The sequence below is a fragment of the Mycoplasma seminis genome (assembly GCF_030718845.1).
Taxonomy (GTDB): domain Bacteria; phylum Bacillota_I; class Bacilli_A; order Mycoplasmatales; family Metamycoplasmataceae; genus Mycoplasmopsis; species Mycoplasmopsis seminis.
This window is the reverse complement of sequence record NZ_CP132191.1, coordinates 1-115,343: the sequence shown is the minus strand read 5'-3', so window position 1 is coordinate 115,343 and position 115,343 is coordinate 1. Positions and strand designations below refer to the sequence as shown.

Below are 115,343 nucleotides of genomic sequence, written 5' to 3'. Positions count from 1 at the left end.
GGGACTATATCGATGAGTAGAGTAGGCAATTCTCTAGACAATAGAGAAGCAGAATATTTCTTCTCGATTTTAAAATCTGAATGTTTAAATTTTGTTAATTACAACACAACTTCATATGATGAATTATTAGTAATTATCAAAGATTTTATTGAATATTATAATTCGGAAAGAATTCAATCTAATTTAGGATGATTAACTCCTAATCAATTTTATGCTTTAAATTCTTAATCAAAAAAATAGACAATTTATAAGGAGGGGAGTCCAAATAAGTTGTCCATGTATAATTTTTCCAAATTTGCTCTTATATTATTTTAAATTTTAATTTACATATTATTTTTTATTATTTTAATTTCTTTATAATTCATAACAATTAGTGTTATATAAAAATGTAATACATATATACTAATTATTGTTATTCACACAGTAAAACATATAGTTGAGCCTACTGTTTTTCTAAAGTCGATACCTGTAAATGTAGCAGTTAATATAATTGAAGCTAAATTTAGAAATAAAATTGATATTAATCATCACATTAATGATCTATAGTTTGGAGTAAATTTTAATTTATTAATATAAAAAATTGGGAACATAGAATTTATAATGCTATTCTTACTTTTAATTAATAAAGCAAAACAGAAAATATAATTAATGAGTAATATAACAATAATTAATATATAATCTCTTAAAAAATACAAATTATCTAAACCATGTGATTTTTTTGGGCATTCTGATATAAATTTTCCATGTGTAAAAAATGTTAAGAATATAGGTAAAATAATAACAATATTAATAAATATCAAAATAGTGATACAGTTGATAAATAACTTATTATTCTTTTCATTATTCCTCCTCTTTTGCATTTGGCTTCATATTTTCTCTAATATAATATTACTATTTTTTATATTTATATTCACAAAAATAGAGACTATAAATAATTTTGTGTAAATTTATTTTGCAATGAAAAAAAGTTATCTTAACTTTGTTGGATAAATTATATTATAAATTTCAAATTTTTGAAACCTGGGTGTGTTCTTAGCATACCCTTTTTATTGTAATTTTCAAATATAGTTACTAAGAATTTTTCTAAACTTGTTATTGAATTAAATTGTCTTTTGTTTTTCATTGATGACTTTATTTCTGAATTTAGACTCTCAATAATATTTGTAGTGTAAATCGTTCTTCTGATTGAAAGTCGAAAATCAAAAAATGAGAATAAATCATCTTCAATATTTATCAATGCTTGTGTTACTCTAGGATATTTAGATTCTCATTTTTCTAAAAAGAATTGATATTCCTTAATTGCTTCTTCCTTCTTGATTTGGGAATAAATCATTTTTAAGTCATTTGCTATTTCAAATTTATCTCTGTTGTGCACTTTTGCAAATACATTTCTTTGTATATGAACTCAACATCTTTGATATTTAGAATTAGGAAAGTTATTGTGAACAGTATCTTTTAATCCTTGAAGTCCATCTGTGACAAATATCCCTACCTCTTGAACTCCACGGTTTTTTAAGTCTTGTAAAATTTCGTCTCAAATAATTGTGTTTTCAGTTGGATTTATTGCAAATCCTAAAACTTCTTTATGCCCTTCTTCATCAATTCCTAAAGCAATGTATATAGCTTCTTTTGAATAAGTTTCTCTTTTAATAGGAAAATATGTTGCATCAAGAAAAACAGCAATGTATTTTGATTGCAGTTTTCTGCTCTTAAACTTTTCAATATTCACAATTAGATTATCAGTAATATTAGAAATTGATTGTTTTGATAATTGAGCTCCATAAACGTTTTTAACTATCTTACTGATGAATTCGTAATTAATTCCTTCTGCAAACATTTCAGTAACTAAATCCTTAATAATTGACTGTGTTCTTTGATATTTATCAAAAATTACATTTTGAAATTGATTCAGTCTATCTCTAGCTATTGAGAATTTCATTTTTCCATACTCTGTATTAATAGTTCTTTCATAATAACCATTTCTATAGTTAGAAACATTACTTCTTTCATATTTTTTATATTGTAAAAATTCAGTTAGAGAATCAGAAATTAATAATTCAATAATATTTTTTAACGAACTGCGAATATGTTCGTTTATTTTTTTCCATAATATCTTCAAAATTATTACCATCTTTAACAGAAAAATTTGGTAGTAGTCCAAAGTTTGTGTAATCACATCGGACTATAATTGAATAAATTATATATAATAATACTGAACTTAACTTAGAAAATTATTCTTTTCCTTGTTCAAGTTCGAGTTATTTTGAAGCTTGCAACAATAGCCAACATTTTGATGGAGTTAGGACTATGATGCGAGCTTTTTTCTTTGACATATTTTCTTAATGCTGAGTGGAAATTTTCGCAAATATTGTTTGTGTAAATATATCTCCTGATTCCTATTGGAAAATCATAAAATGTGAATATCTCGTCAAGTGAGTTTTCAATAATTGCAACAGCTTTTCTGTATTTATCTTTATATTTGTTTTTAAATTCCAAAAATCTTTTATAACCTTCATCTTTGTTTTTACCTTTAAATATTAGTTTTAGTAGTTGTGATACTTCATACCTTTTAGATTGTGGTATTGTAATAAGCGCATTAGTCATTTTATGAAATGCACATTTTTGAATTTTAGATGAAGGAAAAACTGAATTAATAACATTATTAATTCCACTAAAATCATCGCAAACAACAACTTGAGGATCATTAATTCCTCTCTTTTTAATTCTGATAAGAATTTTGTTCAATTTTCTGTACTTTCTACACCTGAGGTTTCTATTGATAAAACTTGTTTTTTACCTTCTTTATCTATAGCTATAGCGGTGTATAAGGCTATTTTTGAGCTCTGTTTGACAAAATCCCTTGGATTCTCAACATTTTCTAAAGAATTTAAATATTCACCAGTGAATGGGTTATATCATTTAAAAACTTTATGATATGAAGCATCAATAAATAATGCATAAATATCATTATTTATGTCAAAACTATAAGCGTTGTCGTATTTGTTTTTAATAGTTTTTGAAACTCTCGCAATTATAGAATGTCCTATTCTAAAACCTAATAATTTCTCAACTAAATCTATGGTTTGTTCATATGATAAAAATTGTTGCAATAAATGTGCGATTAGAAATTCAAATTCTTCCTCACATCTTTTATATTTAGCTAATATTTGTGAACAAAAATTTGAAGCATTTCTTAATCTTGGGACATTTATTTGTAGTTTACCATTCAATGTGTATAAGGTTCTTTTAGAATATCCATTTCTATAAATTTTTCCTTCAACTAATTCATATTTATTCATTTCAGTAATATAAGCATCTACTTCATCTTTTAAATTCTCTTCAATTAACTTAGCAACATCTAAGTAATTAACATTAAGTAGAAATGATAATTCTCTCATATCAGCTCCTAATTTGTAAAATTCATTTCTTAATAATTTGTTTCTTTCCTCTAAAATCATAACAAAAATCACTCCTTTTAATATTTGGAGTGATTACACAACATTTGGTCTACTACCAAAAATTTTCTAATAATAAATTGTTTAAAGTTGTATTTAATTGTTTAAAATTATTCATAGATAAGTTATCTCCTTTTCGGTTCAATTAAATTTTAAGATAACTTATCTCTTTTTGTCATTTTTATAATTTTTTTTAATTTACACAAACTTTTTTACAGTCTCCAAAAATATTAAAAAAGCCAGCCTATATACAGCTGACTTTAGATATAAAAATATATTTAACGTTTTGATTTGTCGTAAGGGACTCCTGCTGCTGCAGGCCCAACATTTGTTTTTGATGTGAAAACCATAATTAATAATGTTACAACATATGGTATAGCTTTGATTAAGTCACCATATTTTCCTGCATTCATTAAATTTACACCATAGTATGATAATGACATTAATGAAGAGAATAAAATTGATACAAAGATAGAAATTGAAATTCTTCATCTAGATGTTATCATAATAGCTAATGCAAGATATCCGTAACCATTAACTTCTTTTGTTGTTGATAATGAATCAGGATTAACAACTGCATAAAATGATCCAGCAAGTCCTGCGATTCCTCCAGCTAATAAAATTGCCTCTCATTTAATTTTATTAACATTGATACCGGCAACATCAGCTGCTTGAGGGTTTTCTCCGATAGCTCTGAATCTTAAACCTCATTTAGTTTTTCTTAATGCAAATCATGCAGCAAAAATAGTAACTACTGATACAACTGTTTTGAATGATAATATATTACCATAATTACTAAATGAAGGGTTTAAAGCTAATTCATTTCTTCTAAGTTGAACAAATGTTCCTGAGTTTTGCAGTTTAGTTAATATTAATATTAATATAGATGCTATTCCAGCAGCAAAAACATTAATTGCAAAACCTGAAATTGTTTGTTCTGCCTTAAGTTTAATTGTTGCAAATCCAAATAATAATGAAAACACCATTGTTGCTAATACAGATAAAATTGTTAGAGGTATTTGTCAGTATGCGGACTTATATACTTCTGGAGAATTTGGAAAAATTACATCTGTTATTAATACTGAAAATGCTAAATACATTACAGCACCAAAAATCATAAAACCATTAATTGCAATGTTGACAATTCCTGCTCTTTCTGAAAAAATACCAGAAATTGTTCCAAGCATTAATAAGAAAAAGAAGAACACAAAATAAGTAATAATAGGAGTTATATCAGCCATATTAAATTTCCTCCCCTTCCTCATTCAACATTGGAATGTATTTTATTACAAAATTATGATATGGTGTTTTAAAGTGTTTTTCATGGAATTCGTTAAAAATTCTATTTTTAAGTGCTTTATACACTTGTAAACTATTTCTTTTTTCTGCTTTATGAATGTTTTTAATTTCAGAAACTTGATTTAGTCCTAATTTTTCTTTTTGTTTATAAAGATCAAATTTTAATTTTGATATTTCATCATAAATGCTCATTTTTTCTTGTGCATTCATTCCTTTTGTAGATAAAATAAGTTTTGAAACTTTTACATCATATTGTTTTGCAAAATATTTATATTCATTATTACGGACTTTAGCACATCTTTTAGCAATTTGAATTTGTTTTTTATAAGAAATATTTTTATAACTTCCATAAATAGAAAAGTAATCTTTTTCATATTTTGTAGTTAGTTTATTAATTTCGTCAAAATAAATATTAATTTTTTGTTTTTCATCAGATGTTAATTCTTTATTATTCAATGAATCTTTTATTAATTTTGCATTAGATTTTCTTAATTCAACAATTGAAGAATAGTAATTTTTATTAAGTTTTCTTAAATTGAGAATACCTTTTTTCTTCATTTCAGAATATCATGAATTAAATTCTTTTTTCTGAGAATTAATAAATTCTTTGTATTGACTAAATTCTTTTTCTAATTCTTGAATATTAGATGTAGAATTTTCTTTTTTCATTTCTTTTAGGGTCTTTTTATAAAATTCTTTTATTGATAAGTTGTTTTTGATATTTGATAAATTAATAATAGAATCAGCATTTTTTGAATTATTTTCCAATCATTCATTTGATAAGAATTTTTCTTTCTTTTCTCAAGTTTTTGTTTTATGTGATTTTTTTACTAATTTGTGGTATATTTTAAAGTTTTCTCAGTATTCTTTATTGAATCAAAGCACAGCTTGTTTTTTGATTCAATCAATAGGTCTAAATGAGTAAAACATTAATGATAGTGCGGCCATAAACACAATTAATCCAGTTATAATAGGACTAAAGTCACGAGAAATACCTCTTACTGCTTGGAAACTTGGTTGTGCAGAGTTAAGGAAGGCATATAGAATAGATGTAACAACTGTACCAATTGGGTTATTTAAAGCAATTAATGCGATAGCAATACAGTCAAAACCTATATTAAGTGGAGCTGCTGCTAAAGATATTTTCTTTTGTTGAATTACTAGATAGTAGAAACCAGCTATACCAGATAATGCTCCTGAGACAAACATAACTAATATAATCATTAATTTTTCATTAATACCTACATATTTAGCATTTGTTTTATTTAATCCAATCATTTTAATTTTGTAACCTAATGTTGTCTTTGAATAAATAAATCAAATTATTAACATTAATAATACAACAAAAGCAATACCAAAGTAAATGAAGTTATCAATAACTTGTTGAGATAATGTTATTACTCCTGTACCAAATGGTGGATTTAATCATTGTTTAATGAAGTTATCTGGAGTTCCTGTTGGGAATAATACATCATTTGTAGAAGTAAAAATTCAGATAGATAAAAATGTAATTATTCAGTTAATAAAAATTGTAGAAATAACTTCGTGAACATTGAAAAATGCTTTAAGCACACCTGAAAGTCCGCCAGCTAAACCACCAACAATAATTGAAAGGAAAAACATTCCGATTAGATATGATGATGAAATATCATCTCTAGGAACTCTTGCTCCAATCATTACAGCGAAAAATATTACACCTGGTAATAACATTTGTCCAGGGACACCAATGTTAAACAATCCTGATTTAAATCCGATAGCGACCGCTAAACCGGAAAAAGCAAAAATTATAAAGAATATTAATGTATTTTTATAAGTTACACTTGAAACAGAAAAGTTAAAAATATCTATAAAGAATGAGAAAAAATTAAAACTATCATCAGTCGATGTTCCCAATCCTATTAAGAAGTATAAAATGTTTGCTAAAAATAAACCGATAAAAACTGCTCATAATGATGAATAAAATTTTCTTCTGTTTGTTTTTTTATCTTCAAACATAAAATATTTTCTTGTTTTTTCTAAGGAAGTAACTACTTTTTTGCTAAATGTATTTGGTTGTTTATTGTTTTTAATAACATTATTTGTCATTTTCATTACCTCCTTTGTGAGCCATATAAAGTCCAATTTCTGTACGAGATAAGTTTTTAGCTTCTTTACATGCTACAATTTCACCTGTGTTTAAAACAGCAATCTTGTCAGCTAATGCTAAAACTTCATCTAATTCATAAGAAATTAATAATATAGCTTTACCATTTTCTTTTTCTTTAAGAATTCTTTCATGAATATTTTTAATAGCTCCAACATCTAGACCACGGGTTGGTTGAAGGATTAAAATAAAATCATGAGGGGAATTCATTTCACGTCCGACTATGAATTTTTGTTGGTTACCACCAGATAGTGAACGAGATTGTGAATAACCTTTTCTTGCACCACGAACATCGAATTTTTCAATAATATCCATGGTTTCATTTGTAATTTCTTTATTTTTGAAGATTCCGAGTTTATTATATTTTTTATCTCATAATCTTCTTAAAACTGTGTTTTCTTTGATTGTGTAATCAAGCGCTAACCCATGTTTATGTCTATCACTAGGAATAAAGCTAAGTCCTAATTCAGATATTTCTTTAACGCTAAGCTCATTAATTTTTACAAAGTTTTCATCGCTTTTCTTTCTTGATTTTCAAAGATTTAAAGCTAATATTAATGCAAAGATAAATGCAAAGCATGTTATAGCGCCACCAAGAACATATAAAATTGTTTTTTGAGATATATCATTCATAGGTGCTAAAAACATTACTATAGCAACATAAATAGAGAATAATATACCTAAAAATAATGATATATTTTTCATTCTTTTCTTTTTATAAACCTCAACTGATTTTTCTTTTATTAAGTCAGTTTTTTTCAATAAAATGTCACCAGATGTAGGTTTTAGCATACCACTTATTACATATTCTAAGTCATGTTGACCATTTCCCTCAACACCAGCTATAGCTACAATTTCACCTTTTTTAACATCTAAAGAAAGATTGCGTAAAGGTTTTTCACCATTTGTAGATACATTTCTTAAACTTAAAATAACTTCATTATCTGTGGTATCTGTATATTCATTTCTAGCTATTTCAACTTCACCGCCAACCATACGATTAGCCATTTCCTCAATGGAAACATCAGCAACTTTAAAGTTCCCTTTAACTTCACCATGTCTTAAAACTGTAGCATTATCGGCTACTTCTTTAATTTCGGCAAGTTTATGAGAAATAAATAAAATTGTTTTTCCTTGGCCTCTAAATAACTTGAATGTATTAAGAAGACCTTGGATTTCTTGATCAGTTAAAACTGCTGTAGGCTCATCAAAAATTAAAATTTCTGAATCACGGTAAAGCATTTTCATGATTTCAACTTTTTGTTGTGTAGCCACGGTTTCTTTACCAGTCATTCTATTTAAATCAAAATGTAAGTCAAACATTTCTTGAATTGTTTTAATTTTTTCAATAGCTGGTTTATAATCGATAACTTTTGAATATTTTTTGTTATCTTCAGAACCTAAAACTATGTTTTCTAGGTTTGTGTAAACATCAACAAGTTTGAAGTGTTGGTGAACCATCCCGATTCCTAATCTATTAGCATCGTTAGGTCCTGAAATTAACACTTCTTTATCATTAACCTTGATAATTCCTTCATCTGGTTCATAAAGACCAAATAAAATTGACATTAAAGTACTTTTACCAGCTCCGTTTTCACCGATAAGAGCATGTATAGTACCTTTCTCAACTGAAAAGGAAATATCTCTATTGGCTTTTATCGAACCAAAAGATTTAGAAATATTAATGAATTCAATAGCATTAACAGTTGTTTTCATTTTCCTCTTTTCTAAAATTTAAAAAAATAAGATACCTTATTTGAAGTAATTATACATTAATAATGTATATTTTCTATTCTCTTTTTCTGTAAAAATATACATGGACAACTTATTTGGACTCCCCTCCTTATAAATTGTCTATTTTTTTGATTAAGAATTTAAAGCATAAAATTGATTAGGAGTTAATCATCCTAAATTAGATTGAATTCTTTCCGAATTATAATATTCAATAAAATCTTTGATAATTACTAATAATTCATCATATGAAGTTGTGTTGTAATTAACAAAATTTAAACATTCAGATTTTAAAATCGAGAAGAAATATTCTGCTTCTCTATTGTCTAGAGAATTGCCTACTCTACTCATCGATATAGTCCCGTTTTTAGAATTAATTAATTCAATATACTCTTTTGAAGTGTATTGATAACCGTGATCTGAGTGAATTATTCATGGTGAATCAAATTCTAATTCTTTTATATGCGAAATAACAAGTTCAGTATCATTTCTGGTTGAGACATTATAATTTAACACTCTTTTTGTTTTATAATCTATTGCGACTGATAAAAATAAGTGATTTAATACATATTTTAAATCGTAAGGAACTTTTAGGTATGTAACATCTGTTGCTACAATATTTCTATTTTCTTTATCGTTATAATCTCTTTTAACTATGTTGTCACATTGTGCAGAAGTATTTTTAATTTCTCTTTCTTTTTGTTTTTGTCTAACTCTACATTTAAGGCCTATTTGTTTCATTCTTCTTCCTATTGTTCTAGAAGAAATCTTAATACCGTATTCTTTTTCTAATACAGCAGAAATTCTAGCTCTTCCAAAATTTCTTTTGTGCTTGTAAAACACTTCTTTAATTTCATTTTCATATTCAATTTCTTTATCTGAATTTTTAGAAGTTTTTTGGCTTAATAAATTAAATAAAGTGCTTCTAGACATGTTAAAAGATTTAGCTATTTCAGCTTTACTTGATTTAATATTTTTGATTTTGTTCAAATCTTCTTCAGGAATATCTTTGACAATTTCTCCATATTTTTGTCAAATTTCTAGTATTGTAACCATATCGTCTTTTGAAATCTTGTTTCAATTAACTTTTGTATTTTTTCTTTTTCTTCCACGTTTATCTTTTGATAATTTGTAAACTACTTCTTTATTCATATTATGTAAATTATAATGTTTTATAAATTCAATAATTTCCATTAATTGATTTTTTGGTAGTTGAATATTTGTGGCTATTTCAAATAAATTTATGAATTTTTCATAAGGAAATTTATTTCTTTCTATAGTGAGAATACAATTGAATAATCTTTCCATTAATGATTTATTCAAAACAATTTGCTCTTTTATCATAACTTTTACAGTCTAAATAAAGTGTCCTAGTTTAAAAAATGGAATTAATTCCAATTTATACTTTGTTAAGTAAAAAGATGAAAAAAGTACCAACAAATAATGGTACTTTTAAATTATTTTTTAATATTATTGAACGATTTTGTTAATTTCAGCTACCACTGCATCAGCAACAGCAACACCTGTTACTGTGTCAACACCTGCTTGTCCAGGTAATGTTGAGTTAGTATAAACAAAGTTCTTTGTTTCTTCATTAGCACTTAAAAATGCTGTTTTGTAATCATTTAATTTTTGGTTTACGTAATTTCTTTCATCTTCATTTGATAATGTACTTGGAGCATATCCTACTCAGTTGTTTGATAAATCACCAACTAATGCTTGTACTTTTGTAGCCTTTGCATCGAATACATTTGTTGGATTATTAATTCCAAAAATTGTGAATAATAAAGCATCGTAAACTGTTTGACCTAAATTCTTTGTAATAGATGTGATAAATAATCCTTCTTTACCAGGGAAAGCTTTAGATTGGTCAGCATCAACACCAATAATTACTGAATTATTACCGTTTGATTGTGATAATTTTGTAACAAGGTTTGCTGTAGCTGTACCAGCAACAGGTAAAATAACTTTAGAATTTGTTTGTAATGCTGCTGTAATTGCAGAATCCATTTTAGGGTCAGCAGCAAATCCTGAGTTAATTTCTAATTTATTATCAGGTCCAGAAGTTTTCACTTGTACTTTAGCATCTGCATTAGCTTTATCGTAAGAGTAAATTCCTTTTACATAACCATTCATAAATGCAGTAACCCCATCATAGTTACCACCACCAAATGTTGTAGTTGTTTTGTTTGTTCCTGAATATTTTACTAAATAATCTGAAACAGCTTGTCCAACTACATATGCTGGAGCTTGAACTTTATATGATACTGTGTATAAGTCTTTAAATGGAACTGTAATTTGATCAGGTTGAATGTTGTAATCAAGTCCAATAATTTTTACATTATTTTTGATTAATTGTTCTGAATTAGCATTAATAAATGCTGGTAATTCGTCACCATGTGCATAACCAGATAAAATTCAAATTTGTGTTCCGGCTGCTAAAAGAGCAGAATATTGGTCTGTAAGTTTTGATCCTGTAACTGGTTCAATTGGTTTAGCAACAAGTTTTTTGTCAGCTGCTTTAAATTGATCGATTAAATCAAGAACAGCTTCTCATCCTGATTGGTTAAATGATTGGTCTAAAATATCTCCAGATTCAGTAATGAAAGCGATTGTAGGAACTTCTTTTAATTCTTTAATTTTTGATTCTAATGTATCGTTTACTTTAATAACATCTTTTGTGATACGTTTATCTTTTTCGATGTATTTTGCTTGACCACCATTACATGAAACTGCAACTAATGGTAATGCAACTGCTGAAACTCCAGCAAGTCCAATAAATAATGATTTAAATTTTTTCATAATTCTCCGTATTAATTAATTAATTAATTTTTATATGAACAAATCGATTTGTTTTCTTTTTCTATCATTTTATATTTGTTCATAATTATTATAAATTAATAAAAACCCTTATATCCTAATAATAAACAAAAAATGAAACCTTTTCCACATTTTTCCATATTTTAAGAAAAATGTGGAAAAATGCACTTTTTCGCTAAAAAATTATGGTTTTTTCTTCAAAATTGATTAAAAATATCTAATTTTTAACTTCTAAAAGGTTATCTACTAATTGAAAAACCCTTATTTATAAGGTTAAAAAGCTAGTTCAATTAGTTTTTTATTCAAAAAATTTAATAAAAAAGCAAGTTGCCTTGCTTTGTGGATTAAAAATTATAAAACATATTTTTCTGGATGTTCTTTTTGCATTTTATCGATGAATTCTTTTTTATCCATAATTATCTTCTTAATATGTTTCTCATTTTTTAGGAAAATTTAAATATTTTTTTGCTTTCATATAATATTTTTTACACAAACGACATTAAAAAAAACACTAAACTAGTGTTTTTCTACTCATCTAGTCATATTTCATAAAATGCTATTAGTGTATAAATACATATTAATATAATCTTTTCTAGTAATTTGCTTTGAATTTAATAGTTTAACAAAGGTATCTTGATAATTAATAGGAATTGCTCATCCATAATCATCTACAACTTTTTGATATTCTTCGGTTGTTAAAATATTTAAATCATACATTCAATCTTCTTTATATTCAAACACTTGATTATTGTTATTAAATCATTGTAGGAAATTAGATTTATATTTTAATAAATCATTATAAACTTCTTTTACTACTGTAAGAAAATTTTGCATTTTTTCTACTGGAATATTTTGATCCATTTGATATTGAGTTTTGATTTCTTGTAATACTGGTAATGCGTAATCTTGAAGTTTATACACTAGTCTAGTTTCATCTTTATCAATACTTTCTTTATCAAAACTTGGTTTGATATCTGGTTTTGCATCTGGATTATTACATGCTACTACACTAAGGGGAATAATACTTAGTGGAATAACACTTCCACCAAACATTAATAATTTTTTAATTAAATTAAATTTTTTCATATTTTTGCTCCTGAATATATTCATATATTTTTATTTTACATAAAATAGAATTTCATATTCAAAAAAATAATAAAAAAGCAAGTTAACTTGCTTTGTGGATTAAAAATTATAAAACATATTTTTCTGGATGTTCTTTTTGCATTTTAGCGATGAATTCTTTTTTATCCATTGAACCATATTTTTCCATTAATTCAACACATTCATCATATTCTTGCATTGCTCATGTTGCATCTTCGAAACCATCTACTGAAGTAATACCTTCACGTTTTCAGTTTTTGTATGTTGAGAAGAATGTTTTTACAGTGTCAAGAAATGGTAATGGTAAATCACTAAGATTTTGGATATGGTTTAATCTATAATCATCTGCATGTACTGCGATAAGTTTAGTATCAGTTTCTCCATCATCAATCATCTTCATTGCTCCGATAATACGAGCATTAAGTGATACTCCTGGAATAAATGTTTCTTCTGAGTATAATAAAACATCAAGTTCATCACCATCTCAGTCTAATGCATTAGGAACAAATCCATAATTACATGGATATACAAAATCACCTCTTAAGATTCTATCCACTTCGATTTGATTAGTTTTTCTATTGTATTCGTATTTAATTCTAGAATTCTTTTGAATTTCAATTTTTACTTGGATTTCTTTTTTCATATCTATATAGTAGCACAATGAATAAAAAAATATAAAAAAATAATTGAAAATTATTTTTGTGTGTTATAATACTTAAGCAACAAGCAATAAGAGTTGCCCAGGTGGTGGAATGGTAGACACAAGGGACTTAAAATCCCTCGGTAGCAATACCGTGCTGGTTCAAGTCCAGTCCTGGGCACCAATATCTTATGCGCCCTTAGCTCAGCAGGTAGAGCAAATGGCTTTTAACCATTGGGTCAGAGGTTCGAATCCTCTAGGGCGTACCATTTCAAGAAATTGACCTAAGCTTCCTTAAGCGGAAGTTTTTTTATTGCTTTTATGAATTATTAAAAACACATCTTTTTAATTTTAAAGATGTGTATTTTTAATTAATATTTACGCATTACATTTAAATTAACCATACTTCAAATATCAAAAATAAATCATATAAACAATGATGCACATTGCATGAGCAAAGTTGCTTTAGTATATTGGATAAATTCATCTTCGTTTCTTGAAACAGTTATTATTCTAGTTAAATAAATAATCAATCCTAATTTTGTAACTACAAAAATAAAACCAAATAATGCTATACCTACATAAACTACCAGTTTATAAAAATCAATATCTTCAAATGAATTAATTCTTAAATATGTACCAACAGTTCTAGACATATATATTAGAGCAATAAAACAAACCACTAATGCTATTTCCGAAATAAGAACTAAAATTTGCATTCAAAAATATCTATCTAAATTTTCTCTAGTATCCATTAAAGCCCTTCCGTTACCAATCGAATATTCTTCCAATTATTCATTTAATTATTAAATAATAAATAAAATATTTAATACAGTAATATAGGAATATAAATGCAAATATTATTATAGCTAATGGTCAGTAAATCAATCATAATCATCAACTATCTTGTCAATCAAAAGGATCGAATCTAAACATCATAATAGCAAAGGTAACTAATATAATTGCTATTAGAATCAATATTACAAAACACAAAATATGATATATCGAAATATCATTCATAATCTCACCTCTACTCAATAATATTATTAACTATTCAAATTATAATATATTTAACTATTGAAATTTATGCATTAATGAATTATTTAATATATTTGTAAAATAAAAGTTTTGTTTTAAGCAAGACAATTTTTATTCACAAAAATTAACTTGAAAGCGATTTAAAAGAATAAAAGTACCTGTATTTATAAGGCAGCATGTTAAAGTATCTTAAAACATTTAACACTACATAAATGCTTATATATAAGTCAAGTAAAAAGTACAAAAAAACCTAGAGATTTCTCTCTAGGATAAACAAAGGTCAATAAATGAAATGGTGCGAACGAATGGACTCGAACCATCGACCTCACGATTATCAGTCGTGTGCTCTAACCAGCTGAGCTACGCTCGCATATATGCATGCATATTATACCACATAATTGTAATTTGCATGCAAAAATTATTAAGTTTATTAACGTTTTGAGAATTGTCTTGCACGACGTGCAGCACGTAAACCTGGTTTTTTACGTTCTTTAGCACGAGCATCTCTTGTAAGCATTCCTGCTTCTTTAAGAGCTGCACGGTAGTCAACATTAGCTTCTAATAAAGCACGAGCAATTCCAAGTCTAATTGCACCAGCTTGTCCACTAAGTCCTCCACCGTTTACATTAACACTAACATCAAATGTTCCAAATGTATCAGTTAAAACAAATGGTTGGTTTGCATCTTTTAAGTAAATATCAGATGTTAAATATTCTCTAGCATCACGGTTGTTGATAACAAATTTACCTGTTCCTGGTGTAAGTCTTACACGAGCAACTGAAGATTTTCTTCTACCTAAACCACGGTACATTACATTATTAGCCATAATTATTTAACCTCTAATCTTTCTGGATTTTGAGCTGCATGTTTATGATCTGGTCCAGCATAAACAAATAAGTTTCTACGTTGTTTGTTTCCAAGTTTTGTGTGTGGAAGCATTCCGCTAACAGCTTTTTCAATTAAAGCTGTAGGTCTTTTAACTCTTAATTTAGCAGCTGTGATTGATTTAAGTCCACCAGGGAATCCTGAGTGTGAGTAGTAAATCTTGTTTTCTTCTTTGTTTCCTGATAATACAACTTTATCTGCATTAATGATAATTACATTATCACCCATGTCAGCATTTGGTGTAAATGTTGGTTTGTTTTTTCCTCTTAATACTGATGCTACTTGAGCAGCTAAACGACCAAGAACTTGTCCTTCAGCGTCAACAACATATCATTTTTTGTTAGCTTGTTGAGTGTTTACTATTGTAGTTTGTCTCACGCTATCCTCCTACGTTAATATAAAATATTTGGTTCGGTTAATTTTTTAAATTGCTTATTAATTATAACATACAAAACTTATAATATTAAAGTTTTTTTATTATTCTAATAAACCTTAAAAATAAGGTTTTTTGTTTATATAAAAAGTATTTATTGAATTTTTATTTGGCTTAATAAATAAATTGCTGCGGTTTCAGCTCTTAGTATTCTACTTCCAAGCGAAATTGCTTCAACACCATTTTGTTGTGCAAGCAATATTTCATCTTGACTAAATCCGCCTTCTGGTCCAACTAAAAATAACACATCACTTTGAATTGGTTGAGGCAGTGGAATAGAAGTAGCAATCTTTTCATGTGCAATAAATTTTGCTGCACATTGCATTTGAATCACATCTTCAAATTTAGTCAGTGGAAGAAGTTCAGGAATCTTATTTCTAAAAGATTGCTCAGCAGCATTTTTTAAAATAGTATTAAAGCGATCATATTTTGCACTAAATTTATTAAACTTAACTAAATCATGTTGAGTATATTGCGTTAGCATTGGAATAATTTTACTTACTCCAAGTTCAGTGGCTTTTTGCAGTGCTCACTCAAATCGATCTAATTTAATTACACTTAGAGCTAAAATTACTTCATTATTTAATTCATGATTTTCTTCAAGTTTTTGAATTATTTGAGCATTGTTATTATCATCTAAAACACAAAGATAAAATTCATTTTGATAAACACAAATAAATTGTTTTTCTTTAGCTCGAATAACCATTAAGTGTTTAATAGTTTCTTTATCTAATATAAAAGTATCATTAACTTTTGTATCAACAAAAAAGCGATTCATTATTCCTCATTCATAATAGCTTCGTAATCTTCAAGACTTCCTCTGAATAAGAAGCTTTTTTGTGGTGATTGAAGTTCAAGTATAACATCAGCACATTGGTTAACAAATGCTCTGTTATAAGTTGTAAATATTGCGCCACCTTTAAATCCTTTAACTCCCTCAATAACTGAGTCAATACTTTCAGCATCAAGGTGATCAAGTGGTTGATCTAAAATAATAAAGTTAGATTCAAGTAACATCATTCTAGAAAACATTAATCTAGCTTTTTCTCCCCCGCTAGTTACTCTAACTTTTTTGAAAACAGAATCATTGTTAAAAAGCATACGACCAAGGAATCCACGCATTCTAGCATCATCATTTTCTCTGTTTTCTTTTTCTTTATTTTCAAGAGGTCATTTTGAAATTCATTCTAAAATGTTTTCGTCAGTATCAAAGTATTTAGAGTTATCATTTGGGAAGTAACTTGGAGTAATTGTTTGACCTCATTCAATACTTCCACTGGTTGGTTGAATAATTCCAAGTAAACATTCTAGTAATCTTGTTTTTGCAATATCATCTTCACCAACTATAACCATTTTTTCACCTGGCTTAAGTGAGAATGATACGTTTTCAAAAACTGTTTCACCTTTATCATTTTTATAAGTTAAGTTTTCAACATTTAAAATTTGTTTACCGTGATCTCTATTCATTTCTCATCTAACAAATGGATATTTACGATTTGAAGGTTTAATTTCATCAAGTGAAATCTTTTCAAGTGCTTTCTTACGTGAAGTAGCTTGACGAGATTTTGAAGCATTAGCTGAGAAACGAGCGATGAATTCTTTTAATTTTTCAATTTGAGCTTCTTTTTTAAGGTTTGATTGTTTCATCATTTCTCTTGCAAGTTCTGAAGATTGTTTTCAGAATGAGTAATTTCCTGTGTAAATTTTAGCTTCATTGTAATCAATATCCACAATGTGAGTACAGATTGCATCTAAGAAATCACTATCGTGGGAAACAACAATAACAACATTTTGGTAATCAATTAAGAAGTTTTCAAGTCATCTAATACTTCTAAGATCCAAGTGGTTAGTTGGTTCGTCCATGATTAAAATATCAGGGTTTCCAAATAATGCTTTTGCAAGTAAAACTTTAATTTTTTGGTTAGCAGTAAGTTCACGCATTGGAACTTCTCATTTTTCTTTTGGTATATGTAAATTAGCAAGTAATTCTTGTGCATCATTTTCAGCAGTTCATCCACCAAGCATTCCGAATTTTTCTTCTAAATCAGCTGCTCTTTCATAATCTTTATCAGTTGCATCTGGATTCATGTAAATTGCATCTTTTTCTTCTTTAATTTGGTATAAATCAGTATTACCCATAATAACAACTTCAGTTACATTCATATCATCATAAGCATTATGATCTTGAGAAAGTACTGAAATACGTTTACCTTTTTCCACAATAATTTGACCTGAAGATGATTCAATATCTCCAGCAATCATTTTTAAAAATGTAGATTTACCAGCACCATTAGCTCCGATAATTCCATAGGTATTTCCTTCAACAAATTTTAAGTTAACATTTTCAAATAATTTTTTGTCACTAAAAACTTTTGATAAATTTTGAACTTCAATCATTTTTGCCTCCTTATATTAATTGCTATATTATATTTTAAATTTTAGAAAATTATAAAAAAACCTTCGAATGAAGGCGATTAGGCATCAAAGTTACATAACTCGATGTCGGCTCGGTATTATTATATACCTAAGTTGAATTTTTTGCACAAAAAATCACTACTTTTTAGGTAGTGAAATTTTCTTATAATCTATTTTTTAATTCTGCAAAGTAATCAACATATGCTTGTGCAACTTTATCAAGTGTGTAGCATTTGCATTCTTCTTGTGCAACAGCAACTGTTTCAACTGCACATTCTTCTTTAGCAGGACAAGCTTCTGTAGTTTCTTTTTCAGCTGCAAGTCTTTCTTGGTAAGCTAAGATTGCACATTTTGATTTCTTTTCATCAACTGGTCTGTGGTAATTGTTTGCATTTTCATTTGCTTTACAGTTTCCACCACAGCATGCACCACCAACTGGTTGCATAACATTTTCTTCTCTTGTTTCCATTGAAAGAAATTCATCATTGTTTTCTTCAGTTACTTTTTCAACAACTGCTTCTTCTTCTTTTGTTGCTTTAAGTTCTTGTTCAACTTCTTTGACATTTTCTACAGCTTTTTCTCTAGCTTCTGCGATTTCTTGTTCTCTTCTTACGATGTTAGCTTCGTCTTGAAGGCATTTACATTCGTCTTTTGGACAAGCACAATTTTCTTTTCCACAGTCACATTTCATTTTTACTACTGAAACAATTTCTTCAACAATAACTGGTTTTTTGTTTTTAATTTTTTCAATAATAACTTCTTCAGCTACTTCTTCAATTACAGGAATTTTGTTGAATACTTCAAATTCTTCTGCTGTTAATTTTCATTGTCTTACGTGTTTACAGTTTCTGAAGTTTTTTGAACATCTAAGGCATCTTTTCATATCTGTCTCCATTTCTTCTAAGTCTTTGTCTTCAAATGTAGGTTGAGATACATATTGAATTATGAATTTTCTCGGTCTATTAGAGAATCTTCTAATTGGATAAAGTTTACTACTACGCAACACTTTATGTTGATTATCTCTAGTTCTTGAGTTTTCCATATATAAATTATATGAAATTTTACTATTTTTAGCTATAAAATTATCTGAATTTGCTTTTTTTATTTCCTGTTGGTTACTGGGAGATATTTCTTGTTGTTTTTTAAGCTCATTTTCAGCATCCATTTCTAGAAAACTAGGTGTGTTGTCAACTATTTCTGGTTGAATACTTTGATTTAAAGCTTCTTGCATTTTAGCTTCCTGTTGAATTTTTTCTTGCTCAATTTCTTCCAGTCTACGTTTAATTGAATTGTAAATATCAATTAAGGTTTGTTCTTGTTCCTGGATTGATTTGTACGGATCCATAGGCATAGTTGCAAGAATTTGCTTAAAGACTGGATCACTACGCATTTCCTTAGTAATCATTGATTTAATACCAATACGGTTAGAAAAGATTCTAAGTAATACTCCATAAGCAATATCATCAATCATTGCATCAAATGCTTTTGTACCTTCTTCAGTATAAATTTGGTATGGGTTCTTTTGTGAATATTGCACAAGGTTAACATTTGAACGTAATTTATCCATTTTATTAATATGTGCCTGTCATTTTTCATCCAAGGTTTGTAAAATTGTTTCTTTAAGTAATTTTAAAATTTCTTCTTCTGAAGCATTCTCAAAGGCATTTTCTTCTCATTGTTTATAAACTGTTAGTACAATATTTGCTATGTATTCAGGTAAATCTGATTCATGTACTTTGGAGATTTCATTTAAATCAAAATTAAACTTAATTAAGCTTCCAATATTTTCGTTTAAGAAATTAACTAAAGCAGCATAATTATAAGTATTATTATGAAGTTTATATTCACCTCTTCTTACAATACTTCTAGCCGAGGAAGCAATCATTCTTTGAACAATAAACACTATGTCACTGCTATAAAGGATTAAATCTCTTTGAGCATAAATTAAATCACGTTGTTGTCTAATAACGTCATCGTAATTTAAAACTGATTTACGAGAATCGTAGTTAAATCCTTCAATTTTCTTTTGAGCATGATTGAATGCAAAACGTAATTGCTTATTAGTTACTTCTTTCCCTTTACTATCAGCATAAGCTTCTTTAAAACTTTCATAGTTAGCAAATCTTTGCATTAATTGGTCATCAATTGAAACATAGAATTTGCTTGTTCCAACATCACCTTGACGGCCTGAACGCCCTCTAAGTTGGTTATCAATTCTTCTTGATTCAGCTTTATCAGTTCCGAGCACATATAATCCACCTTTAGCAATTGCTTCTGGTGTAGGTTTAATGTCAGTTCCTCTTCCCGCCATGTTAGTTGCTATAGTAACTGAAGCAACTTCACCAGCATGTGAAATGATTTCGGCTTCTGAAGCATTTTGTTTAGCATTAAGCACTGTATGCGGAATCCCTTTTTTCAATAACATTTTATGTACTATTTCAGAATCTTCAATTTGAGCTGTACCAACAAGCACTGGTTGACCTTTTTGGTAAAGTTCCACAATTTTTTCAACTACTGCATTTCATTTATCTTCAGCTGTTGCAAAAATCGCATCTGGTTCATCAACTCTAGCAATTGGTTTATTAGTAGGAACTACATTTACCCGCATGTTGTAGATATCAATGAATTCTTGTTCTTCAGTTTTTCCAGTACCAGTCATTCCACAAAGTTTTTTAAACATACGGAAGAAGTTTTGGTAAGTAATAGTTGCTAAAGTTTTATTTTCTGGTTCAATTTCAACCATTTCTTTAGCTTGAATTGCTTGTTGTAATCCTTCTGAGTAACTACGACCATCCATAATACGTCCGGTAAAGGCATCAACCAATTCAATTTTTCCTTCACGAACAATGTATTCAACATCAATTCTCATTATTTTATGTGCTCTAAGTGCGTTTTGCACAAGGTGCACTGTTTCAGAGTTTTCAATATTGTAAAAATTAGGTGTTCTATAAAAAGCATTAGCTTTTGCTATTCCTGAGTGAGTTAAAGCAACCGCTTTAGATTCTTCATCAATAATGTAATCATTACGATTTAAAGTTCTAACAAATTGGTCAGCTGCAAAATACGAAGATGTATCTTCAGCATCCCCTCCTGAAATAATAAGCGGTGTTTTAGCTTCATCAATTAAAATTGAATCAACCTCATCAATTAGACAGAATTGAAGTGCTCTTTGGACTTTTTCTCTTCCATCTTTTACCATATTATCTCTAAGGTAATCAAATCCAAGTTCAGAGTGCACTGAATAAGTAATATCAGCTGCATAGGCTTTTCTTTTATCATCAGTATTCATTTGAGCTTTGTTAATTCCAACACTAAGACCAAGGAAATTAAATACTGCTCCCATTTCAATTGCATCACGTTCAGATAAGTATTCGTTAACAGTTGAAACAATTGCTCCTTTTCCTAATAAGGCATTTAAGTAAACTGGTGCAATTGAGGTAATAGTTTTACCTTCTCCAGTTTTCATTTCTGCTACAGAACCTAAATCAAGAAGTAATCCTCCAAGCATTTGGACATCATATGGACGCTTACCTAAAATTCTTTTTGTCGCTTCTCTAGCTACCGCAAAAGCGTCATTTCTAATATCATTAAGTGTGTATCCTTTAGCAAGTAAATCTTTAAAGAATTGTGTTTTGCTCTTTAATTCTTCATCGCTAAATTTTTCAACAATTGGTTCAAGTTGATTAATCTTTTTTAAAGATTTTTCAGCTATTCTCATTTCTGTTGTTTTAAAATCTCATAATTTGTTTAAGTTACTCATAATGTTTAAATTATACTATAGTGCCTTTTTTATGTAATAAAAAAGATAATGTACTCAGATAGCTTTTTCATAAGTAATTTAATGAAAAAACCAGCTTTTGCTATTAAGCAAATGCTGGAGTAAAAATAACAATAAAAGCTTTTTAACTTAACACTTTAAGATCATTAGCTAAATTTTGAATAATTACATCGATTAGTTCTTTAGTCATTTCCACTTGATATTTCTCAAATTTATCTCTTTCGTCATCGTTTTTTTCAAACATATCTTTATCAAATGTTTTAATAAGCGGAGTCTGTACTGAAATATTATTTCTTAATTCTTTTAAGTCTTTGACAATGGCTTGTATAATGTTTTGATATGTATTTTGAAGCCCATTTATTGATATTAAGTTATTCATAAAAATATCACGATATTTTAATAATTCATTTTTATATTCTTCATGCAAAATGTTTTCATTTTTCCTACTAAAATTACCTAAATATTCATGCTTATTTATAATTATATTTTTATTATATAACTCACTTGCAGTGGCTGATATTTTATTAGAAAAAGGATTGATTTTATAACCAATATTGTAAATATCAGCTTCCAATGTTTCGATTAATTCTTTATTTAAGTTTTTATTTTTATGGTTCAAGGTTGGTAAATTTAAAGATAAATAAAACAATAAAGTGGAAGGTATTTTTATTGAAAATGGACCTTCTAATAAAACATCGTCTTTATTTAATGATTCTTGTAACAATAAATTAGTTCTGTTTTCTAACTTGAATGTGAAAATCATACTGTATGCTGCATAAATATCCATTAAAACTTTATCCAAAAATAAAATACCTAAATCTGAGTTAGTTTTTGCTATATTTTTTTGAATTTCTTGGTTGTATGTACCATTAAAATATGACATTCAATCATTTTCATCATGGTTCAAATGTTTTAGTGATTTTTGAAGCCAGAAAAATTGTATATTTTCTTTAGAATCATTAAAAGCTTTTGTAAGCTTATCATTTGAAACAAAAGAAAAATTATGTTTATCTAGTTTTTCTTTAGAAATACTTCAAACTAATTCTTCATTTTGATTATCAAATATTACATTTTTAAAAAATGCGTTAGATTCCTTCATTTTTGCAATAATCGCATCTATTGATGCAGTGTTATTAATTTGATTTTTTTCCAATTCGTTTATTAACTTAGAGAAAACCTTTAATTGTTTTTTAAACTCTGTAATAACTTGTGAGATTTCGGTATCATTTAACTTTTTACCGTCTTTTCCTTCATTACTAATTACATATTTGTATAAATTTAAATTAAATGAATCTATTGTATTTGACACTAGTGTATTAAATTTTTCTATATTTTTATTAATTTCTTCTTTATTTAACTTTTTATCTTTTTGGGAATTTGTATTACAAGAAACAACAAAAGCAGGAATTAATACACTGCTTAGTGTGGAAAGAATTAGAAATTTATTTTTCATATTTCTCCTTTTATTTTTCTTATAAAATTATCTTAAATTTCCATTAATGATTTTGAAAAATAAAATAATTTCCACATTTTGCTTTTTAAGCCTATAACATAGGTAAAAAATGTGGAAATAGCTTTGAATTCATTATTATAAACATGTCCGAAAAAAAGATTAAAATATATTAAGTTATAAAATATTAAAAAATCCAGTAATAATAAGGACACATTATGAAACATAGCAAACGTAAAAATCGTATTTTCAATTGGAACATATTTGGAATTCTTATTCTATTTCTTAGCATTTTATTTTTTGCTATTTATTTTCCTCTAAGGGCTGCCTATAATAGTTTAAATACACTTGAAACAAAAACTGGTGTAATTGCATTCAGTTATATTGTGAAGATTTTATTAGCAATAACATCTATATCTTGAGTTCTAATTTTTACAAATTATTTAGTCTATATTGAAATAAATTACATGTTTAGAAAAACTAAAACATTTAAAAATATTCAAACTAGATGAAATGATTTTAAATCAAATTGATTTAACACATTGATTCTTTCACATTACTACTTGCCTTCCAAAGATGATTTCACCTTTTTTAAAAACATCCAAAACTTTTGCTATGTAAAGAAAAATAGATTCGTATTAAAATTTTCTATTTTAATGACTGCAACGCTTTTGTCTCTTATTGGAGCAACTTTATACAGTACATTTCTTGCTTTATATTATCGTGATTATAATTATTCAATTCTTAATCTATCTAAAACTCAATATGCTAGTAGATTGATTTTAATAATACTATTACAATTATGATTTTACTTAATAACCTTATGAGCAGGGATAAAAGGAGCAAATATACTAGTTTATTTCAACCAATATTCCATCAAAAGAATCGCTAGTTCAAAATCGCAATGTAAACGTTTTAAAAAGTTTCCTTTTAAATATTTCACAGGTGATTCTTGATGAGTTTTTGAAGAAGATTAGTTACATAGAATTTTTCTATGTAATTAAACTAATATAACTATGTGCAAGGCAAAAAAGTTTTTTCTAAGTTTCCAAGTTATTATATTGACATTTAAAAACACCAGAAGTGAATATTCTCTGGTGTTTTCGTGTTTAATTTTTATCGTCTTTATTAATGAAACTTTCATCAAATATACCAATGTAAGGTAAGTTTCTTAATTTTTCTTGATAATCAAGACCAAATCCTACTAGAAATTCATCAGGTGCTGTAAATCCGTAATAATCAGCTTGTAAATCTACTTTACGATTATAAGGTTTATCCATCATTGTTAAAATTCTAAGACTTTTTGGATTTCTTTCTTTTAACATTGCACAGACTTTTTTAAGAGTAATTCCGCTATCAATAATATCTTCAACAATAAGAACATCTTTTCCTTCGATATCATTAGCTAAATCCATGATGATTTTAACACTTCCGCTGCTTGCGTGTGAGCCTGCATATGAACTTACAGTCATAAAATCAAGCACATGATCTACAGTCACATCTTTAATTAATTGAGCTAAAAAAGGTATTGAACCCTTAAGTAGTCCTACAATAATTAAATCATTTGAATCTTTATAAGTTTTATTAACTCATTGTGCACAAGCTTTAATTTTATTTTCTAAGAATTCTTGTGTAAATAAAACTTCTTTAACCATTGGATGCAATGGTTGATTAGTAACTTCTTTAGTCTTTTTAAATAGTTTTAGCATAATTATTTTTGAAGTCTTCGATTAAGCTAACTGCTTGAGTAAAGACTTCATCCTCACTTAAATTATTTGTATCTATAATAGCATATTTAATATTATATTGCTTAGCAATTTTTAAAAATGTGTCTTTATAAACTGAATACAGTTCCTTAAAGTATGCTTTGTTAGCTTCATAATTTTCAATTTCGACTTCTCTACCACGTTCAAAAAGTCTTTTTTCAAAATTTTCATATGAAACATCTAGAAAAATAGCAAATTCAGGTAGTTCATTTTTAGAAACAAGTTCCCTAAATAAAGCACTATATGCTTTCATAGCTTTAGGGCTGAGTTTTTTCAGATTAACACTTGCAAAAACATAATGTTCTGCACTGAAACGATCTAGAAAAATATAATCCTTATCATCTTTAAATCCTAACTCATGAAATTTAGCAATCGTTTTATCAACATTTGCAATATGATTTTCAACTACATAAGCTTGAAACGAAATATCTAAGTTAGGTCTATTTTCATAAAATCACTTGAGCATAGTATTAAACACTTCATCTTGTTCTGAATATTCTTCTAATAAAACTGAATTAGAAAAATGTTTAAGCAGCTTATTAGTTAATGTACTTTTACCACTTGAAATCATCCCAGAAACACCAATTAACATATCACCTCCAGTTAAAGAAAAAAGACCAATTACGATCTTTTATTCATAATTTATTTTATTATAAATCAATTCTTGATTTTTATTTCAAATTCATTTTAAAAATGGATAAAGCCCTAGAGAAATAACTTCTAACACTCCTCATTCCACAATCATATTGAGTCAAATCAACATGAATCAAGCATATGGATTAGGTATATTTTCTAAAGTAGTAAATTGAATAATTATAAACACCATAATGGAAACTAGTAGTGTATTAAAAGTAAAAATTAAAAATGCATATATTCCTACGCTATAGATATTAAACCTTCATTTCTTAAATAATAATCAATAAAATAAGCAAAGTACTAAGCCTAAAATAACTCTGGGTAAAAAAGATATTAAAGGATTATTAAATAATGGAAAATGCAAAATAATTGAACCTAAATATGACCATAATCCAAAATTAAAACTAGTTCATAAAATACCTAAATATCCCAGATGAATGCTTGCAATTAGAATAATAAGCGGAATAGTGGTAATTGAAATTATTCCAATAGTAATATATCCGGTATATGGAGTAAAAGTAAACATTATAATAATAGCTAAATAAAGCGCTAGTCAAACAATTGTTTGAACATTTAATTTTGCTTTTTTCTTCTGTTTCATAGTGGAATTATTATAATGTACTTTAGTATTTTATGAAGTAAATTTTTTATCTTTACTCCTATGTCATAGTTATAAAAAAATTTAGCTATACGCTAAATTCTACATTATCAATTCTAATATTATATTTAACTGCTGTATCAACTTCAACAACTGAACCAACTCTTTGTCCTAACATTGCAACTGCAAGCGGGCTTTTGTTTGAGATTTTTCCTTCAAATGGATCAGCATCGTGCACACCCATAATTTTTACAGTTTTAGTTTCTCCTGTTGCTTCAACTGTAAATGTAACAGTTGAACCGATTGTAACTATTTGTTGGTTGTTTTCATTATTTTCAATTAAAACAGCATTGTCAATAATTTGTTCAAGTTCAGAAATACGTCCTTCAATTACACCTTGACGATCTCTAGCTGCATCATATTCGGCATTTTCTGATAAGTCCCCTTGCGCTCTAGCTTCTTTTAAAGCTGCTTGAACCGCAGGTCTTTCAACATTAATTAAATGTTCGTATTCTTTTTTGTATTTATCTAATGTTTCTTGAGATAAATAAATTTTTCCTTCTTGTTCTGTGTTAGCCATAGCAACCTCTTTCTTTAATTGTTATATATATTTTACCTTAATTTACTTTTTCACAATAAAAAGATATTTAGAACTTATATATGAAATTTCATGTGTTAGATTCATTAATTTAAGATATGAAATAAGTCTTTTTATTTCGCCTCTTGGATTATCATATGATACTAAAATCATACCATTATGAACCTTTTTAGATAAATCATCATAAATATCATTAATATCACCTTGTGCATTCATAATTACAAGTAAATCTAATGGTTCATCAACATGTAGTTGAATATTTTTAGGAAACTCTTCAGGAAATTGACGTTTTAAATCCTCAAGTTTTTCCAATTTAGTTTCTTTAGCATAAACATAATTTTGTGCTTTAGTTTTTTGCGCAACTGCTACATTGGGGAATAAATCATTATGTGAAACAATCATAACATTCTTATAATCGTTTCTAAACACTGTATTAATGATTCCTTCCACATCTATATCGTTAGCTTTTGATTTTAAGTAATCTTTCATTTGAAATGGTAATTCACCAATATCATTACGTAAAGCTTGAATTTGAATCATTGCTTCTTCTTGTGATTTCTTAAGCATTTTTTGCCGCATTTTTTTACCAATAATATTTAAAGCAATATATGATCCCATTCCAAGAATAAAGATAACTACTGCTGAAATAATTAAGGCTAATCTTGTTGCTTCACTCATTATTTACCTCACTTGTTTTGATAATAATCTAAATAATCTTGCAGAATGATTAAAGCGGCTAATTTGTCTTTATGTGCTTTTCTTTTTTGCTGAGTTAATCCTGCTTGCATCATTGCTACTTGTGCTCTTTTAGTTGAATATTGTTCATTAACTAATAGCACAGGTAGATTAAATCTCTTAATTAATTTTTCTTTGAATTCCTCTACCATATAGGTACGTTCACTTTTATCACCACTAATTTTAAGCGGATATCCAAGTACTATTCCATCTATTTTGTTTTTATATTCCCTTAAATAGTATTCAACTCTATCTAATGCAGCATCAAAGTCATTTTCTGCAAACATGAAGTTTTCAAGAGCACTTGCAATAATTTCACTTTCATCCGTGATTGCAAAACCACAACTTCTAGTCCCTAAATCAAGTCCTAATTTTCTCATTTTAAATCTTTTTCTAAGAAGACTAAAAGATTATTGCTATTAGCTACTTTTCCCATAGATAAAATAGCATTTCCTCCACCTCTTCCTTCTAATTGTTTAAATAATTGTTGAGCAACAGCATTTGAATTATAAGTTTTAGAAGCCACCACAAGCATTGGAGTAGTTTCTTCAGAAGTTAATATGATTAAAAGTTCTGGATATTTTTCTCTTAAAGTTGAAGCTACAGTTTTAATGTTAGCTTTATTAATACTTTGGTTTAAATATACTTTGTGTCCATTAATATCTAGAGTTTGAATGTTATCATAATCAAATTCAAAGCTATTTGCAAGTGTTTTTTGAATTTGCTTATTGTCTTCTCTTAAGGTTTCCATTGTAGCATTTAAGTAATCAATTGCTGCTTCTTTATCTTCTGGAATGTTAAGTTCATAAGTATAGTTAGGATTTAATTTAACGTTCTTTTCAAGCATTTTGTCAACTTCAACAATTAATTTATCAACTTCAGCTTCTAAATATTCATTAACTAAAGCATTTGATGAAATAGCTCTAATTCTATAAACTCCTGCAGCTTTTTTATCAACATTAGTAATTTTGAAGTTTTCAAGTTTTGCTGTATTTGAAAGGTGAGTTCCACCACAAAGGTCAGCAGTAATACCATCAAATTTAACAATTCTAACATCTTGTGGATTCATGTATTCAGATTCTTCAAGCGTCATAATTGCACCCATAGCTTTAGCTTGCTCTGTAGTCATGTTTAAATAATCTCTGTGTGCGTCCTTTGCAATATAACTACGGACAAGTTGTTCTACTGCTTTAATCTCTTCTTCAGTAGGTTTTTTATCAGCTGGTAAATCAAAGGTTAAACGTTCTTCATTGTTATCTGAACCAAGTTGTTTAATGTGCGGTCCAAGTACATTTCTAAGCGCACAGAACATTAAGTGTGTTCCTGAGTGGTTTCTTTCAAGTCCTAAACGAATTGTTTCATCGACAAAGTTTTCAACTGGTAAATCTTTTTGAATTTTACCTTCAACTTTATGAATGTGGTTTCCAAATTTATCTTTAAAGACATCAAGGATTAAGATTTTTTCATTTCCTTGCTTCATGTAACCACGGTCATGTTTTTGTCCACCGCTAGTTGCATAAAATGGAGTTTCTTTTAAAACAACATAAGCAATTCCATTTGCTGAAGGAATTTCTTTTTCAGTATCTAATAAATATAAAATTTCACTACTATTGTGTGTTGTTTCATATCCAACAAATTTATCAACTTTGTTTTTAAGGATTGTAAGTGAGTTGATAACTTTATCCATACCTGAAAGTTTAGTATTTCTTGAAGCATCTGCATGTTGTGCTTTTGCAGTTTCATAACCTTCGTAATCAATTTTAATATTCTTTTGATCTAAGATTTCAGCAGTTAATTCAATTGGGAATCCATAAGTTTCAAATAATTTAAAAGCAACATCACCCGGGAAAATTACAATATCATCTGTTAAATAATTATTAAGTAAGTTTTTACCATTTTCAATAGTACGAGAGAATGTAAGTTCCTCATCTTTAATAATTTGCATAATAGGTTCAACATCATATTCAAATGGTAAGCTATCTTTAACTACTTGAACTAATTTGTATAAAAATGGTTCATAAATTTTAAGTTGCATTGCTTTATAAACACTTCTTCTGATAAGTCTTCTTAGAATGTATCCTCTACCAACATTTGAAGGTTTAGCACCATCAGCAACTGCGTTTGTTACAGTACGCATATGATCAGCAATAACTTTAAAACATGAGTTAATAAACATTTGTTCAGGTTCTTTAGTAAAGTAATTATTTACATCATATCTAAAGTCTGTATATTTTTCAATTTCATGAATAATTGGTAAGAATAAGTCTGTATCAAAGTTAGTTGGAGCGTCTTGCATAATTGATACGATTCTTTCAAGACCAGCTCCAGTATCGATATTTTTTTGTTTTAGTTCAGTATATTCACCTTCTCCATTTGAGTTATAAGTCGAAAACACAATGTTTCAAATTTCAATGTAACGGTCGTTTTCTAAATCTTCTTTTAAAAGTTCAATTCCTCTTGAATCATATTTTTCACCACGGTCAAAGAAAATTTCTGTGTTAGGTCCACAAGGCCCTGATCCAACTTCTCAAAAGTTAGTGTCTTTGCTTCCTGGTATCATGTGATCTTCAGCAAAACCATGAGACATTCAATATTGCTTAGTTTCTAAGTCTTCATAGTAATAAGTGAAATATAATTTTTCTTTATCAAGTTTTAAAACATCAAGTAAGAATTCACTAGCAAAATCAATTGCTTCTTTTTTAAAGTAATCCCCAATTGAAAAGTTTCCAAGCATTTCAAAAAACGTATGGTGTCTTGCTGTAATACCTACATTATCAATGTCATTAGTTCTAATTGCTTTTTGTGAGTTTGTAAGTCTTTTAGCAGGTGCTATTTTTTTACCTGAAAAATAATCTTTTAAAGTAGCGACTCCACTATTAATTCATAAAAGTGATGGGTCATTATGAGGCACTAAACTTTTTGAAGGTACAATAAAGTGTCCTTTAGACTCAAAAAACTTTAATCATTTTTCTCTAATTTCTTTTGAATTCATATTAACCTCTTTTAAATGTAATCTTTTTTAACATCATCCATATAAATTTCATCTATGATAGCTCCACCAATACATTTATCACCATCATATAAAACAACTTGTTGTCCAGGGGTTACTGCAGAAGAACCTTCTGGATAAAATACTCTAATTTTTCTATCATCTAAAAATTCAACATTAACTTTAATATCTTTTTGTCTATATCTAAATTTAGCTGATAAATTATTAATATCAAAATCTTGGTTATTTAAAGTTAAATCACTTGCAATTAAATTATTTGATATTAAATATTCTGGTCTTGAATTAGGTGCTACATATAAAATGTTTTTTTGTACATCATGACCACAAACATAATATGGTTCACTCATTCCACCTAAGTTAAGCCCTTTTCTTTGTCCGATTGTGTAATAGAAGCACCCTACATGTCTTCCGACTTTTTTACCAGTAGTAATATCAATAGTATCACCTTCTTGTGCAGGGATATAGTTTTGTAAGAATTGCCCAAAATTTCTTTCCCCAATAAAACAAATTCCGGTTGAATCTTTTTTAGTAGCAGTTACTAAATTTAATTTCTTAGCAATTTCTCTAATTTCTGGTTTAGTTAATTTTGCTAGCGGCATAATAACTTTTTCTAATTGTTGATGTGAAAGTTGCGCTAAGAAATAAGTTTGATCTTTTTCTTGATCTGCGGCCCGATATAAGTTACCATCTTGCACATCTGCATAATGCCCCATCGCAATATAATCAGCTTTTAATTCGTTAAAAGCATAGTTTGCAAAAGCATTAAATTTAATGTACTTGTTGCATAAAATATCTGGATTAGGTGTTCTACCTTTTTTATATTCATCAATAAAGTTTTGGAATACATTGTCTCAATATTCCTTAACAAAGTCTACACGGTGTAAAGGAATATTAAGTGCTTGCGCAACAGCTTTAGCGTCTTGGTAATCTTGCTCTTGTGGACAAATATCTTGAGAAATATCCGCATTTCCCAAAATATCATTATTCACAATACTGTCTCAATTACGCATAAAAAGCCCAACAACTTCATAACCTTGTTGTTTTAGTAAGTAAGCAGCAACTGAAGAATCAACTCCTCCAGACATACCAATTACAACTCTTTTAGCCATATTCCCTCCTTGTAAATCTTTGTTATTAAATTTATATATAAATTTTATAACAATATGTTTTTTTACACAGTTATATAAATGTATTTCAATTATTTTTTTATTCCTTGCATTAAGGCATAAAAATATATCACGCCACAAAAAGCATGATATATAAAACATTTTTAATTATTTAATTTAATTTTTACAATTTCAACTTTATTGTTAATTAAATCTTCTTCAAGTTCAAAAATTCTATTTAATTCTTGCTCTAATTTTACAGCTTCAGCTACATTTGGCTTAGTTACAGGTTCTTTTGGTGCAAATAATTCACAAGTTTCATTTGCTTGAATTATAGAAATATCATATGTACCAATTTTCTTAGCAATATCAATAATTTCATTTTTATCATAAGTAAGCAATGGACGTAAAATTTGCATATTAGTAGCATTTCCAATTGTAGATAATGACTCTAAAGTTTGTGATGCAACTTGTCCTAAATTATCCCCATTAGAAATTGCTAATTGTCCGTATTTATTACATAAAGATTCAGCAATTCTATAAAAACTTCTACGCATTAAGGTGATTTTGTATGATTCTTTAGACACAAAAGAAATGTAGTTCATTAAATTAGCATAATTAGCTATTAAAAGGTTTGAAGTTACTTGATATTGGTTTAATACTTTAACTAAATTAGTAATTTTTTCAATTGTTCTTTCATCTGTTTGAGGTGGTGTAATAAAAGTTAAAAAATCTACTTTAATACCACGTTTCATCATTTTAAAAGCAGCAATTGGTGAATCAAATCCGCCTGAAATTAAATGCATAACTTTTCCAGAAACACCTACAGGAAGCCCTCCAAGTCCTTCATAGTATTGAGAAAACATGTAAGTTCTACCGTTTCTAACTTCAACATAGAAAACTTGATCTGGGTTGTGAACATCAACTTTTAAGTTAGTACTTTTAAGGATTTGACCACCTAAAATATTGTTAATTTCAGCTGATGAATATTCAAATTTTTTGTAGTTTCTTCTAGCTGCTATTTTAAATGTTTTAGTATTTGGATCAATTAATTTTAAAGCAGTGTTTTTAAACACTTCAATATCATTTTCAACCACTGCTACAGGTGAGAATGAACTAATCCCAAAAACATAGTTTAATTTATCCATATTATGCTGTGAATAAGATAAATACATTCTATCAAATTCAACTTCTGGAGCTTCTCCCACAATATGTTTAATGTTGTTTGCTAGTGTATTAATAAATGTTTTTCTATTCTTTTTCTTAAGAACTAATTCTCCATATCTAATTAGAATTTTGCTGTACATATTTCTCCTTAATTAAAAATTTTTTTAATGAATTATAAGCTTGTTGATAATTATTATTTTGTTGGATTTGAATCCGAATTTGATCTATTAACTCTTTATAAGCATTGAGTTTTTCATTTGTGAGTAAGAATTTTTCATTACTTGCTATTTCAAGACACATTGCATTATAAAATTCACGGTATTTTTCATTTAAAGCTACCTGCTTGGTTAAAACAGCTAAATTATGAATATATGAATCTCAAACTAATGCATGTTTATTTCATGATTTATACTTCTTTATATTAGTTTCAAATTGTTGAGTAGTTTCTTGTTGAACTTTTGTAATATTTTCATCTTGTGGAAGCATATCGTTTTGAATAACACTAAAATATACTTCAATTGAATTTAATAAATCAACTTCCTTTTGTTTTTTATCATTATCTGCTTGATATAAAGCTAATTTTACATTGTTATAATTAATATCAAACTCTTTTGCGCAAGATAAAAATTCTTTAACATTTTGAATAAAATCCGGAAGCTTACTGTTAGCCATAGCATTATATTTATTTTGCAATGTATTATAAGATTTATTTAACTTGCTAGTTTGTTGTGAAACCTTATTATAAAGAGCTGTTCTTTCTTTATAAATTAAAATTAAATCACTTTTGACTTTTTTGTTAAAGGTAATTAATTTTTCATTTAGTAATAAAGTGTTAAAAATTGTAAAGTAATCTTTATAAAGCTTTTTAATATTTAATTCAATTGTTGCTGAATCTAAACTTTCTCAATTATCAATTAATTTTTGAGTTTGTTCAGCTAACTTTTGATACAATGGTTTTATTTTTGCATCTTTTTCTTGTTTTAAGCTAGCTTGAATTTGTTTAGGTAAATTATCAAATAAATAATATTCTATTCTGTTCGCACCTATCATTAAGTTATATAACTCATTTAAACGTTTACGTAATTCTTCAATTTTCTTATCAGCTTGCGAGAATTGTCCACGATATTTTTGATTATCTAAATCATTTAATTTTTTAGCCAATAATTGCACTTTATTAGTTAATGAAGCATTTAAATTAGGTGTAATATTTTTGTTTTTAGTTAATACATCTTTAAAAGAATCAACAATTTCTAGATAATTAGTAAACACATCATCAATCACTTTTCAAGAGATTTCAAATTCTTTAGAGATATCTTGAAACTTTTGATTTTGAGCATTATATTTTGTTTCTTGTTGTCTTAAACCTTTTCTGCTTTGGATAGTTTGTTTTCATTTCTTTTCATTTATTATGCTTTTTAATTTAAAAATACCATCAATGATTTCATCCTTTTGTTGCACAATTAAAGCATTAGTAGTTTTTAAATCGTCACAAATCTTTACAAACTTATGATCATTTTTAGCTAATATTTGACACTTTTGAATTGCATCCTTGTTGCTGGTAGCTTCCCTTTGTAATCTTATTCTTAAATCATCTGCATATTGATTTGAACGTTTAAAATATAAGTTACGAATTAGAATAATTGAAAGTAGCAGTATTAAAAATACTGCAATAACCATAAATATAATAAACAAAACTAATACAGTGCTAGATTGCATATAAAGATCCTATACTATAAAACTTTTTTAATTTCATCTGCTATTCTTTTTACAACAGTAACTGAAACAGAGTTTCCGGCTTGCTTGTATAAATTACTGTTAGATACATCAGAAGGTAATTGAAAATCAGAAGGAAACCCTTGAAGATTAAAGCATTCTCTAGGTGTAAGTTTTCTTATACCTTTATCGGTTAAAATTAAAGGTACATTGTGACCCCCGGTACCCATATTAGCAGTTAATGTAGGACATAAATTATTTTTGTTTTCTCTTACATACTTTCTTCTTCATTGATATATTGTCTCTTTACTTTTAATTTCACTTTCAATTAATTCAAAATTTTTGAAACGAGAATCATAATAATATTGTTGTTCTTTTTGCGTTTCAAAATCTACAACATCATTTAATGAAGTTGTTAATTTTATTTCTTTTGGGAAATTAAATGAATCACATTTATTCTTATCTTTAAACCCTACTATGTATATTCTTTCTCTATTTTGAGGAATATTACCGAATTTAGATGTATTTAAAACATCATATTTAACACAATATCCTAAATTAGATAATGTTTCTAAAATCACTTTAAGTGTTTTTCCTTTGTCATGAGATTTTAAATTTTTTACATTTTCTAAAAAAATAACTTCAGGATTTTTAACTTCTATAATTCTCGCTAAATCAAAAAATAAATTACCACGTCCTTTTTCGTCGTTAAAACCTTGTCTATAACCTGCTATTGAGAAAGCTTGACATGGAAATCCCGCAATAAGTATATTGAAGTCCGGTATTGTATTAGCATCAACATCTTTAATGTCTTTTACATCTACTTTTAAATTAAAATTCTTTTCAAAAGTAATAGCTGGTATTGGGTTATATTCATTAGCATATACAGTTGTACCTAATTCAGAAAAACCTAAATCAATTCCACCTACCCCAGCAAAAAAACTACCTATTTTATTATTTCTTTTCATCATAAATTTCTAGCTCTCCTGTTCTCATATTTAATGTTGCATACGGTTTTAAATTGTGGGGAATAATTAATTTATTAACAATTGAAAATCTAGGTCTTTGACCTGTTAATTGTTTTTCGTAAAATGTTTCTTCGTTATTTACATATACTTCTTGTAAAAATTCAATAGGAATTCTATAAAAGTAAAATATATCCGTTGTTTGATCAAGTCTCATGAATTCCAAAATATCAAATTCTGACCTCGGTCCAAATGATGTGAGATCATTATCAAATACGCTCGTTGCTTTAACTTGGATTTTTGTACCATTTTTTGATATTGCATCAGCGCTACCTTTATTAGGATCTTTTCAATCATAGTCATTTACATATGAGCATATAATTTCAGTAATAGCTTCATGTAAATTAGCACCTCTAGAATAGTGTTCTTTTAGTTGCTTGTTATATTCTGATCATTTTCAATATAAATCAAATACATAATTATTATCTTTGTTCTTAAATTGTTTTTTCATATTTCATTCCCTTATTTAATTACTATGTAATTAAATATTACATTATTTTGTGTAAAAGTAATAAAAAAACTCCAAATGGAGCTTCGGTCACAAAAGTGAAATGGAGCGAGTGAAGGGAATCGAACCCTCACAGTCAGCTTGGAAGGTTGAAGTTCTACCATTAAACTACACTCGCAGTTGTTATTTGCGTTATTATTATATCACAGATAACAAATCTTAACAACAAATTTTTAATTTTTTTGCACAAAGCAAAGCATCTTTTGGCGCGCCCGGCAGGAGTCGAACCCGCAACCTTTAGGGCCGTAACCTAACACTCTGTCCAGTTGAGCTACGGGCGCATTAATGGAGGCACCAACGGGATTCGAACCCGTAATCAAAGTTTTGCAGACTCATGCCTTGGCCATTTGGCTATGGTGCCTTGTGCTTAATTATTATAATACAATTTTGGTTTTTTGCTATATCTTTTTTTATTTTTTTATCCCTATGTGCAAGTTAAAAAAATAGCCACAGGCGTGACTATTATAATTATTTATCAAATTGTGAAGTGTATAAATTGTAGTAGAAACCTTGTTTTTCAAGCAAGCTTTGGTGGTTACCTTGTTCAATAATTAATCCATTATCAACCACTATAATTACATCAGCATTTTTAATTGTGCTTAATCTATGTGCGATAACAAATGTTGTTTTATTTTCCATTAATTTAAGCATTGCTTGTTGCACTATTTGTTCCGTACTTGAGTCAATATTTGAAGTAGCTTCATCAAGGATTAATAAGTTTTTATTACTTAAAATAGCTCTAGTAAGTGATAAAAGTTGTTTTTGACCTTGTGAAAGGTTAGCTCCATTATTTTCAATTAAAGTATCATATCCGTTAGCCATGTTCATTATAAAGTGATGCGCATGAGTTAATTTTGCAGCTTCTTGCACTTCTTCAAATGTAGCATTTGGATTAGTCATTTTTAAATTATCTAAAATTGATTCATTAAATAAGAATGAGTCTTGTAAAACAATAGTCATATTATCTCTTAACGAAACTGTATCAATGTTTTTAAGTTCATTACCATCAAGTTTAATTGAACCTTTTTCATAGTCATAATATTTTGAAAGTAAACTGATAATAGTTGTTTTACCAGCTCCTGTAGGTCCTACGATAGCAATCTTTTGTCCAGGTTGAGCTGTAAATGTTGCAGCTTTAAGTTGGTATTCTAAAGCTTTAGGATTGTATTTAAAGTAGACATCTCTAAATTCGACTTTACCTTCAATTTTTTCAATTTTAATTACTTCATGTTCTCTACTTGGAACTTGTACTTGTAATAATTTAAAGATACGTGAAGTTGAAGCAACCCCAACTTGAGCATTAAAAGTACTTGCTAAAATACTTTGGAATGGACCCATGAAATTTCAATTAAGCATAATGTATAACATAATTAATCCAGCAGTAGGTGAACCATCAGGATTTGTCATAAATCCAAAGGCGCTTCAAATATTAATATTATTTAAGTAAAATACTGCACCAATAGCTGAAATAGCTAGAATAATTAAGTTTGAAATTAATCCATATAAAGTATCAAATGATTTAGCAATTACATCCCCTTTATAAGCTGAATTACGAATGTTACGTGTAATAACTTCAAGTTGTGAGTAAATGTAATCTTGTCTATCAAATGAGTTTGTAACCTTTGTGTTTACAAGCATTTCTTCAACAAAGGCATTTAATGCACCAAAGGCATTTTGTACATTAATGAAATATGGTTGTGATTTCTTAATTAATAAAAGCACAAGACCAAACATAATAAGTGAAATAGGAATCACTATTAGTGTAAGCATTGAGGATGCTAGAAACATTACAACGATTGAAATAAGAATGTTAAAAGTACTTGTTGCAGCTTGTACCATCATTTGGAATAATGAGTTAGCTACGTTGTTAATATCAACTACTAAAGTTGAAATTAAGTTACCGGTCTTATTTTTATCATAGAAACTAATTGGAGAACGGAATAATTTTTCCATTAATTCTCCACGTAATCTAGCTCCAGCGTTAAAACATAATTTAATGTAAACCCTTTGCTCCATGTATCTAAAAATTCCATAGAAGATAAATGATAAAGCAAGTCCAACTAATGCAAGAACAAATGTTGTATTGTTAAAGTTATTAATATCTTGCATCATTTGACCAGTAGATGGATCTTTTGTTACATATGGTGAGAAGAATAATTGAACAATTAGCCCTATCATAAAGCTTCCAACAATGTAGCAAACTGAGTTAACAAAACTAAAGATTAATGCGATAGTTAGTGATTTTTTGTCTTTTGTAATATAAGAAAGAAGTGTTTTGAATGTTTGATATACATTAACATCGGTCTTAATTTTTTTGTATTTATTAAGTTCTTTACTTATTTCACGACTTTCGTACATATTATCCATACTAACTCCTTTCTATTGTTCTAATTGATTTGCATTAATATCTCTATATCATGGACATGTAACAAGTAGCTCTTCATGTTTTCCTTGAGCTATAATCTTACCTTTATCCATAACTAGGATTTTATCCGCATGTTTAATTGAATTAATTTTTTGAGAGATTATAACTGTAGTACAGTCATAATCTTCTTTAATGTTTTTAATTAAAGCTTTGGTTGTGATATTATCAAGTGCCGAAGTTGAATCATCTAAAATTAAGATTTTAGGATCAATAATTAAACTACGAGCAATTGATAAACGTTGTTTTTGACCACCACTTAAGTTTTTACCTCTTTGGACTACAGCATGTTGTAATCTGTCTGGGAAAGTCATAATAAAATTATTTGAACATGATGCTTTTAAAGCACGATCAATTTGTTCTTGTGTTGCATCTTCTTTTCCAAAAGTTAAATTAGAAAGAACTGTTCCTGAATATAATAATGCTTCTTGGTAAACTATACCAACGTTTTGGTGTAAATCTGTTGTATTAATGTCTCTAACTTCTTTTCCATTAATAAGTACATTACCTTCAGTATATTTCATATTATTTACAATTAAGTTAGCAATCGTACTTTTTCCAGAACCAGTTGGTCCAATAATCCCAAGTGTTTGACCACCTTCAATTCTGAAATTAATGTCTTGAATTGAGTAATCTTGTGAAGTTTCAAAGTATTTGTAATTTACATTTTTAAATTCAATTGAATAATCTTTTGAAGTCGCTTTAGGATTTTGTGAAATCATAAGTCCACCAGCTACATGTAAATCGTCATATTCTTTATCAAGTACTTCAACAATTCTCCCTGCTGAAATTTTGGCTCTGAAAAATGATCCAAGGAATTGAGAGAACATAATTACACCTTGCGCAATTAAAACTTCATATTCAATAAACACATTAAGTTTTGCAATTAATTGTGCTCCATCACTTGCAATTTTTCCATCACCAGCTAAAGCTACAAGTTGTGTTTTACCAATTGCATAAATAATAACTATGATTGCATTGATAATAACAAAGAACGCAGGCATACCGATTGAAAAGTATTTATAAATGCTTTTTTCAGTTCCTAGTCATGTTGTATTAGCTTTATTAAATTTTGCATATTGTTTGTGTTGTAAATTATTAGCTTTAATAAATCTTGCACCATTAATTGATTCGTCAACTTCTTTAGTAATTCAATCAAGGTTTTTTCTGTTCTTTTTAATTAATGGGTTAACTTTAATAAACATATAAGCTATAACCACAATTAAAAGTGGAATAACAGCAATAATTGAGAATGTTAATGGAACATCAGTCATGAAGGCAAACACTAAACCAACAACAATGTATAATGGGGCTTTAATAAGTGAAATTGAAGCTCCGATTAAGAAATCTCAAAAGACTGCAACGTCATCATTGATCCGTGTAATTAAACTCTCATTAGTTAATTGCGCAATATCTTTTAAACTAAGCTTTTGATATTTTTTAAATAAAGAATTTCTATAAAAGTTAGATGCTTTTTCACCTGCTCAAATGATAATCAAAACATATCCAAATGATGTAGTAGCAGCAAAAAATAAAGTTAGAATGAAGGAAACCATCAGTGTGGTAAAGACTTCATTTCATGTTCCAGTCATAACTGTTCAACTAAATAATTCTAACTTAACATCTTGTCCATTTGTATCATTAATTAACAATGGAAGGAATTGAGAAAGTAAAATTGGAAGCATCATTGTTAAAGCAACATTGATGATAACAATTAGTATTCCAATACCGAATTGTGCTTTGATTTTACCAGGCAAAATCTTGAACATTTTTAGCATCTTACACCTCCTTTTTATATTTCTAAATTAGATATTAAAAAGTATAACATTTTTATAAAAAATGTTACCGAGCCTTTAGTTGCATAATCAAGGCTTAAAAAATAACTTTTGGAATCCTAAAAAGTCTAAAAAGGGTATAAAAAAATGGCGATCACGAGAGGATTCGAACCTCCGACCACAAGCTTAGAAGGCTCGTGCTCTATCCAGCTGAGCTACGCGACCACGCTAAATATATTTTAGCACTCTTTTTTAAAAAATGAAATTTTTACCGCTTAATTTTAGGATTTTTTTATAAAGAGTTTTGATAGTTCAATATTAGCTTTATCAGATATGAATTTATGCACTTTTGAGACTATGATATAGGAATAAATATCTTTTATATTAAGTTCATAAAATAACTAATCCAGGAAAAATAATGAATTATTTGTTTGAAAAAAATTTTTAAAACAAAATAAAAAAAGTAAGTATGACTTACTTTTGTTCAGAGAGTAATTCTGGTTGTTCTGGATTTTCTACAACTTCTAATTCAACCATTAATAATTCTGCTCTCACTAATATTTTTTGATATGTACCAACAACTACTGCAGTAAGAATAAATCCAAGGAATAAACTTAATAAGGTTAGTACAAATAACTTTTGTAATTCAGAAATTGTATTTGAAATCTTAATTAGTTGTGGTTGAGTAACATTTGATTTAGATGCAACATGGAATGAAAATTGTGCAAAATGTTTAGATAAATGGTTTGCAGCTATAGCAGCCTTAATTCCGAACACTAAAGCTAAAATAACTGCTACTATAACAACGATGTATAGAATAATTAATACAGCTGCAGCTCCTATCGGAAATTCAGAGAAGTGTGTAAATGCATGTCCTGATGGTAAATTAGCATTTACTACTACAGCAGCATTAATTATTGCTGTTAAAATATAAACCACAGCAAATACAATTTCACTAACAAATGCTATTAATAAGTATTGTCTGAAATCTGCTTTTAATCTTTTAAAATGTTTTACCATAAATTCTCCTATCTTTTTAATTCTACCACTATTTGCACAGTATTTTATTCGCATCTGCAGCAGAGCTATAAAAAATACGTTAACTGCTGGTGGTACAGGTTAACGTATCATTAATTTAAACTAACTCATGTAATAAAAATAGCCTTACCTATTAATATTGTTCTTCAGACACAAATTCAGCTCTTTTATCACCGTGTCTAGGGCATGTAAGTCTACTATGATCTTCACTAAATTGAACATAATATACTGCTGGGTTATATTTTCTATTATAAGGTTCTGAACCCATAATAAGAATTTTTACCAGTGGAATATTGAAAATTTCACGTTTTTCAGGGGCTTGGTCCATTCTGAAAACTGGATATGATTCTAATTCTCCACCCATAACTATATTTGATTTGATAATTTGTTTTTCTTCAGCTGAGAAGAAATTATTAATATTTTCAAAATTCTTTTCTAGTATTTGTTCTTGTTCATTTTTTTCTTTAAGCATGAACATTAAATCTGTTTCTAATTCTTCATACATTACTTCTTTAAATATTTCTTTGTTGAATAAATCTTTTTGCTTTTTAGCATATAAATTTAGAAACATTTGAAAAGGCATTAAATCTTGCACTAAGCCAAAAACATATGTGTAAGTATAATCACAATCAGGGCAATGTGCTTTAACTACTGATCCCATAAATTCCTCCAATATTTCAATTATAGACTATAATTTTTGATATGTTAGATTTTGAAAAGAAATATTGGGATAAATATCCTTTAATCGCAGGATTAGATGAAGTTGGAAGAGGATGTCTCGCAGGTGAATTAGTAGTTACTTGTGTTATTTTTCCACCGCATTATCAAAACGATAGAATTAAAGACTCTAAATTACTTAGTGAAAAAGTCCGTGAAGAATTATATGAAGAAATTATTAACAATGCATTAGATTATAGTATTGTGATTAGAACGTTAGATCAAATTAATAATTCAAATCCTAAAGAACAATCAAAAATCGGAATGCAAGTTGCTTTGGAAAACCTAAAACTAAAACCTGATTTAGTTATTACAGATTATGAAAAAATTAATACTGATATTGAACAAATAAATTTAGTTAAAGGCGATAATTTAGCCCTATGTGTAGCGGCTGCAAGTATTTTAGCTAAAGTTACAAGAGATAGAATGTTAGTTCAATATGATGATATTTATCCTGGGTATGATTTAAAAAATAACAAAGGATATGGAACAAAAAAACATTTAGAAGCATTACAAAAATTAGGTGTAACACCAATTCACCGGATTAAATATAAACCAGTTAAAAATTTGCTTACGAAAAATCAAACCAAATAAAAAGTTGTGTTTTTAAAATAAATATTATTATAAATAATATTTTTTATTAAAATTTATCATATGATAAAAGTTGATAATATTACATTTAGATATCGTGAAAACGATATAAATCCAGCCTTAAAAAATGTTTCATTTACAATTGAAAAAGGTCAATATGTAGCTATATTAGGACATAATGGTTCAGGAAAAAGTACTCTTTCAAAAGTGCTTGTTGCACTTTTAAAGCCACAGGAAGGCTCTTTAAGTATTGATGGAATCATTTATAGTAAGGAAAATTTAGCTCAAATTAGAAAAAAGATCGGAATCATTTTCCAAAACCCAGATAACCAATTTGTTGGTTCGTCTGTTGAAGATGATATTGCTTTTGGTCTTGAAAACCGTTGTATTCCACACGATGAAATGGGACCATTAATTAAGAAGTATGCTCAAAAAGTAGATATGTTAGATTATTTAGAAAGAGAACCAGAATCTCTTTCAGGTGGTCAAAAACAACGTGTAGCTATTGCTTCAGTACTTTCTTTAAACCCTGATGTTGTTATCTTCGACGAAGTAACTTCTATGCTTGATCCAAAAGGTAAAGCTAGTGTACTTGAAATAATTAAAGAAATTCAAAACTCAAAATCTAAGACTTTAATTTCTATTACTCACGATATGGATGAAGCTATTTTAGCTGATAAATGTTTAGTTTTTGCGGGTGGAGAACTTATTGCAGCAGGGTCACCGAAAGATATCTTAAAAAATAAAGAAATTATTGAAATAGCTAAAATTGAGTCTCCTTTTATTCACCGCATTAGTGAAAAAATAAATGGAATTGAACCAACATATGATGAAAAGGAGTTGATTAAAGAATTATGCAAATAAAAATTAAAGATTTATCACATACTTTTAATCCTAAATCTCCTTGAGAATTCACCGCTTTAAATAATGTTAATTGTGAAATTAACGATGGTGAATACATCGGAATCATTGGTTCAACTGGTTCAGGTAAAACAACTTTTATTGAACATTTAAATCAACTTTTATCTCCTTCTAAAGGTGAAATCACTTGAGATTTTTATGATGATGTAAATATAAGTAAAAAATTATTACTTTCACAAGCTAAAAAAGAACTATTAGAAACTTATCCCGCTAATTCCAAGGAATATAAGTCTGAATTAAAAATTAAAAAACACCAAATTAAGCAACAGCTAAAAGCTAGCAAAAAAGAAATTAAAAAATTACAAAACAAACTTAATCATGATTTAAAAATTGCATTAAATGATTTTAGAGAAAACTTTATTGCTATGAATAAAGACTCATACGAAAATAAATTGCAATTTAAATATGCTTTAACTAGAGAATTACACTTATTCAAACACAATTACATGTCACAAAGTGAAGAAGGAAAAGCTATCCAAAGACTAAAATATATCCAAGATCGCATTATTTTCACTAAGCAAGGTAAAAGAGACCTTTTTGCTAAAGATCCTAAAAGATTACGTAAACATGTTGGGATAGTGTTCCAATTTGCTGAATATCAACTTTTTAAGGCTACAATTCAAGAAGATATAGCTTTTGGACCTATGGCTTTTGGTATGGTTAAAGAAAAAGCTTATCAAATTGCTCAGGAATGTCTTGAAACTGTTGGACTTGGACCAGAATACCTATCACGTAGTCCTTTTGAACTTTCAGGTGGACAAAAACGTCGTGTTGCAATCGCAGGTATTTTAGCTATGCAGCCAGATTTTTTAGTAGTTGATGAACCTACTGCTGGATTAGATCCTGTTGGTGTTTATGAGATATTAGAAATCTTAAAGAATTTAAATCAACAAGGTAAAACTATTATTAATGTAACTCACGATTTAGATAATATTCTAAAGTATGCAAACAGAATTATTCTATTTAAAAAAGGCGAAATTGTTCGTGATGGTGAACCTTATGAAATATTAAATGATGTTGAATTTTTAAAAGAAAATAATCTTCAGCCACCACATTTATTATCATTTGCTAATAAACTTAGAAATAAAGGAATACCTGTTCCAAAAATTTTATCTGAAGAGGATTTAGTTACTTTCCTAAATTCTTATTTAGGAGGTAAATAATGAAAAGTGTTTTTGGTCGTTATATACCCGGAAAAGGATTTTTATATAATTTAGATCCTAGAATTAAGTTATTAACAGTTATTCTTTATATTGTAATGGTGTTTCTAGTTTCATATTTTATTGATTTATTAATTCTATTAATACCATTAATGGTGATTTATATCATTACAAATAAACGTCTAAGACCATTATTTAAATTAATGTGACTTCCATTCTTTATTTCATTTATTATTTTCTTTGTTAACATCTATACAATTACAAACCAAACCGTTTATGAAGATGTTAAAAAAATGTACTATTCAAATAATTTCTTAGGTAAAACATGATTACTTAGTATGTATGATCCGGATAAAACCTTTTGAACATGAGGTATTTCTTCAAGACACCTTGAAACAATGCCGGTATACACAGGACTGGTTCATTCACCATTTGTTAATGTGCAAATGTCTGTAAAATATGGAGTTTCATTAGATGGAATTAACCGTACAATCTCTTTATTTTTAAGAATCTATATCATGATTTTAACCACAGCATTATTAACAAATACTACTCGTCCTATTTTACTTACTAAATCAATTGAAGATATTTTATGACCATTAAAATTAATCTTTATTCCTACTCACGTTATCGCTATGATTATTTCTATTGCACTTCGTTTCATTCCTACATTAATTGATGAAGCCAATAGAATTATGAAAGCGCAATCTTCACGTGGAGTTGATTTTAAACATGGTAATATGAAAGAAAAAATCAATGCATTTACCACATTAATTATTCCGCTTTTTGTTTCTTCATTTGCTCGTGCTGAAGATTTATCTAACTCAATGGAAACTAGAGGATACGACCCTTATGCAAAAAGAACTAAATATAGAAAAATTAAACCAACTTGAGTTGATTTCGTTATTCTATTCTTACTTTTAGGAGTGCTTGCCTTCTTTATTTGTAATATGGTTCATCCACAATATTTACCTACTTGATACTTAGTAACAAAAGTAATTTAATCGCTTTAAGCGATTTTTATTTTGCTAGTTTTAACTTTTATATCTTAAAATAAGGCTTAAAAAAATATTAAAAATTATCTCTTTGCATATATAATATATACATTAAAAAATGCTGTCAAGCTGTAGTGCTTGACACTTAAGGAGGACAAATGGTTAAAATTAGATTAAAAAGAATGGGAGACAAATTCAGACCAGTATACAAAATCGTTGCTGCTGACTCAAGAGCTCCACGTGATGGAAAATTTATCGAAGCTTTAGGACACTACAACCCTAAAACAAAAGAATTTGTTTTAGATAAAGAATTAACTTCAAAATGAATTAAACAAGGTGCACAACCAACTGTTACAGTAGCTAACTTATTTAGAGCTCACAATTTAACTTCAGAACTTAAAAAATAATGAAAATTAATTTTCTTACATTATTTCCAAATTACTTTGAACCTTTTATAAACGAAAGCATAGTTAAAAGAGCTAAAGAAAAAGAATTAGTTGATTTTTCTGTAGTAGATTTTAGAAACTTCAGTAAAGATAAGCATCGTAAAGTTGATGATGAAATTTATGGTGGAGGTCATGGTTTATTGTTACAAGTAGAACCTATTGATTTAGCGCTAGATTCTTTACCAAGCCGTGGTGGATTTAAAATATTAGTTTCCCCACAAGGTAAGACCTTTACACAAGAAATCGCTCAAGAACTTTCACAATATGACCAAATTACTTTTATCTCAGGTAGATATGAAGGATTTGATGAACGTGTTGTATCGCTTGTTGATATGGAGCTTTCGATTGGTGATTATGTTTTAACAGGTGGTGAATTACCTTCAATGGTAATGGCTGATAGTATTATTCGCTTGCTTCCTGGGGTTATAAAAGAAGAATCACATGTTTATGATTCATTTCAAGGAATTGGATTATTAGATTATCCGCAATACACTCGCCCACGTGAGTATAAAGGAATGAAAGTTCCTGAAGTATTATTCAATGGAAATCATAAGGAAATTAAAGAATGAAAAGAGCAGGCACAATGAGAGAAAACTCTCAAAAATAGACCTGACATTATCGAAAGGATTAAAAATGAGAAATAAATTATTAGAGTTAGTTGAAAAATCACAATTACGTACAGACTTACCACAATTCAAAACAGGTGATAACGTTAAAGTTCACGTACGTATCCGTGAAGGTGAAAAAGAACGTATCCAAATTTTTGAAGGTTTAGTAATCAGCAAAAAAGAATCAGGTACAAGAGAATCATTCACAGTTAGAAAAGATTCATACGGTATCGGAGTTGAAAGAACATTCTTAGTAAACTCACCTTTAATCGCACACATTGAAGTAGTTCGTCAAAACAAAGTTCGTAGAAAAAGATTATTCTACATGAGAGACCGTAAAGGTAAATCAGCTCGTCTTAAAGAAATCAAAAGAAATAAATAATCTATTTGCCCACAAAGCAGCCGCAAGGTTGCTTTTATTATTAAATTTATTATTAAATGTTAAAATTATACTGTTATGAATTCAACACAAAAACAAGATTTTACAGATGTTACATTTGAAAAAACATCTATTAGTGCAAAAACACAGTTTTATGCTATTATGCTATTGACTTTTATAGTCGGATTAGTATTAATGCTTTCACTTGCTGTAGGGCTTAGCTTTTGGTTTTCAACCGAGCATTTTGCAAACTTCTTTGAACAACATTGGATTGCATTAATAATAGCTCTAGTAGTGATATTCTTAGTTAATTTCTTTTTAACTATGTTTATTGGAATGTTTAAAAATCCATACGTCAAATTAGCTTTATTCCCAGTCTTTATTATCTTTTATGGTATTGTGATTGCTTTAGCATTCTTTGCTTACTTTAACTTAGCAAGCCCTGAAACAATGAACAATATGCCGGCAATGATTGGAATTATGCTTATTCCAGCTGGAGTTATGGTAATTGCGGCTATTCTAGGATTATTCCAACTAGTTAATATTAGAGTAATGTGAATATTTGTTGCATTTCTTTCAGTAGCATTCCTTATTACATTTTTCGTTTCATTCTTTGTTTATAGAGCAAACTGATATGTTACAGTAATAGGAACTGCTTTAATATCAATCAACATGATTATTCAATGATGAATGATTAGAAAAACAGCAGACGTAGCTCAATATATGAGTAAAAGAGATATGCTTTCAATAGCTATCCAAGAAGGTATTTTATTATTTATTTCATATGCACAATTACTTTGATATGTTATTATGCTTTTTGTAGGAAGAAGAGATTAAAAAATACGGTTATGACTATGTCATAACCTTTTTTGTATTTTTTAAGCAACTAATTCTTTTCCATTTACACGATTTCTTTGCATATCAATTTCTAAGATTTCTGCTTTTAAAATCATTCCAGGATAATATTGATCAAAAATTGTATTTCCTTCTTCTAATTTTAAATTAGAAACATGAATAAATAAACTTTGTTTTATTCCAATATACATAAACACACCAAAATCAGTGATGTTTTCTACGGTTCCGGATACCACGCTACCAGGTTGTAAATCTTCAACTTTAGTTAATGTATCTTTTAATATAAATCCTTGTTTATCATCAACAATTTTCTTTAATGGTGTTGAAAATGCTTGCAGAATTAATTCAATTTGATATTTATCTGCATTATATTTTTTACTTAATTCGCCTACGTTTAAGCTAGAAACGTTAATTCCATCTTCAGATGGATTTAAATTATAATCCTTAATAATTTCATTAGCAAGAGCATATGACTCAGGGTGAATAATTGTTTTATCTAAATAATTAGGTGAACTAAAGATTCTTAAGAATCCAATTGCTTGCTCAAAAGTTTTTTCACCAATTCCTTTAATGTTTTTTAACTCAAATCTAGAACTAAAACTCTTATCTGCTTTAGCATTTCTATATTGAATAATATTTTCAGCATTCTTAGGGCTAAGTCCAGCAATAAAGGTTAAAATGTGTTTTGTAGCGGTATTTAAATCCACTCCAACTTGATTAACTACTTTTTGCACTTTAAAATCAAGATAATGTTCTAATTCTTTTTGATTTACATCGTGTTGATATTGGCCCACACCAATTGATTTTGGATCAATTTTAACTAATTCATTTAATGGGTCTAGGAACTTACGCCCAATATTAATTGCACTTCTTTCTTCAACATTTAAGTTAGGAAATTCTTCAATTGCAAGTTTTGAAGCTGAATACACTGAAGCACCAACTTCTGAAACAATAGCATATTTAACATTTAATTTATTTTGACTAATAATATTAGCAATAAAAGTCTCGGTTTCTCTTGAAGCGGTTCCGTTTCCTATAACAACAATATCAATGTCATAGCTTCTAATCATATCAAGCACTTTTTTAGTAGCTTCTGCGACTCTTTCTTGTGGCTTATTAGGAAATATCTTATCTATCTTTAAAACGTCTCCATTTTCATTTAATGCAGCCATTTTACATCCATTTACAAACGCTGGATCAATAGCTAAAATATTGTGACCACTAATTGCAGGTGCTAAAAGTAATTTTTCAACTGAATTAGCAAAAATTTGAATACTTGAAGCTTCAGCTTTAGAAAATAAATCACTAAAGATTTCTCTTTCTACACTAGGTAAAATTAAACGTTTTAAACTATCTTGTAATGCATCAATTACATTAGGTTTATTATTTCTAGTTTTATCTATTTTCTTTAAAATAATTGTTTCAAGCACATTTTCTTTATATGAGAATGATACTTTTAAAATACCTAATTTTTCACCTCTATTAATTGCTAAAACATTGTGGTTTTTAATGTATTTAATTGGAATGCTGTATTCATAGTAATTTTTGAATTTTAAACCTTCATCTTCAACTTTTTTGTTTTGAGAAGTCACAATACTTCCATAATTTAAAATATCATTTTTAATTTGTTCTCTAATTTCAAAGTCTTGTGAAATTCATTGAGCAATGATGTAATTAGCTTGCTCCAAGGCGAATTCGACACTAGGAACTTGTTCACTAAGGTATTTTTTAGCTTCAATTTCCCTTTTAAAATCTTTTGATTTGTTTTCAAAAATTCTTTTTGCAAGCGGTTCAAGCCCTAAAGCAATAGCTTTAGATGCTTTTGTAACTTTACCTACTTTAAAAGGTTCATATAAGGCTTCTAAATCGCTTTTTACTGTAGTTGCTTTGATTTTCTTTTCTAATTCCTCTGTGAGCAAGTCTTTTTCTTTTAAAATCTTTAAAATTGCTTGTTGTCTTTCAAGCAATTCGTTTTTGTATTTAAATAAAGCTTCTATTTTATAAATTTGTTCTTCATTTAATCCATCAGTTTTATCTTTTCTATAACGAGAAATGAAGGGTACTGTATCACCTTGAGCTAACATGTCAAGCACTGTATTAACTTGTTTTTCTGTTATATTTAGTTCTTTTGAAACTAATAAAATTGCGTCTTTATCCATATTTCCTCCAGATATAAAAATCATACATATATATTAAATATATGTATGAATAAAATAATTATTTTTTAGTTTCTCTGCTTTTTGCTGGTGTAGTAATTTGTTGTGCTCTATAGTTTTTAAATGCAATAATTTTAGTTACCATAGGGTTAACTGTTGTAAGTGTAAATCCTTGAACAAGTAAGTAGAATACAGGTGAAAGAACATCACCAATAACCATAGCAAGTGTTCCATAAGCAATTGAATCTCATAAGATTCCGTTTTCTTTTAATGCTTGTGCAATAGCATGTGCATCTTGTCCTTCAGGTAGTTTTACATCTGGATGAAATAGATTTTTATTAACAGTTGTAAAAATTTCAGAACTAAACCCTAGGTTTTGATATCCAAGTCCATGTAAATCTTTAACTGTAGAAGCGACTAAGTTTTCTGAGTGCCCTTCAAAAAGAAGTACTGGGAATTGTTGTGCAAGCCCTCTAGCAGGGTTAATTGCAGCTGATCCTCCTAAAAGTCCCATTCACACTGAAAGTGAAATAACAAACATAATTAATAAATCACGGTATTTGTTATTAATGTTAGGTGAGAAAATTGGGAATAATAGAATTGAAGTCATTACTAACTCAACAAAGAAAATTCATAAGGATCCACTAGCAAGTAAATGAGTTCTGCTTGCATGTGTATAATCTAAGAATGATTTTTTAGCTGCTCCTATTGCTGTAATTGGTGCATTTGATATAAAGTGGTCAGGTGCAGACGCTTTACCCAAACCATAAATAATAGCTCCGGCAGCAACAGCTCCTAACATTTGGATAATAATTTTATAAGTTGCATATCATCCATTATTTCTACCATTTAAATAACGGTAAATTGTTACTGAAGGGTTTAAATCACAACTTCAACGAAGAAATAGGAATAAACATGCTCCAACAACAATAAACCCAGCATAGAAACCAACGATAATTGGGTGTAATAAATAAGATTCGGCAACATAACCGTTTGGATTTGGAGTATAGATTGAAACTCCAGCTAGTCCAAGTGAAATTAATATTGTTCCGATAAATTCAGCGATTCCATGGGTAATTCATGTTTTAACATCGCCAGGTTTTTCAGCATTATCTCTTTCAGTTAATTTAAATTTGAAAAAGCTAAAAAAATCTTTAATAAACATTTTGACAGCTTGAGCTGGCCTTGGTTTTTCTGACTCTTCTTTTCTGTCAACAGCAGTTGATTGAATTTTATCCATTTTGTATTTTTCCGTTCTCTAGAACTCTTAAAGCTTTTGAGAAGTCTCCTTTTTCAGCGTTATCTGCATTTTCCAATGTAGCTAATGCAATTTGACTTAATGCTAAGTCTGTTAAGTAAGCTTGGTGAGATGTAACTAAAGTATTAGGCATTTCAATAAGTTCTTTTCATTCCGGGTCCATTGCTTTTAATTCAGCAATACGAGAAGAAACATCTTCATAGAAACGTCCTTCTTCTCTTTCTAAAACATCAGTAGCAAATCCACGAACTTTTCCTGATTTAAGTCCTTTAAGCATTGCTTTTAAATCAACAATTTCACCTCTAGCTGTATTAACTACAATTACACCATCTTTCATTGTGTTAATTGCAGCTTCATCAATTAAGTATCTTGTTGACGGAAGAAGTGGACAGTGAATTGAAATAAAGTCACTTTGTTGTAATAATTCTGTAAGTGAAACGAATTCAAATCCAAATGTTTCAGCAAGTTGTGGGAAGTTTTCTCTAGCAAATGCATCAAATACTAAAACTTTAGCACCTGTAGCTTTTGCTATTCTGACAAATGTTTGTCCAATTTTACCTGAACCAATAACTCCGATTGTAGAGTTACCAATACATTTACCATCTAATCCATTTAATGAAAAGTTGTATTTTTGAACTCTACTATTTGCAACAAGTAAGTTACGGTTTAAAGCTGACATAGTAGCGAATGCAAATTCACCAATACTTTCAGCTGAATAGTTAAAAATTCTAAATACTTCAATTCCTAATTCATTTGCTTTCGCAACATCAATTTTGTTATATCCCATTGATCTTTGGAATCAATATTTGACTCCCATTTTCGATAATACTTCAAGAATTACTTTGTCACCATATGTGTTAACAAAACCACATACCGCATCATATCCTTGAGCAAGTTTTACTGTATCAAGGTTAAGATTTTCTTTAAAAAAAGTAATTTCATGTCTACCATTATTGTATTTATCGAAAGATGTTACATCATAGTCCTTCGCATCGAAGAAAGCTATTTTCATAATATCTCCTAATTTAAGTTTTTGTAGTGTATTTAAATAAATTATATTATTTTCATTTTAAAATGAAAATAAATAAAACAACTATATTTTAGACTTAAAAGTTGACTATCTTTAGTTTTTTATTATTTTCTGTTCACTATGAAAAAAATCAATATATAGAATGGAGGAATATGAATGAACTATTATTTTATCTAGCAAACAAAGTCAAAGGTGATTCTTTTTTGATTTTTAAAGAAATTGCAAAAAGCACAGAAATTAGTCGCAAAGAATTAATGGAATTACACAATAAATATATGCAAGCAGGAGTGAAATATTTTACATTATTTAGTAACTGCTATCCAGATGTCTTAAATCTACTTAAATATCCACCATATGTGATTTTTTACAAAGGTAATGTTAATTTATTAAATAGTAAGAAAATTTATTATTTAATTAATGAGCAAAATAATCCACAAGCTAATAGCTGATTTAAAAGCAATATTGATACTTTAGTTAACAACAGTGTACTTTTTACTAATGATTATGATTCGGAAGCTGATATAGTATCTTATTTCCGTTCACATAATGGAAAAATAATCCACATTGCTAAAAGTGGATTAAACACACTTGATTATAGCGATATAAATTTTGAAAATGAATTATTTATTTCACAATATCCACTAGATGCTCATCCTAAAAGATTTTATTTTAAGGAAGCTAATTTAATTGCTGCATGTATCTCTAATTCCTTAATTTCATTTTCTTGCAACGAAAATTCAAAGGTATTTAATTTAATTAATTACTTCGTTGATTTAGGAAAAGATATCAACTGTTTTCCAGGTTCTCTACCTAATGATGGAAATAATTCATTAATTAAATCTGGAGCTAATTTAATCACAATGATTTCAGAAGTGCTAAATGTATAAAAAATGTGCCTAAATCCTAGGCACATTTTACTATATATTAAATATTAATTTTGTCTTTCAGGGTAAACTGAAACATACTTTCTGTTTCTTCTGCTTTCGTATTTTACATAACCATCGATTTTAGCAAATAATGTATCATCACCACCACGACCAACATTTTCACCTGGGAAGATTTTTGTTCCTCTTTGACGATAAATGATTGATCCTGCTGTTGCGAATTGTCCGTCACCTAATTTAGCACCTAAACGTTTTGAGTGTGAATCACGACCGTTACGGGTAGATCCACCAGCCTTCGTGTGAGCCATAGTCTAATTAACCTGCAATCTTTGTGATTTTAACACGTGTATATGGTTGACGGTGTCCAAGTTTTCTCTTGTGTGTAGATTTCGCATTGTGACGATATACGACGATTTTCTTTGCTTTACCTTGTTTTTCGATTGTTCCTAATACAAAAGCATTTTCTAAGTATGGTCTTCCAATTTTGTCATCAACAAGTAAAACTTTATCAAATTTTACTTCTGAGTTTTCTTCACCTTCGATTTTTTCGATGAAGATTGTTTGACCTTCTTTAACTAAAAGTTGTTTCCCACCTGTTTCGATAATTGCTAACATGCAATACCTCCAAAATAGTGGCTCGCCTTTAAGGTGGCTTAAAGCTCTTAATAACCTTTTTAGAACGGTTACTTGAAGTAACATGCATATTATACAATCATATTTGAAAATAAAAAGTTAAAATAATATGTAATTTTCAAGTATATTTGGTTTATTTTCAGGTTTGTTTTCTCATTTATATTCAGCTTCTTTTGTTTTATATGACCCTGTGCTAGAACTAAAAGATTTATACAAACTTACAAATTGTGCTATTACACTAATTACAGCACCAATTCCAGTTAAAGCAGCCATAATTCCAATTCCTGGTGTAACGTTTTTCAAATCTTTAGTTTGCACTTTTTGCAATTGTTCCAGCTTCATATTACCTCCTTTCGATTAATATATTGATTTTTTCAAAAGTGAACAAAAAAAGAACAATATTACTATTGTTCCACATATTGAGTATTGAATGAACCTTTAACATCACTAACAGACATTGTTGAGATTCAAATATTTGGATCAACTAATTTTAAATCACTCACAATGTTTTTGGTTTCTAATAATAAAGCAACTGTTTCAATTTTAAATGAGTATTTTCCGGTATATCCAGATTTAAATCTAACAATTCTATAAGAGTGTCAGTAATTAATTAATTTAAAGTATGCAAGTACTTTTTCAGGTTCATTAGAAATAATTGTTAATTTAACCTTCTTATATTTTGGATAAAGAATGCTTACCACAATATTAGTTACAATTAAGTAAGCAAATGTTGAAAGTTCTCTCATTCCGAAAACTTCACCATTAATATTTGGTTTAATAACACCATAAACAATTAAGAATAAGCAAGCTGTACAGAAGGCAACACTAGCAAGAATTCCTCCAACACTTTTCTTATATTTTGTTGAGAAGAAATATGCAATAATATCTGTTCCACCTGTTGAACCACCAGCTTTTCAAGAAAGCGCAATTCCAACACCAATAAAGGCAGCTCCCATGCATCCGTATAATAAAATAGGTCATGTTTGTCCGTTTGCATATCAAATTAATTGGTTAGCTTGTTCTAATGTTAATGCACTTAAGGCACTTTGTGGTAATAAAGAAACACCTTGGCCTTGAACTAATTCATATAAGCCAGGAATACTTTTTATTTCATAAGGTTGATTATTCTTCAAGAAATCAACAACTGATTGAAATGGAGCAACTGCTAAATTTCCATCAAAAATAGTTTTTACCTTACTTACTGGGAGCAATTCTAATGCATCTGTTTTGAAATCATGCACTAATAAATAATTTCCATACTCGTTTGGATTCTTAAGTAATTTAGTTACATCTTCAGGATTAACCGTAGATAAGAACTCTTGAGAAATAATAGGTACATTAGTTCCAGCTACTGTAGTAACTGAATATTTACCTGTTTCTAAGTATTTAAACACGTCTTGTAATGGTGCGATTTGGTATTTATATCCAGCTTGATTTAAGCTTGAAATTTCATGATTATCAATTACATAGAAAATTCCTTTTCCAACTGTATCACCATCAACTTTTTGTCTAAACACTAAGGTAAAATCATTAGTATCATTGTGAATAAAGCTAATTTTCTCAAACAAGAATACATGTACGTCGTGTTGGGTAAAAATAAAGTTAGTCACTTGTAAAAATAACATGAATACTAATGTTAATACTAAGAAACTTCGTTTAACTTTCTTCCAAAAAATAATAAATAACGGAAGGTTGCAAGCGAAATAAATCAAAGCAAAGTATGAAGTTAAAAATGGAAATAAATATTGTAAAATGGTTGGAATTCCTGTAATCCCTGAAGGAATTGTATCTGATTTAGCAAGGAAAATATGGATTCCAAAATTAAACACAAAAGCTGCTCAGAATAAAAGAAAGACTTTATATCAATATCTTGCTACTAATTCCTTAAATGAAAGCTTTTTAGTATTTTTTGTATTGTTTAGAAGATATTTACCCATTTTATATTTAAGGTATTCTTCTTCTGAATTTACTTTCTCCTTATTGATAGATAATTCACCACTTGGTTGGTTAATATCACAGTAATATGCATTGTTTTTTCTGTAAAGCATTTCATTCCATATTTTCTTTTTCATTTTTTCATTAGAAGTAGGGAATTTTAATTTATGCTTCTTATCATCTCTTAATTTATTCATTTGGATAATTTTACATTATTTTTCACAAAAAAAGTCATAGTTTTATAACTATGACATAGGTTTTTGTGTTTTTTCTTTCTTTTCTTTAATATACTCAATAATTAAATTTGTAATAATTACAATCATTATTGCAATTACACTAACAAATACAGAGCAATCAGCAAAATTGAATGTACCTTTATCAAATCATGGAACGTAGAATATGTCTTTGACATAGCCATGAAAAGCAATTCTATCAGTCGCATTTCCAATATCACCAGCAAGTAAGATTCCAAATAATGCTGCATATAAAAGCATATGTTTACCAGGATATAAAGGAACTAATAAGATTATAATCGAAATTATAAAACTAATAGCTTGAATGAAAGCAATATTACCTGTTGACATAAATGTTACACCCTTATGTCATATGCTTCTAAGCCCAAATAAACCATAATTGATTCATTCGCTTTGGTTTGGATAAATTGTTTCAGGCCCAATTTGATGTCCATCAATTACACCAGTGCTTTTGCCTGCCTTTATCATAGCGTTTACGTCTATGTGGTGGAATAATAAGGTTTTAGTTATTTGATCAATTGCAAAGAAAATAATAAAGGTTGTCAGTAGCATTAAATAAGCTGCTAGCACTTTTTTTCAATTTGCTTTTAGGTATTTAGAATAAGAACTAAATGCCGTTTTTATTTTAGTCATTAAGCTCCATTTTACTAATTATTAAGTAACATAAAGGACAAAGATCTTCTTTTATTTCTTCAGTTGAATAGTGGTTTCAACATCTTTGACATTTAACAGATTCAAATGTTTCTATTTGTATGCTGTCACCGTAAGATATTTTTCCAACCATTAAAAGAGTTTTTAAATCAAGTGATTTAATAAAATCTGAAACTTCTGGAAGAATTAAGTGTGCTTCATTTGATCTCTTAATTTTTCCTGATTTTGTAGCTTCATCAATTAAAATATTTACTTGACTTCTTAAATCAAAGAATTCTTTAAATTGACTTAATACATCATTATTTACAGTAATGTTTTTTTCATATGATTCAAACATAATTGAATCATGTTTATTATCTTTATTAAAGTGCATGTATGCTTCTTCTACTGTTGTAGGTAAAATAGGAGCAAGTGCAAGAAGTAAGAAATCTAAAATTTCATATAAGTTAGCAAGAACCATTAATCTTTCAGGATCATTAAATTCTCTAATGTATAAGATATCTTTTGTTACTGAAAGATAGAATGAGGAAAGTTCAACAATGTAATTATTAATAAGTTTAATTACATTAATAAATTTATATTCATCATATGCTTTGAATACTTCTACTTTTAAAGCATTAAGTTGTTCTTTAATGTATAAATGTATTCCTTCACGTTTTGTTGTAGCATCATAATGATATTTATCTAAGTTACCTAAAATAAATCTAATTGTGTTTCTGATTTTACGATATATTTCAGTGTTTTGGTCTAATATTTCGTTTGAAATATTAACATCATTAGTGTATTCACTATTAGCAACTCAAAGACGTAAGATATCTGCTCCACGTTTTGAAACGACTTCTACAGGATAAATTACATTCCCTTTAGATTTAGACATCTTTTCACCTTTACCATCAAGTGCAAATCCGTGTGAAATTAAATTACGATATGGTGTAACACCTTTAAATGCTACAGAGTTAATAATTGAAGAGTTAAATCATCCTCTGTATTGATCAATACCTTCTAAGTATAAATCATATGGAGAAGTAACTCCTGGGGCAATATCAACTGCTATTGAAGAAACTCCAGAATCAAATCAAACATCCATAATATCCATTTCACGAGTAAATCCTTGATTTTGATATTTAGGAAGTAATAAGGCTTCTGTATCTCATTCTCATCAAATATCACTACCATGTTGTCTTACAAGATTAATAATGTGATCAAATTGTTCTTTGTCAACAATAGCTTCACCGTTTGCATCATAGAAAATAATTAAAGGAAGACCTCAAGTTCTTTGACGTGAAATAGTTCAATCATGTCTATTTTCTATCATTTGGAACAATCTTTTCTTAGCTCAATCTGGGTAAGTTTTTACATTAGTATCAATTTGATTTAAGATTTGATCTCTGATTTTATCAATTGAAACAAATCATTGTGGTGTACCTCTGAAAATAATTGGTTGATGTGTTCTTCAATCATGTGGGTATGAGTGTTTTACTCATTGAAAATGAAGCACTTTATCGCCAAGGAACATTGAGATTTCTTTGTTTGCATCAGCGTAAAACATTCCATCAAATTTTGTGTTAGTATTTTCAACCATACCTGTATCGGAAATGTGCATAATGTTTTCTAAGTTGTATTTTTTACCAATCATGAAGTCATCTTCACCAAACATTGGTGCTATATGTACAATACCAGTTCCAGCATCATTAGTAACATGGTGTCCGATTACTACAGGTGCAACATGTTGTAAAATAGGTGTTAAATAAGTTATTTGATGGTTTTCAATAATTCCACCTTTAAACTTATCAAGAACTTCAACTTCTCAATTTACTTTTGCAGCAAAATCTTGGTATAAATCTTCAGCCATAATGTATCTTTCACCATTAGCTTGGAAAATTACATATGCAATATCCGCTCCTAAAGCAGCCCCTGCGTTAGCGATTAATGTTCAAGGTGTTGTAGTTCAAACTATTAAATTATCCCCAGGTTTAATTACGTTTAAATCAGATTTTTCAATAGGGAATTTAACATAAATAGATGGGCTTTTAACATCTTGATATTCAACTTCAGCTTCAGCTAGTGCACTTTGTGAAGATGGTGACCAGTAAATTGGTTTTAAACCTTTATAAACTAATCCATCAAGCATCATTTTAGCAAAGACTTCTAATTGTTTAGCTTCATATTCAGGTGCTAAAGTAACATAGATTTTTTCAAAATCAGAAAACATTTGAAGTTGTTTAAATTGTTCTCTTTGTCTTTCAACTTGTTCTAAAGCATATTTATGAGCTTTTTTTCTTAAAGTAATTGGATCAAGTTCTTCTTTTGAAATTTTCATTTCTTGAAGCATTTTATGTTCAATTGGAAGACCGTGTGTATCTCAACCAGGAACATATGGTGAATAATAATTACTTAATGTTTTATATCTAACAATAAAATCTTTTAAAATCTTATTTAAAGCATGTCCTACGTGGATATCACCATTCGCATATGGTGGACCATCATGCAAAATAAAGTGAGGATCATTTTTGTGTAATTCTAAAACTCTTTTATAAACATTATTTTGAATTCAATTATCTCTAAATGTTTTTTCTTTGGTTGTTAAATTTGCACGCATATCAAATGATGTATTAGGCATATTCAACGTTTTCTTGTAATCCATAACTGTCCTTTCAATTTTAAAAAAGAAATAAAAGAAAATTCCTCTATTTTATTAACAAAACTTGCTAATACAATAGAGGAATTTACATGGTGGCCTCGGCAGGAATCGAACCAGCGACACACAGAGCTTCAATCTGTTGCTCTACCAACTGAGCTACAAGGCCATGGCGGTCCAGACGGGGATCGAACCCGCGTTCTCCTCCGTGACAGGGAGGCGTATTAAACCACTTTACCACTGGACCATGGTTGCAGAGGAAAGAATTGAACTTTCGACCTTCGGGTTATGAGCCCGACGAGCTACCACTGCTCCACTCTGCTATATATAAAATATATACTACTTGTTTCGTGGCGGGTGATGAGGGATTCGAACCCCCGCGGGCCGTGAAGCCCCTGCTAGTTTTCAAGACTAGTCCCTTCAGCCAGACTTGGGTAATCACCCATTGGTGGACCCAACAGGACTCGAACCTGTAACCGACCGGTTATGAGCCGGTTGCTCTAACCATTGAGCTATAGGTCCGGTTGTTTGCCTAAGTAAATAGTATATAAAAATGGTAGCACCGATGAGATTCGAACTCATGACCTTCCGGGTATGAACCGGATGCTCTAACCAACTGAGCTACAGTGCCATAAATGGTGGAGAGTATGGGATTCGAACCCACCACCTCCTGCGTGCAAGGCAGGCGCTCTAGCCAAATGAGCTAACCCCCCATAAATGGTGAAGAAGACAGGATTTGAACCTGCGACCACTACAGCCCAAATGTAGTGCTCTACCAAACTGAGCTACTTCTCCAAGAACTGCATTTATATTATACTAAAAGTTTTAAATAGTCCAAAAAATTTTTATGTTCTTTGGAAACTGAATAGTAATTAATAATTCATTAAAATGTCTGAATACATTAACTTTTAAACCTTTCAATTTATTAGTAATGGTCAGCTAAATGTATTACTACACTTACACTTCCATCCTATCAACCTCGTAGTCTACAAGGAATTTCAAGGGAATACTTATCTCTGAGGAGGCTTCCCACTTAGATGCTTTCAGCGGTTATCCCTTCCGTACTTAGCTACCCAGCTATGCTCCTGGCGGAACAACTGGAACACCAGCGGTACGTCCACTCCGGTCCTCTCGTACTAAGAGCAGCTCTCATCAATATTCCAACGCCCACATCAGATAGGGACCGAACTGTCTCACGACGTTCTGAACCCAGCTCGCGTACCGCTTTAATTGGCGAACAGCCAAACCCTTGGAACCAACTCCAGCTCCAGGATGCGATGAGCCGACATCGAGGTGCCAAACCTTGCCGTCGATGTGATCTCTGGGCAAGATAAGCCTGTTATCCCCAGGGTAACTTTTATCCGTTGAGCGACTGCCGTTCCATGACGTACAGCCGGATCACTAAGTCCTGCTTTCGCACCTGCTCGACTTGTAGGTCTCGCAGTCAAGCACACTTCTACCTTTGCGCTCTGCATACGGTTTCTGACCGTATTGAGTGTACCTTTGAACGCCTCCGTTACCTTTTAGGAGGCGACTGCCCCAGTCAAACTACCCACCACGCACTGTCCCCTACCGGATAACGGTAGCAGGTTAGAAACTCAACATACCAAGGGTGGTATTTCAAGGTCGACTAATCTAGAACTAGCGTCCTAGCCTCATTGTCTCCCACCTATCCTACACATGTTAGGCCAAGTTTCAATACGAAGTTGTAGTAAAGCTCCATGGGGTCTTTTCGTCTTGATGCGGGTACCCAGCGTTTTCACTGGACCATAATTTCACCGAGTCCAATGTTGAGACAGTTGAGAGATCATTGCGCCTTTCGTGCAGGTCAGTATTTAGCCGACAAGGAATTTCGCTACCTTAGGACCGTTATAGTTACGGCCGCCGTTCACCCGGGCTTCACTTCAATGCTTCGCATAAGCTAACAAATCCGCTTAACCTTCGGGCACTGGGCAGGCTTCACCCCCTATACTTCATCTTACGATTTAGCAGAGAGCTGTGTTTTTGATAAACAGTTGCCCCTCACAATTTACTGTGGCCGACAAAGTCGGCACCCCTTCTCGCGAACTTACGGGGTTAATTTGCAGAGTTCCTTAACATTGGTTTTCTCGCTCGCCTTAGAATACTCATCTTGGGAACGTGTGTCCGTTCTCGGTACAGGTACCTTTTGTGTTATAACGTTTAGAAGCTTTTCTAGGAAGTATGAAATCACACAATTTGCTACAAGTAGCTATGCATCACAACTCCCAGTTGTAGAGACCGCATTTAACTAATCTCACCAGTTGTTGCTTACCCCCAAATCCAATAATGGGTAGTGCTATCCTTCTTCGTCACTCCATCACTTACGCAGGTAGTACAGGAATATTAACCTGTTGTCCATCGGATACGCTTTTCAGCCTCTCCTTAGGTCCTGACTAACCCTGGGTGGACAAACCTTCCCCAGGAAACCTTTCCCAATAGGCGTTGAGGATTCTCACCTCAAATCGTTACTCATACCGGCATTCTCACTTCTTAACGCTCCACCAGTCCTCACGGTCTGACTTCGCCGCATTAAGAACGCTCCTCTAACGTACTAAATGTACCCGTGGCTTCGGTATCGTGTTTTACTCCCGTTACATTATGGGCGCAAGATCTCTTGACTAGTGAGCTATTACGCACTCTTTAAAGGGTGGCTGCTTCTAAGCCAACCTCCTAGTTGTTTATGAAATCTCACAACCTTTCTGACTTAACACGATTTTGGGACCTTAGCCGACAATTTGGGTTGTTGCCCTCGCGAGCCTGGACGTTAGCACCCCGGTTTCCAACTGCATGATAATACACAATGATATTCGGAGTTTGATTATAGTCAGTACCACTAGACGTGGCCATTCCATATTCAGTGCTCTACCATCAAAGCTTAACATCACACGCTAGCCCTAAAGCTATTTCGAGGAGAACCAGCTATCTCCAAGTTCGATTGGAATTTCTCCGCTATTCACAAGTCATCCGGGCACTTTTCAGCGTACTACGGTTCGGCCCTCCACTTGGGATTAACCAAGCTTCAGCCTGCTCATGAATAGATCACATGGTTTCGGGTATATATCAACATACTAGTCGCCCTATTAAGACTTCGATTTCTCTACGGCTCCGCTTTTTCCGCTTAACCTCGCATGTTAACATAACTCGCCGGTCCATACTGCAAGATGTACGCCATCACCCATTAACGGGCTCTGACTAATTGTAAGTAAGTGGTTTCAGATTTTATTTCACTCCCCTCCCTGGTTCTTTTCACCTTTCCCTCACGGTACTAGTTCACTATCGGTGTCTGATTAGCATTTAGCCTTACCGGATGGTCCCGGCAGATTCAGACAGGGTTTCACGTGCCCCGCCCTACTCAGGATACTATCAAAAGTCCTTGCTATTTCACATACGGGAGTATCACCCTCTATGCTTAGTTTTCCCAAACTATTCTGCTATAACAAAGATTTGTAACTTTATGTAGATAGTCCTACAACCCCAGTTTAAAAAACTGGTTTGGGCTCTTTCACGTTCGCTCGCCGCTACTGATGAAATCATTTTTATTTTCTCTTCCTGTTGCTACTAAGATGTTTCAGTTCACAACGTGTCTCGCTAATGGAACTATTTTATTCATTCCAATGCAACTAGACATTACTCTAGTTAGGTTTCCCCATTCGGAAATCCCCGTTTCGTTGCTTATATCCAGCTCCACGAGGCTTATCGCAGGTAATCACGTCCTTCATCGACTTTCAGACCCAAGGCATCCACCACAAACTCTTACTTATTTAAAAGTTGTAACAATATTTTCCTATTGTTGTTGATGTATTCAAAGACATTTTAACGAATTATTATTTCTAATAATTTCTCGGTATCACAAAACAAATTGACTAATTTATTTTTTGATGTCGTTGTTATATTAATATCTTTACTATTCAGTTTTCAAAGAACATAGAGAGAAAATCCTCTCAAAACTAGATATATCCCATGACGAAATAATTTATAAAATAAGGTAATTAAGTAACAATAAAAATATTGTTTATGTGTACTCCGTAGAAAGGAGGTAATCCATCCCCACGTTCTCGTAGGGATACCTTGTTACGACTTCACCCCAGTCACCAGTCCTGCCTTAGGCAGTTGTCTCCGTAGTTGACTAAACCGACTTCGGGCATTACCAGCTCCCATGGTGTGACGGGCGGTGTGTACAAGACCCGAGAACGTATTCACCGTAGCGTAGCTGATTTACGATTACTAGCGATTCCGACTTCATGTAGTCGAGTTGCAGACTACAATCCGAACTGAGAACGGTTCTTTGAGATTTGCTCCATGTCGCCATATTGCTTCTCTTTGTACCGTCCATTGTAGCACGTGTGTTGCCCCACTCGTAAGAGGCATGATGATTTGACGTCGTCCCCACCTTCCTCCCAGTTACCCGGGCAGTCTCCTTAGGATATTTAACTAAGGACAAGGGTTGCGCTGGTTGCAGGACTTAACCGAACATCTCACGACACGAGCTGACGACAACCATGCACCATCTGTCATTCTGTTAACCTCCACTATATCTCTATAGCTTCGCAGAAGATGTCAAGAGTGGGTAAGGTTCTACGCGTATCTTCAAATTAAACCACATGCTCCACCGCTTGTGCAAATCCCGTCAATTCCTTTAAGTTTCACTCTTGCGAGCATACTACTCAGGCGGATGATTTAATGCGTTAGCTGCGCCAATGGTTCCCATCAGCTAATCATCATCGTTTACGGCGTGGACTACCAGGGTATCTAATCCTGTTTGCTCCCCACGCTTTCGTCTCTCAGTGTCAATATGTGCCCAGTTAACTGCCTTGGCCAAGTTGATGTTCTTCCTTATATCTACGCATTTCACCGCTTCACAAGGAATTCCGTTAACCTCTACACAATTCTAGTTTATCAGTATCCAACGCGATTTGGGGTTGAGCCCCAAGTTTTGACGCCAGACTTAATAAACAACCTACAGACGCTTTACGCCCAATAATTCCGGATAACGCTTGCAACCTATGTATTACCGCGGCTGCTGGCACATAGTTAGCCGTTGCTTTCTGATTTAGTACTGTCAAGATAATAGCATTTCCTCTACTATTTTTCATCCTAAATAACAGCAGTTTACAACCCGAAGGCCTTCATCCTGCACGCTGTGTCGCTCCATCAGGCTTTCGCCCATTGTGGAAAATTCCCTACTGCTGCCTCCCGTAGGAGTCTGGGCCGTATCTCAGTCCCAGTGTGACAGATAAGTCTCTCAACCCCGTTAAACATCATAGTCTTGGTGAGCCATTACCTCACCAACTAACTAATGTTCCGCACCCCAATCTCCCAGTGGAGCTTGAGAGCTCCTTTATATAAAGAAGATGCCTTCTTTATAAGTATCCGGTATTAGCGGTGATTTCTCACCGTTATCCCAATCTAAGAGGTACGTTAAGTACGTGTTACTCACCCATTCGCCGCTAAGTTCCGAAGAACTCCGCTCGACATGCATGTATTAGGCACACAGCCAGCGTTCATCCTGAGCCAGGATCAAACTCTCAAAAAATTGACTGTCATGTACATTGTATATATCTAGTTTTCAAAGAACTTTTGTTTGTTTTACTTAACAAGCATGATTATTATATAACAGATTTTAAAAACACAAAATAAAAAAATACCTTTTTGGTATTTTTTTTCTTAATTGCAATGTGCATTGCAACAGAAAAAATATCTGGAAAAATTCCGGATATTTTTTAAACCCCTAAAATTTACTTTTATTTTTAAAAAATTTGTTTTTTGCTGTATTCGATTTTCTTTTTAAATTGTTTCTGATAAAAAGCGTTCATCACCTGGTATTGGTGTCCATTTATCCTTATAATAATTTCAGTCATAGAATAGTTCATCAGCTGATTGTCAATTGAAAATTTCCCTAGGCATATTATTTATTTCATTTTGTACAGCCAATATTTCTTCTTCAGAAATATTATTAAAATTTGTGCCTTTTGGAAAGAATCTTCTAACTAAACCATTAAAGTTTTCGTTTCCTCCTTTTTGAAATGAAGCATATGGGTCTGCACGATAAATAATAATTTGAAGCCTATATCCTAGATAAAAAAGTTTTGAGAACTCAAATCCATTATCAGCTGTTATGCTTTTAACATTTAATTGTTTTTCTCTAATTAAATTTCATAAAACCTCTGCAACATTTCATGGATTTTTACCCTTTATCTTTTTAATTATTCCGTATCTTGTTTTTCTTTCTGTAAAAGTTAACAAGTTATAGTTTTCCTTTCCGGATTTTCCAACGATAAAATCAACTTCTCAATGACCGAATTCTGACCTATCATTTATTTTCTGAGGTCTAGTTCAAAATGGTCTAACTCATCTTGCACCAACTGAGATTTCAACTGCACTCTTAGTTCTTTTTCCTCCTTTTTTATAATGACGTCTCAACCTATCTTCTTTTGTTATTTCTCAAGCGTTTGAATTTATCCAATTAAAAACAGTTCTATATGAAGGAAATTCAAAATTATAATTAAACTTAATATATGTATGTGTCAGTTTAACTCCAAATGAACGTTTGTTAAATTTATCTATAAAAACATTTGTAAAATTTGGATATTTTTCGATTTTATTGCGCAACTTAAAATAATATTTTCACTTATTTCTCATATCATGTTTATATTGTGCGTATTCAGCCGTATACCCGTATAAATCAGCATTGTATGTAATTTCTCTAGATATAGAGCTCTTTGAAAATCCAGTAATTTTCGCAATTTCAGATATACTAAAATTTTCTTTTAACAAAGCTTCTATTACACATCTTACTTTTGCTGTAATTCTTGTATAATGTATGCGAAATCCTTTCTCAGGGGTTTTCAGTGGAGCGCAAAAAAGTGCTCCACTTTTATTATAAACTAATAAAAGTGTTGCACTGCATATTGCAATCGAGCAAAAAAATACCTTTTTTGGTATTTTTTTATTATTGCATGAACTGAAGTTATATTAACTATAACATTCCTTTATTTTTTAAAGTCTTTAGTGTTTTCGCACTTACTCTAAGAGTCATTTTTTGTCCATCAATCACAACTCTAACTTTTTGTAAGTTAGGTAAGAATTTTCTCTTTGTTGCATTTAAAGCATGAGAACGTTTATTTCCTGATTGAGGTCCTTTTCCTGTTAGAACATCTCTTCTTGACATAAATAATCCTTTCTTTTTTAGTTAGCTAATTAAAATCGATTATCGAGATTATTATAAATTATAAAAGTAAAATTATTATAACAAAAAAATATTTTTTATGAAACTTGTTCGAAAAAATCATCTTCGTTAGAAAAATCTACATTATTATCTATTCAATTCTTTCTAAATTCAGCATTTTCGCCCATTAGCACGCTTACTCTTCTTTCAGCTAATGAAGCGTCTTCAATAGTAGCTTGCACTAATGTTCTAGTTTTAGGATCCATGGTTGTTTCTCATAATTGATCAGCATTCATTTCTCCTAATCCTTTATATCTTTGTAATTCATAAGGTTCTTTAATACTTTCAAGAATATCTTTTAAATCATCTTCATCTCAGGCATATTGAACCTTCTTAGATGTTTTACCACTTACCTTATATAAAGGAGGAAGAGCTATATAAACTTTACCTTTTTCAATTAATTGTTTCATAAAACGGTAAAAGAATGTTAATAGTAAAACTTGAATATGTGCACCATCAGTATCAGCGTCCGTCATAATAATAATTTTATTATAGTTAGCTTTAGTTATATCAAAATCATTTCCAAATCCAGCTCCAATGGTATTAATAATGGTACTGATTTCAACATTTTTTAAAACTTCAGAAATCTTTTTCTTTTCTGAGTTGATAACTTTTCCTCTTAAAGGTAAAATAGCTTGATATCTTCTATCTCTTCCACTTTTTGCACTTCCACCGGCCGAATCCCCTTCGACAAGGAATAATTCTTTTTCGCTAGAATTCTTAGATGTTGCAGGAGTTAATTTATCACTAAGTACTAGTTTTTCAGAAACTAGTTTTTTGCTTTTTCGACTTTCTTCTCTAAGTTTTCTTTCTTCCATTCTTAATTCATAGGCTCTTTTAACTTTATCTAACACATTTTTAGCTAAAGTTTTATTTTCATTAATTCAAATTTCAAGATATTTTGAAACCACTTCTTCAACTACATTTTTAGCTTCTGGAGTTCCTAATTTATCTTTAGTTTGACCTACGAATTCCAGTAAGTTTTCTGGAATTTTAAGTGAAATTATGCAAGCTAGCCCTTCTCTGATATCATCTCCATCAAAAAGTTTTCCATTTTTTACAATTCCTTCACGAACTGCAAATTCATTCATAGTTTTAGTAAAAGCACTTTTAAGTCCTATTTCATGTGTTCCACCATCACGTGTTTTAACATTATTAACAAAACTTAAAATAATATCATTGTATGAATCCGTTCATTGGAAAGCAAAATCCACTTCAATATCTTTTTTACTATCACTAAATGATACCGGAGGAGTAATGCTAATTTTTGAATCATTAACAAAATTAAGGAATGACTCAAGACCCCTTGTGTGTTCATATACTTCTGTTTTATCATTTTTTTCATCTTTTAATGTAATTTTAAGATTTGAAATTAAAAATGAACTTTCTTTTAAACGTTCAGAAATACGATCAAAACTTAATTTTGCACGTTTGAAAAATGCGTAATCAGGTCAGAAACGAATTGATGTCCAATTTGTTTTACTTGTCCCTATTTCATGTGTGTGCTCTAAAATTGTGTCTTGTTGAAAAATTGTTTCATACACTTTTTTATCTCTGGATACAGTTGCAATTAATTTAGTTGATAAAGCATTAACTACTGAAGAACCAACTCCGTGTAACCCTCCAGAAGTTTTATATGCACCTGAATCAAATTTTCCACCAGCATGAAGTTCTGTAAAGATTAATTCAACTGCTGTACGGCTTTGACCCTTCATTTTATCAACTGGGATACCACGACCATTATCAATAACTTCAACTGAGTCATCATTATGTAAAATAACTTGAATATCATTTGCATATCCAGCTAAAGCTTCATCAATTGCGTTATCCACAATTTCTCACACTAAATGGTGTAATCCATGTACATCAGTTCCACCAATGTACATTCCTGGACGTTTTCTAACTGCTTCAAGTCCCTTTAATTGTTGTATGCTACTTGCATTATATTCTTGTGTTTTACTCATACTTTTAATTATAAACAGTTTTTTAATATTAACTTATTAATTTCCTCAAAGAAAAAATATTAATTGATTAATTAAAAGATTGGCTTTCTACTTAATGTGTAATTTTATAAAATGTGAAAATTCTTTTTAAATTTTATCAAGTTTTTAAAAAATGGGCGTGTTAAAATACACGACAGGGTCGTTTCGGCTTATTTTTTCGAGCCAATTTTTTAAATTTTTGTGTAATTTTTAAATAATTCAAATGGTGAAATTCTAACTGGATATTGACTATTTTCAAAGTAATAATTTCGTTTGTCTTTATTGATTTAAATCAATTAATTCAAATATGAAATTTTCACAAATAAACTGTGGTTCATAACCTTTTGGAATAATCTTTCTAATCTCTTTATGTGCGTTTTCTAAACTTCCTTTTGTCATGAAGAATAAGGGTCACATACATAAAATTCTTTTATGGATTTTACTTTATGAAGTTCAGAATTTTCTAAACCATTGTCCATTGTTAAAGTTAGAATTTTCAAGCTATATTTGCATATCAGCTTTTCAAGTGCTAATCTGACGGAGACTGCATCTCTTTTAGAATACATCGCAAATAACATTCTAGTTTTTCTTTCTAGTAGTGTAACTAAGCAATATTTACTTGTCTTTTTGAACTGAACAGTATCTATTTCATAGTGTCCAAATTCTTCTCTTATATTTATTTTTTCTGAACGCTCGTGAACACTTTTTGCAAATTTTAATTTAGATTTAGTTTTTGCTTTTTTAGGTTTCTTTATCCTACTTTTTGCTATTCCGTACTTTCTTTTTAAAGTAAGTATTTTATATTCAAAGTCAACATAATATCTGTCGATATATTCATAAAAACCCTGTACGGTAGGAATAAAAACATTTTTTAGATTATTTTCTTTTACATAATCCTCAAACTTATCTAATATTTTTTGTAATGAAGTTTTTCTATAATAAACAAGTTGTTCACTTGTAAGTCTTTTCTTTTCAGTCGTTGTTAAACTTCTGTATTTTTTATATTTGGAAATTCAATCTTGTGTAAATTCGTGCAATGGTTTTCATTTTTCTAATGATGTTATTCTTTTTCCATCCAAGGTATTTTCTCTTGTATAGATTTTTGATTTAGTTCATTCATTTATCGAAAGGAACGAAAAACCGCCAACATGTCTTTTGCAGATTTTGCAAAATAATGATGTTTGGACTTTATACTCCTCAGATGCTTTTTCAATTTGTTCTCTAATGGTTTTAATATCGCAAGACATTTGTCTCGAAATCTCTAAAAGACTTCATTCATCTTTTAATTTATTGAACAAATCTTTCATTTTTTCTATTGTAAATTCTCTAGGTGAATACTGTTTGATATTTTGGATTTTAGTATTTAACATCTTAAGTTTTGATTTATCTAAATACGGTCTTAAGACATAATGACTATAACGAGTTGTAAATTCAGTTGAGTATTTTGAATTTCTAGATTTAGCCCTAAATTTCAAACAAATTAAATTATTTTGATAATGTTTTGCATTCGATAGCATATAATAATAGTGCCTCCTTTAGTATTTTTGAATTTACACACTTATTTTACATTAAGGAGACGAAAAAACATCGGAATCTTACTAATTAGTAGGAAACCGATGTTTTAATTTTGCAAAAAATATTAATTAAAAAATACTAACCTTAATTTGTGGATTAGTAATTTTATAAATAGTATAATAATTATTATTCATTTAAACTTAAAAGTAAATTTATATAACATTTTTTTACTATATTAAAATGAATTAATAAATATTTTAACCGCAGGTTCGCCGACTTTAGCAGTAATTTCTTCAATAAAATTATCAGGATCTAATATCATTTTGTTTTTTATTCGGTCTAAAGCTTCTATTGTTTGTGAAAAATCTTTATCCAACTTATCTCAAAAATTAGCTTTAATTATATGACTTGAAAAATCAGTTGATGTAGCATCAAATATTTTTTTAATATTCATATCAACTTGTGAATAAAACTTGAGAGATTTATTATTTTCAATTAATTCAATAAATGATGTCTGTAATTTTTTTATTTTAGAACCTAACAGAGCACTTTCAACTATTAATGATACAAGTAAAAGACTCCCAATAACCATAAAAATAATACAAAAAATTTGTGTATCAGTATATGCACCTATTATTTTATTCGCAAATCTAATTCCATCGCCCATTTGTTCGAAAATAAAAACCGCCACTGCAATTATTAATATTAAAAAAGCGAACATAGGTAGTAATATATAATTAAATATAAAGAAAGCTTTCTTCTTAAGAATATTTATTATATTAAATTCACCTTTTCTTTTATTGTTCATTTTGTTAATTAAATCATCTAGATTATTCACTAATTTATACTTTGTTGTTTCCGTTAATTCCATACGTTTTCCTTTCAATTCCATTCTACAAAAAAAAAAAAAAAAAAACAAGTAGATTTATGAAAAAATAAAAAAGATAGCCGAAGCCATCTTAATTATGATAATGAATATTAATCTTCGTCTTTATCTTGAATGTTTCTACGTTTGATAATTTCATCAGCGATTGATTTTGGACATTTTTCGTAGTGATCAAATTGCATTTGGTATGTTCCACGACCACTTGTCATAGATCTAAGTTCTGTTGAGTATCCGAACATTTCTGAAAGTGGAACCATTGCTTTAACAATAACAGCACCATCGTTTCTTTGTTCTTGATCATTAACAAGTCCTCTACGACGTGATAAGTCACCGATTACATCCCCCATGTGATCTGCAGGTACAACTACAGAAACATCCATGATTGGTTCAAGTAATACTGTACCAATTTTATCTTTAGCTTTTGTAAGAGCTTTAGAAGCAGCAATTTTGTAAGCCATTTCAGATGAATCGACATCGTGGTATGATCCATCAAATAATGTAGCTTTAATATCGATCATTGGGTAACCTGCTAAAATACCAGCAGCCATTTTTTCTTCAAGTCCTTTTTGGATTGATTTAATGTATTCTTTAGGAATTTTACCACCAACGATTTTGTCAACGAATTCAAATCCGCCATCTGGGTTTGGTTCAAATTTAATTCATACGTGTCCGTATTGTCCTTTACCACCAGATTGTTTGATGTGTTTTCCTTCAACTTCAGCTGGGATTGTAATTGTTTCACGGTATGAAACTTGAGGAGCACCAACTTTAGCTTTAACACCAAATTCACGTTTTAAACGATCAACAATGATATCAAGGTGTAATTCACCCATACCAGCGATGATTGTTTGTCCTGTTTCTTCATCTGTGTATGTTCTAAATGTAGGGTCTTCAGCAGCTAATTTTTGAAGTCCTAATGATAATTTTTCTGTAGCAGCTTTTGATTCTGGTTCAAGAGCTTGTGAGATAACTGGTTCTGGGAACACCATTTTTTCTAATACGATTTTTGGTGATTTTTCATCGATCAATGTATCCCCTGTTGTTGTATATTTAAGACCAACAGCAGCAGCAATATCTCCTGCACGACATTCATCAATTTCTACACGGTTGTTTGCGTGCATTTGAAGAATACGTCCAATACGTTCTTTTTGTTCTTTTGTTGAGTTGTAAACGTAGCTTCCTTTTTCAAGAACTCCACGATAAACTCTGAAGAATGTAAGTGATCCAACATATGGGTCAGTCATAACTTTGAATGCTAAAGCAGCAAAGTTTCCGTCATCTGTAGCTTCAACTTTAACTTCTTTATCACCTTCGTAAGCTGAAATAGCTGGAACATCAATAGGTGATGGTAAGTAATCAACAACAGCGTCGATCATTCTCTTAACACCTTTGTTTTTGAATGATGTACCACATACAACTGGGAAGAATTCTGATGTTAATGTAGCCTTTCTGATTCCTTTTTTGAAGTCTTCAACTGTAACGTCTCCGCCTTCAAGAACAGCCATCATTAAGTCTTCGTCAAAGTTAGCAACTGCTTCAAGTAATTCTTGACGTTTTTCTTTAACGATTTCTTCTAAATGAGCAGGAATTTCTGTTGGAAATTCATCTTCTTGTGGTTCTCCGTTGTATTTAATTGCTTCTAATGTAACTAAATCGATTAATCCTTCGAAATCTGATTCAGCCCCAATTGGTCATTGGATAGCAACTGCGTTACCACCTAAACGTTGTCTAACTGATGCTACTGAAGCAGCGAAATCTGCACCAGCTTTATCCATTTTGTTAACGTAAACGATACGTGGAACTTTGTAGTTTGTAGCTTGTCTTCAAACTGTTTCTGTTTGTGGTTCAACTCCTGATTGAGCATCAAGAACAGCAACCGCACCATCTAATACACGAAGTGAACGTTCAACTTCAACTGTGAAGTCAACGTGACCTGGAGTATCGATAATGTTAATTCTTTTTCCTTTTCAGAATGCTGTTGTAGCAGCTGATGTAATTGTAATTCCACGTTCTTGTTCTTGAGCCATTCAGTCCATTTGTGAAGCACCATCGTGTGTTTCACCAATTTTGTGAATTTTTCCTGTGTGGAATAAGATTCTTTCTGTAGTTGTTGTTTTTCCTGCATCGATGTGAGCCATAATACCGATGTTACGGTAATCTTTTAATTCGTATTCTCTAGCCATATATTCCTATACCACTATCATCTGAAGTGTGCAAATGCACGGTTAGCTTCAGCCATTTTGTGTGTATCTTCACGTTTTTTGATAGCTCCACCAGTTTTATTTGATGCATCGATAATTTCATTAGCTAAACGAACATCCATTGTTTTTTCGTTTCTTAATCTTGAGTATTGTACTAATCATCTAAGTGCTAATGTTTGTTTTCTACGAGGAGAAACTTCTGTAGGAACTTGGTAGTTTGTTCCACCAATTCTACGTGTTCTAATTTCTAATTGAGGTGTAATGTTTTCTACTGCTTCTAAGAAAACTTCCATTGGTTCTCTATTTGTTTTTTCTTTAATAATGTTAAATGCTGAATATAAAATATCTTGAGCGATAGATTTTTTTCCGTCAAGCATAATTTGGTTAATTAATTTTGTAACGATTACAGAATTAAAAACTGGATCTGCAAGTACTTCACGGATAGGTGCACTCTTTTTTCTTGACATAATTGTCCTCCTATTTTTTAATTGATTTGTGTTTATTTATTAATGAATTAATTGTTAAAAATTATGCTTAATTTATTATTTAGCTTTTTTAGCTCCGTATAAACTACGTCCTTGGTTACGTTTTGCAACACCAGCTGCATCTTGTGTTCCACGAACGATGTGGTATCTAACCCCAGGTAAGTCTTTAACACGTCCACCACGGATTAAAACAACAGAGTGTTCTTGTAAGTTGTGTCCTTCTCCAGGGATGTATGCTGTAACTTCCATTCCGTTTGATAATTTAACACGAGCGTATTTACGTAAAGCTGAGTTAGGTTTCTTAGGTGTCATTGTTGCAACACGAGTACATACACCACGTTTAAATGGTGAAGCCATTTTTTTAGCTTTTTTAATTAATGAGTTGTAGCTTACACTTAATGCAGGAGCATTTTGTTTTCTTGTTTTTGAGCTACGACCATTTGTAACTAATTGGTTAGTTGTAGGCATTTCTGCTTCCTTTCTTATAAAAATATTTTTTGTAAAAATAAAGATTAATTTAAATAATTTATTTTAGGCTATCTAAAATAGCAAAACAATTATATAACAACTTAGCCGTGTGTGTCGTATTTTTTTAATTTTTTTTGCTAATTTTAGTTTAGTGCTTTTCCTTTTATATATAAGGGATATTTGATGCTGGATTAAAAATATTTTTTCTAATTTTGCATAAAAAAAGCTTTTTTAATAGTGTTATAATTCTATTAATCTTATAAAGATTAATAATTATTTGCAAATAAACAAATCTTAATATATAAAGGAGACAAAAAATGTCAGCAATTACAAAAATTCATGCACGTGAAATTTTAGACTCACGTGGTAACCCAACTGTTGAAGTTGAAGTATTTACAGAATTCGGTGGATACGGAATCGCTAAAGTTCCATCAGGAGCTTCAACAGGTTCACGTGAAGCTTTAGAACTTAGAGATAAAGGTTCAGAATTCGAAGGTAACTGATTCGGAGGAAAAGGTGTTATGTTAGCTGTTAACCACGTTAACAACGATATCGTTCCTCACATTTTAGGAATGGAAGTTACAGATCAACGTAAGATTGATATGAAAATGGTTGAATTAGATGGAACAGAAAACAAATCTAAATTCGGTGCTAATGCAATTTTAGGAGTTTCTCTTGCTGTTGCTAGAGCTGCTGCTAATGAATTACAAATTCCACTTTACAAATATTTAGGTGGATTTAATGCTCACGAATTACCAGTTCCCATGTTAAATGTTATTAACGGTGGGGAACACGCATCTAACACAATCGACTTCCAAGAATTCATGATTATGCCTGTTGGCGCAAAATCATTCAGAGAAGCATTACAAATGGCTAACTTTGTATTCCACAACTTAGCTAAATTACTTAAGAAAAATGGACACGGTGTTCAAGTTGGTGATGAAGGTGGATTCGCTCCTAACTTCAAATCACACGAAGAAGCTTTAGACTTCTTAGTAGAAGCTATCAAAGCAGCTGGATATACACCTGCTAAAAGTGGAGAAAAAGCTGTTGCTATTGCAATGGACTGTGCTTCATCAGAATTATATGCAGACGGTATTTACACATTCAAAAAATTAAAAGCAGCTGTTGAAGAAGGAAAACCTGGATTTGAACACTTAGAAGGTGTTAAATTCACATATACATCAGACGAAATGTCACAATACCTTAAAGACCTTGTTGCTAAATACCCAATCATTTCAATCGAAGATGGATTCGCAGAAAGCGACTGAGATGGATTTAAGAAATTTACAGCAGAAATGGGTGATACACTTCAAATAGTTGGTGACGACTTAACAGTTACAAACACAGCTATTTTAAAACGTGCTATTGAAGAAAAATCAATGAACTCAATTTTAATTAAAATTAACCAAATCGGTTCAATTACAGAAACATTTGATGCTATCCAAATGGCTCAAAAAGCCAACATGACAGCAGTTGTTTCACACCGTTCAGGAGAAACAGAAGATACATCAATCGCTGATATCGCTGTAGCTATGAACACAGGACAAATTAAAACAGGTTCATTATCACGTACAGATAGAATTGCTAAATACAACCGTTTATTAGCTATTGAAGAAGAACTTGGTTCAGTTTCAGAATTTAAAGGTAGAAAAGCATTCTACAACATTGAAAAATAATAATTTTATAAACTAAGGTGTAAGCCTTAGTTTTTTGTGCTTATCCTGTGTTTCCAAGTTGGAGACACTTTTTATTTCTCTTTTTTAGCTTTTAAGAAATCTATTTATGAAATAAATAGCTTATAGACTTAATAAAAATTTTTTTGCTTTTTTATTACATAATTACATAGAATTATGATATAATAAAACTATGAAAAAGTGATTAGTTACAAAAAATAAAAAGAAAGATGATTACTATGTAAGCCTTGCAATATCAGGTGGTTATGGTAAAGGGTATGAAAGAAGCATTAGTATTGGTAATTTATCTAAACTTCAGGAGCAAAATGCAGATGCGATGGAAATTATTAAGCAATTCAGCTGCTTCGTTACCACTAGATGCTGATAAAGATTATGTTAAAAGTAAATTAGCAGAAGCTTTTAAACTTACAAAAGTAGAAATCGGAACATATAACATCGGTATTGAATTGATTTATCAAGTTATAAAAGGTATAGATTTATTTAAGAATTTAAATGTCGGAAAAAGAAAACAAGCTGAAGAAATTTTCAATTTCCTAGTAGCTAAAAGAATTTTAGAACCAGAAAGTTTTATTAGAAGCTTTAAGACTAAAAATAAGTACTCAAATGAATTAGATATACAAAAATCCACAGTTTATAATTTCTTAGATTTTGTTGCAGAAAATAAGCAAAAACTAATCAAAAACATGAATGAAAAAATCCATGAATATACCAACCGTGATGTTAATTTGGTATTCATGGACGCAACAACACTTTATTTTGAAACATTTGTTAATACAAATGAAAACTTAAAATCAAAATACACATTAAAAAGAAGTGGATATTCAAAAGATGGAAAATTCAAAGAGGATCAAGTTGTTCTTGGAATGGTTACAGATAGAAATGGAATTCCTTTAGATTTTGCATTACTACCAGGAAATGTTGCTGATTCAAAAACCTTAATACCCACAATTAATGAATTAGGGGAAATTTATAATCTTAAAAATGTAACAGTTATCGCAGATAAAGGGATGAATGATTATCAAAACAAACTATTTCTAAAAAATAATGGACTAAATTATATTTTTCCCGTTAGATTAAAGGCGCAAAGCAAAAAATTTAAAGAATACGTTATAAGTGAAACAGATTACAAAGATATAGATGGTTTATTATGCAAAGAAGTAGAACAAGTAAATGTAACTAAAGAAAATAAAGCCATAAAAGTAAGACAAGTAGTAATTTATGATAAATACAAAGCTAAAAGAGATGCTCAACTAAGAAATGAAGTCATCGAAAGATTTAATAAAGTTAAAGATGAAAGCGGCAGCGCAACTGCTAAAAGTATGATTTCATATAAAAAATATAAGTTTTTTACAGAAATCCAACAATCAAGATTTGTTATGGATATGGAAAAAGTACATGAAGATCAAAAACTAGATGGATATGTGGTTTTTGAAACTACAAGATTTGATTTAACTATTAGAGAAATTCTAGAAATATACAAAAATCAATGAAGAATTGAGAATAATTTTAGAGATTTAAAATCTACATTAGAAACAAGACCTATGTTTGTTAGAAAAGATGAACACGTTTACGGTCATATAACAATATGTTTTTTAGCATTAGTTGTTTTAAACTATTTAACTTGAAAGGTTAACTACAATCAACAAATGTTAACTGGTGTGTTAGATAAAGTAACAACACAACAAATAATCGGTGCTATTAAAGCAGCAAATATCAATTATAAAAAAGTTGATGGTATTGTAACAGAAGAAAAAATGTGAAATAACGATGATATAAAAGAGGAAATTGATTTATATAACTATATAGTTAAATTGTTAAATAGTGATTTTTCTATGTAATTTCAAGTATTAAAAATTGTGCAGGCCTAAAATTAAGGACTGCACGTTTTTTTACCCTTATTAACTTGGAAACACGGGAAGAACTTGGTTCAGTTTCAGAATTTAAAGGTAGAAAAGCATTCTACAACATTGAAAAATAATAATTTTATAAACTAAGGTGTAAGCCTTAGTTTTTTTGTGCTTATAAATAAAAAACCGCCGCCTAATTTACTAATTTAGACAACAGTTAAGTAAGAATTAAATTTTCTTCTTAAACATTAAATATCAAATATATCCCATATAGTTTAAAGATAATAATGTTATTAAATATGTAGTAAATGCACTGTATAATGGTCCTTTAATAACATCTAAAGTATCTTTGAAATTACCAATATAAAATACATAACAAAAAATTTCAATACCTATAAATATAATAGTAAGAAATAATAATAGGTATGTAAGTTAGGATACAAATTTTAGACACATAGCATCATATGCTTAGAAATAGCATATGGTGTTTTATATTCTAAATTTCTTTGTGGTCTTTTTGTGTTATATCAATTAACAAAAAGTGTGACTAAATTATAAACTATTTCATAATTCATATTTGAAGTTTCATAAAAGTCAAATAATTCCCTTTGGAATATTGCGAATAGATATTCTGACGGTCTATTTCTTAATGAATTTCCTTTCGGAGACATTGATTGTAAGATTCCTAGATTTTTTAGAAAATCTGAAAACATATAATTCGCATATTCTATACCATGATCAGTATGAAAAATCTTTGGAATAATTCCAAATTTTTCTATACATCTTTTAACTAATTTAATTGTTGATTCTGCGGTTCTTTCTTCCGATAATTCTCAAACTAATATAGCTTGAGAATATGTTTCTGTTATAACATGAAGATACTGTCATTTACCGTTTACTTTAACATACTTGATATCAGCATGTCAAACTTCACCAAAATAGGATGATTCGAAGTTTCCATTTACTAAATCTGGTGTTCAAACACTTCTACTTTTTTCCTCTCTAGGAGGTTTATCTTTCTTGTTTCTCTTATAAGCTGTTGATTTGTGTCCTATAAATTCATAATTAATTCTAAATACATAAGAAGAAATGTTTGAGTCTATCTCATTGATGTATTTGTGAAATAATTTATCTCTCCCTAAAATCCCTTTTGATAAAGTTATTTCATTATTTATTCATTCGATAATATTTTCATTTATATGTTGATTCTTGGAACCAATCTTTTCTTCTTTTTTATAACTTGTGTAAATAGAAGTTCTATTAATTTTCAATACTTCAGCAGCAGCTTTTTGATTTTCAAAAGATTTATTTTGTTCTTTCTTTTGTTTGATTTTCTCAATAATTATTTTTGGAGAAATACCATGATCATTTAATATTTCTTCCATTATTTCTTGATATAAATCTCTATCATGTTCATTCAAATCATTAATACTGGTTCTTTTTGGTCTTCCTGAACCTTTCCCTTTTTTAGGTGATTTACCTGTTTTAGACTCTAAATTATTCATATCAGTATTATATATTTTTATCCATTTCTTAATGTTACATTTCGCACGATGAAATGGATTTACATTTTTCTTCTTTGTGCGTGCAATATAAGTTTCCTTATATCTGCACTCTCAAAAATCTTCTACAAATTGAATCATCGCATATTCAATTCCTTGATTTAAACTGATATTTATATACTTTAATTTTTGCTCTTTTGTAAATTGTTTTCTAGGCATAGAAAAACACACTCCTTTCGTTTAAAAGAATGTGTCTAGTATTTTTCTCCTAATTCATAATAATAGGTATGCTCAGTTCTTTTTGTCATTATTTAAATTTAATTTTTTATAACCTAAAATAGGAAATAAAGATAAATATCACTTATTACCACATATAAATAAAAATACACTTTGAAATAGATAAGCATGAAAAATACATATTCAAGCAAATCCAACATATGAAGCTCATAACATTAATATTTTTACTTCTGATATTTCGTGCTCTCAAGGATGAGTTTTTTTATGTGCTATTCAATTTGTATTAAAATCCTTAAATAATTCTGGGTGAGTTGCTAGCATAATTGAAATAATAATTGCCGGAATACAATATAAGATAAATGTAATATTAAATATTAAAACTATTTTTTGGTTTAAGACAGTTTTAAATAAATTATGTGTTTTTATTTGTTCCATTGATATAAGTCACTTTCTATTATTAGAATTTTACAACTTTAATAATATTTAAGTGTTATTAATTAAATCTCATAATAAAAGCAGGAATTTCTCCTGCTTTAATTTATTTTTTAGTTGAAAACTTTCTTTCTTCACCTTTTATTAATCTTTTAATATTATCTTTGTGCATTGAAATAAGAACTCCAGCAGCAGCAACATAAATAATTCCCATACATTCAGGTGCAACATTTAACACAGTGGTTGAGATATACTTAACATATCCTAATTGATCACTTGGTATAAAGTTTTGACGAACATTTCAATCTTTTGTCCAGTTCAATCAGTAAAAGTTTGCAGGAAAGGCTACAACACTATTTGACATTCAAGGAATAAAAACAAATGGTATTAGTAATACTGCTGTTACTATACCAGCGAGTGAAACATATTTTTTCCAAAAAATCATCGCAAAAAAGAATACAGCAGCAATTGGTAAAAGAACAATATTATAACTTATAATAAACCCTATTGTGCAAGCTACTCCTTTTCCACCTTTAAATCCAAAAAAGACTGGAAAACAGTGTCCGATGATCACTCCTAATCCAGCTAATAAAGGAATTGCTATCATTGGTTGATATTGTTGAAAACTATAAAGTTTACCATGGATTTGGGGAACTTGATTAACTCAATAAGCTATTCCTGTAGCTAAATAAACTACCATTATAGTTTTAAAGGCATCAATTATTAAAATTAGCACGCCTATTTTAACACCAAAAACTCTTGAAGTGTTTGTTGCTCCAGCATTACCAGAAAATGAATCTCTCACATCTTTGTTTTTAAATTTCCCAAAAATTATAGAAGTGTTTAATGAACCAATTAAATATCCAAACAGTAAAAAAGCTAAATTTAGTAATACTGTTGAAAATATCAAAATATCAAAATTACCAGTCATTAATACCTCCTAATTAATATAATATATTAATTATAATTTAAAATTTAATATATATAATTAAGATATGAATAAAAAATTTGATATTAAAATCGTACAATTACCTGATAAGGTACTTAGAAAAAAATCACATGATGTACCAATTCCTCTTCAAGAAGAAGATATTGAACTTGCAGAAAGAATGATATATCACATTGATGATTCACAAACAGAAGGGACACAATTTAGACCAGGAGTAGGTGTTGCTGCAGTGCAATATGGAATCCTTAAAAATGTTTTTTATGTCTATGTGCAAGACTCACAAGGAAATACAGCATTTAAAGATGTATTGTTTAACCCAAGAGTTGTAGCTAAAAGTAATAAAAAAATAGCTCTTGAAGAAGGTGAAGGATGTTTATCTGTTGATGAAGCTTGACCAAATCAAGAAGGTTTCATTCACAGATCAGATCGTATTGTAGTTGATGCTTATAGTTATTATGAAAAGAAATGACTTCGTTATGAGGTTTCTGGATATATTGCTATCGTCTTTCAACATGAATTAGATCACTTAAATGGTATGTTATTTATCGATCGTATTTCACAAAAAAATCCTTGAAAAAAATTACCTAAAGCACAATATTTATAATGGATTCAATTAGTTTTTTACAAAGTGCCCCAAACGCACAACCACAAAGTGCAAATACTTACATGGATTCTTTTGTAAATGCATTAAAATGGATAAATAATAATATGGGAAATGTCTCAATTTGACTCCCTATAGTTCTTACAATAGTTATATTAATTTCCTTTGTTATCGGATTCTTTTACCGTTATAAATGATCTATTTTCAAATTGGTTAATATAGCTTTAACAATGGTCATTTCAATTATTGCTTATACAGCATTAGAAAAAACATTACAGGCTTATATTAAAGATCAAAAAGAAGTTCAACTGTTAGCAAAATCAGCATTACCGTTTGCTATTACGCTATTAGCTTTAGTCTTTTATCTTAGCATTTGAGTATTATTCTTTATTATTTGTTCAATAGTTCAATTAGCAACAATAGGACGAAGAAAACATAAACAGCAACAAAGAGTTATGAATGGTAAAGCAGCAAATAATAATGTTGCAAGATTTATTTGAGGAAGTACTAATGCTATCTTAACTATTCCTGGAGCTTTATTAGTTGGAAATATCCTAACTACAGCAATTCCTTATACGAATTCGACTACTAAATCAACTACTTGAGGTGTTAAAATCTTAACTTTAAATAAAGGTGGTTCATTAAGCGGTATCGGTTCAGGAATCGCAGCTGGATATGAACTTTATACTAAAGGCTCAAAATTATTTGAATTACTTCAAAAGAACCCATCAGAGTGAAATAAAGAAAATATAATTGAAACTCTTCAAGCTTTACAAGCGGCTTCAAACTTATTAAACAATGAACAAATTCAAAATGTTATTTCTGAAGCTTCAGCTCAATATGCAAGTGATATTGTTCAAAAATCTGGTGCAGTAAATACTGTTAAAAATTATGAGGATGAATTAATTAAAAAAGATCCTACTTATTTAACATTAACTACTCAAAAACAAAAAGACGCTTTAACCAAATATATTGCAACTGAAATTACCCAAGCAACACAAGATGCTATTAAAGATGCTGGAAAAGAAGCTGAAGAGTACTTAAACATTACTAAATATGTAATCGCATCTGTAAATGAAGAAACACAAGATAAATTAATTAATATTTTTGCATCTGTATTAAATACAAATTCAGAAATTAATTCAAAAGTTAACACTAATGAAATTGCTAAGGCTTGAATTGAAACATTAGCTAAAACTCCACTTCCTAAAGACAATCAAAAAGCCTCAACTCAAGCTTCATTAGTCTCAAAATTAATTAAGGAAGAACTTTTACAAAGAGGTTATAATGCTTAATCAAAACCCTGACTTACAACAAGTGACCACACAAGTTCCTACAGCTTTTGATAAACCTTTAAAAAGTAACTATCGCACTGATAAGGAAGGTATTATTCCAAGTAACTTATACACAGTTATTTCTCGTGAAAAATCGCTTGCGATTATGCAATTCCTATTTTGGTTTGTAATATTCCTTGCAAGCGTTACTGGAATAATATTAAACTACTTCTTTAATACAGTCCATAACCCTAAACAAGGGATTGGATGATATGTATTATGTGGAGTTGTCTTCCTAATTTCGCTTAGTTTATTTGCTAAAGCTTTAACAAGACATAAATCTTGAAAAAGAACTCAAAAAAACTGTAAGGAAAATTGTTTAAGTGGGAACTTTGCTGCTATAACTATTATTCCTGATACATTTAGATCAATAAGTTTTAAGAAACTGCGTCTCTCATGATGTTTTGCATTCTTCTTAACTTATTTCGGAATCTTTAATTTTATCCTTATAGGACTGTTATTTACTTGAAATGGTGTATGACACATCCAAACCGGACAACCTGGTGATACTCTTTATATTAATATTAATATAGTCTGGGAACAAGTTTTAAATAATGCTTTCGGTAATGTTTATACATTGCTTTGAATTGATTTAGCTGTTGCAATTGCTGTTTCTGTTTTATTTGTTATTATGCAAATGTATGATAGAAAAAGAATCGCAGAACTTAGCGAGTTACTCGGAAGCGATGCTGCTACATATAAAACTTCAGTTCATGCAGAATTAAGAAATGAAAATAAAGCATGAATTAAGGCTTATATAATTATTTTCATTATAGTTGTCTTATTACCATTAGCCCTTTTCTTCTATTTAGTTTGAAAAGGTGTAATTAAAAGAGGAAGTAAAAAATAATGGATTCAAAACTTAAAATACTTGTATTAGTTGAAAATAACTTCAACGATATAGAATTAACTTCTACTCTTAGTGTGCTTAAAGCTGCTGATGTAGTGGAGCAAATCACTTATTTCTCACCTGAAATTTATCAAGCACAAGGACAATTTGGAATTACTCAATTAAATGATGTAGAACAAATGGTTGTCTTTGATCAGTATGATGCTATCTTTATCCCTGGTGGTAGAGGTGCTCAAACTTTACGTAAAGATAAAATTTCTTTACAAATTGTTAAATACTTCTACAACTCAAATAAATATGTATTTGCAATATGTGATGCTCCAAATGTTTTAATGGAAGCTAAGATTCTTAAATCTGAATGCACTTACTCTTCATATCCATCTGAATGAAGTTTATCAACACGAGGAGCTAATCGTTCAAACGAAATGACTTCAGTGGATGGAAAACTGATTACAGGTAAAAATGCATTCGCAGCCCCATTGCTTGGACTTAGAATTATTAAAGAACTTTATGGTGAAGAATTAGAACAAGCTACTTATCTAAGAATCAATGGTGATTAAATATCCTTCGGGATATTTTTTATAAAAAAATCACAAGCTCAACTTGTGAATAAAGCTATTAAGCAGCTTTTTTAGTACGATCTACTCCTTTTTTAAGTAAGGCCTTGTCATATAATGTAAATCCTAATTGAATACTAAAGATTGTAAGCGAGATTACTTGTCATACCATTCCGGCAATTAAACTTCCGTAGTTTGGAGTTGCTTTGTATGATTCAAGTCCCATACCAAGTCCTCATCACACGATTCAAATAATGTTGTTAACAACATAAAGAACATACATTCAATATGTAACTCCTTGTCATTCATTTGTTTTAAATGATTGAATTAATTGTGGTGTAAATGCAAGAGTTGTAAATGCAGGGAAAATGAATCCCATAGCTGTTGAAGCACCAGCAGCTACTTGGAATGTACCTTTAAATGTTTTTTGAGCAGCTTCTGATAATTGACTATATGCAGCCATATCAACACAATAAAATGCGATAAACATAGCTCCTAATACTCATGTAAGTCCTACTCCAACATATCCAGCAACTTTTTGTTTAACTGTGAATTCTTTTTTGTGGTAGTAAAGAAGAATAGTCATTATTCCATTAACATATAATGAAATACCATCAGCTATCATAACATTTAGCATTCCTAGGCCTAATTGGTTTGTAGCACCTCAGATTACTCATAAAAGAATACCGATGTGGAAAATTCAGAATGATAAGAAACTAACATTTCCAGTTCTTTTTTCTTTAATGAGTTTAAATAATTGAGGTAAGCTAAGTGAGATAATGAATACAACAGACATCCAAAGGAATATTTGGAACGTTATACTCATACTTTTTGGAGCTTCTACTACAGTAGTAACTGTAGCAGCTGTTCCTTCATTAAATAGTTCTTTTAACATACTGTTTTATTTTACTATTTTTAGTTAAAAAAATAAATAGAAAAATAAGCTTCTTTAGCTTATTTTTAGGTTCTTTTGTGTTAATTCAGCATTAGTTTTATTGCTTCTTCATATCTAAGTTTAGAATAAATGCTATACATTCAACTTGAAGCAAATGCAACAAACATAATTAAGAAATAAAATCCAATTAAATCTTTTTGAATATTCTTGTATTCTAATTTTAATGCATCTATAACATAAATATTCATTGTTGCATAATAGAAATATCCTAATGCTGTAACCGTTATTATAATAGCTGTAACTATACTGATTAAATATTTTAATTTATAGGTAGTTTTGTTTGTTATTGTATTATTTTTAAGTTTTTTATTTGTAATTGATTTAATTAAATTAAACAAACTAATTCCTGCAGTAACACCAAATATTGCAACAAGTAACATTATTGCTTCTATACCATTTTTATCTACCACATCTTTTTTTATTGCAGCAACTATAGATAGCATCGCAATAGATACAATAGTAGTGATTGTATGAATCACAATCTTTCATATTGGTTTTTTAACTTTTAAATCTCTTTTTAAGTTATTTCCGTATTGAATCATTCTATTTAAACAAATAAGAGATATTAAACTTCATGGATATAATATTAAGCAGTCATACAATGTTGCTAAAGCTATATCACCACCAGACAACAATTCTTCTATAGGTGGTAGCGGATATATAGCAGGCACCTTTTCTATATAATATAATGATAAATATGCAGATATAAAATATACTCCTACAACAGCTGCTATAGATAATAAAACTAATAAAACACTGAATGTTATAAATTTAAATAAATTATTTTGATATAAATCATCGCTTATTGAAATATTAAATTTATTAGTTGAATTGATAATGATTAAATAAGTCATTATTCCACATAGAATAGGTAATATACCTCCTATAAAAAACGAAAATATTCAGCGAGTTCTTGTCTTGTTTATTGAATAAGACATAAAATCTGGATAAAAATTACCAAGAAATATCACTATAAAGCCAAATAAGCTCAGTAAACCTAATACCGTTGAGAAAATAATTAATTTATTTTTCTTACTCATGCTCTATTCCTTCTACTGTTGCGGTGAATGCAACATCTGTTTCTCTTTTACTGTTTTTGTAGATGTCGCTCTCATTTATGTTTTTAAAATATTTAATTTTGAAAGTATAATTTCCATCTTTTTGTGCTGTGTATCTAATAAATTCAGAATTAATATTTGAGGAATTAGATTTAGCTATTTCGTTTCCATCCTCATCATACAAATATAAATCAAAGTCATTTATATAAGCATCACCATTAGTATGTGTCTTACCATCTCACAATCAAGAAATATCGCCTCTAACAGTATCATTTTTTTCTAGATATACGGTTTTAATATCGATAAGTTTGGAATCAAAATTATAGATGTTTTTATTTTTATTTTCAGGTTCAGAATTTCTAAATTTTAAATAAACTAATGATTTTATTGATTCATCACATTTTGATGCATCCAAAGCGCCTACTCCATCTTCGTTTAAACCAGTTTGATTAATAAATCTATTTTTATTTTTCGATGAAGTATGAATTATAGATTTTGCTATTATGCTATCATGACCCTCATCAAAAATGTATGGATACTTATCTTTTAATAAAGAAATCACTCCAGTAACAAATGGTGCAGAAAAACTTGTTCCATATCACATTTCTTTTATATCTTCATTAAAATATCTTTCACCATTCGCTAATAAGTCAACTGTTCTGCCTTTTGTTAAGTAAGATGAAAATGACGATCTAATTAATAATCTATCATGACTTCCAACAACAATAGAGTTTAAACTTAATTGTTGGCCATTTATGTATCTATTTTTCTCTAACTTTTCATCATTATCATTCCCAGCAGAAAAAACCAATATATTTTCTGGCTGTCTTATCACTTCTAAATCAACATTTTTTGCGGTAGTATTTAAATTGTTTAACTCTGAATTATATAATGATGTTCCAGCTATATGGTTATAACTAAAATTCATAATATAGACACCATTCTTATTCATCATGTTTATAACATTGTACTGAACCCCTAATTTTGTACCATTAGATTTTCAAAATCTTTTCTGTACTCAATTGGGTTTTTCCTTTCAATCTAATTTTAATTCTTTTATTGTTATAAAAGTCAAGATAGTCAAATAATTTTTCCACAAAATTATTAAGATTTGTGAAATTGTTTTTGTTTGGGTAAAAGAATTCCAATTTTATTGTTCCAAATAAGGATTTCAACTAATCCATTATCCGGACTATTTCCTTTTCTTGACATACTTTGGATAATATTGTTAGCTTTTAATAAGTTAACAAAATATTTATGTTGATAATGTCAGCCTTGGTCTGAATGAATTATGCAACCACTTAAATTTCTGCTTTTAATTAATGGTTCAAAAGTATCTTTTATTAATTGTAAATTAGGACTCAATGAAACGGCGGCTGATAAAATTTCACCATTAAATCCATCTACTACTAAAGATAAATAAACCTTTAAATCATCAAAAAGTTTAAATTCTGTGATATCTGTAAAAAGCTTTTCTAAAGGTTTCTTGCTTATGAAATTTCTTTGGATTAAATTATCTGCAATCGGTCCTATTTGTCCTTTGTAAGATGAATATTTCTTATGTTTTCTTCTATAAACGACTAAATTAAGTAATTTCATTAGTTTTAGAACCTTTTTATGATTTACATTAATACTTCTGTTGTGTAATTCCATAGTGATTCTTCTGTAACCATAAGTTTTGTTACTTTCTTCAAATATCTTTTGAATTGTTTCTTTTAATTCAAAATCCTTATCAATAGGAGTTAAAAAATGTTTTTCTCAATAGTAATAATGAGATTTTCTTATTTGCGAAGCAGCAAATAAATCAACTAATTTGAATTTTTCTTTATTTTCAAAGATTGCTTGCGCTTTTTCTTTGACGGTTGCTTCAGTCGGCTTTGAACTATCCTATCTAAAGTTGCGAAATATGCTTTTTCAGCTTCTAGAAGTTCAATTTTTCTTTCTAAACTTTTAACATATTCTAAGTCGATTGTTTTTTCTTTGTTTTTGTTTTCTTTACTCATAATTAAATTATAGTAATTTTTCTTTTTAGCAACAACTTTCATTGCAATACTAATATGAGTTGATAAATTCAAATCTACACAAGATTGAAAAATTGTTTTTTCATGATGAATAATCTTATCGATTTCTTCATCAATAACTCATTCATCATAATCTTTAATCGAAACAGAATGTAAATAATCATCAATTGTTTTTGATTTTAAATAGTAATTCACATAATAATAAATCATGGGATTTTTCAGTTTACGCTTTTTATGAATTCACATAATTTGAGTTTAGATTCCTTAAATTCAAACATATTTTGAATAATCATTTGTTTTTTCATATACATTTGTACCCGTTATTGAATGAAGGTACAAATTTTGGGGTTCACTACACATCCGCTGTACTTCATGTGCCTTGATATGTACTATATAAATAAACCAGGGGATTTACTCCACTTTTTCCTCCGATTATTGAACCCACCATATCAGCATGTGATGAATATCTTCCAAAAGGTGCATTAACATACTTTATATAACTTAATTGATCTTCCGGTCTAATATCAAACTTGTTTTTATTTTTATTAATTAGCCCATCAATATTAGCTTCTACAACCCCAACTTTAGTTCTTCGATCAGAATAATTACCCATTCATTTTCATTTATCATAAAGATACTTAATTCTTAAATCTTTGGTAAATCCGTTTGTTTTAAAGTTATCAAAATAAGCGTCTTCTATTTTGTGATACCACGGAATTGGAATAGCATATTCATAATGTGGTTCTGGTTTAGGTGGAATTTTTTTATTTTCTATAAGTTCACCGTTATAGCCTTGTCCAAAATCAAGAAATGTAACATTTGAATCAAATATTTCTTGATCCCATTCATTATTATTAACAATTTCTTTTTTATTCACTACACCACTTGTAGTGAATAATGTAGTTGCTGTAGTTGTTCCTAAAAATATCATTGAAGATATTTTTCATAACTTTTTAGATAATTTCATTTTAACTCTTTTCTGTGTTTTTTTACCACACTTTAATTATAGAAGTTTATACAGCTTAATTTCATGTTCCACATTTTATGCATAATTTTTTCCACATTTTGAAGTATAGCTCTATGTAGTAGACTTAAAAAATGTGGAAATTAAAAAGAATAATATGAAAAAAGACACTGAATTGGGTAATAGACTAATTTTTGTGTTATAAATTAAAAAGCTGCTAATCCACCTAAACAGTGGGTTAACAGCTTTTTGTAGTTCCTTGTTATAATAATATTGCTTCAAAAAGAAAGGAACCACACTTATTATATGTTAATCGAGAATAAATATAATAAAAAAAGTATTTTTTGTATAAAAATTGAGGAGCAGGTTTACAAGACTGTTGCATTAAAAACACAAAGAGAAGCATACCACCATTTTGTGATTATGGATTCATTAAATAATGAAAATATAAACAAGATGCATAAAGAAATAAATAGCATCAGAGAACAGAAAATCACAAATTTTAACATTGAAAAACTCGCAATAATGTTTAAACATTTTGAAACAGCAAATTCACTTACTGAAATTGCAAAATTGATGAATATATCAAATAAAATTTTGAAGCAAAATTTAAAACTAGCCACATTAGATCTTAAAGCAGAAGACTCATATAAATTCTGTAGTAATTGTGGAAAGAGATTAACAACTATTTTTAAAGTTTCACATCATGAGTGATATAAATATAAAATAGAAAATATTAAAAATCCAGTTGAACAATTAAGGCAAAATACCTTATTAAAATGAAAAGATATTGTTCGCTTTTCAAAATACTGAAGTAAACAACACAAACGAGTTAAAAAACTTTTATCTAAAGGACAACAAATTTCTATTGATGAAAAGAAATTTGAACCACTTATATCTGTTGCTACATTTCTTGATTATTATAAAGAGCAATTGGAAGATAAAAATGCTTTTGTCCCTACACCGCAGGCTTTTTATGACTTTATGGATCGTGATTATGTACATGAAATAGATTTTTCAATATTTATTATTAAATCAAAAAGAGGAATATCTAAAGCTCATTGAGATAAACAGCAAAATAAGAAGAAAAAGCCAAAAGGAACTCAATCAACAAAGATTAATTTTGGAATTTCTATACATTTAGCTCCGCTATCTATAAGAAACAGAGAAGAGTTTGGTCATTATGAAATGGACACTGTAATACTTAATTTAAGAGCTAAATGATGTATTTTAACATTGCTCGAAAGAAAAACGAGAATGTTATTTGGGATTTTAACACGGCGAGATGCTGAATCGGTTAAAGAAGCGCTTATTACACTAATTAACCATCATAATTTAACAATATTATCTTTAACCATTGATAATGGTTCTGAAAATGTAAAGTTAAATGAAATTAAACAAATACCAGTTATTTATAAGTGCGATACATATTCTTCATGACAAAAAGGAAGCATAGAAAATGCTCATAAAAAAATCAGAAACTTTTTACCAAAAGGCAAGTTTCCTAGATATGTTAATGATGAATATATTTTTCAAATGTTTATCGCAATAAACGACCAATATAGAGAGTATATTGATGATAAAACAGGTAGAAAAATAAGACTAAAAACTTCAGAGTTTTTCAATAGTTTTATTTAAGAAAAATATCGCATTTCCAGCCCCGGCTGTGTTTTTGCATACTCTTTTTTGCAAATTTAGTAAAATTTCTACAGCAATATTGAGGAACTACTCAATTTTTCCCTTTGGTGGACGTTCAACTTTTTAATTAATACTAATTTTTGTGTAATCACACTTCTTGTCTGATTAATATATTATAAAATATTTATGCAGGTTAATTAGAATTTTATTTGTCTAGTTTTTCATGTTCGACAAATTCTTTGACTTGCAACAATCGCAAAAATTTTAAATGTTCGTATGTTCGCATGCGAGCATTTTTCTTTTACATATTTCCTAAATGATGAATTAAATCCTTCACTAATATTGTTTGTGTAAATATATTTTCTGATTGATGCAGGTAATTTAAAGAAGGTAGTCATTTCTTCTAATGATTTCTCTAAAATTCTAATTAATCTTGGATATTTATCCTTGTATTTATTTCTAACAAAGACGAATGCCTTATCAGCTTCATTTCTGTTCTCGGCTTCATAAATCTTTTTGATATCATTTCTAACTTCTTTTCTTTCTTTAGTTGGAACATGATTCATAAAGTTCATCATTTTATGAAAATTACATTTTTGAATTAAAGCATTAGGAAAAACAGAATTAATAACATTATTAATTCCACTAAAATCATCTGATATAACAACAGCTGGATTTTTAAGACCTCTTTCATATAATGAATTTAAAAACTTGCTTCATGTTTCTGAAGATTCTTGGTCCATAACTTCTAATCCAACCAGCTCTTTATAACCGTTTTCATTTATTGTTATAGCTGTGTACAAGGCTTGTTTGTAACTTTTCTGAATAAATTTGTTCTTTTCAGATCTATTTGGATAAGTATTTAATATCTCACCTGTTTCAGGGTTGTATCATCTTTTTACATCATGGTATGAAGCATCAATAAATAATGCAACAACATCATCATTTATCGGACCATCATACATACCTTCATATTTTGTTTTAATTTTTTCAGATATTCTTGTGATTATTGAGTGACCAATTTTTATTCCTGTAAAGCCATACATAGTATCAATAATTTGTTCATATGATAAAAATGACATAAGCATTAATGAAATTAGGTTCTCAAAATCTTTTGAGCATCTTTCGTATTTATTAATAATTTTTGATGCAAAATTATTCCCTCTAAGTCTAGGGATTTTTATAGGTAATTTACCATTCAATGTATAAATGGTTTTTTCATAATATCCATTTCTATATTCATTGATTCCGATTGTTCTTTGTTCAATTATGTGTGTTTCGATTTCATTATTTAATTGTTCTTCGATAGTTTCGATTATTTGATCTGCATTAAGACTAAAAGCAAAAGCCATATCTCTAAATTCCTCTCCGAGTTTATAAAATTGTTTTCTTAAAAATTTATTCTTTTCAAAAATCATAACAAAAATCACCTTTCTTTTTAAAGGTGATTTACACAAAGTTTTGTCTATTACCCTGAATTGTGTCTTCATTAACAATCTTGAATAATGTATATCCAATTATTGCAGTTTGCTAATCATCAATAACTAAATCAGTTTCGACGTTTACATCCTTTATTCTTAGTTTAGGTTCTTTTGTATTAATTTAGCATTAGTTTTATCGCTTCTTCATATCTAAGTTTAGAATAAATGCTATATATTCAACTTGAAGCAAAGGCAACAAACATAATTAAGAAATAAAATCCAATTAAAGCTTTTTGAACACTGCTTGCATTTATACTTGGATGAACATAAATATTCATCGTTGCGTAATAGAAGTATCCTAATGCTGTAGCCGCTATTATAACAGCAACAACAATTGCAAATAAGTATTTAAATTTAAAATCAAATTTATTCGTTATCTTATTATCTCTAAGTTTCTTATTTGTAATTGAGTTAATAAAATTAAATAGACTAATACCAGCAATGATTGCAAATATTGCAACAAATATCATTATTGCTTCTACATCAACATCATAGATATTAAATTGTCTTAATGCAGCAACTATAGATAGCATTACAATAGATATAACACATACTACTGCATAAATTATAGTTTTTATTGTTAATTGTTTATGATTTAAGTTTGCTTTTAAATTATTTCCGTATTGAATCATTCTGTTTAAACAAATAAGAGATATAAAACTTCATGAATACAATATTAAACAATCATATAACGTTACAGATGGGATATCAGTTCTATAAGATACATCTTTTAATGAAATTTTAGGATTATGTACATTTGGTATCTTTATATCATTATAATATAATGATAAATATGAAGATATGAAATATGTACCAACAACAGCTGCAATAGATATAGCAAATAGTGCAACACTAAACGTTATAAATTTAAATAAATTATTTTGATAAGTATCATCATTTGAATGTATGCTTAACTTTTTAGTTGAATTGATAACTATCAAATAAGTCATAATTCCACATAAGATCGGTAATACACCACCTATAAAGAAAGAGAATACTCAACGAGTTTCTGTTTTATCTATTGAATGCACTAAAAATCCAGGATAAAATGTACCAAAGAATATTATAATGAACCCAAATATAATTAGTAATCCTAATGTTACTGAGAAAGTAATTAGTTTATTTTCCTTACTCATGTTCTCTCCCTTCTATTGTTGTAGTACTCAATAATATTATTGAAGATATTTTTCAGAAATTTTTAAATAATTTCATTTTTACTCTTTTCTGTGTTTTTTTACCACACTTTAATTATAGAAGTTTATACAGCATAATTTCATGTTCCACATTTTATGTATAATTTTTTTCACATTTTGAAGTATAGCTCTATGTAGTAGACTTAAAAAATGTGGAAATTAAGAAAATAAGATGAAAAAAGACACTAAATTGTGTCTTCATTAATTATCTTAAGTAATGTATGTCCAATTGTTGCAGTTTGGTGATCGTCAATAACTAAATCAGCAACCGCTTTTGCATCTTTTGTTGCGTTTCCTAAAGCTACACCGAATTTTGCAGCTTCTATCATTGCAACATCATTTCCACTATCACCGAAGGCTACTAAATTATCTTCAGTTAAATTAAGCATTTTTAACACTTCTCTTACACCCACAATTTTTGAAATATTTTCTGGATTAACATCAGTATAAACTGAATTAGTTAAATAAACTACACAAGGTAAATCTTTAGTAGCTTCTCTAATGCTATCAGTAATTTCCTTAGCTTTTTCAATTGGATTTCTTAGTGCAATTTGTGTAATAACGCTTTCTTTATTTAAAACAACTTTTTCTAAATGTTCTAAAGTAGCAATATTAAGAATATTCATATCCATAATTTGTTCTTTAGACATTCATTTCGGGAATTGATTGTTAGGTAAATATGAACCATTATAATCAATTGTATCTACAGTTAGGATTAAATCGTTTTCTATAGCTTTATCTTTAAGGATGTAAAAAACCTTATTAGGAACTGTATTAAGTACTGTTGTTTTATCATTATAAACATCATAAATTAATGCACCGTTTGAGCAAACAATATAATCCACAAATTGAATTGTTCCATCTTTGATTAAAGGTAGAACTTTTTTAAGTCCTCTACCTGTTGCAATTACATTTACATGTCCAGCTAATTCAACTTCTTCTAAAGCTTTTAAAGTATCTGGGTGGATAGTATTATCTTTTCTAAGTAATGTACCATCTAAATCATAAGCGAATACTAATTTCATATCACCTTCTTTCCTGATATATTGTACTTTATTATTTAGTTTTAAATTTTAAAAAGGTTAAAAAACAAAGCCGAAGCTTTGAATTTATTCTTCCCCTTGTTCTCCGTCACGATACGGGATAACATGGATATGAGTGTGAAATACAACTTGACCAGCACTTTTTCCAGTGTTGATTACTATTTTAAATCCAGCAATACCTTGATCAATAATTTCTTTTTTTGCTAACATTCTAGCGACTTTCATTGCATGCAGGAAGTCCTCTTCGTTATTTTGCAGTATGTTAGCTTGTTCATCTTTTGGGATTACTAGAAAATGACCAGGTTTTTTAGGAAAAGCATCATAAATTGCAATTACTTTATCATCTTCATAAAGTATTTTACTTGGTATTTCACGATTAATTATTTGTGTAAATATTGTTGACATTACTTAGCCACAATAGGCATTCCTTTTGTTATTTCTTTAATGTTTTTATCAACATGTGCAAGATATCCAAGATCAGCAAAAGCTTTTTGTGCTTTAGCATACAACTTATCATCACTTACTGCAAGGATTAATCTAAGTTGACTTAAGTTATCTTTGTATACTGTTTCATCAAATGATAAGATAGATTTTTCTTTTTCAACCTCTTTACCATCTTCAGTTACTTTTTCAGTTGTTTTCTTAGCAAGAGGTAAAATTAAGCTCATGTAAGCAACTTCAATTTTCTTTCCATCAGAAGATACATTAACTGGAGTTTGTAATGTACCGTTTTCTGCAACTGAAACTAATTTATTATTGGTAAAGTCATAGAATCCTACTAAATTTTTATTAGCATCTAGATTTAATAAGTCATCTACTTTATAAGACATTTCATATGGATTAGAAGTTATACCTTTATATCCACCTAAATTAATTTCTCATGTAGCATTTGGATTGATTAATAAAGCGCTTGTAGCTGTATCATTGATAGCTGTAGACTTTTTAATTAATCCTTCATAGTTTTTGATATCTTTGATTTGATATGAACTCATTGTAAATAAGTTATTTGCATTGGTATCTTCATATTTTCAAAGTTGTACTGATTTATTATTAATTACATAATTAATTAAATTGAATTGATTTAATTGGAATTTATTTTTATATAAAGAAGTAGAGCTTGAATCAATTTTTTCTAAATCAGCAAGTGAACTAATTTGGAAGTATTTGTTAACTAAAAGTAATTTATTTACTGCAAAAGCAACTTTAGTTTGCTTGTTTGAATACAATCTAATAAATTGTTCTTCATTAACATTAGCTTTGTTGTAAGCATCTTTAATATTTGCTGAAGTTCCATTTAAGAAATCACTAAAAGCTGTAATATCATCTTTAGTTAATATCCCAAGTGAAGCTCAAGTATTAATTTGAGTTAATAAATAGAATGAGTTTTTTAAGTTTTCGTTAGCAACTAAAGCTTGATAAGCAGCTAATGCTTCAGCCTTGTAAGTAGCATTTGAAATTAATTCAGCAGTTTGTTCAACATTGTAAAGTGATTTTAAGGTAGCTTGCATTCATTGGTCTTCAACGATGTTTTTAATTTGTTCGCTTTTAAGTATTAAATCTTGTTTAACTTTTTCAGGAGTATCTTTATCAACCCCACAAGATACTGCAGCAAGAGGAATTGTAGCAATAGGAGCAGCTAAGAGTAAATTTCTAAATTTAGCTTTCATTATTTTTCTCCTTTACTTGGTCATAAATTTTTCATTAAGTACTCAAACATAGTATCTTCAGCACTCTTTTCACTTACTTGTTTTTCTCCAGCATATGAATAAACAAGTTTAATTTTTCCATCAACTACCTCAAAATTGTAGCTTGTTCCTAAAGCGTTTTGTTTTTGAACTCACTCTTTAACTTTAGTTACAAGTGAAAGAACTTTTCCAGTTTCATATCCAGAAACGATTGAATTAATTTTGTTTTGAATGCTTGTAATTGCTTCATCTGTGTAGTTTGCATTATTTTCAGCATTTGCATTAGGTTGTGTTTTAATAAATTCTAAGAATTTCGGATTGCTTGTTAATGATGAAATTACATCTTCTGGGTTTATTTTTCCAGATAATTTATTAGTTACATTGAAATATGTTTTATTTCCTGCAGCATAGTTTTGTGCATCAAGAGTGATAAATGCTTTGAAATCATCAAGTGAATTAATTGCATCATATCTAGCAAGTAAAACTTCACTATCTGTGTAAATAAGATAAGCATTTTGCATATCTTTTACACGCATTACTGTAGGTATTAAAGCACTAGCTTGATTATCAGCTTGAGTTTGGATTGCAAAGTTTCAATTATAGAATTTGTTAAAGAATTGAGTCATATCACTAGTTTTAATGTTTTCAACTACTGAGTCAATAATTCTATTGAATTCATTAATCTTAGCAATTGCTTCATCTTCACTTTGAGCAGCTTGAGCAGCTGGTAAAACTTTATTAAACGCAGCAACAATAGCTGGTGCAAATCCATTTTGTTCATTAATTTCTGCTAATGTTCCTAAAGAAATTTCAGGAATGTTATTTTCATTTCCATTACCTAAAATATCTTTAGCAAATACTGCAAGTCCTTGAGGGACTGAAGTGTTTAATAAATCTTCTACAGTAGTAATCCCACTTGTTCCTAGCGTGCTTCCATCTGTAGCTGTAAATGCTCCAAGTAAATCTTGGTAAGCTGATTTTTTATTTTCAAATGTATTTTGATTTTCACCTTTAGGTTGAATTGCATAATCTTTTGCTGTACCAAACCCTAAGAAACGATTCATGTTAGAAACTACTTCAAATTTATCATCTTTAGTTACAACTGAATATTTAAGTAACGCTGATAATAAAGCTTTTTGTTTATCATCACTTAATATTCATGGTTGATAAATATCAGATGGATTTGTCTTACCAGCTAATTTATAAACTGTAGGTAATGTAACTTTATTAGTGTTAAAGTATTTTTCGATAAATGGTGTAGGATTTTTTAAATCTGTAACATAAGATTTAGTTAATAATGTAGCAACTTTTGTTGGGTCATTTGGATCAACAAAGTAGTTTACATTTTCTTGGAAGTAAGGGAAAACTTTTTCTCCTTTTTTAAATAAGATAACTGGTTTCCCATCAGGTCCTTTAATTTGGTTTCCTTCACTATCAAATTTATAAATATCAGTATTTGCAGTTCTATTGATGTAGTCTAAACTTTGTTTCTTGTATTCAAGTTGATATCTTCTTAAGGCTTCAGATTCAATTTCTTTAAATACTAAATATGTAACCGCTTCTTTTTCAGAAGTACTTTTTCCGTATTCAGGTTTAGCAAGCATTTCGTTGAATTGTTTTTCTCAATTTTGATATCCATAATTCTTTTTCAAGTTAAGTTTAATATCTTCTAATTTACCTTTAACATCTTTTTTAATTTCAACCAATGATTTAAGTGCTATTGAGTTATTAACACTTTCACCCTTAAGAAGTGAAGCGTTTCAAATTCTTTGGAATTCTAAAGAAGCTTCATATTCTTGTTGATATAAGAACTCAACGCTTTTGTGATATAAGTCATTAATTTCTTTTGTTACTTCAACATCTTTTGAGTTTACAATATCTTCAACTTGTTGTACTGTTGTTGAACTTAATTTCTTACCATCAGGACTTTCAATATCAATTAATTGAGTGTTTCCTGGTAAAGGATTTTTGTAGTTAACTTTTGTAACATTGATAGTAAGAGGAATTGCAATTGCAGCCACAATACCAACAGCAATAACTGAAGCTACAGCAATTGTAACTTTGCTTCTTTTAGCTTTGTTAGTTGTTGTTTTATCATGTTTTTCATCATGTCTATCATTTAGTTCTGTTAAACGTTCAAAAAATGATTTTTGTCTCTTTGACATAGATACCTCTATTTCTTTAAAATAAAATATTTTAAATTAATTATATCAAATTTATTAATTTATAATTTTAATATGAAAAACAGCGAAATTCAACAAGCTTTTAATTCTTTAAACACATTAGCTAAGGAAGAAAAATTTGTTTACTCTTTATCTGGGAACTCTTTAAAACAAGCTTTGAACTACGATGAGATTACTAATCCTATAAGCATTACAATTTCATTTTCTGCTTTTTTAAAGTTAAAATTTTTCCATGAGGATATTTTAATTCTAGCCCCGGATAATAAATATGATAATTTCTTTCCAGCCCTACAATTTGGGGATATAAATTTTATTTTAAACATTTTAATAGAGTCTAATAAAGAATTAATTAATACTAATTTTTTAAGACGTTGTCTTAAACAAATTAATAATCAAAAATTCATTGATATCATAATAATGATGGATCAGATTTTTACTGAAGAACCTTCTATTTGATCTTATTTGTTTAGGGATAAAAATAATAAAGTCCAACTAATTCCTTTAACTAGAATTAACCCATATTATTACAAAGTTTTAGAAATAGACGGATTAAAAATACCTTATTTAGAATACTTCAAAAACAATTATTAATATTGCTTATATTTAGCAATATTTTTTATACTTTTGAAAACATAAAAAATATTGACAAATAAAAAAAGCGACGCCCTATTTTCACATCTCTGCTATCGTCGGCACTAGAGGGCTTAACTACTGAGTTCGGAATGGTATCAGGTGATCCCCTCTGCTATAATCACTTGTGAATATTATAATATAAACCCAAAAATGTGAAGTATTTTTTTAATTTTTTTACAGCTTAAAAAAGGCAATAAAAAAGCGACGCCCTATTTTCACATCTCTGCTATCGTCGGCACTAGAGGGCTTAACTACTGAGTTCGGAATGGTATCAGGTGATCCCCTCTGCTATAATCACTTGTGAATATTATAATATAAAGTTGTCAAATATCAAGCAGTTTTTGACATTTTTTAATCCCTTGCTTATAATATTTAAAACTCTATAATTATTATAAGGAGATATATGTTTAAAACAGATGGTACACCACATGTAAATGGTATAAAAACTGAATGAAGCCTTATTAAATTTCTTAATGATCCAAATAATTTTGAAGACTTAAGAAAAGTATTTCTTAATAAATACAATAAGGACATATTTTATTCATTTAATTTTCAACACAAAGGTGGAACAGGTAATAGATGTGATTTATATGATGCAAACAATAAAATAAAACTATCTATTAAATCCAAAAAGCGTAAATCAAATATTTATCAAGGCACTTTTGATTTAATAAACACATCTAAAATATTTGTCTATACAAATTTTCAAAACTTTGCATTTAATAAAGCATATGGAAAATATGAAGATTTCTTAATATCAGCTGTAAATAATAATTTATCTCAAAACGAAATTAAATTAGGCGTTAACGAATGTATTGTTAATATGATCAATTCATTAAACGCAAATACTATTAATAATATTTTTAAAAAGATTATCGAATTAGAACACGACGTTATAGATGTCGTTCGTGACTACAATACAAATACAAATGAAATAATAACGCTTGATAAACTTCATTTTTTAGACAAAGGATGAATCCAAAAAGAATCCTCAAATATTCTATTTGATAAAAATACTAAAATTAATAAAAAATCTTTTAGAATAATGAATTCAAATAATGAACAAACTCCTTTCAGACTACGAGTTACTTTAAATAATGGGATTAGAGCATTAATGGTTTCTCTCGGTCTTAATCCAAAAATAACTGGGAAAAACTCAACATCTTCTATGGTCTTTAAAATTCAGGTTGATGATGTTAAATATATAGTTGAAAAATATGGAAAAACGAAATAGATTAGTCTATTTCGTGTTTTTATTAATTCTATCTTTAGCTATTAAAAAGTAATCTTTTTCCAATTCACTACCAATAAAATATCTATTATTTTTTACAGCAGCAACTCCTGTTGAACCTGAACCCATAAAACAATCTAGAACAATATCACCCTCATTTGAGTACATTAAGATTAATTTTTCCATTAATTCAATTGGTTTTTGTGTGGGGTGTAAGTATTCATTTTCTTTAGGAACAGATATCACATTATTAAAAGTCCCACCATATGTAGAAGAATTTAATTTTTTATTTTTGTTAAATGCTTTTTCTTTATTTCAAATCTCTTTTAGTTTATTATAGCTTATGAATTTTTCTCATTTATCTATGTGGTATATATTGATTAATTGTTCGTATAATTCTTCGCTCAATAGCCCAAAATGTTCACCAGTATAATAAAATCAAAATTCTAATTTTCGGTGGCCTAAATCGTTGTGAATCTTTCTTCTAGGTTTATTGATTCATTGAATCATTTGCTGTGAATATCATCTACAAAAGAATAAATCTTTATCCACTTCTAATGTTTGAGATAGTTTATTGAATGTTCTTTTATTATTTTTGCTTTCGTTATGAATAAAAATAGCAATATTTTCTGTAAAAATTAAAGGCATTTTTGTATGATGGAATCCTTGCGCAGCATTATTTTTTTCTCAAATCAATTCATACTTATAATCCTTAAAATTAGACATAATCATCTCAGCATAAGTTGGATTTTGACCAAAGCAAGCTATTGTTCCACCATCTTTTATAATTCGATTAAATTCAGTAAACATTACATTTCAATCTATTTGATTATCTCAAGTTATTTTGTTTTTTTGTCCAGATAATTGCATACCATTAATTTTTCCATAAGGAGGATCAATACAAATAAAATCTATAGATTTATCAGGTAATGTTTTTAATAATTCTAAATAATCACAATTTTCTAATCTATTTTCTTTTTGCATTTTTCCTCCTTGATATATGTTTATTTTATCAGCATTTTTAAATAAGAATAACAAGTATTAAAAAGAATCTCTTGCGAGATTCCTATTAATTATCTTTTTAAATATTTAGACATATATTTGCGTTTAAATCATTGTGATTGAGTTAAGTAGTGAATTACAATCGTTTGTAAAATTGTTCATATTGAACCAAAGATTCAGTAGACTTGAACTCCAGCTGAGAACATAACTGTAATTACAGTGAATACAATCATCATAATTGTTTGTGTTCTCTCGGATTTCTTCAAGGCTTCAGCTTCAGCAATAGTTGTTCTTCTCTTGAATTTTTTCTTGTTGAGTAATTTTGGTATCAACATAGAAAGAATTTGGAAGATAATAACTGCTGCTAAAACTCATAAATAAGCTCAGTTTCCATCGAATAATCTCCTGAGTTTCGGAGTTTTAGTTTAAAAATTCTATAAAAATTCAAATTAATTAAGATTCATATATCTATGATATATGGATTTTTAATTTACTTCTAAAAAAGTCCTTTTATTTACTTGTATTACTTGTATAAAATGGTATAATATAGACATGAAAAATAAGTTTATAGTTATCAAACACAAAAGAAAGAATCACACATATATTTCTGTTGCAACATCAAATGGTTATGGAAAAGGATATGGTAACCAAGTTGGTATTGGTAGATTAGAAAAATTAGAAGATCTATCATCAAATCCAATAAATGTAATAAAAAATGTTTGTGAAACATTATCGATTACTGATTCAAAAGAAAAAATCAAGCAAAGTATTATGTTCGCATTAAATTCTTCAAAAACAGAAGTTTACAATGTAAACTATGGGATAAATATCCTTTATGATTTGATTAATAAATTCGAAATATTTGATGCACTCCCAAAGACAAGACATAAAGAGCTTAATAAAATTCTAAAATACACAATTGCAAGTAGAATAATTGATGCAAATAGTTATATTTCAATACATAAAAATAAGTATAAATATGAAGATGCCCCAAACACTAGCAAAGATAGTTATTATTCCTTATTAAATCTTATCTATGATAATAAAGAAAACTTATTAAAAAGAATTAACGAAAAAGTTATTAAAAATACATCAAGAAAAGTTGAACTAGTTTTCTATGATTCAACAACTATGTATTTTGAAAGTTTTTCACATTTAGGTCTTAGACATAGTGGTTATTCAAAAGATGGAAAATTTAAAGAAGACCAAGTTGTTGTCGGTATGGCTACAGATGAAAATGGTATTCCTATTCATATTGAAACCTTTAAAGGAAATACTGCAAATTCTAAAACTTTCATTCCTTTTGTATTAGAAATGAGCAAAATTTATGAAATAAAAAATGTAACAATAATTGCCGATAAAGGTATGTCTACATCAAGTAACATAAGATTTTTAGAACAAAAAGGGATAAATTACATAATTTCTTATCGTTTAAAATCAGGTGCAAAATCATTTAAAGATTTTGTTTTAGATGAAAGTAACTATGTAGGTGATGAAAACTTTAAATACAAAGAAGAAACAATTGTTTCTCTATACAATAAAAAACGTCCTAACGGAAAACTAAGACGTAGAATAGTTACATTTAGTAAGAAAAGAGCTTTAAAAGATAAAGCTGATAGACAAAACTTAATTGATAATTTTAATAAATTAAAAAACAAAAATGGATTAGTTGAAACCGGTAAATTAACTGGTGGAAAGAAATATAAATTCTTCAAAAAAGTTGGTAAAGCGTTTTATGAATTAGACTATAAAAAAGTTCAAGAAGATAGTCAATTTGACGGTTATTATATTTATGAAACGTCAAGAATGGATTTAACATCTGAAGAAATTGTTGAAATTTATGCAAAACAATGACAGATTGAAGAAAACTTTAGAACAATGAAATCATCATTACAAGTTAGACCTATGTATGTTTGAACAGATAAACATATTGAAGCACATATTTTATTATGTTTTATGTCTCTTGTTATCATGAAATTTTTACTTTACTCAGTTAACAAAACTCTAAAAGATACTGGCGTAATTGATAGATTTTCAAATGAAAGAGTTATAAAAGCAATTAAATCAGCTGAAAAAGTCGTAAAAGTTGTTGATGGTCAAATAAAAGAAGAAATTTATATACGAAATACTCAAAATTCAGATTATATTTCTGATTTTGAAACAATACAAACAATATTTTCAAAAATTGTACAAGTAATTTAGACATAAAAAATACGAATAGCCCTATTTTTAAGGACTATTCGTTTTTAAGCCTTTAAAACTCCGAAACTCAGGACAAGTATTAAAAAAATCTCTTGCGAGATTCCTATTAATTATCTTTTTAAATATTTAGACATATATTTGCGTTTAAATCATTGTGATTGAGTTAAGTAGTGAATTACAATCGTTTGTAAAATTGTTCATATTGAACCAAAGATTCAGTAGACTTGAACTCCAGCTGAGAACATAACTGTAATTACAGTGAATACAATCATCATAATTGTTTGTGTTCTCTCGGATTTCTTCAAGGCTTCAGCTTCAGCAATAGTTGTTCTTCTCTTGAAATTTTTCTTGTTGAGTAATTTTGGTATCAACATAGAAAGAATTTGGAAGATAATAACTGCTGCTAAAACTCATAAATAAGCTCAGTTTCCATCGAATAATCTCTTATATGAGATAGATGCGAAGTTAACTCCTAATCACGTTGTCTCTTTAATTTCTGGAATACTTTGAATAACCCTTCACATAGCGAAGAATAACGGCATCGAAAGTATCATTGTACCAAACTGGTCAGCTGGGTTTATATTGTATTTACTATATAAAGCTGAAAGTTCTTGTTGTTTTTTCATCTTCATAGCTTTATTCTGCTCAAGACCTTTATATTTGGCTTCAATAGCTGCTTTTTTATATTTAAGCTCTTCCATTACTTGTTGCATAACAGTTGATCTAAATGTAATTGCAAGCCCTATTAAACGAGTAAGGATAATAGCTATAAGGATAGCAATAATAGCTGCTCAACCATCTCAATCAGGCATAGCTTGACGTAATGATTGAATTAAAACAGAAAGTGGGTAGACTAATAAACCATAGAATGGACCATATTTTCAAGCCTCTCCTCAAGTAACAATTGGTTGAATTGCATAATCTCCACCAAATGGTACTACTGAAGCATTTTGTGAATATAAGGTGTTTTTCTTGTAGTCAAATTTATCAACATATTGAGTTTGATCAGCATTAAGTTGTGCTTTTTCTAACTCACTTCATCTTTGCATGCTTACATTATCTCTATTAAAGTATTGGAGTTGACCTAAGTATTCGCTCATTACTTTTTGATATTGATTTAACATGCTAAATTGTTTTGGTGTTAAGTAGAATAATGGTGTTGTTCCATTTGATTCATTAATTTTTGTTCCAATGTTATCAATTAAGTTTTTAATGAATTCCGATGGTGTAGCACCTAATTCTTTAGCGAATTCAGTACCTTTACCAAAACTGTAATCATAAAATGCTTGTAAGATATCTCTAGCAAACATTCTATTTGCATTTCTTTGAGCTTCATCAAAGTTTGATTTATCTTCTTTATAAATATTTTTAGGGGTATTTACATGAAGCACTCCTGAAATATCTGTGATAGCTAAACTACCATCTGAAGTAGTTACAGGAACTGTAACTTTAGCTTCATTTCCTTGTTTATCTACAATGGTAATTGAAGTTGTAGCAGTTTCCATGAACTTAGTATTAAGAACTTTAGGTAATAAATCTTTTTCTTTATCATTTTTTCAGTCATATTTAAATGCGAATAAGTAAATATCACTGTTTTTTGCATTTGTTACATATTCATAATTTGGAGATGTTTGTGATCTAAATAAGTATTTAGGATCATTTCCATTTGTTCCAAAAATTGAATCTTTAGCTGTTGATAAACCTTCAGCTTCAAGTGATTTGTTTTCAGGTAGTTGGAAAGCAACTAAATATTTATCAGGTTGTCCATAGTTTCCACCATTTTTTTCTGTTTGATTTCTAAGTGCTTCTAAAACTTTAGAATCACGAACAAAGAAGTTAGCTTCAGTGTCAGCTGTTAATACATCGACAGTGAATTTTTCTTCTTTTTTGTCATTATTGTTTTCTGTGTAATTAATTTCTTCTGTTTTATTTTTTAAAGTATTAACTCTAGGTGCAATGTCGTTTTTATTTCTATAAAACTCAATACCGTTACCTACGTTATATGAATTCTTAAGTGCAAACGCTTGCACACACCCTGTTATTGTTAAACCGAAAACAAAAACATAAAAGACGATTTTAAATCATTTTAAGAATTTTCTTCATCCTTCTTTTCTTTTTTGTTTTGGATCTTCACTATTGGTAAAATATTGAAAATTATTATTCGTCTTTTTCATTTTTCCTAAATTTCTCAAAAAGTTTAGCAATTGCTTCTTTCTTTACTTGAAAGTCGCTATTGATAAAATCTTTGCGAACAATAAACACAAAATCATAATTCAAATCATAGAGATTTAAATCATGTATTATTGCTCTTAATTGTCTTTTGTATAAATTACGACCAACTGCATTAGCAAATTTTTTCGGTACAGTTAATCCTGCCCTAAAAGTATTGCTTTTTACTGAATAAACAATTAGATATTTATTTGCGAGACAATTCTTTTTGCCCGAGTTTAATACATTGTTAAATTCTCAGTTTTTTCTAAGTCGATATTGCTTTTTCATTTTAGAAATTATTTATCAGAAACTGTTAATCTTTTTCTACCTTTAGCTCTTCTTCTAGCTAATACTTTTCTACCGTTAGCTGTTTTCATTCTAGCTCTAAAACCGTGAACTTTAGCGTGTTTACGCTTGTTTGGTTGGTATGTTCTTTTGCTCATATTCTTTCCTCCTTGTGAATGATTTTACAATTATATTATAAGCGTGCTTATATTATACACAAAAACTCATTTTTTGAATTTTGAAAATTTACCCTAAAATCACTACTAAAATTGCTTATTTTTAGTGCTTTTTATCCGAGCAAAACAAAAAGCTTTTTTAATGTCAAAATATATTTTTTAATTGTTGTATAATTTTCAAAAATAGATAAGAGGTTAAAATGTTAAATTTAAAATACGTTTTAAATAATAAAGATAAAGTTAGAAAAAACCTTGAAAATAGAGGTTTTGAAATCAAAATTTATGATGAATTTGTATCACTTGCTGAGCAACGTGGTACTTTAATGAATCAAGCACAATTAAAAAAAGCTGAATTAACTAAATTATCAAAAGAATTCGGACTTCAAAAAAATAATCCAGAAGCATTAGCTGCACTTAAACAACAAATTACTACTATTAAACAAGAAGAAGCAACTTTAAGTTCTCAAGCTGATAGTTTAAATCAAAGAATTGAAGAATTAATCTTACAAATTCCTAACGAAACATTACCTGAAGTACCTGTTGGTGTTGATGAAAATGATAATGTTGTTTTAGCTGAACACCCAAATTTAGGAAGAGGTCTTGTTAAAGGTGTACTTCCTCACTATGAAATCGCTAGAAAATTAGATATTATTGACTTTGAAAGAGCTGTTAAGCTTTCAGGTTCTCGTGCAGTAATTTATAAAAATGCTGGTTCTAAATTAGTTCGTGCTTTAATTAATTTTATGTTAAACCTTCACACATCTAAAGGTTACAATGAATTCAATACACCTGTTATAGTTAAAGAAGCTATGTTATACGGAACAGGTCAATTACCAAAATTCAAAGAAGATTTATACAAAATTCAAGGTGAAGATGAATATTTAATTCCAACCGCTGAAGTTACACTTACAAACATTTACAACAATGAAATCGTAGACTTATCTACACCATTTAGAGCTACAGGATACACAGAATGCTTCAGATCTGAAGCTGGTTCATCTGGTAAAGATACTCGTGGAATTTTAAGACAACACGAATTCAAAAAAATTGAATTAGTTAAAGTTACAAATGAAGCCGATGCTATTAAGGAATTTGAAGCAATGCTTGAAGATGCTAAAGATGTTTTAGAAAAACTCGAAATACCTTACCGTGAATTGCTTTTATGTACAGGTGATTTAGGTTTCTCATCACGTAAAACAATTGACTTAGAATTATGATTACCATCTGAAGAAAGATATAGAGAAACTTCTTCAGTAAGTTACATGGGTGATTTTCAAGCTCGTAGAGCTATGATTAGATATAGAGATAATGAAGGTAAAACTCAATATGCTCACACTATGAATGGTTCAGGTCTTGCAGTTGATAGAGTTATTGCAGCTATTTTAGAAATTTACCAAAACGAAGATGGAACAATTACAGTTCCTAAAGTATTAGTTCCATATATGGGAATGGAAATTATTAAGTAATATAAAAATCCAAACAACATTATGTCATAGTGTTATTTGGATTTTTTTAATTAATTTAATTCTTCATGTGCTTTAGCTAAAGCGTCTTTTAAATCTTCAAAAGTTATACCTCTTGAATTTATACTTCTAGGTGAATTTCATTTGTTTTTAATTAATGTTTTTTTACTATATTTAATAAAGTTAAAGTTTTGATTTCTAATTAAATCATATATTTCTTGTAATGTAATTGATTCAACCGTTGTAGCTTCTTTAAATAAACCATTTTCAATATTATATATTTCAGCAATTAGTCATAAAATACTTTGTATTTTCTTAAATCTTTCCGCTTTATCAGCGCTAAATAATGTTGGTTTTTCATCATAAAATGAATCTATAAACTTCTTGTATCTAGATTCATAAAGTTCATCAGAGTATTTAAACTCTTCATCATTTGCTGTTTTAATTTTAATTAGTTTTTTAATAATTTTTTGATTTATTAAATTAACTAAAAAACCAAAATCATTTTCCATATATTCGCTGAATTTTATAATTTCTTCATCGTTTTCTTCTTCTTTAGGTAAACGAGTTTTAAAAGCAAATGGAATAATTGTTGATCTAATGTATTTTGTTAAGTATAAGTTTCAAACTTTTACATCTATGTCTTGGTCTTTAAAGTAATTAATATTTTCTATTAATTCATAAATTAATTCAATCCCTTGATTACATGTACCAATTGTGATTTGGTTATTATCTTGAGTTTTATGTGCACATTTTGTTGCATTTCTAGCTTCATCATAACTTCATGAATTATGTTTGTTATCAATTAAATAAAATATATTATTTAATGTTTCAAAAACGTAATTTCTTATTTCGTTTTTATTCGTTTTTCACATTGTGCTAGTACTAAAATCTTTTTTATCTAAATCTAAAACATAATTTTCATTTCCGTTTAAAAAGTATTTAAGAACTTTATTAGGTTTGTTTAAAATAGTTTTTAAATCAGTTTCTTTTTTACATATTGTTTTATTACAAATTTTTGTAATTGTAAAAATTATAGGTAATAATCAATAATACATTTGATTATTAATTGCTGCAGCTTTATTTACTACTGGAGATAATTTATATACATTTCTTTCATTATCTAATTCATAAACAAAATCTTCTTTACTTGTTTTTGTATCTAATTTTGAGTAAAATAAGAAACATTTTTCAGTTAATAAATTAAATAAGTCATTGTTTTTAACATGAGTATCGAATTCTTTAATAAAATCTTTATCAATCTTTTTTCTTAAATCTTCATAGTGTATTGATAATTTATCTTCTAAATCATTTAGTGACATGTTCGCAACAAAGAAATCATATAAATACAATTCTAAAATTCATTCAAATTGTTGTTTTTTATTGGTGTAATTTTCATATTTTGAAAACACTTTTAAGAATTGAATAAATTCTTTCAAAACAGTAAAAGATTTATTTTCAGTGAAAACTATTTTATTGTCAATCTTATCTAATATTTGCTTTGTTTCATATATATGATTCAATTCTATCAATTCATCTATATTGTCGCTTGTAGATGTTTGTATTTCCAATCCGCAAAATTGCATAAAATTTTCATCTTGAATTAAAGTATTTAAGTTTTTGTTTTTTGTTTTTTTATCTTTGTTCATAAATTCTCCTTTTGACCCTAATTTAATTCTATACCAAATTGCAATATCATTTTCCAACAGCACTTAACCTAAAGAAATGCTTTTGTTTCTTATTATTAGGCTTAAATATTTTTATCTTTATTTTTTTATTTTTTACACCATAGAAAAATGTTCAAAAATCAATTTTATAGCAAAATCCATCAGTAATAAAAACTGGAAAAGTTTCATAAAATGTGGAATTTTCCATATTTTTCATACTTTTTTCACAATAATTTAATAGTGTTTAAATTTCGATGCAAACGAAAAATATAAATAATTATTGTGTATTTAATTTATAAATAAAGATTTTTAATTTTGTTTTTAATAAAACATTCAAAAATGTGGTAATGTTTCTATTTTTGTAAACTAGGACACTTTATTTAGACTGTAAAAGTTATGATAAAAGAGCAAATTGTTTTGAATAAATCATTAATGGAAAGATTATTCAATTGTATTCTCACTATAGAAAGAAATAAATTTCCTTATGAAAAATTCATAAATTTATTTGAAATAGCCACAAATATTCAACTACCAAAAAATCAATTAATGGAAATTATTGAATTTATAAAACATTATAATTTACATAATATGAATAAAGAAGTAGTTTACAAATTATCAAAAGATAAACGTGGAAGAAAAAGAAAAAATACAAAAGTTAATTGAAACAAGATTTCAAAAGACGATATGGTTACAATACTAGAAATTTGACAAAAATATGGAGAAATTGTCAAAGATATTCCTGAAGAAGATTTGAACAAAATCAAAAATATTAAATCAAGTAAAGCTGAAATAGCTAAATCTTTTAACATGTCTAGAAGCACTTTATTTAATTTATTAAGCCAAAAAACTTCTAAAAATTCAGATAAAGAAATTGAATATGAAAATGAAATTAAAGAAGTGTTTTACAAGCACAAAAGAAATTTTGGAAGAGCTAGAATTTCTGCTGTATTAGAAAAAGAATACGGTATTAAGATTTCTTCTAGAACAATAGGAAGAAGAATGAAACAAATAGGCCTTAAATGTAGAGTTAGACAAAAACAAAAAGAAAGAGAAATTAAAAATACTTCTGCACAATGTGACAACATAGTTAAAAGAGATTATAACGATAAAGAAAATAGAAATATTGTAGCAACAGATGTTACATACCTAAAAGTTCCTTACGATTTAAAATATGTATTAAATCACTTATTTTTATCAGTCGCAATAAATCATAAAACAAAAAGAGTGTTAAATTATAATGTCTCAACCAGAAATGATACTGAACTTGTTATTTCGCATATAAAAGAATTAGAATTTGATTCACCATGAATAATTCACTCAAATCACGGTTATCAATACACTTCAAAAGAGTATATTGAATTAATTAATTCTAAAAACGGGACTATATCGATGAGTAGAGTAGGCAATTCTCTAGACAATAGAGAAGCAGAATATTTCTTCTCGATTTTAAAATCTGAATGTTTAAATTTTGTTAATTACAACACAACTTCATATGATGAATTATTAGTAATTATCAAAGATTTTATTGAATATTATAATTCGGAAAGAATTCAATCTAATTTAGGATGATTAACTCCTAATCAATTTTATGCTTTAAATTCTTAATCAAAAAAATAGACAATTTATAAGGAGGGGAGTCCAAATAAGTTGTCCATGTATATTTTGCTATATTTTATAAATACTAATTGATATACAGAAACTAAATAAGAATAAAATAAAAGTGTTATAACACAATAACAATTTTAAGGAGAATTAACAAATGAATAAAGTTTCTAAATTATTATTAACTTTTGGAGGTGCAGCTACTGCTATTATTCCTGCTGTTGCAGTATCATGTACACCATCAGATAATGATAAAAAAATTAAAGACTTAGAAAAACAATTAGCTGATACTAAAGCTCAATTAACAACAGCACAAACAGATTTAACAAACAAAACTCAAGAATTAACAACAGCACAAACTAATTTAACAAGCAAAACTCAAGAATTAGCAGATGCTATTAAAAGATACAATACAGTTTCATTAACATCATCAAACACATGGAACAGTATTTCAGCTGAAAAAGAAGCTATGGGAATGGAAGTTTACAAACAAGCTACAGCTGCTTTTGACGCAATGATTACACAACCTAATGTTTCATTAACAAATGTTGACTCAAAAGGTTCAGCTGTTACCGTTACAGCTACAGAAGAAGGTAAATTTATTCCTGTTGTATTTATGGACTTAGATGAAACAGTTTTAAATAACTTTGCATACCAAAACTACTTAGTAAAAAACAACACAACATTTAGTTTAACTACATGACATGATTTTGTAATGCAAGCTAAATCTCAAGAAGTTGCTGGAGCAATTAAATTCATCAAACACGTTTGAGAAAAAGGTGGAGTTGTAATGTTCAACTCAAACAGAAATCAAAACGATAGTTCAAATGGTAAAATCAAAGGTGAAGTTGAAGCCTCAAAAACTAACTTAGTAAATTTAGGTCTTGATGCTAAATTAATGCCTGAATGAATTTGATGAATGCAAGGTACAGAAAGTGCAACACCTCAAAAACCATTTAGCCAAGCAAACAGAGATGTTAAAGTTTCTAAAGAAGAAAGAATGCACTACATCAACACAAATAAATTAACAATTGATAAAGTTCAAGCACAATTTAAAGTTGTTATGAGAGTTGGAGATGATATCTCAGACTTTAACGACAACTTCTCAAAACAACAAGGAATTAAATCAGCTGAAGTTGTTGCTGCTTTAAAAGATGCTAACAACGGATATGGTATTTTATTTGGAAACACAGATGTAAACAATAAATCTGTATACTTCAATATAAAAACAAATAAATTTGAAAAAGAAGATTTCGCCGCAAGTTACATCTTAATCCCAGGAAACACATCATACGGAAGCTGAGTAAAACAAGCAGTTGGTTCAAGCGCATTTAACTTTGATAAAGCTAATGAATTACTTGCTGCTTCAGGTTGAGTATTCACACCATCAGCTCCTGCTACAACAACTACAGGAACAAATACATCAACCACAACTCCTGCTCCTGCTACAGGTACACAAACAGGTAATGGTTCAGCAGCTGCTACACCAGCAAAATAGTTTTAAAAGCTAATTTAAAAATCACTCAAACGAGTGATTTTTCTATTCTTCTTTAGCAGTTATCGAATAGATTGAATTATTAATTCAAACTATATCTCCTACTTTTATTTTACTTCCTCTACCTTTTGGTTGTTCACCATTTATTGTAATAGAGTTATTTTTTATAAATTCTTTTGCTTGACCACCTGTATCTATTTCATCGATTTTTTTAAGAAATTGACTTAATTTAATTGATCCACCTTTAATTGCTACTGTCATTATTTTTTGAGATGAATAGTACTTTCTCATAGGTGTAATTAATTGAATGTGGTGTGGATCATTTTCTGAAATAAATAGTAATTTATCTTCTGAATCAGATACAAAGATATTCAACATTCCTGAATCTAAAGCTGATACAGCATCTTTAACGTAGTTGTAGTTGAAGTCAAATTCAATTTCATTACCTTCAACAATTTCTAAAGCATCAGATTCAGCACTAGCTGTTCCTATTTCAGGAACTTCATAATTGATTTTTAATTTATGGTTTTCAAAGCTAAATTCCATTTTCTTATCTTTATCTGTTTGATAGAATAAAGCTTTATTGATTGTTTTTAAAAGTTCTTCTTTTTCGATTTTAAAGTTTCTTGTGTATTTAACTTGGAATAATGCTGAAACATCAAGGAATTGAGTTCTGTTTACAGCTGTTCAAACCACTGTATTATCATAAGAAATACCAATTTTATCTTGATTAAAGAATAAATTAACTGTTTCTGGTGTTTCTTTAGTAATAAGTTTCTTAAGGTTTTTATTATCTATTGTTAAATCAATTGTAATGGGTTTAGAAACTTTAATAATTTCTGTGGATAAACGATATGAATCTGTTGCTAAGAATCTTAATTCATCAGAATTTTTAGCTGTTATATTAATACATTTATAAATTAAAGAATTTAATCTATCATTTGATGAACTTGTTGATGTAGATACATCATAAATAGCTTTATCAAATTTTTGTGAATTGATTTGAACTTGATTATCTGTATCTTCAAAATCAATTTTTGGATATAAACCAGCGTTTAATTTAGTTAATGTAAATAATGTTGATCCTTCATAAATATCAATTAAATTTTCTTTAGCATCAAATGTAATTTGTTTATCAAATTTCTTAATAATATTTTTTAATAAGTTAGCTGATAAGTAAAAACTACCAGTTCTTTCTAATTGAATATCATTATCATTTAAATCAATTATTTTTCTAGCAGCAAGAGTAGAAGAAGCTCCTACTAATGTTAATTTTTCTGTATCAATATGCATATAAATACATCTAAATGGAATAAATGTATCATTACTATCTATATAAGTTGAAATAAATTCAACTAATTGGTCAATTTTAGATTTAGAAATAGTGAATTTCATAAAATCTCCTTTATATTAATAATATATGTTGTGGATATGTTGATAACTTGTAAAAAGTTATTTTTAGTTATAAAAATCTAATTTAAATTAACTTTTTGCTTAAAATTAAATTTTTTATAACTTGTGGATTACTTGTTAATTAATCTTATATATTTGGTTTCTAAGTTCTTGAATTGTTCTTTTTAAACTTTCGTCATCTGAGTTTTTAAATTTGTTTAAAGCGTTTAAAACGGTTGAGTGATCCTTTTTAAATACTTTACCTAATTCAGTAGAAGAATAATCTAATTGAATTGAAATCATGTACATTGCAATATGTCTTGCAACAACTATTTCAGCTTTTCTTGAGTTAGATAAAATATCTTTAACTGGAATTTTATAATACTTAGAAACAGCTTTAATAATTACATCAGGTGTAATATTTTCTTGTTGTTGAACTACATCAGCAAAAATATTAGTTATAGTTTTATCTATATATTCTTTTGGTGACTTCAAAATATCTTTTTTATAATGAGAAATACGTTTAACAGCACCTAAAAGGGTTCTGATTGAAGCTGTATGGTTTCTAATGATGAAATCTTTAGCCTCATTAGAAATTAATTCATTATTAAGTTCAATATCATCTAAAAACGAATCTAATAATTTTGATAAATCATCCATATCAGGCTGCTTAATTTTAGTAATAAACCCTGATTGAAGACGAGTAATCAGACGATTATCAAACATTGTAGATATTTGATTGATATCTTTATCACTACAGAAGACAGTAATTTTATCTTTCTGCATTCTACCATCTAAAATTTGGAAGATAAAGTCTTTAGTTGATTTTTTATTTCCTTCTCCGAAAATTTGAAAATCGTCAAAAATTAGTAAATCATAGTTTTCAACTAGTCTTTTATGGGTATTAAACAACTTTTTAGGATCATTTTCTTTTAATAAATTAGTAAGTCAAGGTGAAAATGAAATTGGGTTAATAATAAAAACTTTTTTACCTTGTTTACAAAATTCATTATTTAAAGCATTAACTAAGTGAGTTTTCCCTAATCCAGAATTTCCTGAAATAAATAAAACATTAAAGTTATATTCACCCGCAGCAATTGATTTACAAATATTTAAAGCTTCTTTATTAAAGTTACTTTCAACATAAGTATCAAAAGTCTGGTCAAGGTTACCTGAATTTGAAGGTTTTATTAAATTATCAGCTTTTTTAATGACTTTTTCAGCATTTTTTGAAGCTTCTAAATAATCTTTATCAATAATTTTAAAAGTAACACCTTCTCCAAAAACCTCATTTACCGCTTTAACGAAAATATCATTGTAATATTTTTTAAAGTTGAATAAGTCTGGATAAACTTTTGGGAAAAAGATAACTACTTCATTATTTTCAAAAGATAAAATCTTTAAATTTTTAAAAAATGTTCTAAAAAGCATGTTATCTTGAATTTCGTTTTTCATATACTCTACAAAAACCTCATTCAAAACATCCAATTTAACTTCGTGATTGTTATTTTCTTCTTCTTTAAATAAGTTATTCATAAACTAATTTTATAAGTTTTTTAAAAGTATGTTAATAAA

Annotated in this window: 97 protein-coding genes, 15 tRNA genes, 4 rRNA genes and 1 pseudogene (1 of these 117 running past the window's edge); 27 read left to right on the top strand and 90 right to left on the bottom strand. The window is 28.8% G+C overall.

The window, feature by feature from the left end:
* A protein-coding gene (locus Q8852_RS00590; protein ID WP_305938074.1) for an IS3 family transposase crosses the window boundary here: on the top strand, nucleotides 1-228 show its 3' portion. 981 nt of this gene lie to the left of the window's left edge; only the last 228 of its 1,209 coding nucleotides appear in the window; the start codon falls outside the window, past its left edge; it ends in the stop codon at nucleotides 226-228.
* 763 nt (nucleotides 229-991) lie between these two features.
* On the opposite strand, the gene Q8852_RS00585 is transcribed toward Q8852_RS00590, so the two are convergent.
* The 9 genes and pseudogenes from Q8852_RS00585 to Q8852_RS00540 all read right to left on the bottom strand — a co-directional run bounded on the left by Q8852_RS00585 (nucleotide 992) and on the right by Q8852_RS00540 (nucleotide 13,195).
* The gene (locus tag Q8852_RS00585) at nucleotides 992-2,119 is read right to left on the bottom strand and encodes an IS256 family transposase (RefSeq protein ID WP_305938073.1); all 1,128 of its coding nucleotides are present in this window, start codon (nucleotides 2,117-2,119) and stop codon (nucleotides 992-994) included.
* A 104-nt stretch (nucleotides 2,120-2,223) separates the two neighbouring features.
* Nucleotides 2,224-3,458 (bottom strand): annotated as a pseudogene (locus Q8852_RS04550) (IS256 family transposase).
* A gap of 275 nt (nucleotides 3,459-3,733) precedes the next feature.
* The gene (locus Q8852_RS00570; protein WP_305938072.1) at nucleotides 3,734-4,696 is read right to left on the bottom strand and encodes an ABC transporter permease; all 963 of its coding nucleotides are present in this window, start codon (nucleotides 4,694-4,696) and stop codon (nucleotides 3,734-3,736) included.
* A gap of 1 nt (nucleotide 4,697) precedes the next feature.
* A complete protein-coding gene (locus tag Q8852_RS00565; RefSeq protein ID WP_305938071.1) occupies nucleotides 4,698-6,839 on the bottom strand; it encodes an ABC transporter permease subunit in 2,142 nt (713 codons plus the stop codon).
* Nucleotides 6,829-8,613, bottom strand: coding sequence for an ABC transporter ATP-binding protein (locus Q8852_RS00560; protein WP_305938070.1), 1,785 nt, complete (start codon nucleotides 8,611-8,613; stop codon nucleotides 6,829-6,831). Before Q8852_RS00560 ends, Q8852_RS00565 begins: the two co-directional genes overlap by 11 nt.
* A 150-nt stretch (nucleotides 8,614-8,763) precedes the next feature.
* A complete protein-coding gene (locus Q8852_RS00555; protein WP_305938069.1) occupies nucleotides 8,764-9,972 on the bottom strand; it encodes an IS3 family transposase in 1,209 nt (402 codons plus the stop codon).
* A 126-nt stretch (nucleotides 9,973-10,098) separates the two neighbouring features.
* Nucleotides 10,099-11,430: a type 1 periplasmic-binding domain-containing protein gene (locus Q8852_RS00550; RefSeq protein ID WP_305938068.1), complete on the bottom strand. Its 1,332-nt coding sequence runs from the start codon at nucleotides 11,428-11,430 to the stop codon at nucleotides 10,099-10,101.
* 534 nt (nucleotides 11,431-11,964) lie between these two features.
* The gene (locus tag Q8852_RS00545; RefSeq protein ID WP_305938067.1) at nucleotides 11,965-12,534 is read right to left on the bottom strand and encodes a hypothetical protein; all 570 of its coding nucleotides are present in this window, start codon (nucleotides 12,532-12,534) and stop codon (nucleotides 11,965-11,967) included.
* Between the two features lie 106 nt (nucleotides 12,535-12,640).
* Nucleotides 12,641-13,195, bottom strand: coding sequence for an inorganic diphosphatase (locus tag Q8852_RS00540; protein ID WP_305938066.1), 555 nt, complete (start codon nucleotides 13,193-13,195; stop codon nucleotides 12,641-12,643).
* Nucleotides 13,196-13,290: 95 nt separating this feature from the next.
* On the opposite strand from Q8852_RS00540, the gene Q8852_RS00535 reads away from it, so the two are divergent.
* Nucleotides 13,291-13,376: transfer RNA gene (locus tag Q8852_RS00535), tRNA-Leu, on the top strand.
* A 9-nt stretch (nucleotides 13,377-13,385) separates the two neighbouring features.
* Nucleotides 13,386-13,461 (top strand) — tRNA-Lys (locus Q8852_RS00530).
* Nucleotides 13,462-13,563: 102 nt separating this feature from the next.
* Here Q8852_RS00530 and Q8852_RS00525 read toward each other — a convergent pair.
* From Q8852_RS00525 to Q8852_RS00490, 8 genes are all read right to left on the bottom strand, one after another.
* Complete coding sequence (locus Q8852_RS00525; RefSeq protein WP_305938065.1) at nucleotides 13,564-13,947, bottom strand: hypothetical protein; 384 nt, start codon at nucleotides 13,945-13,947, stop codon at nucleotides 13,564-13,566.
* Nucleotides 13,948-14,523: 576 nt separating this feature from the next.
* Nucleotides 14,524-14,600, bottom strand: a tRNA-Ile gene (locus tag Q8852_RS00520).
* A gap of 60 nt (nucleotides 14,601-14,660) precedes the next feature.
* Entirely contained in the window at nucleotides 14,661-15,056 is a 396-nt protein-coding gene (gene rpsI / locus Q8852_RS00515) for a 30S ribosomal protein S9 (protein ID WP_305938064.1), read from the bottom strand.
* 2 nt (nucleotides 15,057-15,058) lie between these two features.
* A complete protein-coding gene (gene rplM, locus Q8852_RS00510) occupies nucleotides 15,059-15,493 on the bottom strand; it encodes a 50S ribosomal protein L13 (RefSeq protein WP_305938063.1) in 435 nt (144 codons plus the stop codon).
* 149 nt (nucleotides 15,494-15,642) lie between these two features.
* A complete protein-coding gene (locus Q8852_RS00505) occupies nucleotides 15,643-16,326 on the bottom strand; it encodes a 16S rRNA (uracil(1498)-N(3))-methyltransferase (protein ID WP_305938062.1) in 684 nt (227 codons plus the stop codon).
* A complete protein-coding gene (locus Q8852_RS00500; protein WP_305938061.1) occupies nucleotides 16,326-17,945 on the bottom strand; it encodes an ABC-F family ATP-binding cassette domain-containing protein in 1,620 nt (539 codons plus the stop codon). Before Q8852_RS00500 ends, Q8852_RS00505 begins: the two co-directional genes overlap by 1 nt.
* 181 nt (nucleotides 17,946-18,126) lie before the next feature.
* Nucleotides 18,127-21,723 carry a preprotein translocase subunit SecA gene (secA, locus tag Q8852_RS00495; RefSeq protein WP_305938060.1) on the bottom strand — a complete coding sequence of 1,199 codons (3,597 nt, stop codon included), beginning with the start codon at nucleotides 21,721-21,723 and terminating at the stop codon, nucleotides 18,127-18,129.
* A gap of 142 nt (nucleotides 21,724-21,865) precedes the next feature.
* Nucleotides 21,866-23,194: a hypothetical protein gene (locus Q8852_RS00490; protein WP_305938059.1), complete on the bottom strand. Its 1,329-nt coding sequence runs from the start codon at nucleotides 23,192-23,194 to the stop codon at nucleotides 21,866-21,868.
* Between the two features lie 464 nt (nucleotides 23,195-23,658).
* Here Q8852_RS00490 and Q8852_RS00485 point away from each other — a divergent pair, with 464 nt between their 5' ends.
* A complete protein-coding gene (locus tag Q8852_RS00485) occupies nucleotides 23,659-24,168 on the top strand; it encodes a hypothetical protein (protein WP_305938058.1) in 510 nt (169 codons plus the stop codon).
* Nucleotides 24,169-24,300: 132 nt separating this feature from the next.
* On the opposite strand, the gene hpt is transcribed toward Q8852_RS00485, so the two are convergent.
* From hpt to Q8852_RS00385, 20 genes are all read right to left on the bottom strand, one after another.
* Complete coding sequence (gene hpt, locus Q8852_RS00480; protein ID WP_305938057.1) at nucleotides 24,301-24,900, bottom strand: hypoxanthine phosphoribosyltransferase; 600 nt, start codon at nucleotides 24,898-24,900, stop codon at nucleotides 24,301-24,303.
* Complete coding sequence (locus Q8852_RS00475; RefSeq protein ID WP_305938056.1) at nucleotides 24,884-25,549, bottom strand: deoxynucleoside kinase; 666 nt, start codon at nucleotides 25,547-25,549, stop codon at nucleotides 24,884-24,886. Before Q8852_RS00475 ends, hpt begins: the two co-directional genes overlap by 17 nt.
* Before the next feature lie 39 nt (nucleotides 25,550-25,588).
* The gene (locus Q8852_RS00470) at nucleotides 25,589-26,194 is read right to left on the bottom strand and encodes a hypothetical protein (RefSeq protein WP_305938055.1); all 606 of its coding nucleotides are present in this window, start codon (nucleotides 26,192-26,194) and stop codon (nucleotides 25,589-25,591) included.
* Between the two features lie 85 nt (nucleotides 26,195-26,279).
* On the bottom strand, nucleotides 26,280-26,771 hold the full coding sequence (gene greA / locus Q8852_RS00465) for a transcription elongation factor GreA (RefSeq protein ID WP_305938054.1): 492 nt from the start codon (nucleotides 26,769-26,771) through the stop codon (nucleotides 26,280-26,282).
* A 42-nt stretch (nucleotides 26,772-26,813) separates the two neighbouring features.
* Nucleotides 26,814-27,467 carry a BC85_0335 family putative methyltransferase gene (locus tag Q8852_RS00460; protein ID WP_305938053.1) on the bottom strand — a complete coding sequence of 218 codons (654 nt, stop codon included), beginning with the start codon at nucleotides 27,465-27,467 and terminating at the stop codon, nucleotides 26,814-26,816.
* A complete protein-coding gene (gene ruvX, locus Q8852_RS00455) occupies nucleotides 27,467-27,904 on the bottom strand; it encodes a Holliday junction resolvase RuvX (RefSeq protein WP_305938052.1) in 438 nt (145 codons plus the stop codon). Before ruvX ends, Q8852_RS00460 begins: the two co-directional genes overlap by 1 nt.
* Nucleotides 27,892-30,516, bottom strand: coding sequence for an alanine--tRNA ligase (gene alaS / locus Q8852_RS00450; RefSeq protein ID WP_305938051.1), 2,625 nt, complete (start codon nucleotides 30,514-30,516; stop codon nucleotides 27,892-27,894). The genes ruvX and alaS overlap by 13 nt, the downstream gene beginning before the upstream one ends.
* Before the next feature lie 11 nt (nucleotides 30,517-30,527).
* Nucleotides 30,528-31,643 (bottom strand): tRNA 2-thiouridine(34) synthase MnmA, encoded by a 1,116-nt coding sequence (gene mnmA / locus Q8852_RS00445; RefSeq protein ID WP_305938050.1) that lies wholly within the window; start codon nucleotides 31,641-31,643, stop codon nucleotides 30,528-30,530.
* A 161-nt stretch (nucleotides 31,644-31,804) separates the two neighbouring features.
* Nucleotides 31,805-32,947, bottom strand: coding sequence for a tRNA uracil 4-sulfurtransferase ThiI (gene thiI, locus Q8852_RS00440; RefSeq protein ID WP_305938049.1), 1,143 nt, complete (start codon nucleotides 32,945-32,947; stop codon nucleotides 31,805-31,807).
* The gene (locus tag Q8852_RS00435; RefSeq protein ID WP_305938048.1) at nucleotides 32,925-34,523 is read right to left on the bottom strand and encodes a hypothetical protein; all 1,599 of its coding nucleotides are present in this window, start codon (nucleotides 34,521-34,523) and stop codon (nucleotides 32,925-32,927) included. The genes thiI and Q8852_RS00435 overlap by 23 nt, the downstream gene beginning before the upstream one ends.
* A gap of 14 nt (nucleotides 34,524-34,537) precedes the next feature.
* Nucleotides 34,538-35,488: a DNA cytosine methyltransferase gene (locus tag Q8852_RS00430; RefSeq protein ID WP_305938047.1), complete on the bottom strand. Its 951-nt coding sequence runs from the start codon at nucleotides 35,486-35,488 to the stop codon at nucleotides 34,538-34,540.
* Nucleotides 35,475-35,996: a Bsp6I family type II restriction endonuclease gene (locus Q8852_RS00425; RefSeq protein WP_305938046.1), complete on the bottom strand. Its 522-nt coding sequence runs from the start codon at nucleotides 35,994-35,996 to the stop codon at nucleotides 35,475-35,477. Before Q8852_RS00425 ends, Q8852_RS00430 begins: the two co-directional genes overlap by 14 nt.
* 101 nt (nucleotides 35,997-36,097) lie before the next feature.
* Nucleotides 36,098-36,171: transfer RNA gene (locus tag Q8852_RS00420), tRNA-Gly, on the bottom strand.
* A gap of 86 nt (nucleotides 36,172-36,257) precedes the next feature.
* Nucleotides 36,258-36,334: transfer RNA gene (locus Q8852_RS00415), tRNA-Arg, on the bottom strand.
* 5 nt (nucleotides 36,335-36,339) lie between these two features.
* A tRNA-Cys gene (locus Q8852_RS00410) sits at nucleotides 36,340-36,414 on the bottom strand.
* A gap of 107 nt (nucleotides 36,415-36,521) precedes the next feature.
* Complete coding sequence (locus Q8852_RS00405; RefSeq protein ID WP_305938045.1) at nucleotides 36,522-38,420, bottom strand: ABC transporter ATP-binding protein; 1,899 nt, start codon at nucleotides 38,418-38,420, stop codon at nucleotides 36,522-36,524.
* 12 nt (nucleotides 38,421-38,432) lie between these two features.
* Nucleotides 38,433-40,253, bottom strand: a complete 1,821-nt coding sequence (locus Q8852_RS00400; protein ID WP_305938044.1) for an ABC transporter ATP-binding protein — start codon at nucleotides 40,251-40,253, stop codon at nucleotides 38,433-38,435.
* Nucleotides 40,254-40,398: 145 nt separating this feature from the next.
* A tRNA-Arg gene (locus Q8852_RS00395) sits at nucleotides 40,399-40,475 on the bottom strand.
* A 249-nt stretch (nucleotides 40,476-40,724) separates the two neighbouring features.
* Nucleotides 40,725-41,270, bottom strand: coding sequence for a hypothetical protein (locus Q8852_RS00390; RefSeq protein ID WP_305938043.1), 546 nt, complete (start codon nucleotides 41,268-41,270; stop codon nucleotides 40,725-40,727).
* Nucleotides 41,271-41,421: 151 nt separating this feature from the next.
* Complete coding sequence (locus Q8852_RS00385) at nucleotides 41,422-41,949, bottom strand: hypothetical protein (RefSeq protein ID WP_305938042.1); 528 nt, start codon at nucleotides 41,947-41,949, stop codon at nucleotides 41,422-41,424.
* A gap of 41 nt (nucleotides 41,950-41,990) precedes the next feature.
* On the opposite strand from Q8852_RS00385, the gene rnhB reads away from it, so the two are divergent.
* The 8 genes from rnhB to Q8852_RS00345 all read left to right on the top strand — a co-directional run bounded on the left by rnhB (nucleotide 41,991) and on the right by Q8852_RS00345 (nucleotide 47,942).
* Nucleotides 41,991-42,599, top strand: coding sequence for a ribonuclease HII (rnhB, locus tag Q8852_RS00380; RefSeq protein WP_305938041.1), 609 nt, complete (start codon nucleotides 41,991-41,993; stop codon nucleotides 42,597-42,599).
* Between the two features lie 60 nt (nucleotides 42,600-42,659).
* Nucleotides 42,660-43,460 carry an energy-coupling factor transporter ATPase gene (locus Q8852_RS00375; protein WP_305938040.1) on the top strand — a complete coding sequence of 267 codons (801 nt, stop codon included), beginning with the start codon at nucleotides 42,660-42,662 and terminating at the stop codon, nucleotides 43,458-43,460.
* Nucleotides 43,451-44,680 (top strand): ATP-binding cassette domain-containing protein, encoded by a 1,230-nt coding sequence (locus Q8852_RS00370; protein ID WP_305938039.1) that lies wholly within the window; start codon nucleotides 43,451-43,453, stop codon nucleotides 44,678-44,680. The genes Q8852_RS00375 and Q8852_RS00370 overlap by 10 nt, the downstream gene beginning before the upstream one ends.
* Entirely contained in the window at nucleotides 44,680-45,681 is a 1,002-nt protein-coding gene (locus Q8852_RS00365; protein WP_305938038.1) for an energy-coupling factor transporter transmembrane component T family protein, read from the top strand. Before Q8852_RS00370 ends, Q8852_RS00365 begins: the two co-directional genes overlap by 1 nt.
* Nucleotides 45,682-45,830: 149 nt before the next feature.
* Complete coding sequence (gene rpsP / locus Q8852_RS00360; protein WP_305938037.1) at nucleotides 45,831-46,079, top strand: 30S ribosomal protein S16; 249 nt, start codon at nucleotides 45,831-45,833, stop codon at nucleotides 46,077-46,079.
* Nucleotides 46,079-46,762 (top strand): tRNA (guanosine(37)-N1)-methyltransferase TrmD, encoded by a 684-nt coding sequence (gene trmD, locus Q8852_RS00355; RefSeq protein ID WP_305938036.1) that lies wholly within the window; start codon nucleotides 46,079-46,081, stop codon nucleotides 46,760-46,762. The genes rpsP and trmD overlap by 1 nt, the downstream gene beginning before the upstream one ends.
* Complete coding sequence (gene rplS / locus Q8852_RS00350; protein ID WP_305938035.1) at nucleotides 46,752-47,108, top strand: 50S ribosomal protein L19; 357 nt, start codon at nucleotides 46,752-46,754, stop codon at nucleotides 47,106-47,108. The genes trmD and rplS overlap by 11 nt, the downstream gene beginning before the upstream one ends.
* A 75-nt stretch (nucleotides 47,109-47,183) precedes the next feature.
* Entirely contained in the window at nucleotides 47,184-47,942 is a 759-nt protein-coding gene (locus Q8852_RS00345) for an MAG0110 family membrane protein (RefSeq protein WP_305938034.1), read from the top strand.
* Between the two features lie 41 nt (nucleotides 47,943-47,983).
* Here Q8852_RS00345 and Q8852_RS00340 read toward each other — a convergent pair whose 3' ends face one another.
* From Q8852_RS00340 to Q8852_RS00330, 3 genes are read right to left on the bottom strand one after another with little or no spacing between them, the layout of a single operon-like run.
* On the bottom strand, nucleotides 47,984-50,119 hold the full coding sequence (locus Q8852_RS00340) for a Tex-like N-terminal domain-containing protein (RefSeq protein ID WP_305938033.1): 2,136 nt from the start codon (nucleotides 50,117-50,119) through the stop codon (nucleotides 47,984-47,986).
* Nucleotides 50,120-50,177: 58 nt separating this feature from the next.
* Nucleotides 50,178-51,356: an aquaporin gene (locus tag Q8852_RS00335; protein ID WP_305938032.1), complete on the bottom strand. Its 1,179-nt coding sequence runs from the start codon at nucleotides 51,354-51,356 to the stop codon at nucleotides 50,178-50,180.
* Complete coding sequence (locus tag Q8852_RS00330) at nucleotides 51,349-52,386, bottom strand: NAD(P)-dependent oxidoreductase (protein WP_305938031.1); 1,038 nt, start codon at nucleotides 52,384-52,386, stop codon at nucleotides 51,349-51,351. Before Q8852_RS00330 ends, Q8852_RS00335 begins: the two co-directional genes overlap by 8 nt.
* A 170-nt stretch (nucleotides 52,387-52,556) precedes the next feature.
* Here Q8852_RS00330 and Q8852_RS00325 point away from each other — a divergent pair, with 170 nt between their 5' ends.
* Nucleotides 52,557-53,291 carry a DNA-processing protein DprA gene (locus Q8852_RS00325; protein ID WP_305938030.1) on the top strand — a complete coding sequence of 245 codons (735 nt, stop codon included), beginning with the start codon at nucleotides 52,557-52,559 and terminating at the stop codon, nucleotides 53,289-53,291.
* Nucleotides 53,292-53,335: 44 nt separating this feature from the next.
* On the opposite strand, the gene rpmA is transcribed toward Q8852_RS00325, so the two are convergent.
* The 24 genes from rpmA to rpsL form a co-directional block, all read right to left on the bottom strand.
* A complete protein-coding gene (gene rpmA / locus Q8852_RS00320; protein ID WP_305938029.1) occupies nucleotides 53,336-53,596 on the bottom strand; it encodes a 50S ribosomal protein L27 in 261 nt (86 codons plus the stop codon).
* A gap of 7 nt (nucleotides 53,597-53,603) precedes the next feature.
* The gene (gene rplU / locus Q8852_RS00315) at nucleotides 53,604-53,903 is read right to left on the bottom strand and encodes a 50S ribosomal protein L21 (protein WP_305938028.1); all 300 of its coding nucleotides are present in this window, start codon (nucleotides 53,901-53,903) and stop codon (nucleotides 53,604-53,606) included.
* Between the two features lie 117 nt (nucleotides 53,904-54,020).
* Entirely contained in the window at nucleotides 54,021-54,263 is a 243-nt protein-coding gene (locus Q8852_RS00310) for a hypothetical protein (RefSeq protein ID WP_305938027.1), read from the bottom strand.
* Nucleotides 54,264-54,325: 62 nt separating this feature from the next.
* Nucleotides 54,326-56,053 (bottom strand): YitT family protein, encoded by a 1,728-nt coding sequence (locus Q8852_RS00305; protein WP_305938026.1) that lies wholly within the window; start codon nucleotides 56,051-56,053, stop codon nucleotides 54,326-54,328.
* A gap of 48 nt (nucleotides 56,054-56,101) precedes the next feature.
* Complete coding sequence (locus tag Q8852_RS00300) at nucleotides 56,102-56,743, bottom strand: signal peptidase II (RefSeq protein ID WP_305938025.1); 642 nt, start codon at nucleotides 56,741-56,743, stop codon at nucleotides 56,102-56,104.
* Nucleotides 56,736-59,405, bottom strand: a complete 2,670-nt coding sequence (ileS, locus tag Q8852_RS00295) for an isoleucine--tRNA ligase (protein WP_305938024.1) — start codon at nucleotides 59,403-59,405, stop codon at nucleotides 56,736-56,738. Before ileS ends, Q8852_RS00300 begins: the two co-directional genes overlap by 8 nt.
* Nucleotides 59,406-59,492: 87 nt before the next feature.
* Nucleotides 59,493-59,568 (bottom strand) — tRNA-Phe (locus Q8852_RS00290).
* 1 nt (nucleotide 59,569) lies between these two features.
* Nucleotides 59,570-59,646, bottom strand: a tRNA-Asp gene (locus Q8852_RS00285).
* Nucleotide 59,647: 1 nt separating this feature from the next.
* Nucleotides 59,648-59,722: transfer RNA gene (locus Q8852_RS00280), tRNA-Met, on the bottom strand.
* A gap of 28 nt (nucleotides 59,723-59,750) precedes the next feature.
* Nucleotides 59,751-59,843 (bottom strand) — tRNA-Ser (locus tag Q8852_RS00275).
* Between the two features lie 2 nt (nucleotides 59,844-59,845).
* Nucleotides 59,846-59,921, bottom strand: a tRNA-Ile gene (locus tag Q8852_RS00270).
* Nucleotides 59,922-59,953: 32 nt separating this feature from the next.
* A tRNA-Met gene (locus tag Q8852_RS00265) sits at nucleotides 59,954-60,030 on the bottom strand.
* Between the two features lie 5 nt (nucleotides 60,031-60,035).
* Nucleotides 60,036-60,112, bottom strand: a tRNA-Ala gene (locus Q8852_RS00260).
* A gap of 5 nt (nucleotides 60,113-60,117) precedes the next feature.
* Nucleotides 60,118-60,194, bottom strand: a tRNA-Pro gene (locus Q8852_RS00255).
* Nucleotides 60,195-60,303: 109 nt separating this feature from the next.
* Nucleotides 60,304-63,187: ribosomal RNA gene (locus Q8852_RS00250) — 23S ribosomal RNA — on the bottom strand.
* Nucleotides 63,188-63,449: 262 nt separating this feature from the next.
* Nucleotides 63,450-64,953 (bottom strand): 16S ribosomal RNA (locus tag Q8852_RS00245).
* Together the 16S and 23S rRNA genes with 8 tRNA genes alongside form the textbook arrangement of a ribosomal RNA operon.
* A gap of 251 nt (nucleotides 64,954-65,204) precedes the next feature.
* Complete coding sequence (locus Q8852_RS00240) at nucleotides 65,205-66,194, bottom strand: IS30 family transposase (RefSeq protein WP_305938023.1); 990 nt, start codon at nucleotides 66,192-66,194, stop codon at nucleotides 65,205-65,207.
* A gap of 202 nt (nucleotides 66,195-66,396) precedes the next feature.
* Nucleotides 66,397-66,588 carry a 50S ribosomal protein L28 gene (rpmB, locus tag Q8852_RS00235; protein ID WP_305938022.1) on the bottom strand — a complete coding sequence of 64 codons (192 nt, stop codon included), beginning with the start codon at nucleotides 66,586-66,588 and terminating at the stop codon, nucleotides 66,397-66,399.
* 95 nt (nucleotides 66,589-66,683) lie between these two features.
* Complete coding sequence (locus tag Q8852_RS00230) at nucleotides 66,684-68,609, bottom strand: DNA gyrase/topoisomerase IV subunit B (RefSeq protein ID WP_305938021.1); 1,926 nt, start codon at nucleotides 68,607-68,609, stop codon at nucleotides 66,684-66,686.
* Nucleotides 68,610-69,007: 398 nt separating this feature from the next.
* Complete coding sequence (locus Q8852_RS00225) at nucleotides 69,008-70,144, bottom strand: IS30 family transposase (RefSeq protein ID WP_305938020.1); 1,137 nt, start codon at nucleotides 70,142-70,144, stop codon at nucleotides 69,008-69,010.
* A gap of 233 nt (nucleotides 70,145-70,377) precedes the next feature.
* Nucleotides 70,378-71,013, bottom strand: a complete 636-nt coding sequence (locus tag Q8852_RS00220; protein WP_305938019.1) for a hypothetical protein — start codon at nucleotides 71,011-71,013, stop codon at nucleotides 70,378-70,380.
* A gap of 107 nt (nucleotides 71,014-71,120) precedes the next feature.
* On the bottom strand, nucleotides 71,121-73,211 hold the full coding sequence (fusA, locus tag Q8852_RS00215) for an elongation factor G (RefSeq protein WP_305938018.1): 2,091 nt from the start codon (nucleotides 73,209-73,211) through the stop codon (nucleotides 71,121-71,123).
* 14 nt (nucleotides 73,212-73,225) lie between these two features.
* A complete protein-coding gene (gene rpsG, locus Q8852_RS00210; protein WP_305938017.1) occupies nucleotides 73,226-73,696 on the bottom strand; it encodes a 30S ribosomal protein S7 in 471 nt (156 codons plus the stop codon).
* A gap of 75 nt (nucleotides 73,697-73,771) precedes the next feature.
* The gene (rpsL, locus tag Q8852_RS00205) at nucleotides 73,772-74,182 is read right to left on the bottom strand and encodes a 30S ribosomal protein S12 (protein WP_305938016.1); all 411 of its coding nucleotides are present in this window, start codon (nucleotides 74,180-74,182) and stop codon (nucleotides 73,772-73,774) included.
* A gap of 317 nt (nucleotides 74,183-74,499) precedes the next feature.
* Here rpsL and eno point away from each other — a divergent pair, with 317 nt between their 5' ends.
* The 3 genes from eno to Q8852_RS00190 all read left to right on the top strand — a co-directional run bounded on the left by eno (nucleotide 74,500) and on the right by Q8852_RS00190 (nucleotide 77,717).
* The gene (eno, locus tag Q8852_RS00200) at nucleotides 74,500-75,861 is read left to right on the top strand and encodes a phosphopyruvate hydratase (RefSeq protein WP_305938015.1); all 1,362 of its coding nucleotides are present in this window, start codon (nucleotides 74,500-74,502) and stop codon (nucleotides 75,859-75,861) included.
* Nucleotides 75,862-76,051: 190 nt separating this feature from the next.
* Nucleotides 76,052-76,246 carry a hypothetical protein gene (locus tag Q8852_RS00195; protein ID WP_305938014.1) on the top strand — a complete coding sequence of 65 codons (195 nt, stop codon included), beginning with the start codon at nucleotides 76,052-76,054 and terminating at the stop codon, nucleotides 76,244-76,246.
* The gene (locus tag Q8852_RS00190; protein WP_305938013.1) at nucleotides 76,185-77,717 is read left to right on the top strand and encodes an IS1634 family transposase; all 1,533 of its coding nucleotides are present in this window, start codon (nucleotides 76,185-76,187) and stop codon (nucleotides 77,715-77,717) included. The genes Q8852_RS00195 and Q8852_RS00190 overlap by 62 nt, the downstream gene beginning before the upstream one ends.
* A 455-nt stretch (nucleotides 77,718-78,172) precedes the next feature.
* Here Q8852_RS00190 and Q8852_RS00185 read toward each other — a convergent pair whose 3' ends face one another.
* From Q8852_RS00185 to plsY, 3 genes are all read right to left on the bottom strand, one after another.
* Nucleotides 78,173-79,447 (bottom strand): DDE-type integrase/transposase/recombinase, encoded by a 1,275-nt coding sequence (locus tag Q8852_RS00185; RefSeq protein ID WP_305938012.1) that lies wholly within the window; start codon nucleotides 79,445-79,447, stop codon nucleotides 78,173-78,175.
* 21 nt (nucleotides 79,448-79,468) lie between these two features.
* Nucleotides 79,469-79,900: a hypothetical protein gene (locus Q8852_RS00180; protein ID WP_305938011.1), complete on the bottom strand. Its 432-nt coding sequence runs from the start codon at nucleotides 79,898-79,900 to the stop codon at nucleotides 79,469-79,471.
* A gap of 103 nt (nucleotides 79,901-80,003) precedes the next feature.
* Nucleotides 80,004-80,828 (bottom strand): glycerol-3-phosphate 1-O-acyltransferase PlsY, encoded by an 825-nt coding sequence (gene plsY / locus Q8852_RS00175; RefSeq protein WP_305938010.1) that lies wholly within the window; start codon nucleotides 80,826-80,828, stop codon nucleotides 80,004-80,006.
* A 64-nt stretch (nucleotides 80,829-80,892) separates the two neighbouring features.
* Between plsY and def the strand changes: the two genes are divergently transcribed.
* From def to Q8852_RS00155, 4 genes are read left to right on the top strand one after another with little or no spacing between them, the layout of a single operon-like run.
* Entirely contained in the window at nucleotides 80,893-81,450 is a 558-nt protein-coding gene (def, locus tag Q8852_RS00170; RefSeq protein ID WP_305938009.1) for a peptide deformylase, read from the top strand.
* Nucleotides 81,450-82,742, top strand: a complete 1,293-nt coding sequence (locus Q8852_RS00165; protein ID WP_305938008.1) for a hypothetical protein — start codon at nucleotides 81,450-81,452, stop codon at nucleotides 82,740-82,742. Before def ends, Q8852_RS00165 begins: the two co-directional genes overlap by 1 nt.
* Entirely contained in the window at nucleotides 82,735-83,631 is an 897-nt protein-coding gene (locus tag Q8852_RS00160; RefSeq protein WP_305938007.1) for an MSC_0882 family membrane protein, read from the top strand. Before Q8852_RS00165 ends, Q8852_RS00160 begins: the two co-directional genes overlap by 8 nt.
* Nucleotides 83,631-84,191, top strand: a complete 561-nt coding sequence (locus Q8852_RS00155; RefSeq protein WP_305938006.1) for a DJ-1/PfpI family protein — start codon at nucleotides 83,631-83,633, stop codon at nucleotides 84,189-84,191. The genes Q8852_RS00160 and Q8852_RS00155 overlap by 1 nt, the downstream gene beginning before the upstream one ends.
* Before the next feature lie 58 nt (nucleotides 84,192-84,249).
* Here Q8852_RS00155 and Q8852_RS00150 read toward each other — a convergent pair whose 3' ends face one another.
* The 7 genes from Q8852_RS00150 to Q8852_RS00125 form a co-directional block, all read right to left on the bottom strand.
* Nucleotides 84,250-85,083 carry a PQ-loop repeat-containing protein gene (locus Q8852_RS00150; protein WP_305938005.1) on the bottom strand — a complete coding sequence of 278 codons (834 nt, stop codon included), beginning with the start codon at nucleotides 85,081-85,083 and terminating at the stop codon, nucleotides 84,250-84,252.
* Nucleotides 85,084-85,163: 80 nt separating this feature from the next.
* Nucleotides 85,164-85,997: a hypothetical protein gene (locus Q8852_RS00145; RefSeq protein ID WP_305938004.1), complete on the bottom strand. Its 834-nt coding sequence runs from the start codon at nucleotides 85,995-85,997 to the stop codon at nucleotides 85,164-85,166.
* Nucleotides 85,998-86,175: 178 nt separating this feature from the next.
* Complete coding sequence (locus tag Q8852_RS00140; RefSeq protein ID WP_305938003.1) at nucleotides 86,176-87,156, bottom strand: S8 family serine peptidase; 981 nt, start codon at nucleotides 87,154-87,156, stop codon at nucleotides 86,176-86,178.
* 37 nt (nucleotides 87,157-87,193) lie between these two features.
* Complete coding sequence (locus Q8852_RS04515; protein WP_369810261.1) at nucleotides 87,194-87,349, bottom strand: IS3 family transposase; 156 nt, start codon at nucleotides 87,347-87,349, stop codon at nucleotides 87,194-87,196.
* Nucleotides 87,306-88,004, bottom strand: coding sequence for an IS3 family transposase (locus tag Q8852_RS00135; RefSeq protein WP_305938383.1), 699 nt, complete (start codon nucleotides 88,002-88,004; stop codon nucleotides 87,306-87,308). Before Q8852_RS00135 ends, Q8852_RS04515 begins: the two co-directional genes overlap by 44 nt.
* A 5-nt stretch (nucleotides 88,005-88,009) precedes the next feature.
* A complete protein-coding gene (locus Q8852_RS00130; RefSeq protein ID WP_305937606.1) occupies nucleotides 88,010-88,468 on the bottom strand; it encodes a hypothetical protein in 459 nt (152 codons plus the stop codon).
* A 106-nt stretch (nucleotides 88,469-88,574) separates the two neighbouring features.
* Nucleotides 88,575-89,189, bottom strand: coding sequence for a hypothetical protein (locus tag Q8852_RS00125; RefSeq protein WP_305938002.1), 615 nt, complete (start codon nucleotides 89,187-89,189; stop codon nucleotides 88,575-88,577).
* 303 nt (nucleotides 89,190-89,492) lie between these two features.
* On the opposite strand from Q8852_RS00125, the gene Q8852_RS00120 reads away from it, so the two are divergent.
* The gene (locus tag Q8852_RS00120) at nucleotides 89,493-90,824 is read left to right on the top strand and encodes an IS30 family transposase (protein WP_305938001.1); all 1,332 of its coding nucleotides are present in this window, start codon (nucleotides 89,493-89,495) and stop codon (nucleotides 90,822-90,824) included.
* 197 nt (nucleotides 90,825-91,021) lie between these two features.
* On the opposite strand, the gene Q8852_RS00115 is transcribed toward Q8852_RS00120, so the two are convergent.
* The 6 genes from Q8852_RS00115 to Q8852_RS00090 all read right to left on the bottom strand — a co-directional run bounded on the left by Q8852_RS00115 (nucleotide 91,022) and on the right by Q8852_RS00090 (nucleotide 98,391).
* Entirely contained in the window at nucleotides 91,022-92,242 is a 1,221-nt protein-coding gene (locus tag Q8852_RS00115) for an IS256 family transposase (RefSeq protein WP_305938000.1), read from the bottom strand.
* 179 nt (nucleotides 92,243-92,421) lie between these two features.
* Nucleotides 92,422-93,441 carry a hypothetical protein gene (locus tag Q8852_RS00110; RefSeq protein WP_305937999.1) on the bottom strand — a complete coding sequence of 340 codons (1,020 nt, stop codon included), beginning with the start codon at nucleotides 93,439-93,441 and terminating at the stop codon, nucleotides 92,422-92,424.
* 242 nt (nucleotides 93,442-93,683) lie between these two features.
* Nucleotides 93,684-94,523, bottom strand: coding sequence for a Cof-type HAD-IIB family hydrolase (locus tag Q8852_RS00105; protein ID WP_305937998.1), 840 nt, complete (start codon nucleotides 94,521-94,523; stop codon nucleotides 93,684-93,686).
* Between the two features lie 84 nt (nucleotides 94,524-94,607).
* Nucleotides 94,608-94,946: a histidine triad protein HinT gene (hinT, locus tag Q8852_RS00100; protein WP_305937997.1), complete on the bottom strand. Its 339-nt coding sequence runs from the start codon at nucleotides 94,944-94,946 to the stop codon at nucleotides 94,608-94,610.
* Entirely contained in the window at nucleotides 94,946-96,208 is a 1,263-nt protein-coding gene (locus Q8852_RS00095) for a HinT-interacting membrane complex lipoprotein P60 (protein ID WP_305937996.1), read from the bottom strand. The genes hinT and Q8852_RS00095 overlap by 1 nt, the downstream gene beginning before the upstream one ends.
* Nucleotides 96,208-98,391 carry a HinT-interacting membrane complex protein P80 gene (locus tag Q8852_RS00090; RefSeq protein ID WP_305937995.1) on the bottom strand — a complete coding sequence of 728 codons (2,184 nt, stop codon included), beginning with the start codon at nucleotides 98,389-98,391 and terminating at the stop codon, nucleotides 96,208-96,210. The genes Q8852_RS00095 and Q8852_RS00090 overlap by 1 nt, the downstream gene beginning before the upstream one ends.
* Nucleotides 98,392-98,463: 72 nt before the next feature.
* Between Q8852_RS00090 and Q8852_RS00085 the strand changes: the two genes are divergently transcribed.
* Nucleotides 98,464-99,000 (top strand): hypothetical protein, encoded by a 537-nt coding sequence (locus Q8852_RS00085; RefSeq protein WP_305937994.1) that lies wholly within the window; start codon nucleotides 98,464-98,466, stop codon nucleotides 98,998-99,000.
* A gap of 62 nt (nucleotides 99,001-99,062) precedes the next feature.
* Here the strand turns inward: Q8852_RS00085 and rrf (Q8852_RS00080) are convergent.
* Together rrf (Q8852_RS00080) and rrf (Q8852_RS00075) are read right to left on the bottom strand one after the other, a co-directional pair.
* Nucleotides 99,063-99,168: ribosomal RNA gene (rrf, locus tag Q8852_RS00080) — 5S ribosomal RNA — on the bottom strand.
* 70 nt (nucleotides 99,169-99,238) lie between these two features.
* Nucleotides 99,239-99,344 (bottom strand): 5S ribosomal RNA (rrf, locus tag Q8852_RS00075).
* Nucleotides 99,345-99,445: 101 nt separating this feature from the next.
* On the opposite strand from rrf (Q8852_RS00075), the gene Q8852_RS00070 reads away from it, so the two are divergent.
* A complete protein-coding gene (locus Q8852_RS00070) occupies nucleotides 99,446-100,276 on the top strand; it encodes a hypothetical protein (protein WP_305937993.1) in 831 nt (276 codons plus the stop codon).
* A 6-nt stretch (nucleotides 100,277-100,282) separates the two neighbouring features.
* Here Q8852_RS00070 and Q8852_RS00065 read toward each other — a convergent pair whose 3' ends face one another.
* Both Q8852_RS00065 and Q8852_RS00060 read right to left on the bottom strand, forming a co-directional pair.
* Complete coding sequence (locus Q8852_RS00065) at nucleotides 100,283-101,257, bottom strand: DNA-methyltransferase (protein ID WP_305937992.1); 975 nt, start codon at nucleotides 101,255-101,257, stop codon at nucleotides 100,283-100,285.
* An 89-nt stretch (nucleotides 101,258-101,346) separates the two neighbouring features.
* On the bottom strand, nucleotides 101,347-101,610 hold the full coding sequence (locus tag Q8852_RS00060; RefSeq protein ID WP_305937991.1) for a membrane protein insertase YidC: 264 nt from the start codon (nucleotides 101,608-101,610) through the stop codon (nucleotides 101,347-101,349).
* Nucleotides 101,611-101,827: 217 nt separating this feature from the next.
* Between Q8852_RS00060 and Q8852_RS00055 the strand changes: the two genes are divergently transcribed.
* The gene (locus Q8852_RS00055) at nucleotides 101,828-103,477 is read left to right on the top strand and encodes an IS1634 family transposase (protein WP_305937990.1); all 1,650 of its coding nucleotides are present in this window, start codon (nucleotides 101,828-101,830) and stop codon (nucleotides 103,475-103,477) included.
* A 110-nt stretch (nucleotides 103,478-103,587) separates the two neighbouring features.
* Here Q8852_RS00055 and yidC read toward each other — a convergent pair whose 3' ends face one another.
* The 3 genes from yidC to rpmH are packed head-to-tail and all read right to left on the bottom strand — an operon-like array spanning nucleotide 103,588 to nucleotide 106,131.
* The gene (gene yidC, locus Q8852_RS00050; RefSeq protein WP_305937989.1) at nucleotides 103,588-105,651 is read right to left on the bottom strand and encodes a membrane protein insertase YidC; all 2,064 of its coding nucleotides are present in this window, start codon (nucleotides 105,649-105,651) and stop codon (nucleotides 103,588-103,590) included.
* A complete protein-coding gene (gene rnpA, locus Q8852_RS00045) occupies nucleotides 105,635-105,976 on the bottom strand; it encodes a ribonuclease P protein component (protein WP_305937988.1) in 342 nt (113 codons plus the stop codon). Before rnpA ends, yidC begins: the two co-directional genes overlap by 17 nt.
* Nucleotides 105,977-105,984: 8 nt before the next feature.
* Complete coding sequence (gene rpmH, locus Q8852_RS00040) at nucleotides 105,985-106,131, bottom strand: 50S ribosomal protein L34 (protein WP_257089135.1); 147 nt, start codon at nucleotides 106,129-106,131, stop codon at nucleotides 105,985-105,987.
* 218 nt (nucleotides 106,132-106,349) lie between these two features.
* Between rpmH and serS the strand changes: the two genes are divergently transcribed.
* A complete protein-coding gene (gene serS / locus Q8852_RS00035; protein WP_305937987.1) occupies nucleotides 106,350-107,615 on the top strand; it encodes a serine--tRNA ligase in 1,266 nt (421 codons plus the stop codon).
* 50 nt (nucleotides 107,616-107,665) lie between these two features.
* Here serS and Q8852_RS00030 read toward each other — a convergent pair whose 3' ends face one another.
* The gene (locus Q8852_RS00030) at nucleotides 107,666-109,261 is read right to left on the bottom strand and encodes a hypothetical protein (RefSeq protein WP_305937986.1); all 1,596 of its coding nucleotides are present in this window, start codon (nucleotides 109,259-109,261) and stop codon (nucleotides 107,666-107,668) included.
* 414 nt (nucleotides 109,262-109,675) lie between these two features.
* Here Q8852_RS00030 and Q8852_RS00025 point away from each other — a divergent pair, with 414 nt between their 5' ends.
* Nucleotides 109,676-110,884 (top strand): IS3 family transposase, encoded by a 1,209-nt coding sequence (locus Q8852_RS00025; protein WP_305937985.1) that lies wholly within the window; start codon nucleotides 109,676-109,678, stop codon nucleotides 110,882-110,884.
* 154 nt (nucleotides 110,885-111,038) lie between these two features.
* Complete coding sequence (locus tag Q8852_RS00020) at nucleotides 111,039-112,379, top strand: HAD family acid phosphatase (RefSeq protein ID WP_305937984.1); 1,341 nt, start codon at nucleotides 111,039-111,041, stop codon at nucleotides 112,377-112,379.
* Between the two features lie 42 nt (nucleotides 112,380-112,421).
* Here Q8852_RS00020 and Q8852_RS00010 read toward each other — a convergent pair whose 3' ends face one another.
* Nucleotides 112,422-113,771: a DNA polymerase III subunit beta family protein gene (locus Q8852_RS00010; RefSeq protein ID WP_369810260.1), complete on the bottom strand. Its 1,350-nt coding sequence runs from the start codon at nucleotides 113,769-113,771 to the stop codon at nucleotides 112,422-112,424.
* 135 nt (nucleotides 113,772-113,906) lie between these two features.
* The gene (locus Q8852_RS00005; protein ID WP_305937983.1) at nucleotides 113,907-115,304 is read right to left on the bottom strand and encodes a DnaA ATPase domain-containing protein; all 1,398 of its coding nucleotides are present in this window, start codon (nucleotides 115,302-115,304) and stop codon (nucleotides 113,907-113,909) included.
* Nucleotides 115,305-115,343: the final 39 nt, after the last annotated feature.